This window comes from Thioalkalivibrio sp. HL-Eb18, from assembly GCF_000364985.1.
In the GTDB taxonomy this organism is placed as follows: Bacteria; Pseudomonadota; Gammaproteobacteria; order Ectothiorhodospirales; family Ectothiorhodospiraceae; genus Thioalkalivibrio.
Genome location: NZ_KB822964.1, coordinates 56,763 through 170,235 on the forward strand (window position 1 = coordinate 56,763; position 113,473 = coordinate 170,235).

Genomic DNA, 113,473 nt, shown 5'->3' on the forward strand with positions numbered 1-113,473 from the left:
GAACTGGGTGCGAATTGCCAGCTGCTCCAGCCGCGCACCGGTGTCCTGCGCCATCAGCTGAGCGTTTCTCGATACTCCGAGAGCCCGCTGCGCATGACCAGCACCGAGTTGAACACCCACTGGATGTTCGAGACCGCTCCGAACCTCGAGCTGGGGTTTGGTCCCGGGCTGGGCTATGTACGTGCGGAACTGGGTGATGACACCAATGGCCTGTGGGCGGCGCAGTTCGGCGGCAGCCTGAAGTACACGATGGACAACAACATGTTTCTGGGCGTCGAGGCCCGCTATCAGTTCACGGAGAGCGATCGCTTTCGTAGCGGTCGCGGTCGCGAGGACGTCGACAACCTGCGGGTGATGGCCAAGCTGGGCGTGCATTTCTAGTCGGCTACTGGCTGAACGGCGGGTCTGAATCAGGCCCCGCGACCTGCCCGTCGAGGCTTGCCGGTCGCGGGGTCTTGGTCGAGGATGGGGGTTCATCTCTCGGCACCGGTACCGCATGGACGAATCGCAAAACGCGCAGGCCCCCAAGAACGAGGCCATCGCCTGGCACGCCCTTGATCCCGATTCCGCCCTGCGCGCGCGCGACAGTCGCCGCGAGGGGCTGTCTGCTGACGTGGCCCGGGAGCGCCTGGACCAGTACGGCAGGAACCAGCTGCGCCCGCCGGAGCAGGCGGGCCTGATCCGGCGTTTCTTTCGCCACTTCCACAACATCCTGATCTATATCCTGCTGGCCGCCGCGGCCGGTACGGCCCTGCTCGGCCACTGGGTCGACACCGGCGTGATCCTGGCCGTGGTGCTGATCAACACGCTGATCGGCTTCGTCCAGGAAGGCAAGGCGGAGAAGGCACTGGACGCGATCCGCAAGATGCTCTCGCCCCGCGCGCTGGCCCTGCGCGATGGCCACCGGCGCGAGGTCCCTGCGGAAGAGCTGGTTCCGGGCGACATCGTCTATCTGCAGGCGGGCGATCGTGTGCCGGCGGACCTGCGCCTGCTCGAGGTCAAGAACCTGCGGGTCGAGGAGGCGGTGCTGACCGGGGAGTCGGTCGCCGTGGACAAGTCCCCCGAAGCCGTCGAGCGCGAGGCGGATCTGGGGGACCGTACCAGCATGGCCTTCTCCGGCACGCTGGTCGCCTTCGGGCGCGGGCACGGCGTGGTGGTGGCCACCGGCGAACACACCGAAATCGGTCGCATCTCCTCGATGCTGGGAGAGGTTGAGAGCCTGCAGACGCCGCTGGTCCGCCAGATGGAGCAGTTCGGCCGCTGGCTGGCGGGCGTTGTCGTTGTGATCTCTGCCGCGACCTTTGCCTTTGGTTACTGGGTGCGCAGTTATCCGCTGGACGAGATGTTCCTGGCGGCGGCCAGTCTGGCAGTCTCGTCCATCCCCGAGGGCCTGCCGGCAATCATGACGATCGCACTGGCGATCGGCGTGCAGAAGATGGCACGACGCAACGCGATCATCCGTCGCCTGCCGGCAGTGGAGACCCTGGGCTCGGTCTCGACGATTTGCTCCGACAAGACCGGCACGCTGACCCGCAACGAGATGACGGTGCAGACCGTGCGCACGGCGGGCGAAGAATACGGCGTCTCCGGTGTTGGCTATGCCCCGCAGGGCGATTTCTCCGTGGACCAGCAGGAGGTGGAGGCCGACGAGCAGCCGGCACTAATGGAGGTGCTGCGTGCGGGCCTTCTGTGCAACGACGCCCAGGTATTCGAGCGCGAGGGCGAGTGGGTGATGGAGGGCGACCCGACCGAGGGGGCGCTGGTGGTGGCCGCGCGCAAGGCGGGGCTCGACCCGCACCTGGAGGCGGAGCGCTTGCCGCGTACCGATGTGATCCCCTTCGAGTCCGATCATCGCTATATGGCGACCCTGCACCATGATCACGACGGGCATGCAAGGATCTTCCTGAAGGGGGCCCCCGAGCGGGTGCTGGAGCTGTGCGATCAGGTGCGTACGGGCGAGGGTGCCGATGACCTCGACCGTGAGGCCTGGCACCAGGCGATGGAGGCCATCGCTGCCCGCGGCCAGCGTCTGCTGGCCATTGCGAGCCGCGAGGTACCGCCCGATCAGCGCGAACTGAACTTCGATCATGTCGAAGAGGGCGGGTTTGCGCTGCTCGCCCTGGTCGGGATTATCGACCCGCCGCGGGAAGAGGCGATCCAGGCCGTGGCCGAGTGCCGTGAGGCGGGCATTCGCGTGAAGATGATCACCGGCGATCATCTGGCGACTGCGCGGGCCATTGGCGAGCAGCTGGGGCTGGGGCGCGATGCCGAGGCGCACGCCGGGCACGAGCTGGATGATGTGGACGACGACCGCCTGGCGCAGATGGCCGAGGACACCGACGTGTTCGCACGCACATCGCCCGAGCACAAGCTGCGCCTGGTCCAGGCCCTGCAGGGCCGCGGCCGGATTGTCGCCATGACCGGGGACGGGGTGAATGATGCCCCGGCGCTGAAGCGCGCGGATGTCGGGGTCGCGATGGGCGGCAAGGGGACCGAGGCGGCCAAGGAGGCCTCGGAGATGGTGCTGGCGGACGACAACTTCGCCTCGATTGCCCATGCGGTCGAGGAGGGGCGCACCGTCTACGACAACATCCGCAAGGCCATCCTGCATATGCTGCCGACCAACGCTGGGCAGTCACTGACCATCATGATGGCGATCCTGATGGGGCTGGCCCTGCCGCTGACACCGGTGCAGGTGCTGTGGGTGAATATGGTGACCTCGGTGACCCTGGCCATGGCCCTGGCCTTCGAACGCGCCGAGCCCGGGGTCATGCAGCGTCCACCGCGTGATCCGGATCAGCCGCTGTTGTCCGGGTTCCTGTTGTGGCGCATCCCGTTTGTTGCGGTCCTGTTGTGGCTCGGGACCTTCGGGCATTTCGTCTACATGGAGACGTTCGTCGGCGTCAGCGACGAGCTGGCGCGGACCGTCGCAATCAACACCCTGGTGGCCGGGCAGGCCTTCTATTTGCTGAACCTGCGCCTGATCCACCAGCCGGTGCTGCCGGGGTTGGAGCTGTTTCGCTCGCACAGCATGTGGATTGCGATCGGTGTCCTGGTCCTGCTCCAGCTGGCGTTCACCTATGCCCCGGTGATGCACACCCTGTTCGGGACGACCACGATCGGCCTGGGCGACTGGCTACGCATCCTGGTCTTTGGCCTTGCGGTGTTCGTGGTCGTGGAGCTGGAAAAACTGGTTGTGCGACAGGTGCTGGCCCGCCGTCGGGGGGTTGCCCCGACGGCGGTGTAGCTCCATTGCCCCTTCCTGCTCGGGTAGTGACCTCAGGGGGTGACTAGCGGGAGCTGGTCGGCGGCCAGAAGTGCGCCGGCCTGGTCGGCGGGTACCGGGCGGGAGTAGTAGTAGCCCTGGGCGCGGGTGCACCCCAGTGCGCGCAGCGTGGCCGCATGGGTATTGCTCTCGACGCCCTCGGCCACCGCTTCCAGCCCGAGGTTGCGTGCCATGTTGATCACGGTCTGCACCAGGCGCTGGCTGTATTCGTCGCGGTCCAGCCCGGCCACGAAGGCGCGATCGATCTTCAGGATGTCCAGCGGCAGGCGGTGGAGATAGCTGAGTGACGAGTAGCCCGTGCCAAAGTCATCCATTGCCAGGCTGACACCCAGGGCCTTCAGGCCCCTCAAGGTGGCGATCAGCTCGTCGAGGTTGCCCAGCGTCGCGGTCTCGGTGATCTCCAGGCGCAGCTGTTCCGGCGGGGTGTCGGTACCGCAAAGGATCGTGGCGACCTCGTCTACCAGTTCGGGGCGGGTGAGCTGCCGTGCGGAGAGGTTGGTGCTGATCGTCAGCGGCGGGCCGCTGCGTTGTGCATTCCAGACTTGTAGCTGGGAGCACGCCGTGTACAGCACCTGCATGTCGATCAGGTGGACCAGTCCGGCATCCTCCGCGATCGGGATGAACCGGTCCGGGGGCAGGAGCTCGCCTTCTCGCTCCCAGCGTACCAGGGCCTCGAACCCGGTAATGCGGTTGTCTGCCAGCGACATGATCGGCTGGTAGTGCACGACAAAGGCATTGCGCTCGACCGATTCGCGCAGGCTGGTTTCCAGACGCAGGCTCTCGAGCGCCTGCGTCTGCATGCCGGGATCGCAGAACTCGCAGCGGGCCTTGCCGAGCGACTTGGCGCGATACATCGCCATGTCCGCCTCGCGCATCAGGTCCTCCGCGCAGGTCGGACCGTCCTGATCGGGGCTGACCACCGGGCAGGCCTGGCCATAGGGGCGCGTGGCGATGCCGATGCTGACCGTTACGTAGACGGTCTGGCCGGCGATCGAGAAGGGTTCGTGCAGGACGGCCTGCAGGCGCTCGGCGACGCGCAGTGCGTCCACCGGCTCGTGCAGGCCCTCCAGCAGTATGGTGAACTCGTCACCGCCCAGACGGGCCAGCGTGTCGTCCGGTCTTGTGTTCTGGTTGCCCCCAGGCCGCGAGACGGTGTCGTTCTGGCGCAGGGCGGTCAGCAGGCGCTTGCCGACCTGGGCCAGCAACTCGTCGCCCGCCGTATGGCCGAGGCTGTCGTTGACGAGCTTGAAGCGGTCGAGGTCGACGAACAGTACGGCGAACAGCGACTCCGGCTCGCGCGCATAGCGCGCGATCGCGTGCTCCAGACGGTCATGAAAGAGCCGTCGGTTCGGCAGGCCCGTCAGCGGATCATGGGAGGCGTGGTGGATCAGCCGTTCGGCGTGGCGGTTGCGCTCGACCACGCGCCCCAGTTGCACACCGGCCTGCGCCAGCAGGGCCAGGACCTCCGGCTGCTCGGGCGTGGTCTCGGCGGTGAAGAACTCCAGCACGCAGGCCACCTCCTGGCCGACCATGACCGGGAAGGCAAAGCCCGAACACAGGCCGCTCGTGGCTGCCGCCGCGCGCCGGGGGAAATTGGGGTCCTGATCCAGATGCTCGACCCACACCGGGGCACGCTGTTCGAGGACGCGTCCGGGCAGGCCCTGGCCGGACCGGAAGACCGTGTCCTCCGTGGATTCGCGGAACGCCTCGACGGGGTCGAGGGTCCGCAGGTGCCAGATGCCCGTGGGACCCAGTTCCAGGTCGCTGCTGGACGTCTTGCGCGCGAGGTAGGCGTGGCCGACTGGCCAGTCGAGGAACTCCCCGATCGCGTTCAGGGCTGTGCGCAGAACCTCAGCGATGGAGTCGGACTGGTTGGCCGCGGAGGCGATCGTGTTGAGCAGTTCGATCTGCTGCTGCTTCGCGTAGAGGTCCTGCAGGCGGGTCTCGGCCAGGGATTCGGCACGTTGTCGGGCCTCGCGTTCCTCGTAAATCAGGCCCTCCAGGCGCGCGCGCTCCTCGGCCGGGAGGGCGTCGCTACGGCGGCGATTCATGGGTGGTTTCCGTGTTCGCGGCGACCACTGGCTGCGTCATGCATGGGCTTCCCCGGTCTTCCATACCCTGGGTGTGAACGCGGCGGATCATAACCCGTTTGCGGCTAGTTATCTCGGCAGACGCCGCGACACTCGCAGCTATTCCCGCCTGAGCGCAATTCCCGCGGGGCGGTGCAGGGAGTGCGCGGTCCGGTTGAGCGCTGGTTAATGATGCTCGCGCCCGGTGGAAGGGGTGCGCGGATCGGATGCGTGAGTGACCCAGGGCTCGCCCATCTCTTCCTCCCAGGCCTCCTGAGTCGGGTGGTTCTGGTCGTAGCGGATCCATGCCTCGAAGATCTCGTCCGGCCACTGCGCCTGGATGAAGGCGATGATCGCCTCCACGTCGTCGTAGGACAGGGTGTCCTCGAAGCTGGGCATGGCCCCGCCGCGGGCTTCGGCGCCGTAGCGGATCATGTCCTTGAGCTGCCAGTAGGGGTGGTGCCAGGTGTGGGCGCTGCCATCCAGGGGTGGGGGCGGCATGTAGCCGTCCGCGTCGCGCTGGCGCCAGTTCTCCGCGCCCTCGCGATTCTCGCCGTGGCATACCGCACAATGCTGCATGTACATCCGTTCGCCGTATTGCAGGGTTTCGTCGTCCCAGTCGCGCTGGTGGTGTTCTGGGGTGGCGTCCAGGCCTGGCAGACCGTCGCAGCCGATCAGGGCCGAGCTGGCGAGCAGCGCGGCCAGGGCCGGAAGGAACATGACGGACCGGCGTCCGTGTCGGTTTGGCTTCATTCAACCCCCATTGCGACGAATACCATTTCAGTCCGTCTGTCGGTTCAATCCGTCTGCACGGCCGGATCGTCCGGGTCTGCCGGATTTTCCTGCGTACCCGGTTCGCCTTGCTCGGCCGGTGGGCGGTCCCCGCGGACGGCATCGCGAACCGAGCCCCAAGCCTTGCGGGAGCCGTCGCGCACGCCGCCCCAGGCATCGCGGGCGCCTTCACGTACACCCTGCCAGGCACCGGAGGAGCGCTCACGGGTCTCGGCGGACCATTCGGCCAGGTTGTCACGTTCGCGTACCAGGGCATCAAAGGCCCGTTCGCGGCGCTCGCGGGTGGCATCGCTCAGGTCGTCCCAGCCCTCGCGCGTGCGCTCGCGCAGGGTGGTGAGTTGCTGGTCCATTGTATCCAGGGTTTCACGGGTGCGCGAACGGGTCGCCTCGCGGTCGCGTTCGGCGTCGGCCTGAATCTCCTCGCGGGTCTGCGCCCAGTCTTCGCGCAGTTCTTCCATCTCGGTTGCGGTCTCGTCCTCGGCGGCCTGCTCCTCGGCCAGCACGAGCGGTGCACTCAGTGCGAGCGCGGCCGCGGCCACCAGGGCGAGTCCTGTCGTGCGGATATGGTCCATCATCGTATCCCCCGTGGGAATGGGCTTGTGGTCATGTGATGATATGACGCTCGACCAGTGCAATTTGTTGCAGTGGATGACGGATTTGCGACGCGAGACACGCGTGGGGTACCAGCCATGAGAGACACACGATTAATCGGGGCGCTTCTGCTGGGCGGGCTGCTGGCGGGGTGCGCGCCATTCCCCTCGGAGCAGAAGCGCGCGACGGACGTATTCCAGCCGCAGCCGACCGAGCGCAAGGCGCTCGAAATCCCGCAACTCGAGCCGGCCGGCACGCCGGGCGTCGCGGTGATGGACTGGGTGGATGCCAGCGGGTGGCGCGAGGGCCTGGGTACGGACTACTCCAGTCTGGAGATCCACCACCAGCGCCGCGAGCGGGCCGAGGTCTTCGTCAAGAACCTGCGCGACGATGCCGTCCGCGATTACGAATACCGGCTGACACTTCGTGAACGCGATGATGGCTGGGTGGTGACCGGGCTGGAACGGCGTGTGATCTGTCGCCGGGGGCTGTCTGGCGACGGGCTTTGTCGCTGACCCTCGAACGCTTCGCCAGCCGGAGGATCAGCGGCGCCGGGCCAGGGACAGGCCGTCGCCGATGGGTACCAGCGAGAGGTCGATGCGCTCGTCGCGATGCAGCGCCTGGTTGAAGTCGCGGATGGCCCGGGTGTCCTCGTCGTCGCAGTGCCGGTCCGCCACCCGGCCATGCCAGAGCGTGTTGTCCACCATGATCAGTCCGCCCGGGCGTACCAGTCGCAGGCAGGTCTCGAAGTATTCCGGGTAACCGGTCTTGTCGGCGTCGATGAACGCAAGATCGAAACGGCCGCTCTGTCCTTCGTCCTCCAGTTGGCGCAGGCTGGCGCGTGCATCACCCAGACGCAGGTCCATGCGCGCAGCCAGACCGGCCCGGTCCCAGTAGCGTCTGGCGATCGCGGTCCAGGCCTCGCTGTGGTCCAGGCAGACCACCTCGCCGTCGTCGGGGAGGGCCTGCCCCACGGCCAGCGCGCTGTAGCCGGTAAAGGTGCCCACTTCCAGGTAGCGCCGGGCCCCGACCAGGCGCGCCAGCAGCGCCATGAACTGCCCCTGTTCGGGAGCGATCTGCATGTTGTGCTCCGGCAGCCCCGCGGTCTCGGCGCGCAACTCCGCGAGCAGGCTGGACTCGCGCAGCGAGCGATCCAGTACATAGGCCTGAAGATGGTCATCGAGTCCGATCGAGCGGTTGGACATCACGGTTCCTTAAGTGCGGCCAGCGTTCAACCAGCGTAGCGGATGCAGGGCGAGCACCACCAGCACGGCCAGTGCGACCCATTCGACGGCGGGCGGCATCCATTCGGTGGCCTGGCCCGGGGTGATCGCGGGGCTCAGTCCGCTCAAGCCCAAGCCGGCATCCAGTGTCAGTCCGAGCGCGACGGTGCTGGCGCCAATGCCTATTAGATAAAGACTCACCGCCGCATTGCCCAGTTCCCGCCGGAACACCCCCAGCGTCGCGAGGCTGGTGATCGGGGCGGCCAGCAGGAACACCAGCACGGCACCGGGTGAGACGCCGGCCGCCAGCAGGGCGACCGCGATGGGTGTGGCTGCGGTCGCGCACAGATACATCGGGATGCCGATCACGGCGAGCAGCAGCATCGCCGGCAGGCCACTGCCGTACGCTGCCAGTGCAGCCGGTGGCACCAGGGTCAGCAGCGCCCCGGCGACGACCAGGCCGGCCACCAGCCACAGGCGGATATCGTCCAGCACGTCGCCGAACGCGTAGCGCTGGCCCTCCAGCAGGCGGGTCCATGGGCCCGGGGGTGCGGGCGGCACTGTGGCAGGGGTGTCGCAGCAGGCAGAACTCCCGCAGCCACTCCCCGCCCCTTGCGCGCTGCCTGCACTGGTCCGGGATGCGCGGGTTCGCCCAACCAGCAGGCCGGTGGTGATGGCCGTTACCAGGGCGCCGGCGACGCGGGCGACGGCCATCAGCGGGCCGAGCAGGGCATAGCTGATCGCGACCGAGTCGACGCCGACGCCCGGGGTGCCGATCAGGAACGCCGTGGTCGGGCCGCGCCCCGCTCCGCCACGGTGCAGCGCCAGGGCCGTCGGGATCGCCCCGCAGGAGCAAAGGGGCAGTGGTGCCCCCGCAATAGCGGCGCGCACGGTGGGCGCCAGGCCCGGCCCGCCCAGCCAGCGCTGCAACGCCGCCTCTGGCAGGAACGCCTTGACCAGTCCGGCCGCGGCCAGCCCCAGAAGCAGCCAGGGAGCCGCCGTCAGGGCCAGTGCCAGAGTCTGCTGGGCGATTTCGAACACCATGGCCCGATGATTGCTGACGGGCGGGCGGGGTGCAAGATGGCGTGGGTGGATGAGCCCTTTGATCCGGAGCGGTTGGCGGTTTGGTTCGCCAGTGCTCCGTCGAGACCGCTACACTGCACCGCCAGGATCCCTGATGACGAAAAAAAGGAGTTCGCGATGACCGGCTACGCGTTGGCAAACCTGCTGCATCTACTGGCAGTTGTAGTGTGGGTGGGGGGGATGTTCTTCGCCTACATGTTCCTGCGGCCGGTGGCCGGACAGCAGCTGGACGGCGCAGCGCGCCTCAAGTTGTGGGAGGGTGTGTTCGCGCGCTTTTTCCCCTGGGTCTGGGCGTCCGTAATCCTCTTGCTGGCGAGCGGACTGTGGATGATCTTTGGCTTCTTCGGCGGGATGGGCAATGTGCATCCCTCGGTGCATGTGATGCTGCTTCTCGGGCTGGTGATGATGGCGATCTTCGCCCATGTGTTCTTTGCCCCGTATCGCCGCATGCGTCAGGCGATCGCCGCGAATGACACCGACGAGGGCCTGCGCCGGCTGTCCCAGATCCGGGTGCTGGTGGGCATCAACACCTTGCTGGGCCTGGTCGTGATCGTGGTGGCCACCGGGGGGCGTCTGCCCTTCTAGGGAGAAGTGGGGCATCTGCTTCCCGGGCGTTCTCCCGGGTGCCAGATCAGGCGAGGGGCTGAGGGCGGCTGGATCAGGACGGCCGCATTCTGGTCGAACGCGACCAGCCAGGGATCCAGATCCGCGGCGCCCATCCCCAACACGCAATAGCCGGGTTCGTCGGGCCAGTAGCCGGTCGGGTCTCGGTGGAGGGTAGGCCAGCAGGACCAGCCGGCCTGCTCCAGCTCGCGTGCGATGCGGGCATGGCGCTCGCGGTTCTCCTGCTCCGGCACGATCCGACTACGCGGATTCCAGGCGGTCAGCAGGCTGGCCTGACTCCAGCCCTCTGTCTGCAGACAGGTCTCAAGGCCAGGATCGCGTTCACCGATGCGCAGGACGAACGCCTGCCCCGGGAGCTCGATGCGGTAGTGCGTGGCGGAGTAGGCCCGGGCCAGTTCCGAATTGGCCCCTGGCGCATTGCTCGGTGTCCCGTTACCTCTTGAGTTTGGCGTCATCCCGGGGCACTCTCGCGTGTGGTCGTGTTTACCCACGATCACACAGGGAGACAACATGCGCGTCAAGGATTGGACTCAGCCCTGCCTGGCGGTCGGTGATGACCCGACGATCGCGCGGGTGCGTGATCTCGGGCCCGGAAGGCCGGGGGGCTGATCGTGTCCGTCGATCGCCTGCGTGTCCCGGGAATCACCAGCGTCTTTGCGCTGGTGCTGTTGCTGGTCGCGGCGATCGCGGTGTTCAGCTGGTGGCGGGTGCAGCACCTGCAACAGGACATCCAGACCCTCACCGAAGAACACATCCAGAAAGTGGATCATGTCCATCGCATGCGCAGCCTGGTGCGCGAGCGGGTACTGCGCGCCTCGCTGGTGGTCAGTGCGGAGGATACCGCGCTGCAGGAGCGCTACTACCGCGAGTTTCGCGAGCTGGCACCCCGCTTTGTCGAGACACTGACGGCCGCCGAGTCCCAGGCCGAACGGCCTGCGGACCGTCAACGTATGCAGGAGTTGCGGGAGTTGACCTCGGTCGGCGCCCCGCTGCTGGAAGATATTGTCGACATTGCCCTGGTCGGGGACCGCAATGAGGCCCTGGGGATGCTGTACGCTGATCTGATGCCGATCCAGGAGGAGGTTCTGGGTCAGATGGAGCGCATCCTGGAGGCCTTCCACCGCGATAATGCACGGGCCATCGAGGCCATGGCGCAACGCCATGAACAAAGCCAGCAGTGGATGCTTGGGGCGACCGCGCTGGCGGCGGTACTGATTATCCTGCTCGCGGCCTGGGTCCGTTATCGCCTGCGGCGCAACCATCAGGCGCTGCAGGACGAGTTGCGCGAGCGCATGCGGGTGGAGGCCCGACTGCGCGAAACCCAGGGCGGGCTGGAGGCCGCGGTGGCCCGGCGCACGGCAGCACTGGAAGAGACCACGGCGCGCCTGGAAGAGGCGCAGCGCAGCGCCGGCGCGGGATTCTGGGACTGGGATATCCGCAATGGTCAGCTGAACTGGTCCGCCCATGTGTTCGAGCTGTTCGGGCTGGACCCCAGGGTGGACGAGGCGGGCTTCGAGTCCTACATCCATGCGGTGCATCCGGATGACCGGACCCGTGTGCGCCGCACCATCAATCAGGCGCTGGCCAGCGAGGCGGTCTATCGTGTCGATCACCGGGTCGTGCGTCCGGATGGCGGGGTGCGTCACGTGCGTGTGGAGGGCGAGATCGCCCGTGACGATGCCGGTCGGCCGTTGCAGGTCCTGGGCATGGTGCGGGACATCACCCTGGAGAAGGCCTCGGAGGAGCGGCTCTGGCACCAGGCTCACCACGATTCCCTGACCGGTCTGGCCAATCGCAGCCTCTTCCAGGAGCATCTGCGCCAGGCCCTGCGCCGTGCCCAGCGCCACGAAAGGGGGCTGGCCCTGGTGGTCTGTGACCTCGACGGCTTCAAGCCCATCAATGATCGCCTGGGCCACGATGCGGGGGACGTCGTGCTGGTGACGGTGGCCGGGCGGCTGCGCGAAGGGGTGCGCGAGTGCGATGTGGTGGCCCGTATGGGGGGCGACGAGTTTGTGATCCTGCTGGAGAACATGGACGACCCGGATGCCCTGCTCGGGGTCGGTCTGAAGCTGATCGAACGCTTTGCCGAGCCCATCGAGGTCAATCGCGAGGCCGTGCAGGTGGGCTTGAGCATGGGGGCGGCCCTGTACCCGCATGACAGTGCCGATGCGGAGGGACTGATGCTGCAGGCGGATCGTGCGATGTATGCGGCCAAGGAGGCCGGGGGCGGCGGGATCGTGCTGTACGAGCAGGTCGATGCCAGCCGCGCCAGTCGGTCGCACACACGACATCGGCGGCGCGGGCCGCTGGGCTGCGGCCTTGGTCTGGAAGGCCCGTAGTCCGCTCTGGGTCAGCTCTGGCGTTGCACTGCCGGGGTGGCGTTTCGTTCCAGCCAGGCCGGGAACTCGTCTTCCGCGATCGGCTGGCCGTAGAGAAACCCCTGGAAATGCGTGCAACCCAGTGCCAGGAGCTGCTGGCGCTGGGCCGGCTTGGCCACACCCTCGGCGACGACGCGCAGGCCCATGTTGTGGCCGATATCGAGGATGTTCTCGATGAGCATCTGCTCGCCCTTGTCCACGAGTTCATCAATGAACGACTTGTCGATCTTGAGTTCGTCCAGTGGCAGATCGCGCAGGTAGGCCAGCGACGAATATCCCGTGCCGAAATCGTCCAGCGCCACCTGGACGCCGAACTCGCGCAGGGCCCGCAGCTTGCCAATGGCGTCGGACAGGTCGCGCAGCAGACCCGACTCGGTGACTTCGAGCGTAATCTGGCCGGGTTCCAGGCCGGCGGCCTGCACGCGTTCCCGGAGCTGTGCGACGAAATCAGGGCGGGCCAGCTGCCAGGGCGAGATATTGATGGCCACGCGGGGCGGAAGCGGCAGACCTCGCGCGTGCCAGTCCTGCAGATTCTCCAGTACATGCTCGACCACCCAGGTGCCGATGGGGTGGATGAGCCCGGTTTCCTCGGCGATCGGGATGAACAGCGCCGGCCCGACCGGGCCCAGCTCGGGGTGTGTCCAGCGCAGTAGCGCTTCGGCACCGATCATGTTCTCCTGGGCATCGAATTGCGGCTGGTAACTCAGGCGCATCTCGCGATTCACCAGGGCCTGGCGCAGCCCCTCCTCGATCTGCAACCGGGCGCGTGCCTCGTCCTGCAGCGCATGGCGGTAGAACTGCACCCCGCCGCGTCCGGCCCGTTTCGCCTGATACAGGGCGATGTCGGCATGGCGCAGGGCATCCGACGAGGTCTGACCCGCGTCCGGGAACAGCACGCAGCCCAGACTGGCGCCAACACTGAAGGTGCGCTCCCCCAGTACGATCGGGTGCTGCAAGGCATCCAGCAGCCGGTGGGCCGCGTCGTTGACCGTCGCCTCGATCGCCTGACGCGATGCGCGCCGGGGATGGATCAGGGTGGCGAATTCGTCCCCGCCCAGGCGCACCACCAGTGCTTGCTCGGGTGCGTGCTGGCGCAGGCGGTCGGCCACCGCCGCCAGCACAGTGTCGCCGACCGCATGTCCAAGGGCATCGTTGATGGTCTTGAAATGATCCAGGTCGATCAGGATCAGCCCGCCGTGCTGGCCTCCGTGGTGGGCCAGATCGAGGTCCTGTGTCAGTGCGTCATGCAGTTGGGTGCGGTTGGCCAGGCCGGTCAGCGGATCGTGGTAGGCGAGTCGGCGGATATGTTCTTCACCTTCCAGCCGCTCGAGTTCGGCGGCGGCACGGTCGGCAAAGATCTCGAGGATGCCGGCCGCCTGTTCGGTCTCGTCCAGCGGGTAGCGGTTGACGATGGCGATATGCCCCAGCTCGCGCCCCTGGCTGTCAATCATCGGGGCGCCCAGATAGCTGCGCGCACCCATTTCGACGAGCATTTCGTCGCGCGGAAACAGCTCCTGCACGCGGTCCGGATACACGCACAAGCCCTGCGAGAGCACCTCGTCGCAGGGGGTGCTGGCCAGGGCATAGCGGATGTTGCCCACCAGTTCGCCGTCGCGGCAAAGGGCGGCGGTCTCGACGTGACCGGGCAGGTCCGGGACGTTGATGCCCGCCAGCGCGTAGTCGGCACGAAAGACCTCGCGCAGCCGCAATACCAGGTTCTGGAAGAAACTTTGGCGGTTGTCGGCGCGGAATCCCTGGGCGATTACCCGCAAGGCATCTTCGCCGCGCCGCGCGAGTGTGATGTCTTCCTGCATGACGATGATGTCCCGCACCTCGCCCCGGTGATTCTTGAGAGGATAGACGTATCCCTTGACCCAGCGACTTCCCGCAGGCGCCTTCGCGGGATCGGCAACCGCATGGCACGCAAATGGCGCGATGGAACGCCGGGCACCCCTGGCGGCTGCGCGAATGTCCTCGGTCACATGGCCATCGATGGGATCGGGGTGGTGGAGGACATTCATGCCCTTGACACCTGCGTGGCCGTGCATGGTTTCCCAGGCGGTGTTGACCTGGCGTACCCCGCCGTCCGGGGTCAGTACCTCGATCGCCATCGGGGCCTGGTGAACCAGATCGCGGAAGCGGTGTTCCGACTCGCGCACCCGTTCCTGAGTCTCCCGGTGCAGGACCAGGCTCATCACCAGAATCATGCCGAGATAGCCGAAGACCGAGAGCGGTATGGAATCGATGATCCCGAGGCGGACCAGAACGCCCTGGATGGTCGCCAGCAGGAACAGGAGGAGCGCGCCGATCAGGATCAGCGGGAGGTGTCCACCCTCGCGGCGCCAGTGGCTCACCAACGCCCACAGGGAGAACCCGAACACCAGGAGCAGTCCGGCCAGGCCCAGCAGGAACCAGGGGCTCGGGGACCCCCACGGCGCGCGTGACCGTCTCGCCCCAGGGGAGTGCCACGCTTCCCAGCTCCGCGATCTCGGTCCACTGCAGGCCATGGGGCTGGCGCGCATTGGCGACCCAGACCACGACCATCAATATCCCCAGTACCGAGAGCAGGACCCGAGCGGGGGTCTCCGTGTAACGGGCTATAAAGGCCGCGAACAGGACGTACAGGGCCGCGATCAGGCCGTAATACGCCTTCATCGGGCCGGTATAGGCCTCGATCGAGGTCGCCTGGTAGGACAGGGCAATGCTGATCGCGGAGCCCGCCAACAGCAGGCACATTGCAGCGAACAACAGATGCTCCACACGGCGTACGCTGTGGCTGGCATGCAGGAGGTGGCTGGCCGAGGCGTACAGACACAGCCCGGCGAGCAGGTACAGCGCTGCGATCAATGGACCACTCATGGCCGATCCCCCTGGTACGACGGAAATCCCTCTCCTTAACGACAAGTTAAGCACAACCGTGAGTGGGTTGCGCGCCGCCGGGTGCCTACAGGTACGGGGTCAGCAGGCGGGCGGCGCCGTCGCGCAGGCGGGCGGGGAGGGTGCGCGCGTGGACATCTTCCAGGCTCAGCGGGTGGGAACGCGAGCGCAGATCCTCGGCCCAGTCGGCCAGCTGTTGCCCCAGGTCGCGGTCCACACATTCCAGGTTGCACTCGAAGTTGAGGCGCAGGCTGCGTGGGTCCCAGTTGGCCGATCCCACCAGGGCCCATTCCCTGTCGACGAGCATCAGCTTGGAATGGTTGAACGGGGGCGGCGTCAGCCAGATGCGGCAGCCCCGGGTGAGGAGTTCGCCGTGCAGCGGACGGGCGGCCCACTCGACCAGGCGCAGGTTGTTGCGTTCCGGCAGCAGCAGATCAACCTCGATGCCGCGCAGGGCCGCGGCCTTCAGCGCCCCCAGCAATTCCAGGTCAGGCAGGAAATAGGGCGTGACCACGGTAACGTGCTCGCGCGCCTCCGCGATCGCGGCCAACAGGGTGAACTTGAGCACCTCGAAGTCTTCATCAGGGCCGTCTGGTAGCGCGCGGCACAACTGGGTGCCAATCAGGCGAGCCTCCTCCGGGAACCAAGGCGGGCCTTCCAGTGCCTCATGCGTGCTGAACTGCCAGTCTTCCGCGAACACCCGCTGCAACTGCAGGCAGATCGGACCGCGGACCTCGAAGTGCAGGTCCTGAATCGGGTGCGGTCCCGGGTTGCTCGCGCTGTGCCCGCGGCGGATATTCATGCCCCCGGTAAAGCCGTGCTCGCCATCCACCAGCAGCATTTTGCGGTGATTGCGCAGATTGAACGCCGCAAGCGTACGCGGCAGGTGATGGACGGGCATGAAGGCGGCGGCCGGGATGCCGACGCGCTTGAGGAAGCGCAGTGTGTTGCGGCGGCTGTAGCGGGCGCCGATGCCGTCGATCAGGACACGGACCTCGACGCCGCGGTCGCGGGCGGCCTTCAGGTGGCGCACGAAGCGCTGTCCGACCACGTCGTAGTCAAAGATGTAGGTCGCCAGGGTGATGCTGTGGGACGCGCAGTCGATCGCCGCGAGCATCGCCGCGTAGGCCTGGTCACCATCGGTCAGCGGCCGGACCGAATTGCCGGCGCTGGCGCGAAACGGCGCGAGCCGGTCGCCACAGCCCAGCAGGCGACTCCAGCGGGGCGGAATGCCGGGGCCGTCGGCATCGCGCGCGGCGGGGTCGACCAGCAGATGGCCCTCGCGCAGGGCATGGGCGCGGCGGCGGATGCGGTTGACCCCGAACATCCAGTACAGGATCGAGCCCCCCACCGGCAGCAGCACGATCAGCCCGACCCAGGCGATTACGGTCCCGGTCTCGCGGCGCTGGAGCAGCGCGTGCATCACACTGGCGGCGGCCAGTGCAAAGGCGGCGACGGCAGTGATACTGGCAATCCAGCCGGTACCCAGCACGGCATTCTCCCCGGGAATGGAATGGTGGCGGTGTGATCGCTACAGTACGCGGGCCGGGCGAGCGGTAAAAGGCCGCCATGGTGATCCATTCGCCCTTAGGGAAACGTTGATTGTTCGGCGTTTCCCTGCGGCACAGGGACGTGCCGTCGGCATCGACTACCGTAGGTGGTTGATTCCGAAGCAAGCTGCAAACCCCTTTGCCAGTGCAAAGATATACAAGACGATGCAGCGCCGCGCGCGCTGAGAAAGCCAGGATGGCTTTATTCAGTGCTTCGTTAGAGGAAGCCGATGACCGATATTGAGACCCCAAGCCTGTTTGCCAACAGCGGCGAGCAGCTGCCGCTGAAGGACTTCACCGAGAAGGCGTACCTGGACTACTCCATGTACGTGATCCTGGACCGAGCGCTGCCTCACATCGGTGACGGTCTCAAGCCCGTGCAGCGCCGCATCATCTACGCGATGAGCGAGCTGGGGCTCTCGGCCACGGCCAAGTACAAGAAGTCCGCACGCACGGTCGGGGACGTCCTCGGCAAGTTCCATCCGCATGGTGACAGCGCTTGCTACGAGGCGATGGTCCTGATGGCGCAGCCCTTCTCCTATCGCTACCCGTTCGTCGACGGGCAGGGCAACTGGGGCTCGCCGGACGATCCCAAGTCCTTCGCCGCGATGCGCTATACCGAGTCGCGCCTTTCGCGCTATGCGCAGCTGCTGCTCTCGGAGCTGGGGCAGGGCACGGTGGACTGGGTGCCGAACTTCGACGGCGCGCTGGATGAGCCGAAGGTGCTGCCGGCCCGGCTGCCGAACGTGTTGCTGAACGGCGGTTCCGGGATCGCCGTCGGCATGGCCACCGATATCCCGCCGCACAACCTGCGCGAGGTGGCAGCGGCCTGCGTGCACCTGCTGGAGCACCCGAAGGCGACCCTCGCCGAGCTGTGCGAGCACCTGCCGGCGCCGGACTTTCCCACCGAGGCCGAGATCATTTCCCCGCCCGCCGAGCTGCGCAAGGTCTACGAGACCGGCCAGGGCTCGATCCGCGCGCGGGCACGCTATGAACGCGAAGGCGACGACATCGTGGTCACCGCGCTGCCGCACCAGGTCTCCGGGGCGAAGCTGCTGGAGCAGATCGCCAGCCAGATTCGCGCGAAGAAGCTGCCAATGGTCGAGGACCTGCGCGACGAGTCCGACCACGAGCACCCGACCCGCCTGGTGATCACCCCGCGCTCGAACCGGGTCGATGTCGAGGCGCTGATGGCGCACCTGTTCGCGACCACGGATCTGGAAAAGACCTACCGCGTGAACATGAACGTGATCGGCCTCGACGGGCGGCCGCAGGTGCGCGACCTGGCGGGCCTGCTGGGCGAGTGGCTGGAGTTTCGCATCGAGACCGTGCGCCGGCGCCTGCAGTGGCGCCTGGAGAAGGTGCAGGCGCGGCTGCATGTGCTCGAAGGCCTGCTGATCGCCTATCTCAATATCGACGAGGTGATTGCGATCATCCGCGAGTACGACCAGCCGAAGCCCGAGCTGATGAGTCGTTTCGGTCTCTCGGACATCCAGGCCGAGGCGATCCTGGAGCTGAAGCTGCGCCACCTGGCCAAGCTCGAGGAGATGAAGATTCGCGGCGAGCAGGACGAACTGGCCACGGAGCGCGACCAGCTGGAGAAGACTCTGGGGTCCGAACGCCGTCTGCGCACGCAGGTCCGGCGCGAGATCGAAAAGGACGCCGCGGACTATGGCGACGAACGCCGCTCGCCGCTGGTCCAGCGCGCCGCCGCGCAGGCGCTGGACGAGTCCGCACTGGTGCCCACCGAGCCGCTGACCGTCGTGCTGTCGGAGAAGGGCTGGGCGCGCGCGGCCAAGGGCCACGACGTGGACGCCCGCGGCCTGAACTACAAGGCCGGGGATGCCTTCCAGGCCGCGGTCACCGGGCGCAGCAACCAGCCGGTCGCGTTCATCGACTCCACCGGTCGCACCTACACGATCGCCGCGCATACCCTGCCGTCCGCGCGCGGGCAGGGCGAGCCGCTGTCCGGTCGCGTGCACCCGCCGGAGGGCGCGCGCTTTGTCGGCATGGCCACCGGGGCGGAGGAAGACCGCTGGCTGCTGGGCTCGGATCACGGCTACGGCTTCGTCGCGAAGCTGGGCGACCTGCTGGGCCGGCAGAAGGCCGGCAAGAACGTGCTCGCCGTGCCCGCCGGCGCGGCGGTGCTGCAGCCGGCGCCGGTGCGCAACCCGCACGAGGACCACATCGCGGTCGTCACCACGCGTGGCTATCTGCTGCTGTTCCCGGCGACGGAGCTGCCGGAGCTGGCGCGCGGCAAGGGCAACAAGCTGATCGGCATCCCGTCCGTGGCCCTCAAGGACGGTTCCGAACGGGTGCTCGACGTGGCCGTGCTGGGGCCGCAGGACACCCTGGTCGTGCACGCCGGCAAGCGCTTCAAGGCACTGGTCCCGGCCGAGTGGGCGGAGTACGTGGGCGAGCGCGCACGGCGCGGGCGGCAGCTGCCGCGCGGCTACCAAAACGCCAATCGACTGGAGGTGCGCAGCGACTGATTGACTAGCGTGGCCGTCAAGCGCCAAGCGCGAGGGGGCGTCTGGGTGTCAGGCGCAGACGCGGGCCAGCAGACCGCTTGCGTCCGTCTCGGGGAGCGGGCGGTGGTAGAGGTAGCCCTGGCCAATCGGGCACCCGAGGGTTGCCAGGTGCCGTGCGTCGGCCTCGGTCTCTATGCCCTCGGCGACAGTGGTCAGGCCAAAACCGCGGCTGACCGACAGGATGGCGCGGGCCAGGGTGTCCATGCTCGGGTTTGCGGATACGCCATCAATCAGGCTGCGGTCGATCTTGATGGTCGTGGCCGGCAGGCGACGCAGGTACGCGAGCGATGAATAGCCGGTACCGAAGTCATCGATCGCGATCGATACCCCGAGGGCCCTGAGGGCTCGAAGTTCCTCCACTGTCGTGGCCACGTCGTGCATCACTGCGGTCTCGGTAATCTCGATCTCCAGTGCGTTGCCGTTCAGGCCGCTGGCCTTCAGCGCGCTTTGCACGGCATCCACCAGCGATCTGCCGGACCGGGTCAGGGCGGCGAATTGCTGGGTCGATACATTGACCGCGATCGGTGGGCAGTGGCCACTGGCCTCGCGCCAGCGGCGGGCGGCGGCCAGCGCCTCGTGCAGGGCCCATTCTCCCAGTTCGGCGATACGCCCAGTGTTTTCCGCCAGCGGGATGAATTCCCCCGGCGAGATAAGCCCAAGACGCGGATGCTCCCAGCGCATCAGGGCCTCGAAGCCGACCAGGCAGCCGCTGGCGAGCTCGATCTTGGGCTGATAGAGCAGGTGGAGCTGATCTTGCTCGCGGGCGACCGTCAGACCGTATTCCAGTTGATGGCGACGGCGTGCGTCCTGCTCCAGTACGGGGTCGAAGCTGAGCCACTCGCTCCCGCGGCGTTCGCCCTTGGCCAGAGTCAGTGAAACCCGGCGGATCAGTTCCTCGGCGTTGCGGCCATGGTCGGGGGCCCGGACGTGTCCGGCAGAGGCGCTGGGGGCGATCTCGTAGCGCCCCAGGCGCAGGTGCGCCAGCGAGGCATCCATGCAGTCCTGCAGGGTGCTGGTGGCGATGCTTTCGCGGCTGGCCACGGCGAGTAGCAATGTGGAACCGCCCCAGATGCCACACTGCACTCGCCCCGGGGTCTGGTCTTCCAGGGCCAGGCGCAGCCGTTGACCGATCTCGCGCAGCATCAGGTCGGCCGCGGCATAGCCCTCAAGGCGTTCCACTGCCTCATGGCCACGGACGTGCACCATGACCAGGTCCAGGGCGCTGCCGGTCTCGATGGCCTCGTCGATGAAACGCAGCAGTGAATGCCGGTTCGGCAGGCCGGTGGCCGGGTCGTGGTGGGCCAGGTGTTCGAGGTCTTGCTCGGTACGTTGCAAGGTGCGTGCACGGTCGGCCAGGCTGCGCGACAGGTCTTCGGCGCGGCCGTGAGCGGCGTTGTGCAGGGCCCGGACCCGCAGCAGATTGTCGATCCGCTGCACCACTTCGGTGGCGTTGAACGGCTTGGTAATGAAGTCTAGCGCTCCGGCGGCCAGGGCCTGTTCCCGGGTCTGGGGGTCGATTTGTGCGGTCAGTATGATGACTGGGAGCCAGTCGCCTTCGGCCAGGTCGCTGTTGAGTTGGCGCATTACCTCGTGGCCGTCGATGCCGGGCATGCGGATGTCCAGCAGCAGCAGGTCGAAGGATTCTTCGCGCCAGCGCTCCACCGCGCGTTCCCCGCTGGTTTCGGCGGCGACATCCCGGAACCCGGCCTCCTCGAGGATGGCCCCGAGCAGATCCACGTTCATTCGGTTGTCGTCCACGATCAGGATGTGGGCATCGCGGGGGCTGTCATCGGGTGTGATCATCGGCGTCCGTGCGATCCGCGGGAGGCTCGAGCAGGGGGTCGAGGGCCGCGAGGAACCGCGCAATATCCAAGGGCTTCGTGAAGTAAGTCACAAAATCTGGGTTTTGGTTCCCGTCATCGATGGCCTCACGCGTGGCGTCGGCGCTAAGGGCGATGATCGGGACCTCCCGAGTCTCCGGGCGCGCGCGCAGGAGGCGGGCGGCCGCGGTCCCGCTCATCCCGGGCAGATGGATGTCCATGATTACCAGATCCGGGGGGGTCTCCCGGGCGAGCCTCAGGCCCTCATCAGCGCTTCCCGCGGTCTGGAGTTCGATCCCGTCGCGAAGCGCCAGGATCTCTTGCATCAGGCTGACATTGGCTGGATTGTCCTCGACATACAGGACTCGCCGGCACCGGTTCGGTTGCGGTGCATCGTCGAGCGACCGGGTTGCGTGATCCTGGGTCGTTAGACGCTCGGCGGTACAGCTCATGGGCAGGGTGAAGAAGAAGTCCGTGCCTTCGCCTTCCCGGCTTTGGTATTCGAGTTCGCCCCCCATGTGCCGTACCAGCTCCCGAGAGATGACCAGCCCGATTCCTGATCCCTGGATGGCGCCGGTCTCGTGCCCGAGACGGCTGAAGGGTCGGAACAGCTCGGCGCGCCGGTCTTCGGGGATCCCCAGGCCGGTGTCCCGGACACGGAACTCCATACGGCCTTCGGGCATGGGGGTTACGCGGACGCGCACGATGCCCTTGTCGCGGTTGTACTTGATCGCATTGCTGACCAGGTTCAGCAGTACCTGCTTGAGTCGCGTGTGGTCAGCCTGTACGGCGGGCAGGGCGGGTTCCGGGGGTGGGAAATCCAGTTGGATGCCCCGTTCGCGGGCCTCGCCCTCGATCATGCCGTGGCACTCTGCGAGGGTCATGGCGGGATCCGTGGGTTCCAGTGACATCGCCATTCGCCCTGCTTCGATGCGGGACAGGTCCAGGATGTCGTTGATCAGGGCCAGCAGGTGTTGCCCGCTGCGCTCGATGTGCTCGACCTGGCGCTGCTGGCGCTCGGGCAGTGGATGGGTCCGGTCGGCCCGCATCAGCTGGGAAAACCCCAGGATGGAGTTCAGTGGGGTGCGCAGCTCGTGGGACATGCTCGAGAGAAACTCGGACTTGGCACGATTGGCCCGTTCGGCCTCCGCCAGTTCGCGGCGCTGGCTCTCGTGCAGGTCGGTGAGGTCGGTCACGATGCCGATGTAGTGGGGCTGCTCTTCGATTCGGACCTCGCTGACGGCGAGCTGCATCGGAAAGGTGGAACCATCGCGGCGCAGCCCTTCGACCTCGCGCCCGCTGCCGATCACCCGCGCCTGCCCCGTTTCGCGGTAGTGGCGAAGGTAGTCGTCGTGCTCGTGGGCCCAGCGTGCCGGCATCAGCATGGATACGTTGTGTCCGAGGACTTGCTCCGCAGGGTAATCGAACAGTCGTTCGGCCGCCGAATTGAACTGCTCGATATGGCCGGTGTGGTCGATCTGGATGATGCCGGCCGCGGCCGTTTCGAGTACGGCGGCGAGCCGCTGGCCCTGGGCATCCAATGCGCTGCGGCTGTGCCCCAGGTCGCGGCGTGCGAGGTATTCGCGGAACAGGGATGTGGCGATCTCGCCGAATTCACGCAGTGCGGTCACCTCCTGTTCATCCAGGCGGCGGGGCCGGGTATCGATGATGCACAGATTGCCGACCGCCAGGCCGGCTTCCGGTGTCAGGGGAATGCCGGCATAGAAGCGGACATCCGTCTCGCCGAGAACCAAGGGGTTGTCGGAAAATCTTGCGTCCTGTCGAGCATCCTCGACGACCAGGAGTTCGTTCGGCCGGGTCAGGCCATGGGCGCAGAAGGAGATGCTGCGCTCCGTACCGGCTCCGAGCGGACCCTGTGGCGCGATGAAGCACTGACATTTCTCGTCGACCAGCGTGACCGTGGCCATGGGAACGTCGAAGTGGCGTGCGACCAGTCGCGTCAGCGGGCTAAACAGGTCGTGGTCGCTGGGTTCCAGGGGCAGGCGGTGCACTGCCTCCAGACGGGCCTGCTCGTTGTCGGGCAAGGGTGCGGAGGGCATTGGCCGGGACCGTAGGAATGGCACGGCAGTATGCGGGAAGAATGGCGTTGGGGGGAGGGGCCCGGCAGGGTTGGGGGCTGGGAACCGCAGCGTCGGAATGTGGTCCTTAAAGCGGCGCGGTATCCCGCCAGTGGCGATGATATACCGCCTGCGCGCCTTGAATTCCGGCGCGTGGCAACCATTTAATACGCATCCACCGATTTTGACTGATGGGGTACAGGAAGGCTTCATGAAACGTATTGCGCTGTTTCTGGCGACGAACTTCGCCATCATCATCGTGCTCAGCATCACCCTGCGCCTGCTGGGTGTGGAGCGCATCCTCGACGAGGAGGGGGTCAACCTCGATCTCAATGCGCTGCTGATCTTTGCCGCGGTATTCGGCTTTGGCGGATCCTTCATCTCGCTGGCCATCTCCAAGTGGATGGCGAAGAAGACGATGAAGGTCCACGTGATCGACAAGCCGCGCAATGCCACCGAACAGTGGCTGCTGGAGACGGTGCAACGCCAGGCCCGTGAGTCCGGGATCGGCATGCCGGAGGTGGGCATCTATGACTCGCCGGACCCGAACGCTTTTGCCACCGGCATGAGCAAGAACAATGCGCTGGTCGCGGTCAGCACGGGGCTGATGCAGAACATGAGCCAGGGCGAAGTCGAGGCCGTGCTGGGTCACGAGGTCGGGCATGTGGCCAATGGCGACATGGTCACGCTGGCGCTGATCCAGGGGGTGGTGAACACCTTTGTGATCTTCCTGGCGCGCGTGGCCGGGCACTTTGTCGACCGCGTGGTGTTCAAGAACGAGTCCGGTCATGGCCCGGCGTTCTGGATCACCACCATCGTGACCGAGATCATCCTGGCGATCCTGGCCTCGATCATCGTCATGTGGTTCTCGCGTCAGCGCGAGTTCCGTGCCGACGAGGCGGGTGCGAAGCTCGCCGGTCGCGAAAAGATGATCGGCGCACTGGAGTCGCTGGCGCGCGCTTCGGGGCGCCCGGTGGACATGCCCGATCAGATGGCGGCCTTCGGCATTCGCGGGGGCATGGCCCAGGGGCTGAAGAAGCTGTTCATGAGCCATCCGCCGATCGAGCAGCGCATCGCGTCGCTGCGAGCGAACAGCTGATTCGCTCTATTGAACAGTGTTTCCCTGGCATCCGGCAGGAACGCGGAAGGCCGCCGACAGGGCGGCCTTCTTCGTTGGGGGCTGGTTACTCGCAGGATGCGTTGAGCGCCGCTAAACGCATCAATAATAACGTCCGCGGCCCGGCTGACCACCCGCGGCCAAGGCCGCATCACCCACAAACGGGTTGCTGCGGCGCTCTTCCCCGAAGGTTGATTCCGGGCCGTGTCCGGGCACAAAGCGTACATCGTCGCCCAGTGGCCAGAGGCGCCGGGTGATGGACTCGATTAGTTGCAGCCCGTTGCCGCGCGGGAAGTCGCTGCGGCCGATGGCGCCATGGAACAGGACATCGGCCACCAGGGCGAGGCGACTCTCGCGGTCGAAGAACGCGACATGCCCCGGGGTATGTCCCGGGCAGTGCAGCACCTCGAGCGTGACCTTGCCCAGCGGCAGTTGTTCGCCATCTTGCAGCCAACGATCCGGAACCAGTGCGGGCAGCTCGGGAAACCCGAACATCTGGCACTGCATCGGCAGCTGATCCAGCCAGAAGGCATCCTCAACCTGAGGGCCCAGGATCGGGATATCGCAGCGGCGCGCCATCTCGGCGGCGGCCCCGACATGATCGAGGTGGCCATGGGTCAGCAGGATGCAGTCCAGCCGGACATCCTGCTGTCGTGCGATCGCGATCAGCGTGTCGGGCTCGGCCCCGGGGTCTACCCAGGCGGCCACGCGGGTCTGGTCGCACCAGATCAGGGTGGCGTTCTGCGCGAGTGCGGTAACGGGGTGGCTCAGGTGCTGGAGCATGGGGGTGTGCAGATCCGTGACGAGAACGCGGATTGTGCCCGTTTTTGATTCGTGACGAGAGTCCGGGAATAGAACACGCGCGCCTGCGTCTTAAAGGGTGTGCAGGTCTTCAGAAAAAGCGGTCAAGCGGAGCAGCCCGAGAGTACGACCCCCTGCGTACAAGGCTGCTTGACAAGAAGATCGTTATATTAGAAGATTTGCATACGCTGATTGCTGTCCCCCCTGGCAGCGTCAGCAGACTCCTCCATCCTCCTTTGGTGGTTTTCTTGGCGCGGGCTTCGACCCGCGCTTTTTTTTGCCCGGAATTCGCATTCCGTCAGTGTTTCCCTAACATGGCAACGATGCCCCGGCTCCCGAACACCTGATGCCCACACGTCTGAACAGTCTGCGCAATGCGGTGTTGCTGTTTGTCCTGCTGCCCCTGTTGCTGGTGGTCGGTGGCACGGTGACGCTCGGGCTGCAGGAATTCCAGACGCAAATGGAAAACCGCATGCAGGCCGATATCGAGCTGGTCGCGCGTTCCATTCGACTGCCCGTCGCCACTGCGATGATCGATCAGGACGTGACCACGGTGCAGCAGTCGCTGGATTCGTTGTTCCAGATCGACCAGGTGTTCGGCGTCTACGTCTACGATGCCCAGGGCGACATGGTCGCCACCAGCGGGCCGCCCAGCCCCACCATTCGCCACCCGGGCGAGGCCCAGGCGATCAGCGAGACGGGCAGCCTTGGTGCCTTCGACGAGCATCAGGGGCGCGAAGTGTTCTCGTTCTTCCTGCCGCTGTCGGATTCCGCCGGGCGCATCGTCGGCCTGCTGCAGGTCACGCGTGACGTCTCGCCGTTTCGGGCCTATGTCTCGCAGCTGCGCTGGCAGGGGGGGCTGGTGATGCTGGCGGTCAGCGTGCTGTTCCTGCTGGTGGTCCTGATCGGTCACCACCGCGCCGTTGGCCGCCATGTCGCGCGTCTGATCGGTGCCATGAGGGATATCGGCGACGGCCAGCGGGGGCTGCGGGCCCCGGAGAAGGGTCCCTGGGAGCTGCGCCGCCTGGCGATCACGATGAACGGAATGCTCGAGCGCCGCGAGGCCTCCGAAGCGGCATTGCAGGCGCAGCGTGAGGAACAGGCGCGGCTCGAGGAAAAGCTGCGCCATTCGGAAAAGCTGGCGGCCATTGGCCAGCTGGCAGCCGGGGTCGCGCATGAGCTGGGGACACCCCTGGGCATTATCGCCGGCCGGGCCCAGCGCGCGTCGCGGCGGTTGCCCGCGGACGACCCCGCGCACAAGGAGATGAAGGAACTGCAGGCGGAACTCGAGCGTGTGGAGACTATCGTCCGCCAGCTCCTGGATTTCGCGCGGCGCAATCCGTTGCAGCAGCGCCCGCTGGAGTTGCAGGGCCTGGTCCGCGAGATCGTGGCACGCGTACAGGAACGTGGCAAAGGGCGCGATCAGGTGCGCTTTGATCTGGACGGTGGGGCGTTGACCGTGGCGGCGGACCGACTGCGTCTGGGGCAGGCGCTGGAGAACCTGATCGACAATGCCGCGCAGGCCGCGGCCGAATGTGTGCAGGTGAGCTGGCGCTGTCAGGGCGACACGCTCGAGTGTGTGATCGCGGACGATGGTCCGCGCGCGGGGCGCGGGATCTCCGACGAGCAGGCCGAGCGCCTGTTCGAGCCCTTCTTTACGACCAAGCCGACGGGGGAGGGGACCGGCCTGGGACTGGCGGTCGCACAGGTGGCGCTGGAGGACCATGGTGGGCAGGTGAGGCTGGATCGTGACGATCCGCAGCTCACGCGTTTTGTGGTCACGCTACCGCTCGCGTCCGGCGCCTGTCGCGACAGACAGCCGGAACCGTCCGCGGCGGAGCCGGTCCAGGACGGGCAGGCAACAGGTGGAGGAGCGGCATGAGCATGTCCCCGAGTGACGGGCTGAACGATCGCGTACTGGTGGTCGAAGACGATCGGGGCCATCGCGAACTCCTGGCCGAGGAGCTGGCCGAGGTGGGTTACGCGGTCACTGCGGTGGAGACGGCCGAGGAGGCCGAGCAGGTACTGCGCCAGCAAACGGTTTCCCTGGTGGTCAGCGACCTGCGTCTGCCCGGTGCCGATGGCTTCCATGTGCTGGAGGTGGCGCGCGACACGGTGCCGGTGCCCGGGTTCATCATGCTCACGGGCTTCGGCACGATCGATCAGGCCGTGACGGCGTTGAAGGCGGGTGCGGACGACTTCTTGACCAAGCCCGTCGATCTGGAACACCTGCGTCTGGCGGCCGAGCGAGTGGCCGAGGCCCGTCGGCTGCGTGCGGAGGTACGCCAGTATCGTGAGGCCCTTGCGGGCGACGAGAGCTTTCATGGCATGCAGGGCAAGAGCCCGGCGATGCTCAAGCTGCACGATCTGATCCGGCGTATCGCCGCTGCCGACGGCAGCGTACTCATCACAGGAGAATCGGGCACGGGCAAGGAGCTGGTTGCCCGTGCCCTGCATGCGGAGAGTGCCCGCGCGGAAGGCCCATTCATCGCACTGAACTGTGCGGGCATCCCGGAGACCTTGCTGGAGTCGGAGCTGCTGGGGCATGTCGCCGGGGCGTTCAGCGGCGCGAAGGGCGCGCGCCGCGGCCTGTTTACCGAGGCCGATGGCGGCACGCTGTTCCTCGACGAGATCGCCGAGATGCCGGTGGCCATGCAGAGCAAGCTGCTGCGGTTGCTGCAGGACGGGCGTGTCCGACCGGTCGGTTCCAACGAGGAGATCGAGACGGACGTGCGCATCGTGGCCGCCACCCATCAGGACCTGCAGGAACGTATCCGCCACGAGCAGTTCCGCGAGGACCTCTATTATCGTCTGGAGACCTTCCGTATCGAGATCCCGCCCCTGCGCGATCGCGGTGACGACATCGAGCGCCTGGCGCAGCAGTTCCTGCGCGAGCAGGCGCTGGCGCGCGGGCTGCCCGTGCGCGAACTCAGCCCGGAGGCCATGCGTGCCCTGCTGCGCTACGGCTTCCCCGGGAACGTCCGCGAACTGGCCAGCCTGATGGAACGCGCGGCGACTCTTGCATCCGGTGAGGTGATCGAGCTACGCGACCTGCCCGAGCGTGTGCGCCAGTCCGGGACCGCCGGCGGCTCGGGTGTATCGCCCGGGAATGTCGCTGGAACCGACCTGCCGATACCCGGCACCGGTGATGACAGCCATTGGCCCAGCCTCGCCGAGGTCGAGCAGGCCTATCTGCATCGGGTCCTGGAGCATGTCGAGGGCAACAAGCAGCGCGCCGCGCGCATTCTGGGGATCGGGCGCAAGACGCTTTATCGCAAGCTGGGCGAGAGCGAGTCGGATTCCTGAGAGCCTTTGCTCGGCGCCTCTCCACGGTTTACGGCCGGCTGTATCGTGAGCCCTTTTACCTCGCCCAACCCTGGATGGGCCGTACTGACCCGGGTCGCCCTGACCCATGTGTCGTTTTGACCCGCATCTCCCTGTGACCCAGGCCCACCTGCAGGCCCTTTGGGTATTATTAACACATTGATTATTCGATTTTTGTTCTTTGTTGGTCGTTTTTGGCACGGCTTCTGCTACTTCCTTGGGTGCAGTCAACCGAAAGCCAATCGAGCCGTTCCGTTGACTGTGCTGAAACCTCAAATGAAGGAGAGAAGCACAATGTCGACTTTCCGCAAATCCGCTCTTGCAATCGCGATGAGTTCCCTCTTTGCCCTCGGCGGTCTGAGCGCCGCGCAAGCCATGGGCGAAGGTGCCGAGGCGCCGGATGAAGAAGAGGCGCAGGAAGAACAGGGTGGTATGCCGCCCCAGATGATGGTCCAGGCGGGTGAGCCTGCCGCGCCGCCGGCCGATGATGACGACGAGGATCGGGACGGTGGTGGTATGCCTCCGCAAATGGCTCAGGCCGGTGAACCGGCTGCTCCGCCCGCGGATGACGACGAAGACGAGGGCAACGGCGGTATGCCTCCGCAGATGACTCAGGCTGGTGAGCCTGCTGCCCCGCCCGCGGACGATGATGATGACGACCGCGAAGGCGGTATGCCGCAGATGGCCCAGGCGGGCGGCGCTGAAGCCCCGGCTGGCGATGATGACGACGACGAAGACGACGCCCCGGATTGGTAAGGGGCTAACGGGCAAGCCGGGCAGTGTTCGTCTGCCCGGCCCCCATCTCTGAGGCAGGAGCCTCGAGATTTTTTCACCCAGAGGAAGAGGTAGACACGATGAGCTTTCGCAAGACCGCACTCGCATTCGCTTTGACTTCCATGTTCGCGATCGGTGGCGTGGCGACCGCGCAGACCGGCGATATGGGTGGTGCCCAGGGTGGCGCCGAGGGTGCCCCGCCGCAGGGTGGTGCCGAAGGTGCGCCTCCGCAGGGTGGTCAGCCGCCGCAAGGTGGTGCCCAGGGTGGCCAGCCGCCTGAAGGTGGTGCTCCGCCGGAAGGTGGTGCTGCTGGTGCTCCGCCCGCTCAGCAGGCCCCTGAGGTTGATCTGAGCGAAGAAGATATCGACACCTTCGTGGGTGCCTTTGTGGCAGTCCAGGAAGTGCGCGAAGACTTCGCCAACCGCCTGCAGGAGGCCGAGGACGAAACCGAAGCCCAGTCCATGCAGCAGGAAGCCCAGGACGAAATGGTCAGCGCTGTTGAAGACGCCGGCATGACCGTCGAGGAATACAACGAAGTGGCCATGGCCCTGCAGAACGATCCCGAACTGATGCAGGAAGTCCAGGAGCGCGCCGAAGCGGAGATGTAATCCATTCCCGCTCCGGACCCCGGGCCTCGTGCCCGGGTCCAGAAAGGGCCGGCCTTCGTGCCGGCCTTTTTATTGTTTTCTGTTACGGGATGTTTCCGGAAAGGAGCCATGCTCGCTCCTGAAAGGACATCTCATGGGTGCGAACTCACACGGGTTCTCTCGGGACGTGCAGATTAATCAGTGTGTCCCTTGAACCGCGCGCCGGGAAGCGCTATTCTTGCGCGCTTTCTGAATCGCCCCGACATCGGAGCATCAAGACATGAGCACCATCAGCGCCAAGCCGGCTGAAGTCGAACGCGACTGGTTCCTGGTCGACGCCGCGGACAAGACCCTCGGCCGCCTCGCCACGGAAATCGCGCGTCGCCTGCGCGGGAAGCACAAGCCCGTCTACACGCCGCACGTGGACACTGGCGATTACATCGTCGTGATCAACGCGGAGAAGATTCGCGTGTCCGGCAACAAGGCCAGCGACAAAAAGTACTTCCGCCATACCGGCTACCCGGGTGGGATCAAGGAAGCCAATTTCAACCAGATGATTGACCGTCATCCGGAGAAGGTGCTCGAGCTCGCCGTGAAGGGCATGCTGCCGCGCAACCCGCTGGGCCGCGCCATGTTCAAGAAGCTCAAGGTGTACTCCGGTACCGAGCATCGCCACACCGCGCAGCAGCCGCAGCCGCTCGACATCTGACGGCTAAACAGCAAGGGAAATCGATCCGTATGGCTACCAATCAATACTACGGCACCGGCCGTCGCAAGACCTCCTCGGCCCGCGTGTTCCTGCGCCCGGGTACGGGCAACATTACGGTCAACGACAAGCCGCTGGACGAGTTCTTCGGCCGCCAGACCTCGCGCATGGTCGTGCGTCAGCCGCTGGAGGCCACCGAGTCCACCGAGAACTTCGACGTGATTGCGACCGTGGAAGGCGGCGGCGGCAACGGACAGGCCGGTGCCATTCGTCTGGGCATTGCCCGCGCGCTGGTGCAGTACAACGAAGACATGCGTTCGCCGCTGCGTCGTGGTGGCCACCTGACCCGCGATGCCCGCGAGGTCGAGCGAAAGAAGGTCGGCCTGCGCAAGGCCCGCCGCGCGACCCAGTACTCGAAGCGCTAAACGGCGCTCGAGTGCCGGCGCGTACGGCACCCGGTTTACTGGGGGATCGTCTAGCGGTAGGACTACGGACTCTGACTCCGTCAACCCAGGTTCGAATCCTGGTCCCCCAGCCATCCATAGAAAAGGGCCCCCTCGTGGGGCCCTTTTCTATGGATATTTGAGCGAGCCCAGGGTTCGAACCTGGAAGGTTCGGCGAAGCGCAGTGGAGCACTGCACGCGCAGCGCGCGTGCAGCCCCGAAGGGGTGAGGCGGCGCAGCCGCCGAATCATCCTGGTCCCCCAGCTATGGCTGCGTGCCCCTCGAAGGCCCTTGCGGGGAGGGCATCGCGATACGGCTATCAATGCCGCTGCGCTCCCTTCCCTCGTCCCAAAGTCGCTACACTCCTTCTGTCGACGCCTCGCCACCCGCATCCGCGGGAATTCTTGCGGCCCCTCTGCGTCGAACCCTTCAGGAATGGCGCAAACGTCGACTCGATATGCGTCAAACAAGACCAAAAAACAGGAGAGGAGAGAGTCCATGTCGGTACCTGACAACCCCTACGAGCCGGTCAGCGTCGATACCACTGCCCACGAGGTCGAGGGCGCGGATACCTGGTACATGATCGGGATATCCGGAATCCCGGACCCGGACAACGAGGGGCACACCTCGAACGCGGGGTTCGTGGTGACGGACGAGGGTGTGGTGGTCTACGACGCGCTGGGGACGCCTCCGCTTGGGTTCGAGATGATCCGGCGGATCAAGGAGGTTACGGACCAGCCGATCAAGTACGTGATCGCCGGGCATTATCACGCGGACCACATCTATGGCCTGCAAGCGTTCGCCGATCACACGGACGCGAAGATCATCGGCCAGTCGCGCGCGAAGGACTATCTTGACAGCCCCGGGGCCGCCGCACGGCTCGAACAGCGCCGGGGCGTGCTGACACCCTGGGTCGACGAAGACACCCAGATCATCCCGCCGGACGAGTTCTTTGATGACGAGTACGTGATCGAGCTGGGCGGCAAGACGTTTCGTTGCGTACACGCCGGCCCGGCCCATTCACCGGATGACATCATCATGGTGGTTGAAGAGACGGGGGTGGTCTTTGCCGGCGACATCGTGTTCGACGGCCGCATCCCGTTCATGGGTGATGACGCACTGGACTCGGAAAACTGGGTCAATCGTCTGGAAGAGCTGATGGAGATGGACCTGAAGTTCCTGGTCCCAGGGCATGGCGACGCCACCGACGAGGCCGCACGCGCAGTGAAGTTTACCCGTGACTATATCGCCTATCTGCGTGAACACATGGGCGCGGCAGTCGAGAATATGGATTCCTTCGACGAGGCCTATGCGGCAATGGACTGGTCCGACTACGAAGACCTGCCGGCCTTTGAGGAGACCAACCGCAGTAACGCCAACGCCGTTTATCTGGAGATGGAAGAAAAACTCTTCTGATCTCGACCACTCGCGGTATGCCGGGCCGTAGCGCCCGGCAAAGGAGTCTCCGCATGACGCTGCATATTGACCCCGGCCTGCTGACGGCCATCCTCTCGCTGGGTGCCGGCATCCTGATCCTGATCTGGCCCCGGCTGCTGAACTACATCGTGGCGATCTACCTGATCGTGATTGGTGCGGTGGGGCTGCTGGCCTACCTGTAACGCCGGGACGCCAGAAGCCGAGCACCGACCTGCGCGGCGAACGGCAGGTACTTTGGTGCCCAAAAGCATGGACGAAGAGTGCGACTTCGTGCGCCTCCCGCACGGAGCCGTTACTCTTTGCGCTCATTCTGATCGGGGGGCCAAGCCTCAATGACCGCCGAACGCGTTCGAGAAATACCCTATAACTACACTTCATTCTCCGACCGCGAAATTGTCATCCGCTTCCTGGGTTCCGATACCTGGGACCTCCTCAACGAACTGCGTGGGGAACGCCAGACGGGTGTGTCCGCGCGCATGCTGTTCGAGGTGCTTGGCGACATGTGGGTGGTCGCCCGCAACCCGTATATCCAGGACGACCTGCTGGACGACAAGAAGCGCCGCAAATCGCTGATCGATGCGATGCAGCATCGCCTGGACCAGATCCGCAAGCGTGCCGACGGCAACGAGAAGGCGCTGACGCTGGCGCGCCGTGCCCAGGCCGCGGTGACCGCATTTGCCGACGAGTTCCAGCAGACGCTGGAGCTGCGCGAGCGTGTGCGCAAGCGTCTGAAGGGCCTGACACACAAGGACAACATCCAGTTCGGGGGCCTGGCCCGTGTCTCCCACGTCACCGACGCCACCGACTGGCGCGTCGAGCTGCCGTTCGTCGTGCTGACGCCGGACTCCGAGGAAGAGATGGGGCCGCTGGTCGCCGCCTGTATCGAACTGGGCCTGACCGTGATCCCGCGTGGTGGTGGTACCGGCTATACCGGCAGTGCCGTGCCGCTGTCCAAGCGTTCCGCGGTCATCAATACCGAAAAGCTCGAAGGGATCGGCCCGGTCGAGCGTCGCCCGCTCCCGGGTGTTGATCAGGACGTGGCCGTCGTGCGTGTCGAGGCCGGCGTGGTGACCAAGCGCGTCTCCGAGCTGGCCGCCGAGAACGGGCTGGTGTTCGCGGTGGATCCCACCTCGCAGGATGCCTCCACCATCGGCGGCAACGTCGCGATGAACGCCGGGGGCAAGAAGGCCGTGCTCTGGGGAACCGCGCTGGACAACCTGGCCTCCTGGACGATGGTCACCCCAGAGGCCGACTGGATGCGGGTCGAGCGCCTGGACCACAACCTCGGCAAGATCCATGACGCGGAGATAGTGCGGTTTCGCATCACTCGCTATGGCCCCGACGGTCGTACCCCCAGGGGCGAACCCGAGACGCTGGAAATGCCCGGTGCGCGCTTCCGCAAGGTCGGCCTGGGTAAAGATGTGACCGACAAGACCCTGATGGGCGTTCCGGGTATCCAGAAGGAGGGCTGTGACGGGCTGATTACCTCGGCCGAGTTCATCCTGCACCGGATGCCGGACAACATCCGCACGGTTTGCCTGGAGTTCTACGGGACCGATCTGCACCAGGCCGTCCCGGCGATCGTCGAGATCAAGGACGCGGTGGATGCCGAGGACGGCGTCCTGCTGGCGGGGCTGGAGCACCTGGACGAGCGCTACGTGCGCGCGGTCAAGTACACCCCCAAGGGTGCCCGCGGCGAGCAGCCGAAAATGGTGCTGATCGCCGACATCGTCTCCGACAACGAGGATGCCCTGGGCAAGCTCGCCGCCAAGATGGTGCGTGCCGCCAATGCCCGCAACGGCGAGGGCTTCATCGCCGTGAGCCCGGAGGCACGCAAGCGTTTCTGGGCCGATCGTGCGCGCACTGCGGCGATCGCGCACCACACCAACGCGTTCAAGATCAACGAGGACGTGGTGATCCCGCTGGAGCGACTTGCCGAGTACACCGAGGGGGTCGAGACCCTGAACGTGCGCGAGTCACTGAAGAACAAACTGGCGATGGTCGACGAGGTGCTGGAGTGCATGCGCGGCGACCACCCCGAACTGCGCGAACTGCTGGAGGATACCGGCGGCGAAGGGCAGCAGTGGTTCGAGGCCAAGCGCGAACGCGCGGTGGAGAAGCTCGATGCGGTGCAGAAGCGCTGGAAGGCGATCGCGGACAACTTCTTCACGCTGGCCTCCGAGTGCGACGAGCTGCTGGACGAACCAGCCCGCGCCGATCGCCGTGACCACGACAAGCTGATCAACCTCTTGCTGCGGCGCAGCCTGCGCATCTCCTATCGCGCGGAGGTGGAGCGTCCGCTGTTCGAGATTTTCGACGGTCATCAGATGGAGTCGGTGCGCAAGCGCCTGGCCGCAATCCACGACCGTGTGCTGACGAGTCGGCTGTTCATCGCCCTGCACATGCACGCGGGTGACGGCAATGTGCACACCAACATCCCTGTCAACTCCAACGACTACCAGATGATGCACCAGGCCGAACGCCTGGTGGATGACGTGATGCGTCTGGCCCGTGAGCTGAACGGAGTGATCTCCGGCGAACACGGGATCGGGCTGACCAAGATGCAGTATCTGGAGCCCGAGCGCATCGAGTCGTTCGCAAAGTACAAGCAGCAGGTCGACCCCAATGGCGTGTTCAACGCCGGCAAGCTGCTCGAGGGCTCCGGGCTGTCCAACGCCTACACGCCGTCCTTGCGTCTGGTGAAGCAGGAGGCGCTGATCCTGGAGCAGAGCGAGCTGGGCGATCTCAACGACGAGATCAAGGACTGCCTGCGCTGCGGCAAGTGCAAGCCGGAGTGCAATACGCACGTTCCGCGGGCCAATCTGCTGTACTCGCCACGCAACAAGATCCTGGCGACCGGGCTGATCGTCGAGGCGTTTCTATACGAGGAGCAGACCCGCCGAGGTCTGTCGCTGCACCACTTCGACGAGATGAATGATGTGGCCGACCACTGCACGATCTGCCACAAGTGCCTGAATCCGTGCCCGGTTGACATCGACTTCGGCGACGTGACCATGCACATGCGCTCGATCCTGAAGAAGAAGGGCAAGCGCAAGGCCACGCCGGCAACGATGATGTCCATGGCGTTCTTGAACACCAAGGACCCGTCCAGGATCAAGGGCATCCGCAAGGGTGCGATCCAGTTGGGGTATGCCGCCCAGCGGCTCGGCCATTACACCTTCAAGAAGCTCAACCTGCTGGGCGAGGGCAAGCGCCCGCGCTCGACCACTGGCAAGGCGCCGATGCACGAGCAGGTCGTGCACTTCGTGAAGAAGCCGATGCCCGCGGGTCTGCCGAGCCAGACCACGCGGCAGATGCTGGGGCTAGAGGATTCGCGCTACGTGCCGATCCTGCGCGACCCGGTCAAGACCGATCTCGACTCGGACGCGGTGTTCTACTTCCCCGGATGCGGCTCCGAACGCCTGTTCAGTCAGGTCGGCCTGGCCACGCTGGCCATGCTCTACGACGTTGGCGCGCAGACGGTTCTGCCGCCCGGCTACCTGTGCTGTGGCTACCCGCAGAACTCCAACGGCGACTTCGACAAGGGCTCGCAGATCACCACCGAGAATCGGGTGCTGTTCCATCGCGTGGCGACCACGCTGAACTACCTGGACATCAAGACCGTGGTGGTCTCCTGCGGCACCTGCATGGATCAGCTGCTCAAGTACGAATTCGAGCGCATTTTCCCGGGCTGCCGACTGCTCGATATCCACGAATACCTGATGGAGAAGGGCGTGAAGCTCGAGGGGCTCAAGGGCGTACAGTACATGTACCACGACCCCTGCCACTCGCCGATGAAGTCGCACAAGCCGACCGACGTGGCGGGAAAGCTGCTGGGCCAGGAAGTGCTCCAGTCCAACCGCTGCTGTGGTGAGGCCGGCACCTTTGCGGTCAGCCGTCCGGATATTGCCACCCAGGTGCGCTTCCGGAAGCAGGAAGAGCTGCACAAGGGGATCCGTCAGCTCACCGGCGAGGACAAGGCCGAAAACGGCAACGTCAAGCTGTTGACCTCCTGCCCGGCCTGTCAGCAGGGCCTGTCGCGCTACCGCGAGGACACCGGCCTGGATACCGACTACATCGTGGTCGAGATGGCCAATCGCCTGATGGGCGACGGCTGGCAGAAGGACTTCATCGACCGGGCGCGCGAGGGCGGCATCGAGAAGGTCCTCCTGTAGGGGGGCGACGGCGCGGCGCCAGGATGGGCGGCAAGGCCCGCGCCTGGAAAGCCGCGTATGGTTGGCTACAATCGGGCAACCGGGTACCCTGCCAGAACGTGCATCGCGGGATGTGCGTTCCGGGTCGGGACCCGGAGGGCTAAAGGGCGATTCGTGGGCCGCAGTTCGCGGACGCCCATCGTCAACCAAGGGAGTTCGCATGATCGTTCGTTTCGCTCGCCCCCGAGTGGCCCTGGTGGCCCTGTGCCTGAGTCTGGCCGGAGCCCCCATCGTGGCCTCGGCCCAGCAACCTTTTGTGGAATTCCCTGGCCGCCCGCTCTATGAACGCTTTGGCGTCGAGGCGGTAGATCTGTTCGATCTGCGCGGCCAGTTGTCGGGCTCCACCGTGGTCGACGTTCGCCCCCGGCTCGAATACGACATCCTGCATATCGAGGGCGCTCATCACGTCGATCTCGACAGCGAAGACTTCGATCAGCAGATCCTGGCGCTGGAAGAGGAACACGGCAGCCCGCTGGTGTTCTACTGCAACGGTCGGCAGAGCTATGCCGGCTACCGTGCGGCTGCCCGGGCCAACGAGCTTGGCGTGGCTGCGGCACAAGCTTACGATGCCGGCATGCAGGACTGGGTCGAACGCTACCCAGGGCTGGCTCGTTTCCGTGGCGAGCCCGCCAACGAGGTCGAGGACGAGTTGATCAGCGAGGACGCCTTCGAGGCGCGCGTGCTCGCGGCCGAAGCGTTCTCCCGGCGGGCCCGCCAGGACGACGATGTCATTGTGGTGGATATTCGCAGTCGTGGTGAACGGGACGAGATCTCGCTGTTCGGTGGCCGCGAGGTCGGGGCGCCTCTGTCGGATATCAGTGCCCTGGATCGCATCGTGGATCAGGCCCGACGCAACGAGCAGACCCTGTTGATCTTCGACCAGTATGGCCAGCAGGTCCGCTGGTTGCAGTATCACCTGGAAGAACTCGGAGTGGATGACTACTACTTCCTGGAGGGGGGGCTGCAGCGGTTCTATGACGAGGTCATGGCACGCTGATCCAGGGCGCGCATTGTAGTTCGCATAAAAAAGGGGCCGGAATCGATGATTCCGGCCCCTTTTTGCTGGAACGATATCAGCGCCGAAAGATTGCGAGAACGATCGAGATCACCACGCTGATGATGATCATCGTGGTGATCGGAAAATAAAAGCGGGCGTTCTCGCGTTCGATCACGATGTCGCCCGGCAGGCGACCCCAGGGCATCTTGCCCAGCCAGGGCCACAGCAGGCCGATCACGACGATCAGCCCGCCGATCACGATCAACCACTTACCGGTTTCGCTCATCGGTGGGAGCGCTTACTTGGCGGTCATCTCCTCGACGCCTGCGGGCGAGCCCACGAGCATCACGTCCGCCGGGCGGCGGGCGAACAGGCCGTTGGTGACGACGCCGGCGATATGGTCCAGCTCCGACTCCAGCTCCACCGGATTCATGATACGCAGGTTGTGAACGTCGAGGATTACATTGCCGTTGTCGGTCTTGAAGCCCTCGCGCAGCTCCGGGTTTCCGCCCAGCTTCGACAGGGCACGGGCCACATGGCTGCGCGCCATCGGGATCACCTCGACCGGCAGCGGGAAGGCCCCCAGGTAATCCACGACCTTGGTCTCGTCCACGACGCAGACGAAGGTCTTGGACGCCGCCGCGACGATCTTTTCGCGGGTTAGCGCACCGCCCCCGCCCTTGGTCAGGTGCAGGTGCCGGGTGGCCTCGTCAGCCCCGTCGACATAGATCGGAAGGGGGCCGGCGGAGTTCAGGTCCAGGACCTCGATCCCGTGCCCGCGCAGGCGTTCCGCGCTGGCCTCGCTGGAGGCCACTGCACCGTCGATCTTGCCCTTGATCCGGGCCAGGGCATCGATAAAGTAGTTCGCGGTCGAGCCGGTGCCGACACCCACGATCCAGCCGCTTTCGATGCGTTCGAGCGCGGCCTCGGCGACCGCCTTCTTCATTTCGTCCTGAGTCATTACGCTGTCTCGTCTGTCCTGTCCATAACCCAACGAGGATACCGACTGGCGCGCAACCGAGACAAGCATGATTCGCGCCGTGCTATCGTTCCGGCCATGACAGTCCCCTACCTTGAGAAAATCCTCACGGCACGCGTCTACGACGTCGCGCGCGAGACGCCGCTGGAGGTCATGCCGACGCTCTCGCAGCGACTGGGTTCCAGCATCTGGCTCAAGCGCGAGGATTTGCAGCCGGTGTTTTCGTTCAAGCTGCGCGGGGCCTACAACAAGATCGCCCAGCTCACGCCGGAACAGCGCAAGAAAGGTGTGATCGCCGCCTCCGCCGGCAACCATGCCCAGGGCGTGGCGCTGGGGGCCAGCCACCTGGGCATCAAGGCCGTGATCGTGATGCCGGTGACCACACCGTCGATCAAGATCGATGCCGTGCGCCGTTTTGGCGGCAAGGCGGTGCTGCATGGCGATTCTTTCGACGAGGCGGCCGCGCATGCGCGGACCCTGCAGGAGAAGCACGGTTATACGTTCATCCACCCGTTCGATGATCCGGACGTGATCGCCGGGCAGGGCACCGTGGCGATGGAGCTGCTGCGTCAGCACTCCGCGCCGCTGGATGCGGTCTTTGTCTGCATCGGTGGCGGCGGCCTGGCCGCGGGCATGGCCGCCTACATCAAGCGACTGCGCCCGGAGATCAAGGTGATCGGGGTCGAGCCGGACGATGCCCCGTCCATGTACAAGGCGCTGCAACAGAATCGTCGCGTCACGCTGAAGCAGGTCGGGATCTTTGCCGACGGTGCCGCCGTGCGCCAGGTGGGCAAGGAGACCTTTCGTCTGGTGCGCGAGCTGGTCGACGAGGTCCTGCTGGTGGACACCGATTCAATTTGCGCGGCGATCAAGGACATTTTTGATGATACCCGTGTGCTGGCGGAGCCCGCGGGTGCGCTGGCCGTGGCCGGGATGAAGCAGTACATCGCCCGCGAGGGGATCACGGGGGGGGATTTTGCCGCCGTGCTGAGCGGGGCCAACATCAATTTCGACCGGCTGCGTCACGTCGCCGAGCGCGCCGAGATTGGTGAACACCGCGAGGCCCTGTTTGCGGTCACCATTCCCGAACGCCCGGGCAGTTTTCGCCAGTTTTGCCAGGCCATCGGAAAACGCGGCATCACCGAGTTCAACTACCGCTACGCCGATGATGAACGCGCCCATGTGTTTGCCGGCATCAAGCTGGAAGGGGGCGATGCCGAGCGCGAGGCGATTCGCGAGACACTGGAGGCACAGGGCTACGAGGTCATGGACATGACCGAAAACGAGGTGGCCAAGCTGCACCTGCGCCACATGGTTGGGGGCCATGGCGGCGAGGTCCGCAATGAACGCCTGTACCGCTTCGAGTTCCCCGAGCGCCCGGGGGCCCTGCTGAACTTTCTGACCCACATGGGCCAGACCTGGAACATCAGCCTGTTCCACTACCGCAACCACGGGGCCGCCTACGGCCGCGTGCTGGTGGGGATGCAGATCCCGGCCGAGGATCGCGCGCGCTTCCGCGAATTCTTGAAGGAAGTCGGCTACCCGTGGCACGAGGAGACGGGCAACCCGGCCTACTCGCTGTTCTTGCGCTGATCGCGTTTCGGCTTAGGCGGCTATTGGGGGCACATCCTTGTGCCGCCCGTGTCCGCTAAAGCCCGAAGATCTCCGACTTCAGGTTCCACTTCGAGGCGAGGGTCTCCGTTGCATTGAGGAATTCCTCGGCGCGGGTTGGGTGGTTCCACTGGCCGCGGGCAATCCAGGACAGCGCGGTATCGCGATCGGGGGCCAGCGACAGGATGTGGATCAACTCGCCGGCGTCGGCGCCGATCACCTCGCCGCCCAGCAGGGCCCCGGTGTCCATGTCGCCGATCAGGCGCACGAAGCCCTCCGGCTCGTCCTGGCCCAGTGCACGCGGGGAGGTCTCGAAGGCGGCGAAGCCGACCGCCGGTTCCAGTTCCTCGTCCTCGGCGTCGTCTTCGTCCATGCCAAGGCGCGCCATCTCCACCGCGGAGTAGATCGCGATCGGCACGAAGCGTTCGTCCTGCTCGCGGGTATTGCCGTTCTGGATGTTCTCCACCGCGATGGTCGCGTCGGCCAGCGCGTGGTTCGCGGTCTGCCATTCGCTCGCGACATCGCCGATGGCATAGATGTTGTCGACATCGGTCTGCAGGGTGGGGCGGCGCTTCACGAAGCCGCGGGCGTCGGTCTTCACCCCGATTTCGTCGAGGTTCAGGCCCTCGGTATGCGGGGTGCGTCCGGTGCCGAGCAGGACCCAGTCAACCTCGAAGGTGTTGCCCTCGCTGTCGGTGATGACCACGCCAGCCTCGGAGGTCTCGACCTTGTCATATCCCTTGACCCGCACAGGCTCGATGCCGTCCGCGGCCAACTGTTTCTTCAGCGTGCCCAGCGCCTGCGGGCTGAACTTCTGGGTGGACAGGGGCTTGGAGCGCGACAGCCAGGTCACCTTCTTGCCGAGATGGTGGAAGATCCAGGCGAACTCGGTGGCGACCACGCCGGAACCGATGATCGCGACGCGCTCGCCCGCCGGTGGCTTGTCGTCGAACAGCATGTCGGTGGTCAGTACGCGACTGGGCTCGACCGCGAACGGGGCCGGCACGGTGGCGGTGGCGCCAGTAGCAATGATGGTGTGGCGGGCCTGGACGGTCTCGTTGCCATCCTCCGTCGCGACCTCGAGGGTCTCGGCATCGCGGAAGCGGGCAGTCCCGTGGCGGTACTGGATCTTCAGGTGCTTCATGTAGCCGAGGTAGGAGTCGCGCACGGTGGTCACGACCTCCTTCTGATGGTCCCAGGCGCGGGCCATGTCGGCCTTGAGGCGGCCGCTGATGCCGCGGCCCTCGAAGTGGCGTTGCGCGGCGACGGTGCGTGCGGTGTGGTACCAGTCCTTCTTCGGCACGCAGCCGCGGTTCAGGCAGCAGCCGCCCCAGTCGCCCTTTTCGACGATGACGACGTTGAGCCCGCGCAGGGCGCCCAGAACGGCGGCACGATAGCCCCCGGGGCCACTTCCGATGATGGCCAGGTCAAAGGTCTCGCTCATGGTGTCTACTCGGTCAGGTCAATGATCGGGTCGTGCCATTCCAGCCGGGTCAGCTTCAGCTCGAATACGCGGCCATCGGCCTCGTAGTCGAAACGTACCGGCAGGTGGCTGAGGTCGGGCGCGAACCAGGCGGAGAGTTCGATGTCGCTGTCCTGGCTCTTGCGCACCACGCGCACGGTCTCGATGCGACCCATCGGGGATTCGATCGTCTCGGTGTCGGCGTACTCGAAACGGTACTGGCGCAGGCGGTCACGTTCCAGGGTCTGTACCGTTTCGCCGTCACCCTCTCCGGCGAGGTCACCCGCCTCCAGACGCTGCATCATGAAGTACAGCGAGCCGAGGAAGTCGAGGGTATGCGGGGGCACCTCGATATCGAATCGCTCGTTGTCTACATGTCCGATCGCTCGGTCTTCTTCCCAGTCGAAGCGCGTCTCGACCTTGCGTTCGCGGCGAGGCGTCACTTCGCGGCTGCGCGAAGTGACCAGCTGCAGGCCGACGTCGTTGGCGTTCATCAGCGCCTCGCGGCTCAGCTCGAAACGCCCGAGGATCCGCAGGAAGCCGGACACATGGGCATCCATGGCCATGCGGGTCTGTACATCCTCGTGGTTCAGGGTGATCCGCGCGTTCAGGGTGTTGCCCATGGCCTGGGCCTCGTAGCTGGCCGTGAATGGCGGCAGGCGCGGACCCTCCTGGGGCTCATTGGCGGCAGCGGACGCCAGCAGGACCTGTCCCAGCAGGAGCAGGACGGCCAGCAGGCTAGTCCGCGTCGCGAGGCGCAGGGCTCCGTTCCTCGGGAGCTTCAACATCGGGTACTACCTCATTGGTTTCGAGCTGCAGCGGGACCGTCAGCGGGGTGTCGTCCCCGGTCACGATGCGGTCGCGCCACTGAATTTCCCCTGAACACAGGCGCCGCACGACCTCGGGATACAGCCGGTGTTCGGCGCGCTGGACACGGGTGGCGAGGCTCTCCGGCGTGTCATCGGGCAGGACCGGCACGCGGGCTTGCATGATCACCGGGCCGCCGTCCAGTTCGGGGGTGACAAAATGCACGCTGGCGCCGTGTTCGTCCTCCCCGTCGGCCAGCGCGCGGGCATGTGTGTCCAGCCCACGGTACTTCGGCAACAGGGAGGGGTGAATGTTCAACAGGCGTCCCGTGAAGCGGTCGACGAATCCGGGGGTCAGGATGCGCATGAAGCCGGCCAGGATCACGAGATCGGGCTCAAAGGCCTCGATTGCATCGGCCAGGTCTGCGTCGAAGGCCTCACGCGATGGATAGTCGCGGTGGTTCAGGACGCGTGCCGGGATCGCGTGCTGTTTGGCGTAGGCCAGCCCGCCTGCGTCAGGGCGGTTGCTGATGACGCCGACGATCCGGGCCTGAATGTGGCCACTGTTGCAGGCCTTGATCAGGGCGCCGAGGTTGCTGCCGCGCCCGGAGATCAGGATAACCAGGCGTGGCAGGGACTCCGGGTTTGCGGGTCCGGTGGTACTGCTCATCGCGCGGCGTAGACCACCCCGGGGGCCGTGTCTTCGCAGTCCTCGATCACGCCGATCGGCCAGCTCGGGATGCCTGCACGGGCCAGTGTCGAACTGGCGGCCTCGACGCGGTCTTCGGGCAGGATCACGGTCATGCCGATCCCGCAGTTGAATGTGCGCAGCATCTCTTCCGGCGCGATGTCGCCGGCCTGTTGCAGCCAGTCGAACACGGGCGGCCACTGCCAGGCCTGCGGGTCGATGCGGGCGCACAGCTGGTCCGGCAGCACCCGCGGGAGATTTTCGGTCAGGCCGCCGCCGGTGATGTGGGCCGCTGCGTGTACCGGAAACTGTTGCATCAGATCCAGCAGCGGGCGCACGTAGATGGTGGTCGGCGCCATCAGGGCATCGCCCAGTGTGGTGCCTTCGGCCCCTGGCAGCGGGGCATCCAGGGCCGCGCCGGCGTGTTCCAGCACGCGCCGAATCAGGGAGTATCCGTTGGAGTGCGGGCCGCTGGAGGCCAGCCCGAGCACGACGTCGCCCGCGCTGACCCGAGTGCCATCGATCAGGGCTTCTTTTTCGGCAATGCCGACCGCAAAGCCCGCGACATCGTAGTCCTCGCCCTGGTACATGCCGGGCATTTCGGCCGTTTCGCCCCCGATCAGGGCGCAGCCGGCCTGTTCGCAGCCGGTGGCGATACCGGTGACGACATCCGCGGCAATGTCGACGTCCAGGTGTCCGGTGGCGTAGTAGTCGAGGAAGAACAGCGGCTCGGCCCCCTGCACCACGATGTCGTTCACGCACATCGCCACCAGATCGATGCCGATGCTGTCATGCCGCCCCGTCTCCTGGGCCAGGCGCAGCTTGGTGCCCACGCCGTCAGTGCCGGAGACCAGGACGGGCTGCCTGTAGCGATCCATCGGCAGCTCGAACAGGGCGCCAAAGCCGCCCAGCCCGGCCATGACGCCGGGGCGCTGCGTGCGGGCGGCATGTGGCTTGATGCGTTCGACCAGCTCGGCGCCGGCCTCGATGTCGACACCGGCCTCGCGGTAGGTCAGGCCTGAACGGGTTTCGGACATGGGTACCCTGGGTGGTTGGTGGCCGCATCCGGTATCCGGCGGCGCTCGCGGAATCCGGCATGGTAGCGAGGCGCCGGGGGGCGTGCAAAAAGTCGGGCACTGCAGGTTAGGGAAACACTGATGAATGTACACGCTCGCGTTGGCACCCCAGGTTGTCCGAGACAAGGCGCGTCGTGGGGCAGGTAGTGGTTCTACTCGCCCGTTGTGATCCAAAACGGGCGCGCGCGCAGCGTTGCGGCTCCCTTGTGCAGAATGACTGCACGGCGGTCACCGCGCATTAAACGCACGCAAAAGCGACGAAGCCGCGAGCGTATACATGGATCGGTGTTTCCCTGGGGCGCTGTGGTATTTTGGGCGCCTGTCGAAAACGCCATTCAACCTTATGCTGCGCCTCTTTCGTCCGTCCCGCGCCCTGGCTGCGTGCCTGCTCCTGTGTCTGCTGGTGGGGGTCTCCCCGTTGCTGGCAGATGATGCCGTGGTGGTGAATGTCCATGCGGAGGACGAAACGGCCGCGCTGGCGCAAGGCCTGGAACAGGCGCTGGTGCGCGTGGCCGGGCAGCGTTCGCCGGAGCTGAGCGAACTGGTGCAGGTCCTGTTGCTGGAGCTGGACGAGGAGGGGCGTATTGAGGCCCTGCGTCGGCGCCAGGAGGTGGACGACGGGGAATACCGCCTGGAATTCGATCGCGACCGGCTACGCAGTGCCCTGCGCGCGGCCGACGTGCCCGTAGTGCTGGGCGCGCGCCCGCAACTGCTGGTTTGGGCGGTATACGAGGAGGGCGGGCGCCGCCACCTGCTGGGCTCCACCCAGGACGAGGCCGATGTGCTGGCCGGGATTGACGCGCTGGGGCGCGATCGCGGCACGCCTTTCGTGCTGCCGCTAGGGGATCTGGAAGATCGCCGCGCCGCGCAGGCGGGGGATGTGATCGGTGGCGTGACCGAGCCGCTGCAGGAAGCGGCCAGGCGCTACGGGTCGACGGGTATCGTGGCGCTGCATGTACGCCCGGTCGGGGGTGGTGCCGAGGCGCGTGCCATCACCGTGCATGGTGGGCGCGAGTACCGTAGCGAGGGCCGTGGCGAATCCCCGGCCGCCGCGGCCCGCGCGGCGGTTGAGGATGGTCTTGACCAGGTCGTGGCACCGCTGGCGCGCGTTGCCGCCGAGCCCGACTGGGTGAAACTGGGCTTTGTCGGGGTCGAGGGCTTTCCCGCGTTCGAGGCATTGCGGCGGGAGCTGGCGCAGATCGAGGCCATCGAGAGTGCAAGGCTGGATTCACTGGGTGGTAACGCGGTGACGCTCGAGGTGCGCACGGGACTGGCGCCGGATGACCTGGTAGACCTCTTGCACGCCAGCGGCTACGGCGTGGCGGAAGACCCGCACGGCGATTCCGAGGCGAAGGCTTGGCTGCGCCGCGAGTGAACTCTCCGGCACCGTTCTCCACCGCCACGCTGGCGGCCCTGGTCGGGCTGGTGATCCTGGGGGTTGCACTCTATCTACTGGCGCCGATTCTCACACCGTTTCTGATCGCGCTTCTGATCGGCTACCTGTTCAACCCGCTGGTCACGCGCCTGGCGGTGCGCACGGGCGGTTCACGCACCCTGGCCACGCTGGTGATCTTCGTGCTGGTGATGCTCGGGCTGGCGGGGCTGGTGCTGGTCCTGATCCCGCTGGCCATGGCCCAGTTCGAGCGCCTGATGCTGCTGTTGCCCGAGGTGATCGCCTGGTTCGACGAGCAGGTCCGTCCCTGGATCGAACAGCAGGCGGGCGATCGCCTGCCGGCCCTGGAGCCGGCGGCACTGCAGGAGCTGCTGGCCGAACACTGGCGCGAGGCCGGCGGGCTGGCGGGCGGGCTGCTGCACTGGCTGGGCAGCTCGACCAGCGCCCTGGTGCTGGGCGTGCTCAATCTGGTGCTGATCCCGGTGGTCAGTTTCTATCTGCTGCGTGACTGGCCACGGCTGGTCGCGGGGCTGCATGACCTGCTGCCGCGCGCCTGGCGTGATCCGGTCACGCGTTTTGCGGTGGAATCGGACAATACCCTGGGGGCGTTTCTGCGCGGGCAGTTGCTGGTGATGCTGGCGCTGGGGCTGTTCTACGCGATTACCCTCAGTGTGGCGGGCGTGCAGATGGGGCTGGCCATTGGCCTGATTGCCGGGCTGGTCAGTTTCGTCCCCTATGTGGGTGTGATCGTGGGCATTGTGCTGGCCACGGCGGCCGTGCTGTTCCAGGGCGATGGCTGGACGCTGTTGCTGGCGGTGCTGGTGATCTTTGCGGTGGCGCAGGTCCTGGAATCGGTGGTGTTGACGCCATGGCTGGTGGGGGACCGGACTGGGCTGCATCCGGTGGCGGTGATCTTTGCTGTGCTCGCCGGCGGTCAACTGTTCGGTTTCTTCGGGGTTCTGCTCGCGCTGCCGGTGGCGGCGGTGCTGGCGGTGGCGGTGCGTCAGGCGCTGGCGCGCTATCGGGGCATGAACGCAGCCGAGGCCGATACCCCGTGAGATCCGAGGGCAACAGCCCGCTCGAGCGTCAGCTGCCGCTGGATCTGCGCCTGCGGGACGCCTCGCGTTTTTCCGGTTTTTACGCGGCGGGCAATGCCCTGGCGCGGGACGCCGTACAGGCCCTGAGTGTCGGGACCGGGATCCAGGAGCCACAGATCCTGCTGCACGGGCCTTCCGGCTCCGGCAAGACGCACCTGTTGCAGGCTGCTTGTCACCAGGGCCACGAGCGCGGGGAACCGGTCAGCTATTTGCCGCTTGGCGAGGTGCGTGATGCGCCGCCGATGGCCGTGCTCGATGGCCTGGAGCGCTCGCGTCTGGTGGCGCTGGACGATCTGGAGGCCGTGGTGGGAGGCGGGGACTGGGACGAGGCCCTGTTCGGACTGATCAACCGGCTGCGCGATGCCGGCTGCCGCGTGCTGCTGGCAGCTACGGCCCCGCCCGAGGGGCTCCCGGTCCAGCTGCCGGATCTGGCCTCGCGCCTGGCCTGGGGCCCGGTGTTCCGCATGCAGCGGCCGGATGATGTGGCCTGCAAGGAGATCCTGGCGCAGCGCGCGGCACTGCGCGGGCTGGAGCTGCCGGAGCCGGTCGCGGATTACCTGCTGCGCCGCTGCTCGCGTGACCTGTCCACCTTGCTGGCGCTGCTGGACCGTCTGGATCTGGCCGCGCTGGCAGAACAGCGCCGACTGACCGTCCCGTTCGTGCGCGAGCAGCTGGCCCGCATGGGCTGAATCCGGGATTGCCTAAGGTTGCTCGGCCGCCGCGCGGGCCCGCCGGGCGTCCAGTTTCACGAACAGCAGGCTGCCCGCGAACCAGGCGAGGCTGGTACCGGTCATCAGGAGGCCGTAGAGCCGGTCCTCCGCGGCCGCGCCGATGGTGATCCCGAGTGTGATGTAGGCGAGCGCCAGCAGGCTGGACCAGGCATGGGTGTAGCGCCTTCCGTGCAGCATCCCGCGCAGCGGAAACAACAGCGGCATGACCAGCACGATCAGCGCCAGCCAAACCGGGACGATCTCCGGCGGGGCGATCCAGGTGGTCCAGATCAGGATCAGCAGCAGCAGTCCAAGAAAGCCGGCCAGGGCCAGGGCGCGAGACAGCGCGATCATGCCGGGGCGCCAGGTGCCGCGTCGAGGCGCAGGGCGATACGCGCGACGCGTTCCCCAAGGGCTGTTGCGATGCGCTGTTCGTCGCGTGTCACCGCCTGATCGCCCTGGGTGCCGGCGACATGGCTGGCGCCATAGGGGGTCCCGCCGCTGGTGGTGCTGTTCAGTTCCGGCACGGTGTAGGGCACGCCGACCCACAGCATGCCCTGATGGATCAGCGGCAGTGCCATGCTCAGCAGGGTGGTCTCCTGCCCGCCATGCTGGGTGGCGGTGCTGGTGAAGACGCCGAAGGGTCGGTCCACCAGCCCGCCGCTGGCCCACAGCCCGCTGGTGCCGTCGAGGAAGTACTTCAGCGGTGCGGCCATGTTGCCGAAGCGGGTCGGCGAACCCATGACCAGCCCTGCGCATTCCTCGAGATCGCGCAGTTCGGCATAGGGCGGCCCGTCCTCGGGCACCGCCGGACGGTCCTCCCCGATATTCGTGGAGACCGGGGCTACGGTGCGCACCCGCGCGGAGGCACCGGCCTTTTCGACGCCGGTTGCGACCTGGCGGGCCAGCTCGGCGGTCGCCCCGTAGCGGCTGTAGTACAGGACCAGGATCTCCGGTGCCGCGCTCACGATACGATCTCCAGTACCTGTTCCGGTGGACGCCCGAGGCGGGCCTGATCCCCGACAACCAGAATCGGGCGTTCGATCAGTTGCGGGTGCTGGATCATGGTCTGGATCAGCGCCTCGTCATCCATCTCGGCGTCCTTCAGGCCCAGCTCGCGGTACTCCGCCTCGCCGGTGCGCAGCAGGTCGCGCGGGCGAATGCCCAGCTTCTCGATCACGCTCTTCAAGGTGGCGGCGTCCGGTGGTGTCTTCAGGTATTCCACGATCTCGGGCTCCACGCCCTGCTCCCGCAGCAGGGCGAGGGCCGCGCGCGACTTGCTGCAGCGCGGGTTGTGATACAGCGTAGGGGCATCGGACATGAATCGACTCCGGAGGTCATCGATGGCAAAGGCCCATGATACCCACGCCCGCCGCTGGCATGTCAGGGGGCGCGTGCAGGGCGTGTTCTTTCGCGCCTCGACCCGGGAACAGGCGCAGGCGCTCGGGCTGACAGGGTATGCGCGCAACCTGCCGGACGGTCGTGTGGAGGTGCTGGCGGTCGGTTCCCCGGATGCCCTGGACCGGCTGGAGACATGGCTCCGGGAAGGCCCGCGCATGGCCCGCGTGGAGGGGCTGGAGGCGAAGGCTGTGCCGTCGCCCGAGGCGCTGCCGACGGGCTTCAGGACTGACTGAGTCGTCTGGTGTCGGGACGCTGAGTCCAAAGTTCCAAAGGGGTCTATAAACGCCATCGCGACGGATGCATACTGCGGGGTCATGGAATCACGCCTGGTTGATATGCAGAGTCAGTCGGAGGACCCGCGGGTGGAGGTCAGCCTGCGTCCCAAACGGCTGGACGACTACACCGGACAGCCCCGGGTGGTTGAACAACTGGGCCTGTTCATCGAGGCGGCGCGCGGGCGCGGGGAGGCCCTGGACCATACCCTGGTGGCCGGCCCTCCGGGCCTGGGCAAGACGACCCTGGCCCATATCGTGGCGAACGAGCTGGGGGTGGGGCTGCGCCAGACCTCGGGTCCGGTTCTGGAGCGCGCCGGGGACCTGGCCGCGATCCTGACCGCGCTGGAGCCCCAGGATGTCCTGTTCGTTGACGAGATCCACCGCCTGCCGACCGTGGTCGAGGAGATCCTGTATCCGGCGCTGGAGGACGGTCAGCTCGACATCGTGATTGGCGAGGGGCCGGCGGCGCGCTCGATCAAGGTGGACTTGCCCCCGTTCACACTAGTGGGCGCGACCACCCGCGCGGGCCTGCTTTCGGCGCCGTTGCGTGACCGGTTTGGCATCGTTCAGCGACTCGATCATTACACTGTCACCGATCTCGCCCATATTGTCGGCCGCGCCGCCGGATTGCTCGGTGTCGGGATCGAGCCTGAAGGGGCGGCGGAGATCGCACGCCGCGGGCGGGGCACGCCGCGCCTGGCCAATCGCCTGTTGCGGCGCGTACGTGACTATGCCGAGGTCCGCGCGTCCGGGGTGATTACCGCCGAGGTTGCGGCCCAGGCGCTGGATTTGCTGGCGATAGATGCCTCGGGCCTGGATGCCCAGGATCGACGCCTGCTCGAGGTGCTGGTCGAGAAATTCGACGGCGGTCCCGTTGGAGTCGAGAGCCTGGCCACGGCGCTGAACGAGGATCGCGGCACCCTGGAGGATGTGGTCGAGCCGTTTCTGATCCAGCAGGGGTATCTGCAGCGAACCCCGCGCGGGCGTCAGGCTACGCGGCGGACGCTGGCGATGTTCGGTCTGGCCGGGTCGGTGGAACCCGACCTGTTGGCGCCGGTCGACAGCCAGGGCGGAGATCGTCGATGACGGATTCTGACGCCCCGTTCGAGTGGCCGGTGCGGGTCTATTACGAAGACACTGACGCCGGCGGCGTGGTCTACCACGCGAACTACCTCAAGTTCATGGAGCGCGCGCGCACTGAATGGTTGCGCGCGCTGGGGTTCGAGCAGGATGCATTGCGCGAGGAATACGGGATCGTTTTTGCGGTGCGCCGCTGCTGTGTGGACATGCGGCGCCCGGCGCGCTTCAACGATGCCCTGACGGTGACCTGCCGGCTGCATTCGCTGCGCCGGGCGAGCCTGGAGTTCCACCAGGGGGTGGAGCGCGACGGGGAGACCCTGGCCAGCGGCGAGGTGGGGATTGCCTGTGTCGAGGTGGCGCGCCAGGCGCCCGCCGCGATCCCCGGCCCGGTGTTGGAGGCCTTGCGTCGACATCATGATCACGGACCGGTAGCGCGCGCGGCCGGAACCAAGTAACGCTGTAACGGGAGACGGACAAGTGGCAGTCGACTTTTCGATGTACCAGCTGGTGATGGAGGCGACCCTGGTGGTCCAGCTGGTGATGGTGATTCTGGTGCTCGCCTCCGTACTCTCCTGGCTGGCGATCATCGTCAAGGCCAGATCTCTGAACGCAGCGCACCGCGCCTGCGATGATTTCGAGGAGCGCTTCTGGTCGGGGGCCGATCTGTCTCACCTCTACGAAGGGGTGCGGCGCAAGCAGGAAATGACGGGCATGGAGCACGTCTTCTCCTCTGGGTTCAAGGAATTTCTGCGTGCGCGCCAGCATGGCATCCCGGCCGGTGAGCCCGCCCAGCGCGCCATGCGTGTGGCGATCGCACGCGAGATTGACGAGATGGAGCGTTATCTGCAGTTCCTCGCCACGGTGGGGTCGACCAGCCCGTATATCGGCCTGTTCGGCACGGTCTGGGGCATCATGCATGCCTTCCTGGGGCTTTCCGGGGTGCAGCAGGCGACCCTTGCGATGGTGGCACCCGGCATTGCGGAGGCACTGATTGCCACGGCGCTGGGCCTGTTCGCTGCGATCCCGGCCGTGATCGCCTACAACCGCTTTGCGGGGGATGTCGACCGCGTGGCCGTGCGCCTGGAGAACTTCAATGACGAGTTCGTGGCCCTGCTCAACCGACAGGTGCACGCGAAGTCCACGGATACGGCCTCCGAGGCCACGGCCTGACCCATGTCCGAGCAGCGCCGTAACAGCCGCCGCCTGCGGCGGCCCATGTCCCAGATCAACGTCGTGCCGTTTATCGACGTGATGCTGGTGCTTTTGATCATCTTCATGATCACCGCGCCGATGCTGCAGCAGGGCGTGGAAGTCGACCTGCCGGAGGCGGACGCCGAGGCCCTGGATCGGGACGAACAGGCGGCCGAGCCGCTGGTGGTGACCGTGGATGCCAGCGGGGCCATGAGCCTGAACCAGGGGCCGATCATTGACGAGCCGCTGGCGCCGCAGGAGATGACCGAGATCGTGCGCGAATTCCTGGCGGAGCACCCGGGAACCCAGACTTTTGTGCGTGGCGACCGTAATGTGGACTACGGGCGTGTGATCGACGCCATGATCGCCCTGCAGCGAGCGGGCGGTGGGCGTGTCGGTCTGATTACCGAGCCGCCGCGCGAAAACAGCGACTGATTCCCGCCACCGTGTTCGAGCTTGTCCGCCGTCATCCTGTCAGCTTCCTCCTCGTGCTCCTGTTGCACGGGGTGCTGTTTGCGGCGTTGATGTTCAATATCAGCCTGATATCTCCCACCTCCTCGCAGGCTGCGGTGGAGATCTCGGTGCAGGAGGACATTGAGGTGATCGACGCGGTGGCGGTGGATGCCGAGGCGTTCGATCAGGTCGAGCACCAGCGCGAGGTTGCTCGTCAGGAAGAAGTCGCCGAGCAGCTGCGCGAGGAAGAGGAGCAACGGCGTGCCGAAGAAGAGGCCCGCCGCGAGGAGGAGCGGCGACAGGCCGAAGAGCAGCGCCGCCGCGAAGAGGAAGAACGGGCGCGGCAGCAGGCGATCGAGGAAGCCGAACAGGCCCGCCGCGAGGCCGAAGAGGAGCGCCAGCGCGCACAGGAAGAAGCCGAGGCCGAGCGTGAACGCATCCGTGCCGAGCGCGAGGCGGCGGAGCGTGAGCGACAGGAGGCCGAGGAGGCCCGCGAGCGCGAAGAGGCGGAGCGACGCGAGCGTGAAGAGGCCGAGCGCCAGGCCCGCGAGGAGCAGGAGCGCCGCGAGCAGGAAGAGGCCGAACGTCGCGCTCAGGAAGAGGCTGAGCGTCGGGCCGAGCAGGAGCGCGAGCTGGAGGAGCAGCGCCGCCGCGAGGCGATGGAGCGCGAGCAGGAGCGCCTGGCGGAGGCGCGCGAACGGCGCGAGGCCGCCGAGCGCCAGGCGCAGATGGATCGCGAAGTGGATGAGTGGCGTGCCCAGGTGCAGTCGGTGGTCCAGCGGCGCTGGCGCCAGCCGTCGGATATCGACTCCTCGGACCGTGCCATTGTTCTCGTGCGTGTGAACGAGACCGGGCGTATCATCGACTTCGATATCGAAAGCTGTTCCGGCGACAGCCGGTTCTGCGACTCCGTGCGCCAGACCATGGACCGTCTGAGTTCGCTGCCACGCCCGCCGGATGCGAGTGCGGTGCGTGGCGGGGTGCGGATCCGATTTGAACCGGACTGATTCGCGGGCCATGCCCGCCTGACGAGGAGCTCATGCGACGACTGATTCACTGGATGCTGCCGGCCATGCTGCTGCTGTGGGCGGCGCAGGCACAGGCCGTATTGGAAGTCACGGTCACCGAGGGCGTTACCGGGGCGATACCGGTAGCCGTTGCGCCGTTTACCTACGAGGGCGAGGGGGAACTCGACGAGGACATTTCCCATATTGTCGCGGCCAATCTGGCCCGTAGTGGGCTGTTCAATGTCGAACAGGACGATCTGCCCGCGGCCCCGTCCGGACCGGCCGACTTTCTTGCCGGGCCCTGGGCCGACGCCGGGGTCGAGTATCTGGTCGTGGGCAATCAGCGCCGTGATGGCGATGACGTCCTCGTGGAGTTTCACGTATTTGATGTGCTGTCCGAGGAACGCCTGGGTGGATGGCGCATTCCGGTGCCTGGCGACATGCTCCGGCGCGGGGCGCATCGCATCTCGGACATCATCTACGAACAGATTACCGGTGACCCGGGGGCATTCAGTGCGCGCATCGCGTTCGTGAGCGTGGAGCGTAACGGCGACGAGCGCCGTTTTGCCCTTGAGGTCGCCGATTCCGACGGGGCCAATCCGCGCACGCTGTTTCGCTCACCCAAGCCGATCATGTCGCCGGACTGGTCGCCGGACGGGCGCGAATTGGTGTACGTCTCGTTCGAGAATCGCCGTTCCGAGGTCTATCGCCAGAATGTCGAGACCGGCAGCCGCGAACGGGTGGCCAGCTTTACCGGCATTAACAGTGCGCCTGCCTGGTCGCCCGATGGCCGTTATCTCGCACTGAGCCTGTCACGCGACGGTGCGCCGAACATCTACCTGATGGAACTGGAGACAGGCGAGATGCGCCAGATGACCCAGACCCGCTCGATCGAGACCGAGCCGGTCTGGTCGCCCGATGGCGAGACCCTTTATTTCACCTCCGATCGTGCGGGTGCGCCGCAGATCTATGCGCTGCCGCGGGAAGGGGGCAGCCCCCGGCGTCTGACCTTCGAGAGCGGCTATGCGGCCGCCGCGACCGTTTCTCCGGATGGGCGCTATCTGGTCTACGTGCACGGTGGCGATGGCGGATTCCAATTGGCCCGTCTCGATTTGAACGACCGCCGTGTGACCCGCCTCACGGAAGGGCGGGACGCGGAATCGCCAAGCTTTGCCCCGAATGGCAGCATGATTATCTATGCGATGACGGACGGCGGGCGTGGCGTGCTGGGCTCGGTGAGTCAGGATGGACAGGTCCATCAGCGTCTCGCTGCCAGGGAGGGCGAGGTCCGTGAACCGGCCTGGTCACCCTTGAATTGATCTTCCTAATAACAACCGCTTTTCGAGGATAATGACGTGATGAGCACGATCTTTCGCTGGTTTTTTGTGGCCATGGTGATTGGGGCGCTGTCGGCGTGTGCGACGCCGACGCGTGATGCCGAGGATGCCGAACGAGAGGCCGAGCGGGCCGCGGCCGAGCAAGCGGAGCGCGAACGCGCCGAGCGCGAGGCCCGTGAGGCCGAGGCCCGTGCGCTGGGTCGCGATCGGCAGTTCGATGCCGATGCACTGGACGACCCGGACAGCCCGCTGGCCGAGCGCCTGGTCTATTTCGAATTCGACCGTGACGAGGTGCAGTCGCAGTACATGGATATGCTCGAGGCGCATGCGGCCTATCTGTCGCAGAACTCCGGGGCCCGCCTGCGGCTGGAGGGCCATACCGACGAGCGGGGTACTCGTGAGTATAACCTGGGGCTGGGCGAGCGCCGCGCACAGTCGGTGCGCCGTATCCTGACCCTGAACGGGGCCTCGGATGACCAGATCGAGGTCATCAGTTATGGTGAAGAAATGCCGGTCGCCTTTGAGCAGAACGAGGAGGCCTGGGCCAAGAATCGCCGGGTCGAGCTGGTCTACGAATCCCGGCGCTAGATGACGGGAGGCGCCATGCGGCGTTTGGCAGGTAGCAGTAACCGAAATGCCCCCCCGGGGGCATTTCTCTTTCCGCGGGTCGGTGTGGCGGCTGCCGCCGGGCTGTTGGTCCTGGCGATGGGGTCCTGGGGCCCGCTTGCCAGCGAAGCCGTCGCCCAGGACGAGGTGTTCGCCACCCAGTCGCAGATCCGGGACCTCTCGCGGCGCCTGGACCGCATCGAGCGGACGCTGGATTCCAGCGCCATGCAGGAACTCCTGCGGGGTGCGGAAACCATGAACCGGGAGATGCGCGAGCTGCGGGGCGAAGTGGAGACGCTGCGCCACGAGCTGGAGCGCCTGAACGCCCGGCAGCGCGATCAATTCCGCAACCTGGACGAGCGTGTCGCCACGTTCGAGACCGGCGCGGCCGCGCCTGCGGATGCCGCTGCCCCGGCGGACGAGGTCATCGAGTTCGACCTGCCCGAGGCGGACGAGCAGGCGGCCTACCAGGAGGCCTTCGAGCAGTTGATGGCGGGTGACTACAACGCCGCGATGAGCGGTCTTGAGCGCTTCATCGAGACCTATCCCGACAGCGACTATTCCGCCAATGCCTGGTACTGGCTGGCCGAGGCCAAGTATGCCAGTGGCGACTTCGAGGCGGCCCTGGAGGATTTCGAGCATTTGCGCGAGCAGTACCCGGAGAGCGACAAGTCCGGGGATGCCCTGCTCAAGATCGGCTATGCGCATTACGAGCTGGGCAACGAAGACGAGGCCCGCGAGGCGTTGGAGGCGGTGCGCGCCGATTTCGGCGGCACGACCCTCGACCGCCTGGCGCGCGAGCGGTTGCGGCGGCTCGACGGGCAATGACCGAGATACCCGTGCGCGCAACGCGCGCACCGACCAGGGGCGATTCGGGAGGGGCGACCCAAGTCCGCATCACCGAGATGTTCGTTTCGCTGCAGGGCGAGGCGGCGGATTCCGGCTGGCCGACCGCGTTTGTGCGGCTGACCGGGTGCCCGCTGCGTTGCCGCTGGTGCGACAGTGCTTACGCCTTCGAGGGTGGCGAGGCGCGCGCGCTGGACTCGATTCTCGCATGGGTCGGCCAGACGGGTGTGCGCCATGTCTGTGTCACGGGTGGGGAGCCACTGGCCCAGCCCGGTTGTCGCGAGCTGCTGGCGCGGCTGTGTGATGACGGCTACCGGGTGTCGCTGGAAACCAGCGGCGCTCTCGACATTGGCGGGCTCGATGCGCGCGTTACGGTCGTGATGGACTGGAAGGCGCCGGGTTCCGGCGAGCAGGACCGCAACCTGGAAGCCAATATCGCCCATCTGGTGGCCGGCGATCAGTTGAAGTTCGTACTCGCCAACCGGGCGGACTTCGACTGGGCATGCGCCGAACTCGGCCGCCTGGATCTCGCGCCCGGGGTCGAGGTCCTGTTCTCGCCGGTATTCGGTGAGCTCGCCCCGCGCGAGCTGGCCGACTGGATCGTCGCCGAACGACTAGCCGTTCGGTTTCAGCTTCAGCTCCACAAGCTCCTGTGGGGCGACCAGCCGGGGCGTTAGGTAATGTCGCAACCGGAAAAGGCGGTGGTCCTGCTTTCGGGCGGGCTGGACTCGGCGACCTGCCTGGCAATGGCGCGGGCCGACGGGCTCGACTGCCATGCCCTGTCGATCGACTACGGCCAGCGCCACCGCACCGAGCTGGACGCGGCGCGGCGCGTGGCTGCCTCCCAGGGCGTGCAGGACCACCGCGTGGTCCGGGTCGATCTGACCGCGATCGGCGGCTCTGCGCTCACCGATGACGCGATCGCAGTGCCCACCGAGGCGAGCGAAGGCATCCCGGTTACCTATGTGCCGGCGCGCAACACGGTGTTTCTTTCCCTGGCGCTGGGGCTGGCCGAGACGCTTGATGCCCGGCTGCTCTATGTCGGTGCGAATGCGGTCGACTACTCCGGGTACCCGGATTGTCGTCCGGCCTTCATCGATGCCTTCCGTGATCTTGCGCAGGTTGCTACCCGTGCGGGGGTGGAGGGCGTACGCTGGGAGGTGCGTGCACCGTTGATGCACATGAGCAAGGCCGAGATCATCCGTGCCGGGGCGTCCCTGGGGATCGATTACGCCCAGACGGTAAGTTGCTATCAGGCCGACCCGGACGGGCGGGCCTGTGGGCGCTGCGACAGCTGCCGTATCCGTCGCGAAGGTTTTGCGGCCGCTGGTGTCCCCGACCCGACGCTCTACCGGGCAGGCTGACGGCGGACGGTTCGTCCTCGTCAGGTGGCCCCGGATCCGGAATGAAATCGGGGTCGATCTCGTCTTGCGTCCGATGTATGCTGCGCACCCCATGGGTGCAGGCGTGCCCGACAACCGATCAGTGAGAGGATACGTTGATGGAATTCTCCAGCTTTTCAGCCGCCGCAATGATGTTCCTGGGCGGCACGTTCGTCCTCGCCTTCATCATGGGTGCGGTCGCGAACAAGACCAACTTCTGCACCATGGGAGCCGTCTCCGACTGGGTGAACATGGGTGACACCGGGCGCATGCGCTCCTGGCTGCTGGCCATTGCCGTGGCGATGCTGGGCGTGGCGGCGCTCGAGTTCTTCGGGGTACTGAGCGCCGAGGGTTCCTTCCCTCCCTACCGCGGCGAGAACTTCAACTGGCTCGGGCACGTGCTGGGTGGCTTCCTGTTCGGCATCGGCATGACCTATGCGTCCGGCTGCGGTAACAAGACGCTGGTGCGCGTCGGCGGCGGCAACATCAAGTCGGTGATGGTGATGATCATCATCGGTGTGATCGCCTTCTGGCTGACCAGTCGCGCCACGGTCTTTGGCACCGGCCAGACGCTGTTCCAGCTGTTGTTTGGCTGGATGGACGCGGTGTCCATCCAGATGGAAGGTGGCCAGGATCTTGGCTCCATCATTGCCGGCGAGAATGCTCTGGGCGCCCGCCTGGTGATGGGCCTGGTGATCGGCGTGCTGCTGCTGGCCCTGATCTTCAAGGCCGCGGACTTCCGCAAGAGCTTCGACAACATCCTGGGTGGTCTGGTGATCGGCCTGGTCGTGATCGGGGCCTGGTGGCTGACCAGCAACATCCAGATCGACGACGGCATGGGTGGTGTGTACAGCGCCCAGGAATACATCCAGGAATGGGATTTCGTCGCCGATGACGACGATGGCGAACGTCCGGCGCTGTCCGGCCCCTGGGCCAACCAGTCGTTTACCTTTATCAACCCGATGGGCCAGAGCGTGGGCTACGTGTCCAGCGGCTTTGACCGTACCATGCTGTACTTCGGCGTGATGGCGCTGGCCGGCGTGATCCTGGGTTCGTTCTTCTGGGCCCTCATCTCGCGCAGCTTCCGTATCGAGTGGTTCTCGTCCTTCCGTGACTTCGTCAACCACTTTATCGGCGGCATCCTGATGGGTGTCGGCGGCATCCTGGCGCTGGGCTGCACCATCGGTCAGGCGGTCACCGGGATTTCCACGCTGGCGCTGGGTGGCTTCTTCACCTTTGCGTTCATCGTGTTCGGCTCCGCGCTGACCATGAAGATCCAGTACTACAAGATGGTCTATGAAGACGAGGCGACCTTCGGCAAGGCCCTGGTGACCTCGCTGGTGGACATGAAGCTGCTGCCGGGTGGCATGCGCAAGCTCGAGGCCATCTGATCGCCGGCCGCCGGGGGAGCCTTGCGTTTTCCCCGGCGGGCCGTAAACTACGCGGCGCGGTGATCCAGGTGCTGCCGCGTAATGACCAGGTCGGCGGGCCCCTGCGGGGGTGCCATGCGGGCCGCAGACATGGGTCGTTAGCTCAGTTGGTAGAGCAGTTGGCTTTTAACCAATTGGTCGTAGGTTCGAATCCTACACGACCCACCATTATTCCCGGCCGCGTGCGAGCGTGGCCGGCACAAGGGCCCGCCTACGCGGGCTTTTTGTGTTTATGGGGCGCGAACAGGCTAGAATGCGCGCCTTTGTCGAACCATTGAATACACACGCGAAAGTGGCGGAACTGGTAGACGCGCTGGGTTTAGGTCCCAGTGGGGTAAAACCCGTGAGAGTTCGAGTCTCTCCTTTCGCACCAATGTCCCGTGAACGCCCAGGCAGGCAGCCGGCGAGTGCTGCGGTCGGCAGGGATGACCGATTTTTGAACTATTGCGAGGCCCTTCATGCAAGTTTCCGTTGAAGCCACCGGCAACCTGGAACGCAAGATGACCATCCAGGTCCCCCCCGAGCGCGTCGAGACCGAAGTCGACAACCGTCTGAAATCGCTGGCCAAGCGCGTCCGGCTCGACGGCTTTCGCCCGGGCAAGGTCCCGCTGAAGGTCGTGCGCCAGCGTTACGGGGCCGGGGTCTATCAGGAGGTGCTGAGCGAGGTCCTCCAGGAGAGCTATCGCGAGGCCGTGCAGCAGGAAGGTCTGGAGCCTGCGGGGAACCCGAGCATCGAGCCGCAGAGTGTGGAAAGTGGGCAGCCGATCGAGTTCGTTGCAAGCTTTCAGGTCTTTCCCGAGGTCGAGGTGGCCGATTTCTCCGATGCCAAGATCGAGCGTCCGGTGGCCGAGATTGGCGACGAGGACATCGATCGCGTGATTGACTCCCTGCGCGAGCAGAACAAGGAGTGGGCCGATGTTAAGCGCAAGGCGAAGAAGGGCGATCGCATTACGCTGGACTTTGTGGGCAGCATTGATGGCGAGGAGTTCGAGGGTGGCAAGGCCGACGACTTCCAGGTCGAGGTGGGGGCCGGCCGTCTGATCGAGGACTTCGAGAAGCAGCTCAAGGGTGTGAAGACCGGCGAGGAGCCGACCATCGACGTCACCTTCCCCGACGACTACCCGGCCGAGAACCTGAAAGGCAAGACCGCGCAGTTCGCCCTGACCATCAAGAAGGTCGAGGGGCCCAAGCTGCCCGAGGTGGACGAAGAGTTCGCGAAGAAATTCGGCATCGAAGACGGCTCGGTCGAGAAACTTCGCGCCGACGTGCGGTCCAATATGGAGCGCGAGCTGAACCAGGCGCTGAAGGGCAAGGTCAAGAATCAGGTCATGGAGCTGATTATCGAGCGCCATGGCTTCGACCTGCCGGATGCCCTGGTGAAGTCCGAGATCAATCGTCTGCGCGAGGAGGCGGAGAAGCGCTTCGGTGGTGCCCAGCAGACACAGCCGCTCCCCGACAGCCTGTTCGAAGAAGAGGCCAAGCGTCGTGTACGCCTGGGTCTGGCCCTGCGGGCCATCATCGACCAGAAGGGGTTCGAGGTGGACGCAGAGCGGGTCGAGCGTGACCTGGAAGACATGGCGGCCACCTACGAGGACCCGGAAGAGGTCAAGCAGTACTACCGCTCCAATCCGCAGGCGAAGAGCAACCTGGAGTCGCTGGTGCTCGAGGACCAGGTGGTCGACTGGATCGTCGATCAGGCCAAGGTCACCGAGAAGAAGACCAGCTTCCAGGACGTGATGAATCCGAACAAGGAGTCGACTGAATGAGCCACGACATGGCCGGTCAGGGGGCGCAGCATGCCCAGGGGCTGAATCTGGTCCCGATGGTGGTCGAACAGACCGCTCGCGGCGAGCGCGCCTATGACATCTACTCCCGGTTGCTGAAGGACCGGGTCATCTTCTGTGTGGGTCCGGTCGAGGACTACATGGCCAACGTGATCGTGGCCCAGCTGCTGTTCCTCGAGTCGGAAAACCCGGACAAGGAGATCAGCCTGTACATCAATTCCCCGGGCGGGGCCGTGACCGCCGGCATGGCGATCTACGACACCATGCAGTTCATCAAGCCGCAGGTGAGCACCCTGTGCGTCGGCCAGGCGGCCAGCATGGGCGCGGTATTGCTGGCCGGTGGTGCCCCGGGCAAGCGCTACTCCCTGCCCCACTCGCGGGTCATGATCCACCAGCCGCTGGGTGGCTTCCAGGGGCAGGCGTCGGATATCGATATTCATGCCCGCGAGATCCTGAAAATCCGCGAGGAGCTCAACCGCGTACTCGCCCACCACACCGGGCAGACCGTCGAGCAGGTGGAGCAGGACACGGATCGTGACCGCTTCATGACCGCAGTGGAGGCCAAGGACTACGGTCTGGTGGACAACGTGCTCTCCAGCCGAGGCGCGCCTGCCGCCGGCGACAAGGATGCCGGCAAGAAGGACAAGTCCTGATTGCGACCAGGCCTGGGCGCGCAGGATATACCGGACTCGCGCCCGGTCCGTTTGCAACGCGGATGCAAACGGGGCATGTTCTGAGAAACCCTGACAGCGCAACCGAGGCATACGGATGAGCGACGAAAAGACCCCCTCCGCCGACGGCAAGCTTCTGTACTGCTCTTTCTGCGGGAAGAGTCAGCACGAAGTGCGCAAGTTGATCGCGGGGCCCTCCGTGTTTATCTGTGACGAGTGTGTCGAGCTTTGCAATGACATCATTCGCGAGGAGATGCAGGAGGCGGGGCATACCGAGCGCGATTCGCTGCCCAAGCCGCGCGAGATCCGCGAGATTCTCGACGACTACGTGATCGGTCAGACCTCCGCGAAAAAGATCCTCTCGGTCGCGGTGTACAACCACTACAAGCGCCTCGAGGCCCGGGCCGGCAAGGATGACGTCGAGTTGTCCAAGTCCAACATCATGCTGATCGGCCCGACCGGCTCCGGCAAGACGCTGCTGGCCGAGACGCTGGCGCGGGTGCTCAATGTCCCCTTCACCATCGCCGATGCGACCACGCTGACCGAGGCCGGTTACGTGGGCGAGGACGTCGAGAACATCATCCAGAAGCTGCTGCAGAAGTGCGACTACGATGTGGAGAAGGCCGAAAACGGCATCGTCTACATCGACGAGATCGACAAGGTCTCGCGCAAGTCGGACAACCCCTCGATCACCCGCGATGTCTCGGGCGAGGGCGTGCAACAGGCCCTGCTGAAGCTGATTGAGGGCACCACGGCCTCCGTGCCGCCGCAGGGCGGGCGCAAGCATCCGCAGCAGGAGTTCCTGCAGGTCGACACCCGCAACATCCTGTTCATTTGCGGCGGCGCGTTCTCGGGTCTGGAAAAGATCATCCAGCAGCGGGCGGAGAAGGGCGGCATCGGTTTCTCCGCCGAACTCAGCTCCAAGGACGAGAGCAAGAGTGGCGGCCAGTGGCTCAAGCAGCTGGAGGCCGATGACCTGGTGCGCTACGGCCTGATCCCCGAGTTCGTCGGTCGCCTGCCGGTGCAGGCGACGCTGGATGAACTGGACGAGGATGCGCTGATCACCATCCTGACCCAGCCGAAAAACGCGCTGGTCAAACAGTACGCCCGCCTGTTCGAGATGGAAGGCGTGGAGCTGGAGTTCCGGGACGATGCCTTGGCCGCGATCGCCCACAAGGCGATGGAGCGCAAGACCGGCGCCCGGGGCCTGCGTACCATCATGGAGAACATCCTGCTCGACACGATGTACGAGCTGCCCTCGATGGAGGGCGTCAGCAAGGTGGTGATCGACGAGGCCGTGATCCGCGGCGACGCCGAGCCCTACCTCATTTACGAGAACGCATCGTTCTCCAAGCAGGCCGCAGCGGATTCCTGAAGCCCCGCGGTCATGCACAGGGGGCGGGCATGGGGCTGGCCCCGGCTTGAAAAACGGTCAGGGCGCCCCCATCTCTCCCGTACATTCGTTTAGCCCTGAGGGGGCCACATGACCGACCAACACTCCTCCCAGAACGAGGTGGATTCCCCCGTGAAGCGCGTCGCGGTCCTGCCGCTGCGCGATGTCGTGGTGTATCCGCACATGGTCATCCCGCTGTTCGTGGGTCGCGAGAAGTCGATCCGCGCGCTGGATTCGGCCATGGCCCAGAACAAGCAGGTCCTGCTGGTTGCGCAGAAGAGCGCCGAGGTGGACGAGCCCGAGGCCGGGGATCTGCACGAGATCGGCACCCTCGGCAATATCCTGCAACTGCTGCGCTTGCCCGATGGCACCATCAAGGTGCTGGTCGAGGGCGCCCAGCGTGCGCGCGTGATGGACGTCTCCACGACCGGCGATGCGGAGAAGGAAGAGGACTACTTTACCGCCGATATCCGCATGATCGAGGAGGAATACGACACCGAGGAGAAGGAACTCGAGGTCCTCGGTCGCTCCGCGCTCAATCAGTTCGAGCAGTACATCAAGCTGAACAAGAAGGTCCCGCCGGAGATCCTGACCTCGCTGGCCGGGATCGACGACACCTCGCGTCTGGCCGACACCATTGCCGCACACATGTCGCTGAAGCTCGAGGAAAAGCAGCAGGTCCTCGAGATCGCCAACGTACGCGCGCGTCTGGAGCACCTGGTCGCCAAGATCGAAGGCGAGATGGACGTGCTGCAGATCGAGAAGAAGATCCGCGGTCGTGTGAAGCAGCAGATGGAGAAGTCCCAGCGCGAGTACTACCTGAATGAGCAGATGAAGGCCATTCAGAAGGAGCTGGGCGATCTCGAGGATGCGCCGAACGAACAGGAAGACCTGGCCGAGAAGATCGAGCAGGCCGGCATGCCGGCGGAGGCCAAGAAGAAGGCCACCGCCGAGCTGAACAAGCTGAAGATGATGTCGCCGATGTCGGCCGAGGCGACCGTCGTGCGCAGCTACATCGACTGGCTGGTCAATGTCCCGTGGAAGAAGAAGACCCGGGTCAGCAAGGACCTTGCCCGTGCCGAGAAGATCCTCAACGAGGACCACTACGGCCTGGAAGAGGTCAAGGAGCGCATCCTTGAATACCTCGCCGTGCAGTCGCGCGTGCGCAAGCTGAAGGGCCCGATCCTGTGCCTGGTCGGCCCCCCGGGGGTCGGCAAGACCTCGCTGGGGCAGTCCATCGCGCGCGCCACCAACCGCAAGTTCTCGCGGATGGCCCTTGGTGGTGTCCGAGACGAAGCCGAGATCCGCGGTCACCGCCGGACCTATATCGGCTCCCTCCCGGGCAAGATCGTCCAGAACCTGTCCAAGGTCGGGGTGCGCAACCCGCTGTTTTTGCTCGACGAGATCGACAAGATGGCGATGGACTTCCGCGGTGATCCAGCCTCGGCGATGCTCGAGGTCCTGGACCCGGAGCAGAACCATACCTTCAGCGACCACTATCTGGAGGTCGATTACGACCTGTCCGATGTGATGTTCGTGGCCACGGCCAATTCGATGAACATCCCCGGGCCGTTGCTGGATCGTATGGAGGTCATCCGTCTGTCCGGCTACACCGAAGACGAGAAGGTCAATATTGCCCATACCTATCTGGTGCCGAAGCAGATCAAGACTAACGGCCTGAAACCCGACGAGATCAATATCTCGGACGCTGCTGTGCGCGACATCGTGCGCTACTACACCCGCGAGGCGGGTGTGCGCGCCCTGGAGCGCGAGATCGCCAAGATCTGCCGCAAGGTGGTCAAGCAGCGGCTTCTGGCCAAGGGCAAGGAGCGTGACCGCACCACGTCGGTCACGCCGAAGACCCTGGACAAGTACCTGGGTGTGCGGCGCTTCCGCTTCGGCCTGGCCGAGGAGAACGATCAGATCGGCCAGGTCACCGGCCTGGCGTGGACCGAGGTGGGCGGCGAACTGCTGACCATCGAGGCGACGGTCGTCCCGGGCAAGGGCAAGACCCAGCAGACCGGCAAACTCGGCGACGTGATGCAGGAGTCGATCCATGCCGCGCTGACCGTCGTGCGGTCGCGTGCCGAGTCCCTGGGGGTCGAGGAGAACTTCCACGAGAAGAAGGACCTGCACATCCACGTCCCCGAGGGTGCCACGCCCAAGGATGGCCCCTCGGCCGGTATCGCGATGTGTACGGCCATCGTCTCGGCGCTGACCGGCATCCCGGTGCGTGCAGACGTGGCGATGACCGGCGAGATTACCCTGCGGGGTCAGGTGCTGCCGATCGGCGGGCTCAAGGAGAAGCTGCTCGCGGCCCATCGCGGCGGGATTCGCACGGTGCTGATCCCCGAGGAGAACGAAAAGGACCTGGTGGACATCCCGAAGAACATCAAGAACAAGCTCGATATCCGTCCGGTACGCTGGATCGACGAGGTGTTCGAGGTGGCGCTGACGCACCTGCCGGAGGCCAAGGGCGGCGATACGCCGGCCAAAGTCGAGGAGGCCGTGAAGCCGGCCAAGGAATCGGGTCGGCGTCGGGTCCGCCACCACTAAGCGACGGATTTGTAATCATAACCGCGGCTCCGGCCGCGGTTTTTTTGCGCCATGGCGCACAGCGATCCGCGGCCGGGTGTGTAACGCTTGTTTGACACTTTTTCGAGCCCCCTGATATAACCCCAATCGCATTATTTGATTCCCGGCTGGGCAAGCCCGCGACAGGATGGAGAACACTCCCCGCGCTGGTGTAAGCTTGGCCTTCATCGGGCCACAAGCCTGAGTCACCACTGAGATAAGGAAGCGCTTCATGAACAAATCCGAACTGATCGACGCGATCGCCGCAGAAGCCGATGTCCCGAAGGCCCAGGCCGGCCGTATGCTGGACGCCATGGTGACCGTGGTGGGCGATACTCTGGCCAAGGGTGACCAGGTCTCCCTGGTGGGCTTTGGCACCTTCCTCGTCCGCGAGCGCGAAGCCCGCACCGGCCGTAACCCGCGTACCGGCCAGTCCATCCAGATCGCCGCCTCCAAAACGCCTTCGTTCAAGGCTGGTAAAGCGCTCAAGGATCGCGTAAACTAGCGCGCTTTATCGGGTGCTTAGCTCAGTTGGTAGAGCGTCGCCCTTACAAGGCGAATGTCGGCGGTTCGAACCCGTCAGCACCCACCATGCAGCCTGATCTGGCTGCATGAAGAAAATTTGGAGCGGTAGTTCAGTTGGTTAGAATACCGGCCTGTCACGCCGGGGGTCGCGGGTTCGAGTCCCGTCCGCTCCGCCATATCTGAGAAAGGCGCCTTCGGGCGCCTTTTTCTTTGCTTGTCGTACAGCCCAGGCCGGCCCCCATTCCCGAGAAGCGACTCGTTGCCGTTTGGTGCGCAGGAAAGAGGGGCTGCCGCGGCGCATGCGGCCCAGCTTGAGCCCGGTACGCGGTCGGCTGCTGTTGCTGCGAGCGCACCTTGGGGGCGCGCGAGAGGGAGCCGTAGCGCTCAGGTGTCGCTTGGGCGAGTTTCGTCGATGGGCGCTTGGGGATCGATCAGTGTGCCCGGGCCGTTCTCGCTCTCAGGGGAAGGGTCGGATTCCGGCGCGTAGGCCTCGCCCTCGAGGCTCTTGCGCATCGCCTCCTCGGCCTCCTGGTTGAGGACAATGATCGAGATACGGCGATTGATGGCCGCTTCCGGGTCATCGCGGGTGAACGGCACGCTGTCGGCCAGGCCCACGACTCGGGCCACCTGGCCCGACTCGGCACCACCTGCAATGAGGGCGCGGCGTGCGGCATTGGCGCGGTCGGCCGAGAGCTCCCAGTTGGAATAGTCCGGCCGCAGCAACGGGCGGGCATCGGTGTGGCCGGTGATCGAGATGCGATTGGGCACCTTGTTGATCAGGCTCGCGAGCTCGCGCAGGATCGCGTCAGCGTGCGGCAGGGGGGTGGAGCTGGCGGTGTCGAACATCGGACGATTCTCGCGATCAATGATCTGGATGCGCAGCCCCTCCGGGGTAATGTCCAGCAGCAACTGGTCCTTGTAGGGCTCCAGCGCCTGGCTCTGCTCCAGGGCCTCTTCCAGCGCCTCCTGAAGGACCTCCAGGGCTTCGCGGTCGCGTGCTTCGGCCAGCTCGTCCAACGCCTCGTCATCCAGCCCCATGGGCGCCCCCATGGCCTCGGGGTCTTGGATGAGTTCGGGCATGCCCTCGAAGTCGATCAGCGATGGATCGACCCCGGTCCCGTCACCCGGTGCCTGGCCGGGGGCGGCGGCCTCGCCGACGAATGCGGAGGGGTTCTGGAAGTACTCGGAGATGCCGGCACGCTGTTCGTCGTCCAGGGCCGCCAGCAGCCACAGCAGCAGGAAGAAGGCCATCATCGCGATCGCGAAGTCGGCGAACGCGACCTTCCACGAACCGCCGTGATGGCCGCCCTGGACCACCTTCTTTCTGACGATGATCGGCTGGGTCTTGTCCTCGACGCCCATGAATGCGGTCCGGACGGCCTCAGGCCGCCTTCACGTGTGCCTCGAGTTCGAGGAAGGTCGGGCGCATCGGGCCTTCCATGGTCTTGCGGCCGAACTCCACCGCGACTTGCGGGCTGTAGCCCTGGACATTGGCGAGAATGCAGGCCTTGATGCACTGCAGGAACTTGCCCTCTTCCTGCGCGCGGGCCTCTAGCGCGGCCGAGGTGGGGCCGACAAAACCGTAGGCCAGCAGGATCCCGAGGAAGGAGCCGACGAGGGCGGCCGCCACGTTCATGCCGATGACCTCGATGGGCCCCCCGATGGAGCCCATGGTGTTCACGATTCCCAGCACGGCGGCTACGATGCCGAAGCCGGGCAGGGCGTCGGCCACGCGATACACCGCGTGGGAGGGCTTATGGGCCTCTTCGTGATGGGTTTCCAGGTCCAGGTCCATCAGGGCGTCGAGTTCGTGCGGGTTCATGCTGCCGGAGATGATCAGGCGCATGTAGTCGGTGATGAACTCCATCGCGTGGTGATCGGCCAGGACGCGTGGATGAGCCTGGAAGAGTTCGCTATTCTCGGGCTCTTCGATGTCGTTTTCCACGCCCATCAGCCCTTCCTTGCGGGCCTTGGTGAAGAGCTTGTACATCAGGGCCAGCAGGTCGAGGTAATCTTCGCGCTTGTACTTGCTGCCCTGCAGCAGCTTGGGGAGCGACTTGAAGACAGTCAGCACGACCCGTGGCGGGTTGGCGATGAGGAACGAGCCCAGTGCCGCTCCCCCGATGATGATGTACTCGTAGGGTTGCCAGATGACGAGGAGGTCGCCCCCGTGCGCGGCAAACCCCCCGAACACCGCGAACAGGACGACCAGGAAACCAAGGATGTACTTCACGAAACGGGAACCCCGTGCTTGTCGATGGGGCGAAGGTGACGCCGGTCACGCTTTCGCAGTTGATATAGTGACGGCCACAACGATAACGACTCCCCCGCGCGAGGTACAGCATGGCCCAGGATGAGGGCGCGCCCTACCGCGACCAGGCACGACGCCTGGCTGAGCTCGACTGGCCAATTCTGGAAGCGAGCGCTGCGGCCTTTTCGCAGCCCGATGCGCTGGTGCAGCATTCCCTGCGGGAACTGGGTCAGTGGGCAGAGCGGGATCCCGGCCTGGTACTGCGCCTGGTACTGCGTGCGAACGGTTCGCGCCGAGGTTTGCGCCAGGAGGTGCACTCGGTTCCCGATGCCATCGCCATGCTTGGCCTGCAGAACGTGTGTGATGAAGTTCGGGCGGCCCCGCCGGTCGGCGAGGTCGTGCGTGAAACGCAACACTATCGGCACGTAGCGGCCCAGTCGCGGCTGGCGGCGATGATCGCGGCCGACGTCGCCCGGCGACGACGTGATTCCGAGCCGGCGGAAGTCAGTCTGGCTGCGTCGCTGAACCAGTTGGGCCTGCTCGGTCTCCTGGTTGCCGGCGAACCACGCCTGGAGCGGCTACTCGCCATGCTGGAACTCAACGCCCTTCCCGATGAGGCCAGTTATACCGCGCTGGGCTACGCAACCGACGATCTGTCGCGCGCGATGACCGAGGCGATGGTGTTGCCCGAACTGGTGGTGGGCACGCAGCGCGCGGTCAACGCCGCGCATCCACGTGCCTTCGAGGTCATGGTCGCGAGTGCTGTGGCCTGGCAGATCATGCGCGGCATGGATACGGTTCGGGGCGACCGGGATATGCGCCTGCTGGCCGGCCTGACGGGAGTCAACGAGAAGGTGGTCGCGGACCGGTTGTCGGAGATCATCGAGCGTTTCAATGAAGACATCGATGTATACCGCATCGAGCCCCTGGACCCCGCGACACCCGGGGCCGTCTGGCTGGGGGCACGCCACCGGACGCGGCTGGCGTTGTGCCCGCGTGCCGATATCCTGGAAGACGGGCTCGCCCGGTTGCGGCAGGGTGACGACCGTGTCGCGCGGCTACGACGGATGCTGCGTGTGATGCAGTTCGGGCTCGGGCTGAATCGCGTGGTGTTCGCGCGCCTCGCGCGCGACGGCGAATCGCTTCGGGCCGAGCACTTGGTCGGCACGTTGCACGAGCCGGAGTTCAGTCATTTCGTGATCCAGCGCTCCGCTTTGGGGGCTCTGGAGGCCGTGCTGGAGCGTGACACGCCGACCTGGTGGGGCCGTCACTACCCCAGTGTGGCGCTGCCAGAGGCGATCCAGGCCCTGACCGGAGGAGTCGATGGCTTCTACGCGCCGGTGCGTGAACGGGGCGAGGTGATCGGCATGGTTTACGCCGATCGACGCAGCCGCCAGCACGGCCTCGATGACCGCGCCTTCAAGGGCTTCTGCCGCGTGGTGCAGGCCATCTCAGGCACTGGCTAGACCGTTCCATGCGGAGGCGGCCCGGCCTCAAGCCCTGGCGCCGGTGGCCGTTATATCGTGAACAGCATATATGCAGGACCGCGTCATGGCGCGGCCACCCGTCCGTCCCATCGGCTCCACCTCCACCCTGTAACAAGAGGACATCGTCCGCTATGCGCAAGAACCTTCCTGTTACGCAGACGGAGTATTCCCTGGAGGCCCACGGAGACCTCATCTCGGCCACCGACGAGAAAGGGCGCATCCGGTATGCCAACGACGACTTCGTCCGGGTCAGCGGTTTCGACTGCGATGAGCTGGAAGGGACGGCCCACAACATCGTGCGCCATCCGGACATGCCGGAAGCCGCCTACGCGAACATGTGGGACACCCTGAAGGCCGACCGGGCCTGGATGGGTATCGTCAAGAACCGGCGCAAGAATGGCGACCACTACTGGGTGGATGCCTTCGTGACCCCCGCCTACGAGGACGGCCGCAAGACCGGCTACGAGTCGGTGCGCGCGATCCCCGAGCACGAGCATGTCGCCCGTGCGGAGAAGGTCTATGCCGCGATCAACCGGGGTCGCAGCTTTGCTCGGCGCTGGTATCACGGCCTCACCTGCCGCCTCGCGGGGACGTGGCTTGTGGGTGTCCTGCTGGCGCTGGGGGTAGTGTTTCTGGTGTCTTCGCCGCTGGTCCAGGCGGGGCTTTTGCTGCTGATTTTCGCAGCTGGTGGAATTGCGTCTCTGGCGCTGACCTCCGGCATCCGGAAGGCCGTGAATCGGGCCCGCGAGCAGTTCGACAACCCGGTGATGGAGGCGATCTACACAGGACGTCGTGACGACAGCGCCTCGCTGGAACTGGTCCAGCACTTCAACGAGGCGAAGCTGCGCACGGTGCTCGGCCGCATCGAGGACAAGGCAGATGCCGTGGCCGGTGACGCACAGACAATGGCGAGCAGTGTCGAGCAGACGGCCTTGGGCGTGGAACGCCAGCAAAACGAGATCGATCAGGTCGCCACGGCGATGAACGAGATGACCTCGACCATCCAGGAGATGGCGAGCAATTCGTCGCGCGCGGCCGAGGCCGCCAACAACGCCGAGAACGAGACCGGTGCTGGCCAGGAGGTGGTGAACGACACGGTGTCCGTGATCAACCGCATGGCGGCCGAGGTCGAGTCCACCGCCGAGAAGCTGGGCAAGCTGGAGGCGAGCACCGAGGAGATCGACAAGATCCTGGGTGTGATCCGCGAGATTGCCGAACAGACCAATCTGCTGGCGCTGAACGCCGCGATCGAGGCGGCCCGCGCGGGCGAACACGGCCGCGGCTTTGCGGTGGTGGCCGACGAGGTGCGCTCGCTGTCGCAGCGTACGGACGAATCCACCGTGACCATCCGCAATATGATCGAGAGCCTGCAAAACGGTGCGCGCGAGGCGATGTCCGCGATGCGCGCCAGTCAGGAGCAGGCCGCCGATGGCGTGGAAAAGGCCCGGGCGGCAGGCGATTCGCTGTCCACCATCCGTCAGGCCGTCGCCCAGATCACCGAGATGAACACCCAGATCGCCACGGCGGTGGAGGAACAAAGCGCGGTCTCCGAGGAGATCAACCGCAACGTGACGTCCATCCGCGATGTCGCCAGTGAAACCGGTTCGGTCTCGGTGCACGCCCGTGACGCCAGCGCGCGCATGCAGACCGAGGCCGCGGAACTCAAGGCATTGATCCAGCGTTTCGAGCAGCGGTAGACTCCCCGCGGTTTGCCCGGCGCGCGGGCTCCGGAGGGGCGCGACAGCGCACCATAATACGCAGCGGAAAGACTTGTACGACCGCTCGGCCAGGGATCGGTATCGGGTGACACAAGCAGGATCGAGCCAGCGAATTCTATGAACACGAGTTCCTTGCAGCCTCGGGTGATGGGCCTTTTCTTCACGCTGGGGTGTGTGTCGGGTGCCGCGCAGGGGGTGGAGGCCGAATACAACCTTGGCGTGTTTACCGACTACATCGACGACGGTGCCTCCAAGTCCGACAACGATCCGATCGTGCAGGGTGGCTTCGAGCTGGGCTTCCCCACCGGCGTGTTCACCGGTGTGCAGGCCTCCAGTCTCGGCAGCGGCCGTGGCAGCGAGATTGTGCCGTTTGTCGGCTACGGCTTCGATGCCGGGCCGGTCGGGGTCGAGTTTGGTTACGAGCACTTCCACTACACCGATCTCGACGAGCGCTACGAGGGCGAGACCTTTGTGGTGGTGGACTGGGGACCGGTGTACGCAGGAGCGAATTACCTGGCCCATGCCCATGATCGTGACGCCCGGGGCAGCCGGGAATTCTTCGCGGGTACTGCATTCGAGGTGGCCCCGCGTACCGACGTGTTCGCCGAGGTGGGCCACGACCGTCCCGCCGATGACGACAACGCGGCATTCTGGGAACTGGGTGCGGCGCACGCGACGGACTTTGGCACCTTCTCGCTGACCTACGCCTCGCGTGACGAGAGTGGTGCGCAGCACCTGCTGGTCGGCGGCTACAGCGTCCACTTCTGACGCTCGCGTTGGGGATGGGCTACGCGGTCATCTCGGGCACCGCGCGGCGGTGATTCGGGATCTTGCGGCCGAGGTGAAACGCCGGGGATCCCGGCCCTTCGCTTCGCTGCGGCCGGGATGGCGCCGTACGGGGGATGCGTCAGGCGGTCTGTCCGTAGCGGCGTTCGATGTAGGCCTCGACGCGGGCCTGGAATTCTTCGGCGATGCGCTCGCCCTTGAGCGTCACGGTCTTCTCGCCGTCCTCGTAGACCGGGGCCACCGGCTGTTCGCCGGTGCCGGGCAGGGAAATGCCGATGTTGGCGTGCTTGCTCTCGCCGGGGCCGTTGACCACGCAGCCCATCACGGCGACGGTCATCTCCTCCACGCCCGGGTACTGCTGCTTCCAGCTGGGCATCTGCTGGCGGATGTAGGACTGGATGTCCTGCGCCAGGTGCTGGAAGTACTCGCTGGAGGTGCGTCCGCAGCCGGGGCAGGCGACCACCGACGGCAGGAAGCTGCGCAGCCCCATGCTCTGCAGGATCTCCTGTGCGACCAGGACCTCCTTGGTACGGTCGCCGCCGGGTTCCGGGGTCAGCGAGATGCGGATGGTGTCGCCGATGCCCTGCTGCAGCAACACGGCCAGCGCGGCGGTGGAGGCGACGATGCCCTTCGCGCCCATGCCGGCCTCGGTCAGGCCGAGGTGCAGCGGGTAGTCGCAGCGCGCGGCCAGGTCCTGGTAGACGCTGATCAGCGGTTGCACACCACTGACCTTGGCCGAGAGGATGATGCGGTCGTGGGCCAGACCAATGCGTTCGGCCTCGGCCGCGCTCTCCAGTGCCGAGGCGATCAGCGCCTCCTGCATGACCACCTCGGGCGCGGCCGGGTCGGCGCGCTGGCTGTTGTCGTCCATCATGCGCGCGAGCAGGGCCTGATCCAGGCTGCCCCAGTTCACGCCGATGCGCACCGGCTTGTCGTAGCGGATCGCGGTCTCGATCATTGCGGCGTACTGGGCGTCGCGCTTCGAGCCGCGGCCAACATTCCCGGGATTGATGCGCAGCTTGGCCAGTGCCTCGGCGCACTCCGGGTACTTGGTCAGCAGCCTGTGCCCGTTGAAGTGGAAGTCCCCGACCAGCGGCACCTCCAGTCCCATGGCCTCCAGCCGTTCGCGGATCTCCGGCACCGCCTTTGCTGCGTCCTCGGAGTTCACCGTGATGCGCACGACCTCGGAGCCGGCGCGCGCCAGCTCCGCCACCTGCACGGCGGTGCGCAGGGCATCGGCGGTGTCGGTGTTGGTCATCGACTGCACCATCACCGGGTGATCGCCACCGACGGTGACAGGGCCGATGCGAACGGGGACGGTCTTGCGGCGGGCGGGGGTCGTGTTCATGTCGAGGCTGCGGGCGCGTCAATTCGGTGCGCCGAGTGTAACGCAGGCCCCGCCCCCTGCCGAGACGCCGCAGGCACGCAGGGGTTGCCGCGGTTCACGGATTCAGGGCCGCCTTCCACGGCTGAAAGGTCCGGTCGATCGCCTCACGGCTGGCCGCGTGGCGTGCCTCGACATGCTCGGCGATGGCCTGCTGCCAGGTCAGTCGGATCTCGGCGTGCAGGGCGTTAAGGGCCTCGTGCAGGGCGGCCTCGAGGTCCTCGCGGTGGCGCGCCTCGTCGATCCGCAGCAGTATCCAGTCGGTCCCAACCCAGGCCGCGCCGGCGGCCGCGAGGCCGCAGCCGAGCGAGACCGGGCCGCTCCAGGCACAGACCCCCGCGCCCAGGGCCCCTGCGCGCCCGGCCCGGGTCAAAGCCGCGCCGCCACTGCGCGCCGCCTGCGCCGCCAGCCGGGCCTGTACCGCACGGGCAATCAGCGGGGTCGCCAGTCCCGTCCCGGCGGCGGCCGTGGCCGCCAGGCCCGCGCGTTGTTCCAGCCGCGCGAGATCCGCATCCATCGCGCCGGCCAGCTGCTGGGCGCGCTCGATGCGCGCATGCTGTTCGATTGGGGACTGGAGGGCCGCCGGCGTGGCGGGTACGCGGGCGTCGGCCATCTCGCGCGTCAGGGCGATGCGCCAGGCATCCCGGACCTTGCGCTGATCCTCGTCCAGACCCCATTGCGCCCGTTCGGCCAGCGCCTGCAGGGGGGCGTCCCACAGCTCATCCGGCAGGAGCCGGTCGCGCAGGGCCCGTGTGGCCGCGTCGTCTTCCGCGGTGCCCAGCCACTGGGCACCGCGGAGCAACAGGCGCTGATACTCGGCACCCAGCGAGAAGTACCAGTCCGCGACCTCGGGCACGCGGTCATGCAGGGTCTGGAAGTGCTGGTCCAGTTCGTGATCGATCCGGGTCTGCCACTGGCTGCGGACCTGCTCGTCACCGGCCTCCAGCCACTCCAGCGAAAAGCGCTCCAGGCGGCTCAGCCGGTCGCGGTCGAGCCGATAGCGCTCGCCCTCGAACTCGAGTTCGACATGCGCCTGGTCATCCCATTGGCGCGGTTCGTGGCGATCGACCTGGGCCAGGAACGCGGCCGCCGCAAGGGCGGTCAGCGCGAACCAGACCAGGGTCCGCAGGAGTCTACGGTTGCGCGGGGTCATCGCCGGGATCGCGGGGCGGGAACAGCCCGTTGGCCAGCAGCAGGAAGCCGGCGGCCAGGAATGCCTGTTCGATCAATAGCAGCGACCAGGCCACCAGCACCGGCAGGGGCTGGGCACCGGGCGGCAGCCACTGCTGGCCAAGCCACAGGCGCAGCCCGTCCTGGGCCGCGGCCAGCTGCAGCCCGATCTCCAGCACGGCGCTGCGGGCGCCCTCGTGCTCCACCATGAACCAGATCACCTGTTCCAGCGAGGTCCCGGACAGATCCGGATACCAGCCGCGCAGGGCGAGCACCAGCAGGGCCAGCGTCAGCCCGCCGCCGGTGATCCACAAGGCGCCGCGCCGGGCCAGTTCCGGGGCCAGCCGCGGGTGCGCATGACCGGCGATCAGACGGGCAAAGACGGCCTCCAGCGCGACCAGTGCCAGCGCGCCCGCGACCAGGACCGCCCACACCGCCGGGGTCTGGATGCGGGCCAGCGCCAGCACCAGCAGCCCGCCCAGCAGGGCCCCCACGATCAGGTGACGCAATGCCATCAGCGGGCCACCGCGCAGGCGTTCGCTCCACGGACTGGCCGCATCCAGATAGCCGCGCAGGAACGCCGCCCGGCGCAGACGGTGGCGGCGAAAGCCTCCATAGCCGATCAGCAGGGTCGCGCCGATCCACAGGGCCAGGATCACCGCCTCGGGCGCCACGCGCAGGTTCAGGTGAAGCAGCCACAGCCCCATCAGCAGGAGCACCAGCGTGAACAGCTGGCGGGCGGCAGTGGCCGGCGCCCGGGTGGGCACCGCGGCGGCGGGGGCAGTGGCGGACATGCGTGACTCCGCAAGGGATGTCTCCCGATGGTAGCAAGCGCAGGCGTCGCGTGATGCAGGGACAAGCCGTTCTGGTTCAGTTCAGGTGGTCAGGGTATAACCGAGGCATGCTACGCATCGCCGTCATCATTCTGCTTTGCCTGTTCGCCGCGCCGGTAGCGGCGGAGGACTGGCAGCTGCATGCCGTGTTCGGCAATCAGGTCGTGTTGTCGGTCGACGGCGAGCGCGCACTGGTCGGCGAGGGCGAGACCGGGCCGGGCGGGGTGCGGGTGTTGCGTATCTCCGGCAGTGGCGCGGTGGTCGAGCGCGACGGTGAGCGCCGCGAACTTCAGGTGGAAAGACGCCCCCGCGGTGCCGGTGCCCCTCGGGCCGATCGACGCGGGGCCGGGATTACCGTACATCGGGATTCGGCGGGCGAGCACGCGGTTACCGGTGGGGCCAATGGCCAGGCGGTGACTTTCGTGATTGATCCGGGTACCGAGGCGGTGCTGCTGCGCGAGCGCGATGCACGGCGTGCGGGCCTCGACCCCGACCGTGGGGAATCGGTGCGTGTCGAGCGTGCGCAGGGCACAGTGGAGGGGCGTTCGCTACGCATTGACCGACTGCAGCTGGGTCATCTGGCGCGCGATGATGTCCCGGCTATCGTGCTGGCCGACCATGACCTTCCGCGCTCGCGGCTGGGCCAGGCGTTTCTGGACGCCTTCGAGATCGAGTTCGACGGTGGGGCCTACACCATCCGGCCGTAATCTCACCTTCGAAGCCTGCGGGGTGGATTCGCGTTAGGATGCCGCAAGTCCACCACTGCTGATTCCCTATGCCGCTGATTCGGCGCCACCCCGTCGATGCCCCCGCCCCGCGCCGCGAGATCTTCGGCTGGGCGATGTTCGACTTCGCCAACCAGGCCTACACGCTGCTGATCATCACGGTGATCTTCGGCGACCTGTTTACCCGCATCATTGTCGGTGACGGGCCGGACTATCGGCTGGGCAATCTGCTGTGGAGCCTGAGCCTGGCAATCAGCTACGGGATGGTGGTGATCGCCGCCCCGTTCGCCGGTGCGATCATGGATGCCACGGCCTCGCGCAAGCGCTTCCTGATGGCCTCCTGGATGCTGACCGTGATCGCCACGGCGATGCTCTACTTCGTCGAGCCAGGGCTGGTGGTCTTCGGCATGGCGCTGATCATCGCCTCCAACTTCGGCTATGCGATTGGCGAATCCTTTATCGCCAGCTTTCTGCCGAGCCTCGGGCCGCCGGAGAAGCTTGGCTGGATCTCCGGGCTCGGGTGGGGCATGGGCTATGTCGGCGGGCTGATTGCCACCGCCTTTGCCCTGGGTCTGCTGGGTGACGTCAGCGAGGAGAACTTCGAGCGCATCCGCTGGGTGGGCCCGTTCGCCGCGGCCTTCTTCCTGATTTCCGCGATCCCGACCTTCCTGTTCCTGAGAGAGCGCGGCACGCGCCGGCGGATGCATCGGCGGTTGCAACTGGGGCTGGGCTGGCGCCGCGTGCGCGAGGCACTGGTCACCCTGGCTCAGCGCCGCGAGCTGCGTGCACTGTATGTGTCCATCTTCTTCATGATGGCCGGGATCTACATCATCATCGCCTTCACTTTCATCTACGGCTCGCAGGTGATCCAGTGGGAGGAGTCGGTGCGCATCGCGATGTTCGTGATCACCCAGGTCACGGCCATCATCGGGGCGATCGGGTTTGGCTTCCTGATGGACCGCGTCGGGCCGGTACGCATCTACCGCATCACCCTGGCGCTGTGGGCGCTGGCGGTGCTGGCGATCTTCGGCACCTCGGCCATTGCCCAGTGGCTGAGCGCGTTGCTGGGCCAGCCGGTCGAGGCGCAGATGGTGTTTCTCGGGGTCGGGATCATCGCCGGGCTGTGTCTGGGGGCTGCACAGTCGGCCGGGCGCGCGCTGGTGGGCATGATGGTGCCGGTCCGCGAGGCGGGGCGCTGGTTTGGCTTCTGGGCGCTGTCCGCGCGGGCGGCGGCGATCTTTGGCCTGGTCGGGATTGGCCTGCTGCAGGCCTGGTTGGGCCTGGCCAACGCGATCCTGTTCTGCCTGTTCCTGTTTGTGGCCGCACTGCTGGCGTCGATTCCGGTGCATCTCGCTCGGCGCAACCGCGAGCCCGATACGGCCTGACCCGGAGGGCCGTTGCGCTGCCCTAATCGTGATCGCGCGCCGGCACGCGCGGGTCCTCCACCTCGTTCTCGTCCAGCATCTGGGTATCCAGCATGAAGCCGATCGCGGCGTCGCTGATGCCGTTGATCACGAATTGCACGGCCAGCACGGCGAGGATCAGGCCGAAGACCTTGGTCAGGATGTCCTTCCCGGTATCGCCCAGGTACTGAACGATGTAGCGCGAATAGATCATTGCGTAGTAGCAGGCGACCATGCAGGCCAGCACGCCGAGGAATACGAGCCCCGTGTGATAAACAGTCGGCGCCTCGCTGGTCAGGATCATCACCGTGGCGATCGCGCCCGGGCCGCTCATGAACGGGATGGCCAGCGGGATCACCGAGATGTCCTCGGTCACCTGCCCCTTGTCGGCCTTGACCTCCTCGGCGGTCTCCTTCTCGGTCGCGCCCTTTTGCCGGATCATGCCGATTGCAATGCCGAACAGGATGATCCCGCCGGCGATGCGAAACGCGGCCAGGGTGATCCCGAACAGCTGGAAGATCACCCCGCCCAGCAGGGCGAACGCGAACAGCAGCGAGGTGGCCACCTTCACCGAACGCAGCGCGATCGCCCGGCGCTTCTCCTCCGAGGCACGCGGCAGCATCGCCATGAAGATGAAGGCGGTGGTCAGCGGGTTCACGATCACGAACACCGCCAGGAAGGTGACGACCAGGTATTCCAGCAATACAAGCATGACAGGAGCTTAGGCCGGAATCGCGGAGCTTTCGAGAGGAAAAGGCGTGGTGGCGGCTCCGGAGCCTGCAGCGGCATGCGTGGGCAGGGACGGGGCCCGGTCGTTATACTCTGCGCGCATGAAGAAACGCCTGCATCCTGAATCCTTCCCGACCCTCGAGCACTTTGTCGGCAACACGCCGCTGGTGCGCCTGCAGCGCATGGCGGCGGATCTGCCGTCCACCGTGCTGGTCAAGCTCGAGGGCAACAATCCCGCCGGCTCGGTCAAGGACCGGCCCGCGCTGAACATGATCCAGGCGGCCGAGCGCCGCGGCGACATCCAGCCGGGCGATACCCTGATCGAGGCGACCAGCGGCAATACCGGCATCGCGCTGGCGATGGTCGCGGCGATGAAGGGCTATCGCATGATCCTGGTGATGCCGGACAACATGTCCGCCGAGCGCCGCGCCTCGATGAAGGCCTTCGGCGCCGAGCTGGTGCTGGTCTCGCGCGAGGAGAGCATGGAGGGCGCGCGCGATCTGGCCGATCGCATGGAGGCCGAGGGCAAGGGTCGGGTGCTGAACCAGTTCGGCAATCCGGACAACCCGGATGCGCACTATATCGGCACCGGGCCGGAGATCTGGCGCGACACCGAGGGCACGGTGACCCACTTCGTCTCGGCGATGGGGACCACCGGCACCATCATGGGCGTGTCGCGCTATCTGAAGGAGCGCGACCCCAGCGTGCAGATCGTCGGCGTGCAGCCCACCGAAGGATCGTCCATCCCCGGCATCCGCCGCTGGCCGGAGGCCTACCTGCCGACCATCTTCGAGGCCTCGCGGGTCGATCAGACCGTGGATGTGACCCAGGAGGAGGCCGAGGACACCATGCGCCGTCTGGCGAGCGAGGAGGGCATCTTCGCCGGGGTCTCGTCCGGTGGGTCCGTGGCCGCGGCCCTGAAGCTCGCGGCCGCGACCGAGGGCGGCACCTTCGTCGCGATCATCTGCGACCGCGGCGACCGTTACATCTCCACCGGCGTGTTCCCCGCATGAGCGCCCCGATCCTGATCTTCGATCTCGAGACCGTCCCCGACATCGACGGCGCCCGGCGCCTGCACGACTTCGAGGGCCTGAGCGATCACGAGGTGGCGGAGGCGCTGTTCGCCCTGCGCCGCGCGCAGGCCGGCACGGAGTTCCTGAAGCACCCGCTGCACCGCATCGTCTCCATCGGCGTGCTCTACCAGGGCGGCGACGCGCTGAAGCTCTCCGCCTTCGGGCGCGAGGGCGAGGACAGCCCGGCGCCGACCGAGGCCGAGCTGCTGCGCCAGTTCTTCGACGTGATCGACAAGCGCACGCCGCAGCTCGTGAGCTGGAACGGCGGCGGCTTCGACCTGCCGGTGTTGCACTACCGAGCGCTGATCAACGGCGTGCAGGCCCCGCGCTACTGGGAGCAGGGTGACGACGACCGCGAGTTTCGCTACAACAACTACCTGTCGCGGTTTCACTGGCGGCATGTGGACCTGATGGACGTGCTGGCCGGCTTCCAGGGCCGCGCGGTCACCAGCCTCGACATGATGGCGAGCCTGCTCGGCTTCCCCGGCAAGCTGGGCATGGACGGGTCGAAGGTCTGGCCAGCCTGGCGCGATGGCCGCCAGGCCGAGATCCACGACTATGTCGAGCACGACGTGCTCAATACCTATCTGGTCTGGCTGCGCTTCGAATACATGCGCGGCAACCTGACCGATGCCGCCCTGGCCAGCCGGCAGCAACAGCTGGTTGAGTACCTGGAGGGCAGCGGCGCGGCGCACCACCGGGAATTTCTCGACGCCTGGCAGGCGGCCGGACGCACGGGCTGATGGCACGCATCGACAAGACCCCGTTCGAGGCTTTGATCGAAGAGGTCACGCTGGACGGTCAGGGCGTGGTCCGGCGCGATGGCAAGGCCTGCTTCATCCACGGGGCGCTGAAGGGCGAGCGGGTGATGGCCCAGCAGACCGGGCGCAAGCGTCGCTTCGACAGCGCCGAGGTGGTCGAGGTGCTGGAGTCGGCTCCGGGCCGGGTCGAACCACCCTGCGCGTTCTTCGGCCTCTGCGGCGGCTGCAAGCTGCAGCATGCCTCCATCGAGACCCAGCGTGCGATCAAGGAGCAGGCCCTGTTCGATGCCCTGGAGCGCATCGGCCACGTGACCCCCGAGGCCCGCTTCGAGCCGCTGACCGACACGACCCTCGGCTACCGGCGCACTGCGCGGCTGGGGGCGAAGTACGTGCCCAAGAAGGGCGGGGTGCTGGTCGGCTTTCGCGAGCGCGGCAGCCCGTATCTGGCCGAGATGACCCATTGCGAGGTGCTGCACCCCGCCGTAGGCAAACGTATCCGGGCCCTGCGCGAGCTGATCGGTGGCCTCGAGGCGCGCGACCGCCTGCCGCAGATCGAGGTGGCGGTGGATGATGACGAGCGCGTGGCGCTGATCTTTCGCAACCTGGATCCGCTGTCTGCGGCGGACAGCGCGCGGCTGTCCGCCTGGGCGGAGGCCGAGGGCATTCAGGTGTATCTGCAGCCTGGCGGCCCGGAGACGGTGGAACCGCTGGCCGGGCCGATCGAGCCGCTGGTCTATCGCCATCCGGACTACGATGTGTCGGTCCCGTTCATGCCGACGGACTTTATCCAGGTGCATGCCGGCATCAACCGCAAGATGGTCCCGCAGGCCCTGGAGGCACTGGATCTGCAGCCGGGCCAGCGGGTGCTGGATCTGTTCTGCGGGCTGGGCAACTTCACCCTGCCGCTGGCACGCACGGTCAGCGAAGGCGAGGTCGTCGGCGTCGAGGTGGACGACGCGATGCTGGCGCGGGCGCGCGCCAATGCCCGCGACCAGGGCATCGCCAACACCCGCTACGAGCGTGCCGACCTGGATGATGTGGAAGCACTCAAGAATGCCGCATGGCTGGGCGAGCGCGTTGACCGCGTGCTGCTGGATCCACCGCGCACCGGCGCGGCCGCGGTGATCGAGGCGCTGGCGCCGCAGCGCATCGAGCGCATGGTCTATGTGTCCTGCAACCCGGCCACGCTCGCCCGTGACGCCGAGCGCCTGGTGCATCATCATGGCTATCGCCTGGAGCGGGCCGGGATCATGGACATGTTCCCGCATACCGCCCATGTGGAATCCATGGCCGTGTTCCGGCGCGACGAGCCAAGAGGGAGAGACTGAATGCTGGAGATCGTACAGGCGGGCGGCTGGCTGATGCTGCCGATCCTGCTGTGTTCCGTACTCGCGGTGGCCATCGTGCTGGAACGCCTGTGGACGCTGCGGCGGTCGCGCGTGGTCCCGCCGCGCCTGCTCAGCACGATCTGGGAACAGATGCGCATGAAGGGGCTGACCCTGGAGGACATCCAGCGCATCCGGGCCGGTTCGCCCCTGGGTGCTGTGCTGGCCGCCGGCCTGGCGACCCATGACCGCGCGCGCCAGATCACCCAGGAGAGCATCGAGGAAGCGGGCCGTCGGGTGGCCCACGAACTCGAGCGCTACATGAATACGCTCGGCACCATCGCGATGATCACCCCGCTGCTGGGCCTGCTCGGCACCGTGGTCGGGATGATCGAGGTGTTCACCGTGATCACCGAGATCGGTGTCGGCAGCCCGCGCGATCTGGCCGGGGGCATCTCCCAGGCCCTGATCACCACCGCCGCCGGCATCGGTGTGGCGATTCCGGCGCTGGCCTTCCACCGCTACTTCCGGGGCCGCATCGACGAGCTGGTGCTGGAGATGGAGCAGGAGGCGACCAAGCTGGTCGAGGTGATCCACGGCGAGCGGGACGCAACCGCCGCCACGCCGGAAGGCGGAGTCACCGCGTGAACTTTCGCAGGCCGCACCATGACGAGCCGGGCGTCAATCTGACGCCGCTGATCGATGTGGTGTTTCTGCTGCTGATCTTCTTCATGGTTTCGACCACCTTCGATCAGCATGCCAACATCGAGCTGACCCTGCCGTCGGCCGACCGCGAGACGGAGGTGGTTGAACGGGCCTGGCTGGATATCGTGGTGGATGCCGACGGCAACTATTTCGTGGATGGCCAGGAACTGGTCAACCGTCGCGCCGAGACCCTGGAGCGGGTGATTTCCGAGGCGCGCGAGGGGCGCGAGGATGACCCCGTGCTGATCCGCGCCGATGCCAATACCTCGCACCAGTCGGTGGTGCGCGCGCTGGACGTGGTCGGGCGCCTGGGCATTACCTCTGTCTCGATCGCGACCCTTGGCGAGCGCGACGACGATGATTGATGGCGCGCGCGAAGATGCCGCCTTCGGGGCTGCGCATGGGGGATGAGGCGGCGGGCTACGGTGACCGCCCGCTGCCGGTCTGGCGTGCCGTCTGGCGCGACTATCGCCAGGGCAACGGGGCCCGGGCGCGGGCGCGCCGCGGCTTTCTGAGCCCGCCCGCCGAGCGCGGGCGCCTGGTCTGGATCAAGGCCGGGGGTACCCCCGAGGATGTACGCTTGGGCATCGAGCTGCTGGGAGCGGTGCGCGACAAGCGTCAGGACGTGCGCATCGTGCTGACCTTCGAGCAGGATTATCCCGAGCTGTTCGAACGCCACATGCAGCCGTTCAAGAAGGTTGGCGTGGGCTACGGGCCCTGCGATCGCCCGCGCGTGGTGCGCCGTGTCCTGGATCGCTTTCAGCCCCACGGCATCCTCCTGGCCGGGGGCAATGCCCCGCGCAGCCTGCTGGCGCAGGCCCAATGCCCGGTGGTTGCGGTCAATGCCCGGCCCCCCACGTGGAAACCCGTGCGGCCAGTGGAGCAGTGCTGGCCTCTGAACACATCCACGAGCTGGGCCCACGGTGCGGCGGCCGATGTCCTGCCGGTCGCCGACCCCCAGGCGCGTTTTGTCGAGGCCCAGGCGGACGTGGTCCTGCGCGCCCTGGTGGGCGGGGAGGTGCAGCGGCTGTGGTGGTGGCATGGACGTGACGACCAGTGGTCGGCATGGCGCGCGGCCTGGGAAACATCCGGCTTGGGGGCGACCGATATCCTGCTGGCCAGTCGCCGGGGCGGAGCGGCGGCGACTGCGCGCGATCTTCCGGGGACCGGGCTGCGGGTATCGGAGTGGGATCGCTCGTCACTGGCGGCCGGGACCATCCTGCATCTGGATGACCGGCGCTGGTTTGCGGCCGCGGCCAGTGCCGCGCATGCGGTACACCTGGCCGCGCCCGACCGTCAGGCCCTCTGGCAGGGGCTGGCGGGGGGCGCGGCCGTGAGTCTGGGAGAGACGCCGGCCACCGAGGTGCCATGCCTGGTGCTGGAAGATGCCTCCGCCGTGCTGGCGGCCTGGGCGCGACTGCGGGACGACCCCGCTGCCCGGCGCCAGCAGGGCGACGCGGCCCGGCGGCGCTTCTGGGACGAGCGCCGGCAGGTGGATGCCAACTTCGATGCCGTGCTGCGGCGGGTCTGGGACTGGTAGCCATGGGCCGGTTCAAGGCGTGGCTGGGCGCCCGAATCTGGGATCAGTGGTGTCAGCGCGGGCCGTTCGCGGCGGCGATGTACCCGCTGTCGCTGGCCTATGCCGGGGCGGTGGAGTGGAATCGCCATCGGCTGGAGCAGGCCCGGCGGAGCATCACGATCCCGGCCAAGGCGGTGATCGTGGTCGGCAACCTGACGGTGGGTGGCAGCGGCAAGACCCCGATGACCATCTGGCTGGCGAAGCGCCTGGCGGATGCCGGGTATCGTCCGGGGATCGTCAGCCGGGGCTACGGCGGGCGCGGGGATGCCGCGGGGATTCGAGTGACCCCGCTGTCGGACCCCGTGGTGGTCGGGGACGAACCCCTGCTGATTGCACAGCGCACCGGGGTCCCGGTGCAGGTCGACCGCGATCGTGTGCGCGGGGCGCGGGCGCTGACGGACCAGGGCGTGGATGTGGTGATCGCCGACGACGGGATGCAGCATCACCGTCTGCCGCGTGACATCACCATCCTGATGATCGACGGCAAGCGCCGGCTGGGCAACGGCCTGTGTCTGCCGTCCGGGCCGTTGCGCGAGCCGAAGACCGCGCGGGAGCGGGCGGACTTCGTGCTGGTGACCGGGGGCGAGCCCGGCCCCGGCGAGTTCGCGATGGAGCTGGTGCCGTCCAGCCGTCTGCAGCGCGTGGATGGGCATGGCGAGGGCTACAAGCCACACCGCTTTGCTCGCCGTGATGCCCATGCGGTGGCCGGCATCGCCGACCCGGAGCGCTTCTTCCGCATGCTCGAGGCGGCGGACATTGACATCATCCGGCATCCGTTCCCGGATCATCACCGCTTTCGTCCGCACCAAATTCGCTTCGATGACGGTCTGCCGGTTCTGATGACCGAGAAGGATGCCGTAAAATGCCGGACGTTCGCGCAGGAGAATCACTGGTACTGGCCGATTGCGGCCCGCGTGCCGTCTGCCTTCGAGTCGGCTTTGCTGGCCCGTCTGGAAACGGTCGCCCGAATCAAGAAGGCGCTGATCTGACCGCGTCGCAACTACTGTTGGGGTATTAAATGGACAAGCGTCTGCTCGACATTCTCGTCTGCCCGGTGACCAAGGGCCCGCTCAAGTACGATCGCGAGAACCAGGAACTGATCTCCGTTTCCGCCGGTCTTGCCTATCCGATCCGCGACGAAATCCCGGTGATGCTGGAGGACGAGGCCCGCGCCCTGTCGGACGAGGAAAAGGAACGCTGGCGCGACGCCTGAGCGTTCCATGGCCGCCTTCCATGTCGTGATCCCGGCACGGATGGCCTCCAGTCGGCTCCCGGGCAAGCCGCTGGCGGCCGTCGCCGGGCGCCCGCTGATCGCGCATGTGATCGCCCGGGCGAAGGAGAGCCGGGCCTCGCGGGTGATCGTCGCGGCGGACGACGAGCGCATCCTCGATGTCGCGCGCCAGTGCGGGGTCGAGGCCTTTGCTACCGATGCTGACCTGCCCTCCGGTACCGACCGCATCGCGGCGGTGGCGGCCGCCGAGGGCTGGGGCGACGAGTCCATCGTGGTCAATCTGCAGGGTGACGAGCCGCTGACGCCAGGATCACTGCTGGATGACCTGGCTCGCCTGCTGGCCGATACGCCGGAAGCGGATATGGCGACCTTCGGTGTCCCTATCCGCCGCCCCGAAGACCTGGCCGACCCGAACCAGGTGAAGCTGGTCACCGATGCGTCGGGGCGCGCGCTGTATTTCTCGCGTGCCCCGATCCCCTGGGATCGCGAGGCCCATCGGGCAGGCCGCGCCCCGGCGCTGGATCAGGCGAACCGGCATCTGGGCGTCTACGCCTATCGTGCCGGGTTCCTGCGCCGCATGAGTGCCGAACCACCCGCCGCGCTGGAGCAGCTGGAGCAGCTCGAGCAGCTGCGGGCCCTGGCCATGGGCGCCTGGATCCAGGTCGGGCGTCGCGGCGAGGCGCATCCGCCGGGTGTCGATACCCCGGAGGATCTCGACCGGGTGGATGCCTTGCTCTCAGGGCGTGTCCGCGTTTGATGGTGATACGGATTAGCACTGCCTGACGGATTCCCTACTCGACCTGGGCGTGGCGCAGACTTGGCGCTCCGCTCCTGCTACCATCGGCGGTTGATTCTGAAACCCCCGGGCCCCAGGTTCCGGGGCGACCCCGGAGCACGCAGAGACCACCATGCTGCAAGCAATTCGCGACCGGGCGAGCGGCTGGCTCGCCTATGTGATTATTGGCCTGATTACCATCCCCTTCGCTGTCTGGGGGCTCGGGGAATATTTCGGTGGTTCCGGTCCGCTGGTCGCGGCCGAGGTCAACGGGACCGATATCCAGGTGCGCGACGTGCACAACGAGGCGCGCGCACAGCGGGACCAGATGGCCCGCATGTTCGGTGGCCAGATCCCGGATGACCTGCTCGACGAGGAGGGCATCCGCATGCAGGCGCTGGAGACCCTGATTCGCCAGGAACTGCTGCGCCAGGCAGCCGACTCGGCGGGCTTCAAGGCCGCAGGAGACAGCATCCTGCGGGAGATTCGCGGCATGCCGGTGTTCCAGGAGGGTGGCCAGTTCAGTCGCGAGCGCTATGCGCAGTTGCTCAATGCGCAGCGTCTGAGCCCGTCGGACTTCGAGCGCGACATCGGCCGGTCGATCATCCTGTCGCAACTCCAGGGCGGCATCCAGGCCACGGGCTTCCCGGCGGATGCGCTGGTGGATGACTTCAGCCGCCTGCGCAACCAGACGCGTGTGGCCAGCTGGCGCATCTTCCCGGTCGATGACTTCGACCAGCCCGACGTGGTCGACGACGAGGCGATCGAGGCCTATTACGAGGCCAATCAGGACGAGTTCACCACCGAGGAGCGCGTACGTATCGCGTATCTGCAGCTCGATCCCGAGGCATTGGAAGAGGCGGTGGATGTGTCCGAAGACGATATCCGCCAGCACTACGAGGTGAACCGCAGCCGCTACGAGGAGCCGGAGTTGCGCGAGGTGCGCCAGATCCGGATTCAGGATACCGGCGAGGAAGGTGAGGCAAAGATCAACGAACTGCGCGATCGCCTGGAAGAAGGCGAGGACTTTGCCGATCTGGCCGAAGCGTACTCCGAGGACAGTCTCAGCGCCGATCGTGGCGGCAGTCTGGGCGAGATTGCCCGGGGTGACCTGGACCGCACGCTCGAGACCATCATCTTCACGCTGCCGGAGGGGCTGATCAGCCGCCCGGTGCGTACCGACCGGGGCTGGTTCATCCTCGAGGTGACCTCGATTCAGGAGGCCCGACCGCAACCGTTCGAGGATGTGCGGGACGAGGTTGAACGCGATCTTCGCGACCGCAGCGCTGAACAGATGCAGATCGACGCCCTGGATGACCTGATGGGGCAGGCCGCCGAATACCCGGACAGCCTGGAGCCGGCCGCCGAGGCGACCCGTCTGGAGATCCAGACCAGCGACTGGTTTACCCGCGGCTCCGGCGACGGCATCGCCCAGCACCGTTCGATCCGCAATGCGGCCTTCGATCCACGTGTGCTGGAGGATGGTCACAACAGCGAGGCGATCGACCTGCAGGATGGCTCGACTGTCGTGCTGCGAATCGAGGAGCACGAGCCGTCCGAGGTCCGTCCGCTGGCCGAGGTCGAGGACGAGATCCGCGAGCGTCTGCGGCGCGAGGCGGCCGCCGATGCCGCGCGCGAAGCGGGTGAGGAACTGATCGCACGGCTGCGTGACGCCGACGACTGGGCGGATGCTATCGAGGATGATGACGCCTGGCAGATGGAGCGCGAGGTGCGCCGGGATTCGCCGGTAGATGGCGATAACGGCGTGCCCGGTGGCTTGCAGCAGCACCTGTTCCGCCTGTCGGCCCCGGGAGAGGACGCCGTCGAGATCAGCGGCACTCGTCTGGGGACTGGCGACTTCGCCGTCGCGATCCTGCATGAAGTGCGGCTCGACGAGCAGGAGGCGGATGCGGCGATGCGCCAGCAGGCCCGCGAACTGATGCGCAATGCCTATGCCAGCGCCGAGTTCCGCGCCTATCTGGCCTGGCTGGAATCCGAGGCGGATATCACGCGTTATCCGGAAAACCTCGACTAGTCGCGCCCCCAACGGGCGGTTCACCGGAACCGCCGAACGTAAAAAGGCCCGGTCCGCGAAAGCGGGCCGGGCCTTTTTCGTGGGTCGCGCACCCCACCCAGGTGGCCGGGGCAGGAGCTTAACTATCCTTGTCGAGCCCGATCTCGGCGGCGCCCAGGCCGACGGTGTTGTAGCCCGAGTCGACGTACATCACCTCGCCGGTGATGCCGGAGGCCAGATCGGAGCAGAGGAAGGCCCCGGCATTGCCGACCTGTTCGGTCGTCACGTTGCGGCGCAGCGGTGCGTTGGCCTCGACATGGTCGAGGATGCGCTTGAACTCGCCGATGCCCGAGGCGGCCAGTGTGCGGATCGGGCCGGCGGAGATCGCATTCACACGCGTGGTCTCCGGGCCCAGGGTGTAGGCGAGATAGCGGACGTTGGCCTCGAGGCTGGCCTTGGCCAGGCCCATCACGTTGTAGTTGGGCATGGAGCGTTCCGCCCCGAGGTAGCTCAGGGTCAGGATGGAGGCTTCGCGATCTTTCATCATGCCGCGCCCGGCCTTGGCCAGCGCCGCCAGGCTGTAGGAGCTGACATCATGGGCGATGCGGAAGCCGTCGCGGGTCATGTTGTCGAGGAAGTCACCGTCGAGCTGTTCCTTGGGGGCAAAGGCCACCGAGTGGACCAGGATATCGATCCCGTCCCAGTAGTCGTCCAGCCGCTCGAAGACCTGTTCGATCTCGCGGTCGTCCTCGACGTTGCAGGGCACGAGGATGTCGGAGTCGAAATCGGCGACCAGTTTCTCCACGCGGTCGCGCAGCCGCTCGTTCTGATAGGTGAACGCGAGCTCGGCGCCCTCGCGATGCATGGCCGAGGCAATGCCATAGGCGATGGAGCGGTTACTGGCCACGCCGACAATCAGCGCGCGCTTGCCCTTCAGAAAACCCATGTAAATCTCCTTGAATCTGGTTCGTGCCGGCGCCCTTGAAAAGGACCGCCCCGTGGCGGCCGGACCGGGCGGGAACCCAGTGCCGACGCGACTGTCTCGGGATCATACCGATGTGCCGCGGGTCCGGCCAGCTAGGGGAACACTGGCCAATGTACACGCTCGCTGCTTCGTCGCTTATTCGTGCGAACAAGGCACGGTGCGCAGCCGGTAGTGGTTTTACCGGCAAGGGCCGCAACGCCGGATCGGAAAACCTGGGGTGCCAACGCGAGTGTGTACATTGGCCAGTGTTCCCCTGCACCCGGTGAGAGCGGCGGGCGGGATTGCTATAGTGCGCGAAGTGCGGTCTGCATCGTTTGTCCCTGGGGAGCGCGGACGTCGGTGCCACTCAAGAGCGGAGGCCTTGTGAGTCGTCATTTTGGTTGGATTGTCACCCTGATCGTGCTGGGCATCCTGTTGTTGCTGGTCATGGTGCAGGTGGATCGCCAGTGGCAGCGCATGGCCGCCATGCAGAACATGATGAGCGAGCAGGCTCGCGACCTGCGGGCACTGCGCCGCAGTCTGCAGAGTCTCGAGTCCGATCTGGCCTCGGGGCGTTTCACCACTGGGGACGGCGAGCGCGCACCTCGGGTCGCGGAGGTCCCCTCGGCATTCGAGCGGGCGGCCGAGGCGGCGGGGCGTGATGATTATGCCGAGGGCGACTGGCTGGTGCAGGCCTTCGGTACGGGGCTGGCGACGATCACACCCTATGTCTCCAGCGACGCCTATGCCGCTGACGTACAGAACTACGTGCTGGAATCGCTGGTGCAGCGCCATCCGGAGACCCTGGACTGGCAGGGCTTGCTGGCCGCGTCCTGGGACTTCGATGAATCCGGTCAGGAGCTGACCTTCCAGCTGCGTCCTGGCCTGCAGTTCTCCGACGGCGAGCCGCTGACCGCGGAGGACGTGGAGTTCACCTTCAACTTCCTGATGACCGATGCGATCGCGGTGCCGCGCGCGCGGGCCTTCCTGGAGAAGGTCGAGAAGGTGGAGGCGGTGGACGAGCGTACCGTCGTGTTCACGTTCGAGGAGCCGTATTTTGACGCCTTGCGGGTCGCCGGTGGGCTGAACGTCCTGCCAAAGCATTTCTACGAGCGCTACCTCGACGAGCCCGAGACGTTCAACGAGTCGCGCGGGATTCTGCTGGGATCCGGCCCCTACCGGCTCGAGGACCCGACCGGCTGGACGCCGGATGCCGGGCGGATCGAACTGGAGCGCAATCCGCGCTACTGGGGGCCGGTGGAGCCCTCGTTTGACCGGCTCGTCTGGCGCGTGATCCAGAATGACAGCGCGCGCCTGACGACCTTCCGCAACCGCGACATCGACGTCTACGGGGCCCGGCCGCGCGAATACGCCCGGCTGCGCGATGACGAGGCCCTGCGTGAACGCGCGGATACCCACGAATACATGAGCCCGACCGCGGGCTATTCCTATATCGGCTGGAACCAGAAGCGCGATGGCGAGCCGACCCGCTTTGCCGATCCCCGCGTGCGCCGGGCGATGAGCTATCTGACGGATGTCGATCGCCTGATCGAGCAGGTGATGCTGGGCTATGCCGAGCGCGCGATCAGCCCGTTCAGCCCACGCAGCGACCAGCACAACCCCGACCTCGAACACATCCCCTTTGATGTCGAACGCGCGCTGGAGCTGCTGGCCGAGGCCGGCTACTCCGAGAAGAACCGCGACGGGGTGCTGATCAATGAGGACGGCGAGCCGTTCTCGTTCGACCTGGTGTACTTCCAGGACAACGAGGACACCCGCCGTATCGCCTTGTTCCTGCGCGATCTGTATGCCCGCGCCGGGGTTCATATGCGGCCGCAGCCAACCGAGTGGTCGGTGATGCTGGAGAAGCTCAGCCGCCAGGACTTCGATGCCATTACCCTGGGCTGGACCAGCGGCGTGGAGGTGGACATCTACCAGATGTTCCACTCCAGCCAGACGGTCTCTGGTGGTGACAATTTCATCAACTACGAAAACCCCGAGCTGGATGCCGTGATCGAGGCCGCGCGCGGCGAGGTGGACGAGGACAAGCGCATGGAACACTGGCGCGAGGCCGAGCGGATCCTGGTGGAGGATCAGCCGTATACCTTCCTGATGCGGCGCCAGACCCTTGCCTTCATCGACCGGCGTATCCAGAACCTGGAACAGACGGCACTCGGCCTGAACCTCGGGTTCGTGCCGGTGGAGATCTACGCCCCGTTTGACCAGCAGCGGTACGGGCAGTAGCCGCATGCCAGCCGGGGCCGGAGTGCCAGAGAACCCGCGCACGCCATGCTGACCTACATCCTGCGCCGCCTGATCTTGATGGTGCCGACCCTGTTCGGCATCACGGTCGTGGTCTTCGCCGTGATGGCGGCCGCGCCGGGCGGGATCAGCGCGCTGACCCTGATCGAGGGGCAGGGCCTGGAGCCGCAGGCGCAAAAGGCGATGGAGGAGTACTACAACCGCCTCTATGGCCTGGACCAGCCGCCGCCGGTGCAGTACGGGCGCTGGCTGAACAACATCTCGCCGGTGGGCTTTGCCCAGGACGAGGACGGCTCGCTGACCGGCTGGCCGAAGCTGAAGGCCCCCAATCTCGGGACCAGCTTCCGTTTTGGCCGTCCGGTGGCGGATCTGGTCGCCGAACGATTGCCGATCACCCTGCTGCTGAATGTGCTCTCCATACCACTGATCTACATCGTGGCGGTGGCCGTCGGGGTACGCGCGGCCACCCAGCAGGGGCAGGCCTTCGATTCCCAGTCCGGGGTGGTGCTGCTGGCCTTGTGGTCGGTGCCCACAATGCTGGCGGGCGTCCTGCTGATCGGTTTCTTTGCCTCCGATCAGTTCTGGCAATGGTTTCCGACCGGGGGCTTGAGCCAGCGGGCGGCGCTGGACATAACCTTCCTGCCAACCGTGGAGGTGGCCTGGGCCATACCGCTGCTGCTGGTGCTGCCGTTTCTGGGGGCGGCGCTGGGTATTTACCTGGCGCGCTACCTGCCCGATCTGATCCGGGGCGGGCTTGGTGCGGCCATCGGGGGCTTCTGCGGTTGGCTGATGTTCAGTGACCTGGCGCCTGCCGGCTGGATCAGTACAACCGTTGCCATGGGGATCGGTGTAGTGCTGGGCTGGCTGATGGCACACAGCGACTGGGGCGTGCTGCGTGGCTTCTACCTCGGCACGGTGGGCCTGGCCGCGGGGTTCGCGATAGCGCTGGGCCTGGCGCCCGGCAGCATGGTGCCGGGCTTCCTGCTGGATCGCGCATGGCACCTGGTGCTGCCGGTACTGTGCCTGTCCTATGGGGGGCTCGCCTTCCTGGCCAAACTCTCGCGTTCGTCGGTGCTGGAGAACCTGAACTCGGACTATGCCCGCACCGCGCGTGCCAAGGGCGTGCCCGAGCACGAGGTGCTGTGGCGGCATGTGTTCCGCAACAGCCTGCTGCCCCTGATTACCGTGTCGGCCACCCTGCTGCCGTCGCTGCTGGCCGGGTCGGTGATCGTGGAGGCGATCTTCTCGATCGACGGGATGGGCAAACTCGCGGTGGAGGCGGTGCAGACCCGCGACCGCGAGCTGGTGCTGTCGATCACGCTGATCTCCGGCGTGCTGACCCTGGTTGGCTATCTGCTGGCGGATCTGGCCTATGCCATTGTCGACCCGCGGGTGAGTTATGACTGAGTCGGTGCAGCAGGGCGAGGGCCGTCGCAGCCGTTCCTGGGCACGCCGGGTGGTCGGCGAGGTCTTGCTGCGCTGGGGTGCGCGGCTGGGGATCGGGTGGATTGCGCTGCTGACGCTGGTTGCGATCCTGGCCCCCGTGCTGGCCAGCTCGCATCCGCTGCTGGTGCAGACGGCGGACGGCTGGTCCATGCCGTTCCTGCGCTACCTGACCGCGGCGGATGTCACGCTGTTCGGGATGCTGGTGCTGGCGGGCGTGTTCTGGCTGCTGCCGGGCCGCCCCTGGCGGCGCTTTGTGCTCTGGGGAGTGCTGAGTGCGATCCTGGGGGCGGTCGCCTGGCAGACGGTCTCGCCCCCCTCGCTGGTGATCTACGAGCAGTACCGCGAGGCCGAGGCGCAGGGCGAATACCAGACCGTGATCCGCGCGCCGATCCCGTATTCGCCGCGCGACTACCTGCGGGATTACGCGGACACCGGGCTCGAGGCCCCGCGCGAGTCCCCCGATCGCGTGCACTGGTTCGGTACCGACGACAATGGGGCGGACGCGCTTTCGCGCATGATCCACGCCTCGCGCATCGCCCTGTCCATCGGCTTCATCGCCACCGGGATCGCGCTCGGGATCGGCGTGATCCTGGGCGGGTTGATGGGTTACTTCTCGGGCATCGTGGACATCATCGGCATGCGTCTGGTGGAGATCTTCGAGGCCATCCCGACCCTGTTCCTGTTGCTGACCTTTGTCGCCTTCTTCGGGCGATCGCTGTATCTGATGATGCTGATCATCGGCCTGACGTCCTGGTCCGGTTATGCGCGCTATGTGCGCGCGGAGTTCCTGCGCCTGCGGCAGCAGGACTTCGTGCAGGGTGCGATCGCGTCGGGGTTGTCGCTGCCCTCGATCCTGTTCCGCCATATGCTGCCGAACGGGATCGCACCGATCCTGGTGGCGGCCAGCTTTGGCGTCGCCTCCGCGATCCTCGCCGAGGCCACACTGTCGTTCCTGGGTCTGGGGCTGGTGGACGAGCCCTCCTGGGGACAGATGCTGAACCAGGCGGTGCAGAGCTCGACCTTCAACTGGTGGATGGCGGCCTTCCCGGGCGGGGCGATCTTCCTGACCGTGTTCGCCTACAACCTGATCGGCGAGGCCCTGCGCGATGCGGTGGACCCGCACTCGCGCTCGGCCGCCAAGGCCGCCAGCCATGCCGCGCCCACCCGCCCGGCAGCCGCGGGCGCCACCAGCGGGGGGGTGCGCTAGGCCATGCTCGAGGTGCGCAACCTCCGCATTCGGCATCGCGACAGCGAGGCGCCGCTGGTCGAGGACATCAGCTTCTCGATCCGTGCAGGCGAGCTGTTCGCCCTGGTGGGCGAGTCGGGGTCCGGCAAGTCGATCACGGCGCTGGCGATCATGCGGCTGCTGGACGGGGGCTTCGAGCCCTCCACGGGTGATGTCTGGCTGGCCGGGCACGGGACCCGGCAGGAACTGCTGGGCCTGCCGGACCGCGTGATGCAGCAGGTGCGCGGGGATCGGGTGGGCATGATCTTCCAGGAACCGATGACCTCGCTGAACCCGGTGCTGACTGTGGGCGACCAGATCGACGAGGTCCTGCGCCTGCACCGCCCGCAGATGACCCCGGCCGAGCGCGAGGCGCGGGTGCTCGAGGTGCTGCGCGAGGTCCAGCTGCCAAACCCGGAACAGCGGCGCCACGACTATCCGCACAAGCTTTCAGGGGGGCAACGTCAGCGCGTGATGATCGCGATGGCGCTGGTGGCGGAGCCGGATCTGCTGATTGCCGACGAGCCGACCACCGCGCTGGATGTGACCATACAGGCCGAGATCCTGAAGCTGATCGATCAGCTGCGCGAAAAGAACGGGATGGCTGTGCTGCTGATCACCCACGATTTCGGCGTGGTCGCCTCGGTGGCGGATCGCGTGGCGGTGATGCACAAGGGCCGGCTGGTGGAGCAGGGCGAGTGTCACCCGCTATTGCGCGACCCGCAGGATGCCTACACGCGCAAGCTGATCGGCGCCCTGCCGGAAAACCTGCCGCCGTTGCCCTCGGTGCCTGGGGCCGGGCGCGAGACGTTGCTGGACGTGCGCGATCTGCAGGTGCATTTTCCGGTGCTGAAGGGCCTGATGCGCCGCCAGGTGGATGTCGTGCGCGCGGTGGATGGCGTCTCGTTTCAGCTCGACAACGGCGAGGTGCTCGCGGTGGTCGGCGAGTCGGGCTGCGGCAAGACCACGCTGGGTCGCGCGATCCTGCGCCTGATCGAGCCCACTGGCGGCGAGATCCGCTACCGCGACCAGCCATTGACCGGGATGCCGCGCAAACCGTTGCGCCGCCTGCGGCGTCATTTGCAGGTGGTGTTCCAGGACCCGGCCTCATCGCTGAACCCGCGCCTGAACGTGATGACGTTGCTGACCGAGCCCATGGCGGTACACGGGATTGGCGAGGACCAGGAGGATCGCATCGAGCGTGCGCGCGCGACTCTGGACCAGGTCGCGCTACCGGCGGATACGCTGTGGCGCTATCCGCACGAGTTCTCGGGCGGCCAGCGCCAGCGCATCGGGATTGCCCGGGCCCTGGTGCTGGATCCGGACGTGATTATCTGCGATGAGGTGACCAGCGCGCTGGATGTCTCGGTGCAGGCGGAGGTCCTGCAGATCCTCGGACGATTGCGGGTCGAACGCCGCCTGGCGCTGATCTTCATCACCCACGACATGGGGGTGGTCGAGTATTTTTCCGACCGCATGCTGGTGATGCACGATGGCCGCATGGAGGAGATCGGCAACACCGCCGAGGTGCTGGCCAGTCCGCGGGCCGAATACACCCGTCACCTGCTCGAGGCGGTCCCGCGGGTTTCGCGCTACGTGCATTAAACCCAGCGACACTTCCGACGTATCGCTAGCTGGCCTCGTGGGTGCCGAAGGCGCGGGCGCGCAGGGTGTTGTCCAGCAGCATCGCCACCGTCATCGGGCCGACACCGCCGGGCACCGGCGTAATCCAGGCGGCCTTCTCCGCCGCCGCGTCGAATTCCACGTCACCGCACAGGGTGCCGTCTTCGCGGCGGTTGATGCCGATGTCGATCACCGTGGCCCCGGGCTTGACCCAGTCGCCCTTGACCAGGCCCGGTTTGCCGGCCGCTGCGATCAGGATGTCGGACTGGCGCGCGATGCCCGCGGTATCCGGCGTGAAGCGGTGGCAGATGGTCGGGGTGGCGCCAGCCAGCAGGAGTTCCAGCGCCATCGGGCGGCCCACGATATTGGAGGCGCCAATCACACAGGCGGTGCGGCCCTTGAACGGCTCATCCAGGTGGCGCAGCAGCTGGATGACACCCCAGGGCGTGCAGGGACGCAGACGCGGGATCCGGGCGACGAGCCGACCCACGTTATAGGGGTGAAAGCCGTCGACGTCCTTGGCGGGCGAGATGCGCTCGATCACGGTCTCGGGGTCAATATGGCTGGGCAGCGGCAGCTGCACCAGAATGCCGTCGATGGTGCGGTCGGCATTGAGCTGGTCGATCAGGGCCAGCAGATCGGTCTGCGGCGTGCCCGAGGGCAGATCATAGGAGTGCGAGACCACGCCGACCTGCTCGCAGGCCTTGCGCTTGTTGCGCACGTAGACCTGGGAGGCGGGATCGGAACCGACCAGCACCACAGCCAGGCCCGGCGGGCGCAGGTCGCGGGCGGTCATGGATTCGATCTCGGTGGCGATGCGGGCGCGATGGGTCTGGGCAATCGCGCGGCCGTCGATGAGCTGGGCAGTCATGGGAGGCTCTGTCTCGGAAACTGGCCGCGATCATCCCACGCGCGCGGGAGCGCCTCAAGCCGGCTCGTTCGCGGGTGCGTCAGCTCGCCGCGACCAGGCTGGCGCGACTGGGTCCGGACTCGCAGCGATTGCGCCCGCCGGCCTTGGCCCGATAGAGGGCGTCGTCCGCCCGCTGGAGCAGAAAATCCGCGTTGTCGCGGGAGTCGGGCTCGATATTGAGGCTGGCGACCCCCACCGAGACTGTTACGTACAGTTCATCCGGGGCGCAGGGCGGCACATGTTCGTGGCCCTTGAGTATGATCGGCGTCTGGGCGATCTCGCTGCGCAGTTTCTCGGCCAGTTGCAGTGCGGCGTCCTGGTCGGTGTGCGGGGCGATGACCACGAACTCCTCGCCACCAAAGCGTGCCGCCAGGTCCACGCGGCGCAGGTTCTGCCGCAGGCGCTGGGCGATCGATTCGAGGATATAGTCACCCGCCAGGTGTCCCAGGCGATCGTTGATCCCCTTGAACTCGTCGATGTCCAGCATGACCACCGACAGCGGCTGGCCATAGCGCCGCGAGCGGGCGACTTCTTCGTCCAGGCGGCGGTCCATGTGGCGGCGGTTGAACAGGCCGGTCAGAGGATCGGTGATCGATTCGTGTTCCAGTCGGGTGATGCGGCGGATGCTTTCCACCGAGCTATAGGTCAGAAGCACGACGCTGCAGACGAAACATCCCCCCAGGAGGAATATGATTGGCACCAGCAGGTCAGGGATGGAGTGGTACAGGCCCCAGTTCAGGGGGATGAAACCGAGATACCCCAACGTGAAGATCGGGATCAGCACGAACATCAGCAGCCAGCCCGTACGAACGCGGCTCTCCGGCAGCTCGCGCAACAGGCGGGCCAGGTTCCACTGTGCATAGATCAGGCCCGCTGCACCCAGCACGATGGCGCCGTTGGCGACCCAGTTGAGCATGTCCCTGTCTCCCCCGCCCGCAAGCTCGACTTGCGTACCTGCAACGTATCACGGAAACGTGCATGAAAGAACAACCTTTGCAACCCTTTGTACCTTGACCGCTGGCGGTGGCGGCGCTACCATCCTGCGCTCGCTGTGTAGGCCCTTTTGCGGGGACGGCTCGACGGGGTATAGCGCAGTCTGGTAGCGCGCCTGCTTTGGGAGCAGGATGTCGGGGGTTCGAATCCCTCTACCCCGACCATTTCTCCCGGCCGAAGGCTTGCAGGCAGGCTCGATATCAGGCGTGGCACCTCGACGTTCGGCGGTAACGCGCTCGTAGCTCAACCGGATAGAGCATCGGCCTTCTAAGCCGACGGTTGCAGGTTCGAGTCCTGCCGGGCGCGCCAGAGCCGCCCTTTGTGCCAGTGGTTGTGCAGTGACACGGTGGTGACCGTAGCTCAGTTGGTAGAGTCCCGGATTGTGACTCCGGTTGTCGTGGGTTCGAGTCCCATCGGTCACCCCATCCCCTTTTTCTCGGGGGCCGTTAGCTCAATTGGTAGAGCAGTGGACTCTTAATCCATTGGTTGTAGGTTCGATTCCTACACGGCCCACCATTCCCTTGCCTGACCTCTCACGGTTTTTGCCTGTCTCTGGTTGGTTGGCCCGTTGGCCATGCCTGGTCGCGCCGATGTGCTTCTGGTGTACCGGGTGGATGTGGCGGTACTCGATCAACCTTTTTCTCCTGATCTCGCAGCGATCTACCGACAGCGTGATGGCGCCCTCAGTCGTTCGTCTGACAGCGTGATTTCCCCCCCAATTAGTCTGCCATTCAGGTGCTAGCCTCCCCACACGTTTGTGGTGCAAGGCAAGCCGACAGGTTCGGCAAGCACACCGCGCCCGGTTGCTGAAACATGGGAGGCCCTAATCATGGCGGTACTGGATCGTAGTCTGGAGAACTTGCTGCGACTGCCGCGCGGCAAAAAACAGGGATTGATGGTGCTGGCGGACATCGTAATGCTGCCGCTGGCACTGTGGCTGGCCTTCGTGATTCGTACTGGCCAGACGGTCCCGCCGATGATGGTCGAGGCCTGGTGGCTGTTTGCGCTGGTCCCGGCGGTCGGCGCGCTGGTGTTCGCGCGGCTCGGTTTGTATCGAACGGTCGTGCGGTTCATGGGGGCCCGCGCGGTGCGTGCGGTGATCGTCGGCGTCTCCGCGCTGGCGCTGATGATCTGGGCCTCGGCCGAACTGACACAGACACCTGGATTCTTCGGGGCGGTGGCGGTGAATTTTGCGCTGCTGGCCTTTGCCCTGGTCGCGGCGGGCCGATTTGTGGTGCGCAGCTGGTACCAGGCCGTGTCCGATGCGCGTACTGGCAGCGAGCGCGTGGTCATCTTTGGCGCCGGTGAGGCAGGGGTTCAGCTGGCCTCCGGCCTGCAGTCCAGCGGCCGCTTCCGGGTGATGGCCTTCATCGACGAGGACCCGGCGGTCCAGGGGCGTTCGATTGACGATATCCCGGTCTGTGGCCGCGAGGCCCTGGGCACGCTGGTGGAGCAGTGTGGCGTGCGCCGGGTATTGCTGGCGGTGCCGTCGGCGAGCCGGGCCGATCGCCGGCGCATCCTCGAATGGCTGGAGCCCTATCCGCTGCATGTGCAGTCGGTGCCCTCGCTGGAGGCGGTCGTCTCGGGCCGGGCCCCCCTGGATCAGCTGGAGGACCTGGATGTCGCCGACCTGCTGGGCCGCGATCCGGTGCCGCCCAACGAGGCCCTGCTGGCTCGGAGCATCCGCGGACGCGTGGTGATGGTCACCGGCGCCGGGGGCTCTATCGGTTCGGAGCTTTGCCGCCGCATCCTCAGTCTGGAGCCGGCCGCCCTGGTGCTGTTCGAGCGTAACGAGTTCGCGCTCTACCGGATCGAACAGGAGATCATGCAGCGGCGGTTGTCCATGCAGCCGGGCGTCGAGGTGCACGCGGTGCTGGGCTCGGTCGCCAACCAGGCGCGCGTCGAAGAGGTCCTCCACCAGTATGGCGTGCAGACGCTCTACCACGCGGCCGCCTACAAGCATGTGCCGCTGGTCGAGGGCAATCTGCTGGAAGGCCTGCGCAACAACAGCCTGGGCACCGCCGTGGTGGCCGATGCGGCGATCGCCGCCGGCGTCGAGCGTTTTATCCTGGTGAGCACGGACAAGGCCGTGCGGCCCACGAACGTGATGGGCGCGAGCAAGCGCCTGGCCGAGATGGTGCTGCAGGACCGCGCACGCCGTCAGAACGCAACGGTGTTCAGCATGGTGCGGTTCGGCAACGTCCTGGGTTCTTCCGGGTCCGTCGTACCCCTGTTCCACCGCCAGATTCGCGAAGGTGGGCCGGTCACGGTGACTCACCCGGAGATTACCCGCTACTTCATGTCGATCCCGGAGGCCGCCGAGCTGGTGATTCAGGCCGGGGCGATGGCGCAGGGGGGCGAGGTCTATGTGCTCGACATGGGCGAACCGGTGCGCATCATCGACCTGGCCCGGCGCATGATCCGTCTGCACGGCCATCAGGTCCGGGAGGACGAGGCCGAAGGGGAAGGTATTGCCATCACCTGTACCGGCCTGCGTCCCGGCGAGAAGCTCTACGAGGAATTGCTGATCGGGGATAACGTGGAAGAGACCCCGCACAGCAAGATCATGCGTGCACGCGAAACCTGTGCGGAGCCGGCGGTTCTCGCCCGCGCCCTGCGCACGCTGGAGAAGGCCGACCGCGAACGCAATGCCCAGGCCGCGTTCGAGGTGCTGCGCGAGGTCGTCGATGGTTACGAGCCGGGCCGCGATGAAGAGGCCGCTCACAGTGCCTCTGCACCGGTCGGACGGCCCCGCCCGGCTCCGGCCCCGACCGTGCGTCCGGCGGCAGTCGCCTATGCACGGGTGGCCGATCCGGTGGTTCCGCGCTAGAGCGGACTCGCTCGAGCGTGCGTGGTGATCCGGGTTTCCCTGGTGAGACCCGGGTCAGTCGCGTCCGGCGCGCAGGGCGATGGCCAGCAGGAGCAGGGGCAGGTAGCCGATTACGACACCGGCGGCACCCGGTAAATGATTGGCAACGACCAGGACTGCAATGGGGAGTAACCAGAGCAGGTTGATCGTGGCGACACCCAGGGCCACCGGGATATGCGACCCGAACCGGTGGGCGGCATGCTGGTAGGCATGGCTGCGATGGGCCTCGTAGACCCGCATTCCCCGAAACAGGCGTACCGCCAGCGTTGTGGTGGCGTCAACAATGAACACGCCCAGCAGGATCAGCCAGGCGGCCAGGAAGTTCGTGTCCAGCCCCGCTGCGTGCATCGACAGCAGACCCAGCAGCAATCCTAGCGTGCCACTCCCGACATCCCCCATGAAGATCCGCGCCTGTGGAAAATTCCAGATGAGGAACCCCGCGCTTGCCGCGGCCAGCAGCGCCGGCAGCCACCACGCGTGCGCATCCCCCCAGCCAAAGAGCAGGCCGGCCATGGCCAGACAGGCCGTGACCGCCTGAATGCCGGCCAGACCGTCGATGCCGTCCATAAAGTTGTAGAGGTTCAGTAGCCAGACGACATAGAACAGCGCGATTACATGGCCGATCCATCCGGCATCGATCTGGACGCCGACAATCGCTACGGGTGGCAGCCCGCCCAGCCAGGCCAGTCCCCAGGCGGCCGCAAGAAAATGCACCAGCAATCGCCAGCGCGCGGCCAGGTGGCCGTGGTCGTCCAGCCAGCCGACCCAGGCGACGGCGCCGGCCGCCCCGATCAGGGCGGCGGCGGTCGGCAGGTCGACCCAGCCGATCCCGGCGGAGAGCAGGGTTCCGAGCAGAAAAACCAGCACCAGTGCCAGGCCGGCACCGCGTGGTGTGGGGGCTTGGTGCGAGCTGCGTGCGACGGGGATGTCGACCAGCTGCCGCGCCAGGGCGTACTGGCGAATCCAGCCCGTGATCACCACCACCAGCACGAAGGCGGTCAGCAATCCGATGGTCTCGATCACGTAAGGCATCCCCCATGGGTCCCGGCTGGCGGCCCCGGGCAGACAATCGGATCAATGCCGCCCCGGGCCGGATGCCGCGCATTGTGGGGGAAGGAGAGGCGGGACTCCAGCGCTTGCCTGGTAACCGCCGATCTAGTAACCGGCGATCGGGTCGACCGGGGTCACCGCGGGCTCGCCCTGCGCCATCGCACGGGCATTGCGGATGAAGATCTCGAGCGCACGTGCCATGTAGTGTGGCGAGGTACCCGAGACATGGGGTGTGACGAGGACGTTCTCCCGGTTCCACAGCGGTGACTGGGCGGGAAGGGGTTGTTGCTCGAAGACATCCACCGCCGCGCCGCGCAGGCGTCCGGCATCCAGCGCCCGGATCAGCGCCTGCTGATCCACAACCCCGCCGCGCGAGATGTCCACCAGCACGGCCCCCGGCTGCAGCCGCTGGAACTGGGCTTCGCCGATCCGGTGCCGGGTGTCCCGGGTGAGCGGCAGGCATACGATCAGGTCGTCCACCTCCGGCAGGCGGTCCTCCACGCTATCCAGGGCAATGACCTCGTCGGCGCAGTCATGGGGGCGCGGGTTGCGCTGGACACCGATCACGCGCATGTCGAACGCCCGGGCCCGGCGCGCCACCTGGGTACCGATATGCCCCATGCCGAGTACCATGGCGGTGCGCCCGGTCAGCTCCCCGAGCCAGCAGCGCTCCCAGCGCTTCTCGCGGCTTTGTGCGTTGAAGCGGTCGAAGTGCTTGGCGAAATAGAGCATGGCCCCGATCGCATACTCGCTCATCGGGGCGCCGTGGACGCCACTGCTCTTGGTCATCAGCAGACCATCCTTGGGGAATGGCATGTCCCAGATCTTCTCGACCCCGGCGGACAGAAAGTGCACCCAGTCATAGCGCGACAGGCGGTCCAGGGCGTCGGGCAGCCAGGGCAGGGTGGGGGCGATCACCGCATCGACCGCGAGCCCCTCGGGTATGGCTTCGGGCTGGCCGGCGAAGGTCAGCGTGGTGCCGGGTAATGCCTGCTGCAGATGGGCCTCGATCGTATCCTGCTGGTTCTCCAGAACCTCCGGTTTCTGCAGGAACAGTGTGTGGCTCAGGCGCATGCACGGCTCCGGTTGTGCATGCGGGCCGCCAGCCGGAAAGTACGGGTGCGGATCTCGTCGCGGTTCTCCAGCAGTGCTTCCGGGGGGGCCGCGCGAAACTGCTGTTCCGCGGCCTGCAGCCGCTCCAGTTCGCCGCGCAGGCGCGCCGTCCCGGTGGCCGGGTCTTCCTGACTGACGACCTCGCGGAAGGCGCGCGAAAGGATCACCCATTCGGACCCAAGGCGGACATGTTCGCCCAGGATGGATTCGGCCGGGACCTCGCCCTTGCCCACCGCGCCGACGCCCCCGAACCCGAACGCGACGCCCGCCTCGCGGCACAGGGCGGCCGGCGCCTCCAGCATGCCGCCGGCCAGCGGTTCGAACAGGAAATCGAGCCCGGATGCCAGGCTGAGATCATTCAGGCCGATATGAATCTGGTCCTGTGGCCCGAGCAGGGGCAGGTAGGACGGCAGTCGGATCAGGGCCTGCGGGGTCTCGACCAGCAGGGTCACCGGCACCTGTCCGCCGACGGCGTCGAGAAAGTGCTGTACCTCGTCGATACGGGTGAACATCGGCAGCATCAGCCGGTCGGCGCCGGCGTCGATCGCCTGACGGACCTCGGAGGGCGTCTGCGGAGCCGGCGGATTGATGCGCACCATCAGCTCTGCGCTCGTGAGCACGCTGGAGATGCGTCGGACATCGTCGAGCGTGTGCCGCGCCTTGTGGGTGTCCAGATGACCCTGGCGTTCGGCCTTTCCCCGGGTCTCCATGTCGACGAAGATACGCGCGATTTCCGCTGCCTCGGCCTGCCGGGCGACGTCGGCGGAGGCCGTGATGAACATGTGTTTCAGGGTCGAAGTCATTCCATGTCCCCTTGCTGTCGGTTACGCAGTGAATCGCGATAGGTACGCCAGTTGATCCCGGCCTCGCCGTAGACCCCCTGGCCGGTCAGGACGACGTAGACCGTCTTCAGAATCAGCCCCAGGTCGTACAGCAGGTTGTGCTGCGCGGCATATTCGGTGTCGGCCTCGAGCTGCTGGATCCAGCCCAGCGTGCGGCGACCACGGACCTGGGCCAGTCCGGTCAGGCCGGGACGCACCGAAAACCGGGAGGCGTAGGAGGGGGGCACGACCTCTACCTGCTCCGGCAGGATCGGGCGGGGACCGACCACGCTCATGTCACCGCGCAGGATGTTCCACAGCTGCGGCAGCTCGTCGAGACTGGTCGCACGCAGCCAGCGACCCACGCGGGTAATGCGCGGGTCGACCCCGGTGCTGACCACCTGTTCCTGGTGCTGGTCGATCGCGTCCGGGTCGCGATCCACCATGGTGCGGAACTTCAGTACCCGGAACGGCTGGCCGTTGAAGCCAATGCGTCGCTGGCGGAAGAGGATCGACCCGGGGCTGTCGAGGCGAATCGCAATGGCGATCAGCAGCAGCAACGGGGCCAGCACGAGCAGCGCCGCCATGCTGGACAGGATGTCGAACAGGCGTTTGAGGATGGCGTTCATGCGAGCTCCATCGTGCGCAGAATGACGCGGTTGACCTGCCCCACCTCGTACTTCGCCTCCACCCGATCGCGCGAGGCCCTGGCCATGCGCGGCAGCAGTTCCGGGTGCTCGAGGAGCCGCTGCATGGCCTCGGCCAGTGGCGCGGAGGTCCGGGGCGGGACGAGGAGGCCGTTCTCGCCGTCGACGACGGTCTCGCGGCAGCCCGGGGCGTCTGTGGTGATGATCGGGCGGCCCACGCTCATCGCCTCCAGCACCGAACGCGGGGTGCCTTCGCGGTAGGAGGGCAGGACGAATACGGAGGCCTTATGCAGCCAGGGCCGAACATCGGCCACGCCACCGACGAACTCGACAATGCCCTCGCGCTTCCAGGCCTCTACCTGCTCCGCCGAGATCGTGTGCGGCAGGTCCGGGTTATGGGGGCCGACCACCACGAAGCGGGCATTGGGGTGTTGCGCGTGAACCTGGCGCGCGGCCTCCACGAACTCGAGGATGCCCTTCTCGGTGAGCAGACGGCCGACAAACAGGAACAGCGGGTCGCCCTCGGGAAGGGGATGCTGGGCGAAGCGGTCCACGTCCACCCCGGAGCCGTTAATGCGAACGACCCGCTCGGTATCCGGCAGCACACCCCGATCGAGAAAATCCTGGAGGTCATCCGGATTCTGGAAGAACACGCGATCGCAGCGGGCCAGGGCTTGGCGATACAGGCCGGAACTGATCGTGCGCAGGATGCGCGTGCGCCAGGACTCGGTGGTAAAGGCATGCCCGAGACCGGTAATCATCGCGTATACCCGCGGGACCCCGGCCCAGCGGGCGGCCAGAGAACCGTACACCACGGGCTTCACGGTATAGCTGAACACGGCCTCCGGTCGCAGGCGCCGCATCAGCTGGGTCAGGGCGAAGGTCGTGCGCAGGTCTTCAATCGGGTTGACACCGGTACGGCCCAGGTCGAACGGGTAGATCGGGATGCCCAGCTCCTCGACCTCGGGCAGGTAGTCCTTGCGCGGGACGGCGGCGGCCACCGTTTGGCCGCGGCGGCGGATCTCGCGGATCAGGTCACCGCGGTTGGCGATCAGCGACCGGGCATTGGCCGCCACGATCAGGAGATCGATCCCGCTGTGTTCCCGCGACTCGCTTTCCCGGTCGGCCCGTGCCGTGCTGGTGGCATCCCCACGCAGGGTGGTGGCCACCCTGCGGTGCTCGGTGTTCTGCATGTCTGTTGCTCCTGTTCCCAAGAGGTGCCGGGTGGTCTCCGCCTACGCTGGAGAGGCCTCTCGGAAGTCCTTGTGCATGGGTACAAAAGGTAAACAGGACAATGATTTATCGCCATGTTTCGGGGTGCTCAAAGTGTGCGAGACACCCCGAAAAGGCAGACCGGCTCAAGGGGGATGGCCGGTTTATAGACGCAGGTCACTCGCCTCGGGCGGGAGTACCGATTTCACGTCGAAGATCACCGCGCGTTCGCGCCCGAATTTCTGCAGGCCCTGGGCGCCGAGTTCGACGAACTCGTGGTGCGGAACCGCAAGGATGATGGCGTCGTACTGGCCCTGTTTCGGCGCCTCGGTCAGCAGGTCCAGGCCATACTCGTGACGGGCCTCGGCGGTATCCACCCAGGGGTCCCAGACATCGACTTCGGCGTTGTAGCCGTGCAGGTCATGGATGATGTCCACCACGCGCGTATTGCGCAGATCCGGGCAGTTTTCCTTGAACGCGAGCCCCATCACCAGGACACGCGAGGCCACGACCGGGAACCCTTTGCGGATCATCGACTTGATCGTGCGATCCGCGATGTAGCCGCCCATGCCGTCGTTGGTGCGGCGGCCGGCGAGGATCATCTCCGGGTGGTAGTTAGCGGCCTGTGCCTTGTGCGTCAGGTAGTACGGGTCGACGCCAATGCAGTGCCCGCCCACCAGGCCGGGTCGGAATGGCAGAAAGTTCCACTTGGTCCCGGCCGCGGCCAGCACGGCCTCGGTATCCAGGTCCAGGCGTTCGAACAGCATCGCGAGTTCGTTGATCAGGGCGATGTTCACGTCGCGCTGGGTGTTCTCGATCACCTTGGCCGCCTCGGCTACGCGAATACTGGCAGCCGGGTGGGTGCCGGCGCGGATGATGCGGGCATAGAGCGCGTTGACGAATTCTGCGACCTCGGGGGTGGAGCCGGAGGTGACCTTGACGATATCGGGAATGCGGTGTTCCTTGTCGCCGGGGTTCACCCGCTCGGGGCTGTAGCCGAGGAAAAAATCGCGGTTGAGCTCGAGGCCGGATTCCGTGGCCAGCACAGGGGCACAGTCTTCCTCGGTCGCGCCGGGGTAGACGGTGGACTCGTAGATCACCACGTCCCCTGGCTTCAGGGCGCGACCCACCGTGCGGCTGGCCGCCAGCAGCGGGCCCAGGTCCGGCCGCCGGTGGGCATCGATCGGGGTGGGCACCGTCACGATGAACACGTTGCAGTCCTGCAGTCGCCCCGGATCCGCGGTCAGTTCCAGATGCTCGGCGGCGGCGAGTTCCTCGCGGGAGACCTCGCGTGTGCGGTCGTGTCCGCCGCGCAGTTCCTCGACGCGGCCCGTATCGATATCGAAGCCCAGCGTGGGAAGGACCCGTCCGAACTCGGCTGCCAGGGGCAGGCCGACATAACCCAGACCAATTATGGCCAGACGCGGGGCGTCCGGTGCCGCAAATTCCGCCATCTTCCAATCTCCTGTGTGAATGTTGGTAATGGCCCCGGGAGCGGGGCAGGTGCGCGCGAGTCGCGCGCGGCCGATCAGGGCGCGGCACGCCGCGGTTGCGGCAGTTCCGCGCCGGAAGTCTCCGGTAGGTCCGTCGTGCTGTTCGGGGCTGTCGAGCGAGTGGCGCCGAGGCGTCGCAGTCGTTCCCAGCGCCACAGGCGGCGCCCGGCCAGGCCCGCCGCCAGGGCGATCAGGATCCCGAGGAACTTGGCGCGATGGCGGGCGGCGGTCCCGAAGTTGCTGGTGCCCCAGGCGAAGATGATCGCCAGGACGATGAACACTACGACCAGCAGCCGGAAGTCCGAGCGATGCCACCAGTGGCGGCGATACACCGCCAGCAGCAGGACCAGTGTCAGATAGAACAGACCCTCTGCCATGCCGATCAGGTGGACAGGCGAGCGCACCTCCCACAGCGGGGGACCGAACAGCAAATAGCCCACCCGGACCGGGGTCAGGGCTAGTGCCTGGAGGTCATTGGACGGGATCAGGAAGGACGGGTAGGCGGCCCCGCCGCGGGCGCTGCGCTCGGCCCGCTGGTCCAGCGTCTCGGTCTGTTCCATCACATCGCCCAACTGCCCGATCGACGAGAAGCGCATCTCGTCCATCACCACGAATCCAAGGACCCCGGCCGTGCCTAGCAGCATGCCGCCCAGCAGCAGGCCCGGGCGCAAATGCCCCAGATCCGAGGCCCGCAGGAATTCCTTGATCGACCAGCCGACCAGTACGACCGCGATGCCCGCGATCGCAAACACCGCCGCGCCATGCACGACCGCCGCACCCAGCAGCACTCCGACGGCGGCCACCAGGAAACCGGTGCGCTGACTCTGAACCCAGCGCACCAGCCAGAGCACGCCCAGCAGGAAGAAGGCCGTGAACCACACCTCGCGCAGTGGCACGGCCGCATTCACGATCAGGATCGGGAACAATGCGGCGATCCAGGCCGCACGCACGGCGGCCTGGCGGTCCCAGAGCTGCTCGGCGATGCGCGCAATCAGATAGACCGTCAGCATGCCCAGGGCGATGTTCACGGCCTGGAAGGCCAGGGGGGCGCGGTCGGAACAGGCATAGATGTTGGCAATCAGCCAGCTGTGCAGGTACGAGCTGCCCATGCTGAAGTGGTCGCCGAGATTGCCGCAGCCGTTCTGGGCCCAGAACCAGGCCCGGCGCTCGAAGCTGATCGCATCGGCGCCACCCTGAGGGAGGGGAAACAGGAAGCGCTGCACCAGCGCCGCCCCGATGCGCGCCAGCAGGGCCGCCAGCAGGGGCCACAGATAGCCCTCGCGTCTGGCCCCGGTCCACAGTACGGCGACCAGCACCACCATCAGGAAGCTGGCCGACAGCAGCAGCTCCATGGTCGTGAACGGGATCGAGGTATAGCTCATGGCGAGACGGGCGCGGTATGGGCCATCGCATCCCGGAACAGGGTCTGGTAGCGCGCGGCCACGGCCTCGAGGGCGTAATGCGATTCCATGCGTGCACGGGCCTCGCCCCCCAGCGCGTGCAGGCGCTCACGGCCCTGGCCGATGGCCCGGACAATGGCGTCGGCCAGATCCTGCGGCTCGGGGCTTGCGGCGACAAAGCCGGTGGACCCGACCACGCGGGCGGCATCGCCGATATCGGTGACCACGGCCGGTCTGCCGCAGGCCATGGCCTCGCCCACGACATTGGGGAAGCCCTCGCCCCAGCGCGAGGGCAGCACCAGCAGGTCCAGGCCCGGGTAGAGGGCCTCGGGTTCGGGGGTGGGCGGCAGCAGCGTGACATGCCGGTCCATCCCGTGTTCGCGGATGGCCTGGGCCAGCGGGTTGTCATCCGCGGACACCCCGGTGCCCACCATGACGCAGTGCACGTCGACTCCACCCCGGACCAGGTGCGCCAGGGCGGCCACCAGTCCGGCATGGTTCTTCATGGGGTGGGCGCGCCCGACCATGCCCAGCAGCCAGGTGTCCGCCCCGATACCCAGTTGGGCGCGCAGCCCGGGGGTGGCGTCCGGCGCCGGATGGAAACGCGCGAGGTCAAAGCCGTTGGGCAGGACCACGCGGCGATCCGCGGCGAATCCCAGCGCCTCGTGCTGCGCGGCGGCGGTGGCGCTGTTGTAGACGATGCGGGCCGGATACCGCGACAGCCAGGCGCCGGTGCGGATCACCCAGCGGGTCCCGCGTTTCTCGTGCGCCAGGTCATGCACCGAGTGGCGCACGTTCCAGAACACCGGGCCCTGATACCCGAGACGCCGGGTCAGCGAGGCCGCCAGGTTGCCGTGGTACATCCAGCCCATCACGCCATCGGGCTGATAGGCGGCCAGCGCGCGGCGCAGGGCGGCGATCCATCCCGTGGAGAGCGGGTTGTGCAGTCGCCCGGTATAGACCGGGATACCCTGCGCCCGGATGTCGCCGGCCATCACCCCGGGTTCCTTGAGCGCGAACACGGCGCCGGCGTCCGGTGCCGCGCGCAGCAGGTTGCCCAGCTGGCGCTCGGCGCCGCCCTGGCCGAGCCCGTTGATCACGTGCAGGATCTTCACCGTCGGCTCTCCTGCAATTCGCTGATCACATGCAGGTGCTTGCCGCTGGGCGACGGCGGGATCGCGTTCACGCGATCGATATCCAGGCGTGTGCCCGCGCCGAGTTGTTCGCGGATCTCGGGCTCCAGGCGCGCCTGCAGACGCTGTTCTCGCTCGCCCTGCGGGGCACGATCGATGGGGATCAGGCGCAGGCGGATATGATCTTCCGCGTGCTGGACCCACTGGTACTGTCCGATCCAGTCTTCCGGGTACAGCAACTGGCGCAGCCACCCGCCGAATACCACGGCACCGCTGGTGCCGCGGATATGGTCGGTCACGCGTCCCCATACCCCCTCCAGCAGCGGCCATTCCCGCCCGCAGTCGCAGGCCTCGCCGGACCAGCTGGCCAGGTCGCCGATCGCATAGCGCAGCAGGGGCATGCTGTAGTTCGTCAGCGAGGTGACCACGACCCGCCCGGGGGTGCCGGGTGGCGTCGGACGGCCGTCGTCGTCGAGGATCTCCAGGTACTGGGTCAGCGGGTTCACGTGCAGCCCGCGGTGGTGCTCGCATTCGCAGGCGATGTCACCCACCTCGCGCGAGCCGTAGCGGTTGAACACGGGGGCATCGAAGGCCTTCTCGATGGTCTCGCGCATGTCGGGAAAGAGCGTTCCGGCCGAACTCAGCACACTGCCGATACCCGGCACACGGACTCCCCGGCGCAGGGCATGCCGGGCGAGTTCGTGGCCACTCTCCGCGTAGATCTGCAACTGACTGGGCGGCGCGGCGCGCAACTGCTCGAGGTGCGCATCCATCGTCTCCGGGTCCATGCGGTAGGCGTTCAGCAGGGTGCGATTCTTCAGCCGTTCGGCGAGGCGGCGGGTGCCCCGGGGTGCGGTGAGGTCGCGCGAAGCCGCCCACAGCACGGCCTTGGGCTGACCCGGGCGGTAGCCGGTCCAGCCGTCGAACAGGGCCTTGGTGGCGCGGCCCCAGCGGCGATAGGCGGTGTCCTGGTAGAACGTGGCCGGCTCGCCGGTGGATCCCCCCGAGGTGTTGCGCCGCAGCCCGGGTCGAGGTCGCTGTGCGCACAGGCGTTCGCCCTCGCGACGGATGGTGTCCTTGTCGAGGATGGGCAGCGACAGCAGGGTGGCCAGCGGATCGGCGGCGATGGTGTCCGCATCGGGCAGGATTTCGCGGTAGTACGGCACGTCGTCGCGTGCGTGTACCAGCAGGCGCGCGAGCCGCTCGGCCTGCAGGCGCTGCAGGGCGGGCAGGGGGAGCCGCTCCGCCCGGCGCAGCGCGGCATATTCGCGCGGGCCGGAGAGCCAGGGGAGGAGGGCACCAAAGGCCAGGGACATGACGCTTGTGCCTCAGGCGCTGGCGGTGCGCATCGAGCGCAGGCTGGAGCGCGCCCGACGGGCCAGCTCGAGCAGCGGCCCCAGACGCGAATACTGGATCGTGCGTCGCGACTCGCGCGAGAAGCGGCAGGGCTGGCAGTGACCACAGGGCTGGCCGAGGATCGGCGAATGACAGAACCACGACTGTTCGAGCAGCGGCAGGAAGCCTTTGGCCTCGGCGTCGTACTTCATCGCCTCCTTCGTCACCGACAGCAACGGGAAGCGGTAGTACTGGAACAGCTCCCAGGCGAAGTCGTCCTCGCGGAAGCGGAAGTCCCCGTACTGCGGGTTGCGGAAAAGACGTTCCTGCAACTCGGTGCCGGCCTCGTGGCCGGTGAGCGACAGTTCCAGGTCGCGCAGGCCTTCCTGTTCGCACAGGCGGGCGAGCCAGTCGTACTGGGTACCCACATGCACCTCGCTCGCCAGGCGCTGGTAGAGCTCGGTGATGTTCGGGTCCTCGAGGATGTCGCTGCGCAGATAGACACGAACCGGCGCCACGCGCCCGCGGGCCTCCGCCCGCGCCTCGATGCCCGCACGGATGTTGGCCATGGCCCGCAGCTCGTACACATAGGATTTCCGGCGCGGGTCCAGCACGTAGATCGGCTGTACCTTGCGGTTGCGATAAAGCGCCAGGTCCAGCAGGCGGTAGCTGGAGTCCCAGCCACCGGTCCACAGCAGTTTGATGTTGTGCATGTCGTTCTCCTGATGGCAGTGGCGGATCAGCGCGGATAGCCGCGCGGGACCGAGGGCAGCAAGGGTCCGAAGCAGGACTCGTTGCGCGACCAGGCCACCTGCTCTGCATTCCACTCGAGGATGACGGGCTCGCCGCTGGCCTGAATGCAGACGTCCCAGCCAATGAAGCGCAGATAGGGGATGCGGCGATGGGCGTTCAGGCACAGCTCGCGTACCGCGCCGAAGTTGGGGATCCGGCAGTCCTTTACGTCCACGCCGCTGTCGGGGTGGACCGAGCCGATGCTGACGCAGACCGGGTCGCGCAGATGGCCGTCCAGCCAGCCCTCGCCATCGACACCGACGAAGTAGCCACCGGTGGAGACGTTGTCGGTGCGCTGCCCCTCGCGGCCCAGGCGGAGGAAATGGTTCAGGATGCGCAGTTCCCCGGATTCCGGATCGAGGAAGGTCAGAACCCGCAGCGTATTGACCGAGCTGGCGTTGATCCGCGCGATATCCGGATGCTGCTCGATCAGGGGCTGCACGATGCAGTTTCCGGGGACCTTGCCGAGCTCTTCGGCCACCTGCTCGGTGGTCGTGAAAGTCACGCCGAGGCCCTGGCGTCCCTCGTCGGGCTTGATCACATAGGTCTTGCCGGGCTCGAGCCGGGAGAGGGCGGTTTCCAGCGGCTCCGGCGTCCCCTGGGCATCCAGGTACTGGCCACCCACGCGCACGAAGACCGGGGGCACGACGCTGTCCGGGAACAGGCGCGAATCCATGGTCTTGAGTCCGCTCAGGCGGCGGATGTCCTGCCGGTTCCAGAGCGGGTTCAGGTGTTCGGTGTAGTAATCGTCGCCGATCCACCCCTCGACGAACTCGCGCCGCACCTCGGTGTAGGCGGCCAGCCATGGCCACCAGGACTCGCTCCCGTAGGTATCGGTCGCATAGCGCTTGATCCGCTGCAGAACCGGGCGGGTGACCGCCGATTCCCCATGCGCGCGGATGAGTTTCTCGCGCCACTGGATGGCAATCTTGCGTGACTTTTGCAGATGGCGCAGATGGACCGCGCGCGCAATGGTGCGGGCGATGCGGCCGCTGTTCTTGATCTGCAGCGGCTGGGATTGAACGTGCGTCACGGGCAACTCCTCGTGTGGTGTCGACACGGCGGGTTCAGCCATGGGTGCCGGAGGCCGCAGGGCCGGGGACGGACTGGACCTGGGGGGCATCGGCCTCGGTGTGAGTGACCAGCTCGTCGAAGTGGCCAACGGAGGCGAACGAACCCCGTTCCAGGTGGGCGACCTGATCGCAGGCGCGCACGGTGCTCAGGCGGTGCGCGATCAGGATGATGGTCTTGCTGCGTGACAGGGACTCGATCGCCTCCATCACGGCGCGCTCGGTTGCGGTGTCCAGGGCACTGGTGGCCTCGTCGAACACCAGGACGTCGGGGTCGTGGTAGAGGGCGCGGGCGATCCCGATGCGCTGGCGCTGGCCCCCGGACAGGCGCACACCACGCTCGCCCACCATCGTGGCGTACTGCTCCGGCATGTCCTGAACGATGAAGTCATGCACCTGTGCCATGCGCGCGCAGCGCTCGACACGATCGTGGTCGATCTGCGCGGCGGGAATCCCCAGTGCGATGTTTTCGGCCACGGTCGAGTCGGTCAGGAAGATGTCCTGGGGGACGTAGCCCAGGGACTGTTGCCAGGCGCGCAGGTTGGCATCGGTGACCGGCTGGCCATCCACCAGTATGGCGCCCTCGGTCGGGCGCAACAGACCCAGCAGAACGTCGACCAGCGTGGTCTTGCCGGAGCCGGTGGTCCCGATGATCCCGACCGATGTGCCGACCGGGATCTCCAGGTTGATGGCCTGCAGCGCGGGACGGTGTCCGCCTGGATAGGTGAACTCGATGCCCTCGAGCGCGATGATCTTCTGCGGGACCAGCGGCTGGGGGGCCTGGCGATGCAGTTCCGCCAGGGCCTCGCGTTCGCGCAGGTCCTCGGTCACGCTCTCCACGGCGGCGGCGCCGAAGCGAAGCTTCGCAAGGCCCGCGTAGATGTGCTGCGCGGCGGGCAGCAGGCGGTAGCCGGCAAAGGCGTACAGCCCGAGGATCGGCAGGATCTCGCCCAGCGCATCCGTACCGGTGCCGCCCTGGGTATGCAGCAGGATCAGGGTGAGCCCGATGATGCCGCCGAAGCCGATCGCCTCGATCAGAAATTTGGGTACCTGAGAGATGGTCTGGTTGGTCGCCTGGTGCCGGGCCTGGCGCTTGGAGGGGGCATCGAAGCGCGACAGGTACGCATGCTCGCGACCCAGCAGCTTGATGTCCTTGATGCCGCCGAGGGCCTCGCCGGCGGCGGTGAAGCGTTCCTTGTTGGCGAGCGAGCGATCACGGCCGATGCGCCCGAGCAGGCCGCGCACGAACACGAAGATCGTGCCATATACCCCGCCAATTACGACCGCGACCCCCAGCGCGAGCCACGGATCGACAAAGATCAGCAGTGCCACGATGGCGATGGTTACGACCAGGTAGGCGATCATCGTGATCCCGGGACGGAAGACATTCAGCACCAGCTGGTCGACCTCGGACAGGATGCTCTTCGCCATGTCGCCGCTATGACGGTTCAGGAAGAACGCATACGGCTGGCGCAGGTAGGTCTCCAGCAGGCGCTTGCCGAGGCTGTGGCGGCGCATCTCGATGAAGCGGTTCATCGCGTAGTGCGTGAGCGTGCGAAATACCGCCGAGAACAGGATCAGCGCGAAGGCCGCCGCACCCAGGGCAAAGATGAACTGATCCACCGAGTTGAAGCCGAGCCCCGTGTAGAGCTGGTTCAGTACCGGGTTGGTGTTGACCAGCTCCGGGTTACCCAGCACGGACAGGAACGGCATGATCGATGCGACCCCGGCGGTCTCCAGTACCGCCATGATCATCATCAGCCCCAGCACGAGCGCACCCCGGCGCTTCTCCGCCGGGGTGAGCAACTGCAGCGTTTTGCGGTAGACCCCCATCAGGCGGCCGCCCGGTAATACCCCAGATACCAATCGACGAAGCGGGCGACGCCCTCCTCGACCGATGTGGTCGGTTCGTAGCCGGTGTCGGTGCGCAGCGCCTCGACGTCGGCGTAGGTGTCCGGCACATCCCCCGGCTGCAGCGGCAGCAGGTTCTTCTCCGCCTTCTTGCCCAGGCAGTCCTCCAGGACCTCGATGTAGTGCATCAGCTCCACCGGACGATGGGCCCCGATGTTGTACAGCCGGTAGGGGGC

The 113,473-nt window shown here is 66.4% G+C and carries 99 protein-coding genes, 9 tRNA genes and 1 pseudogene (2 of these 109 only partly in view); 67 read left to right on the top strand and 42 right to left on the bottom strand.

The window, feature by feature from the left end:
* Together F813_RS0105175 and F813_RS0105180 are read left to right on the top strand one after the other, a co-directional pair.
* On the top strand, positions 1–381 hold the 3' portion of the coding sequence (locus F813_RS0105175) for an outer membrane beta-barrel protein (protein WP_012981932.1). It extends 171 nt beyond the left edge of the window; the window shows 381 of its 552 coding nt (coding positions 172–552); its start codon lies beyond the left edge, outside the window; it ends in the stop codon at positions 379–381.
* Positions 382–496: 115 nt separating this feature from the next.
* Complete coding sequence (locus tag F813_RS0105180; RefSeq protein WP_017925825.1) at positions 497–3,247, top strand: cation-transporting P-type ATPase; 2,751 nt, start codon at positions 497–499, stop codon at positions 3,245–3,247.
* A 32-nt stretch (positions 3,248–3,279) separates the two neighbouring features.
* Here the strand turns inward: F813_RS0105180 and F813_RS0105185 are convergent, their stop codons facing one another.
* From F813_RS0105185 to F813_RS0105195, 3 genes are all read right to left on the bottom strand, one after another.
* Entirely contained in the window at positions 3,280–5,337 is a 2,058-nt protein-coding gene (locus F813_RS0105185) for a bifunctional diguanylate cyclase/phosphodiesterase (protein ID WP_017925826.1), read from the bottom strand.
* A gap of 204 nt (positions 5,338–5,541) precedes the next feature.
* A complete protein-coding gene (locus tag F813_RS0105190) occupies positions 5,542–6,075 on the bottom strand; it encodes a cytochrome c (protein ID WP_012981935.1) in 534 nt (177 codons plus the stop codon).
* Positions 6,076–6,152: 77 nt separating this feature from the next.
* The gene (locus F813_RS0105195; protein WP_017925827.1) at positions 6,153–6,722 is read right to left on the bottom strand and encodes a hypothetical protein; all 570 of its coding nucleotides are present in this window, start codon (positions 6,720–6,722) and stop codon (positions 6,153–6,155) included.
* 114 nt (positions 6,723–6,836) lie between these two features.
* Here F813_RS0105195 and F813_RS0105200 point away from each other — a divergent pair, with 114 nt between their 5' ends.
* Positions 6,837–7,253: a hypothetical protein gene (locus tag F813_RS0105200; protein WP_012981937.1), complete on the top strand. Its 417-nt coding sequence runs from the start codon at positions 6,837–6,839 to the stop codon at positions 7,251–7,253.
* A 27-nt stretch (positions 7,254–7,280) separates the two neighbouring features.
* Here the strand turns inward: F813_RS0105200 and F813_RS14495 are convergent, their stop codons facing one another.
* Positions 7,281–7,943, bottom strand: coding sequence for an O-methyltransferase (locus tag F813_RS14495; protein WP_012981938.1), 663 nt, complete (start codon positions 7,941–7,943; stop codon positions 7,281–7,283).
* Between the two features lie 9 nt (positions 7,944–7,952).
* Complete coding sequence (locus tag F813_RS14500; RefSeq protein ID WP_012981939.1) at positions 7,953–9,005, bottom strand: SO_0444 family Cu/Zn efflux transporter; 1,053 nt, start codon at positions 9,003–9,005, stop codon at positions 7,953–7,955.
* Positions 9,006–9,161: 156 nt separating this feature from the next.
* Between F813_RS14500 and F813_RS0105215 the strand changes: the two genes are divergently transcribed.
* Positions 9,162–9,629, top strand: coding sequence for a CopD family protein (locus tag F813_RS0105215; protein WP_012981940.1), 468 nt, complete (start codon positions 9,162–9,164; stop codon positions 9,627–9,629).
* Here the strand turns inward: F813_RS0105215 and F813_RS0105220 are convergent.
* The gene (locus F813_RS0105220; protein WP_017925828.1) at positions 9,626–10,123 is read right to left on the bottom strand and encodes a DUF3293 domain-containing protein; all 498 of its coding nucleotides are present in this window, start codon (positions 10,121–10,123) and stop codon (positions 9,626–9,628) included. The two genes, F813_RS0105215 and F813_RS0105220, sit on opposite strands and share 4 nt — an antisense overlap.
* Before the next feature lie 156 nt (positions 10,124–10,279).
* Between F813_RS0105220 and F813_RS0105225 the strand changes: the two genes are divergently transcribed.
* Positions 10,280–12,007 carry a diguanylate cyclase domain-containing protein gene (locus F813_RS0105225; protein ID WP_012981942.1) on the top strand — a complete coding sequence of 576 codons (1,728 nt, stop codon included), beginning with the start codon at positions 10,280–10,282 and terminating at the stop codon, positions 12,005–12,007.
* A gap of 11 nt (positions 12,008–12,018) precedes the next feature.
* Here the strand turns inward: F813_RS0105225 and F813_RS13535 are convergent.
* Both F813_RS13535 and F813_RS0105235 read right to left on the bottom strand, forming a co-directional pair.
* Positions 12,019–14,905, bottom strand: a pseudogene (locus F813_RS13535) (EAL domain-containing protein).
* An 85-nt stretch (positions 14,906–14,990) separates the two neighbouring features.
* The gene (locus F813_RS0105235; protein WP_012981944.1) at positions 14,991–16,415 is read right to left on the bottom strand and encodes a phospholipase D-like domain-containing protein; all 1,425 of its coding nucleotides are present in this window, start codon (positions 16,413–16,415) and stop codon (positions 14,991–14,993) included.
* Positions 16,416–16,703: 288 nt separating this feature from the next.
* Between F813_RS0105235 and parC the strand changes: the two genes are divergently transcribed.
* Positions 16,704–18,965: a DNA topoisomerase IV subunit A gene (parC, locus tag F813_RS0105240; RefSeq protein WP_017925830.1), complete on the top strand. Its 2,262-nt coding sequence runs from the start codon at positions 16,704–16,706 to the stop codon at positions 18,963–18,965.
* A 48-nt stretch (positions 18,966–19,013) separates the two neighbouring features.
* Here the strand turns inward: parC and F813_RS0105245 are convergent, their stop codons facing one another.
* Together F813_RS0105245 and F813_RS0105250 are read right to left on the bottom strand one after the other, a co-directional pair.
* Positions 19,014–20,807, bottom strand: a complete 1,794-nt coding sequence (locus F813_RS0105245) for a bifunctional diguanylate cyclase/phosphodiesterase (RefSeq protein WP_017925831.1) — start codon at positions 20,805–20,807, stop codon at positions 19,014–19,016.
* Positions 20,791–22,884 carry an ATP-binding protein gene (locus F813_RS0105250; RefSeq protein ID WP_017925832.1) on the bottom strand — a complete coding sequence of 698 codons (2,094 nt, stop codon included), beginning with the start codon at positions 22,882–22,884 and terminating at the stop codon, positions 20,791–20,793. The genes F813_RS0105245 and F813_RS0105250 overlap by 17 nt, the downstream gene beginning before the upstream one ends.
* Before the next feature lie 229 nt (positions 22,885–23,113).
* Between F813_RS0105250 and htpX the strand changes: the two genes are divergently transcribed.
* The gene (htpX, locus tag F813_RS0105255; RefSeq protein ID WP_012981948.1) at positions 23,114–24,001 is read left to right on the top strand and encodes a protease HtpX; all 888 of its coding nucleotides are present in this window, start codon (positions 23,114–23,116) and stop codon (positions 23,999–24,001) included.
* A gap of 120 nt (positions 24,002–24,121) precedes the next feature.
* Here the strand turns inward: htpX and F813_RS0105260 are convergent, their stop codons facing one another.
* Positions 24,122–24,802, bottom strand: coding sequence for an MBL fold metallo-hydrolase (locus F813_RS0105260; RefSeq protein WP_017925833.1), 681 nt, complete (start codon positions 24,800–24,802; stop codon positions 24,122–24,124).
* A 364-nt stretch (positions 24,803–25,166) separates the two neighbouring features.
* Here F813_RS0105260 and F813_RS0105265 point away from each other — a divergent pair, with 364 nt between their 5' ends.
* From F813_RS0105265 to F813_RS0105315, 11 genes are all read left to right on the top strand, one after another.
* Positions 25,167–26,702: an ATP-binding protein gene (locus F813_RS0105265; RefSeq protein ID WP_017925834.1), complete on the top strand. Its 1,536-nt coding sequence runs from the start codon at positions 25,167–25,169 to the stop codon at positions 26,700–26,702.
* Positions 26,699–28,126 (top strand): sigma-54 dependent transcriptional regulator, encoded by a 1,428-nt coding sequence (locus F813_RS0105270; protein ID WP_017925835.1) that lies wholly within the window; start codon positions 26,699–26,701, stop codon positions 28,124–28,126. The genes F813_RS0105265 and F813_RS0105270 overlap by 4 nt, the downstream gene beginning before the upstream one ends.
* Positions 28,127–28,438: 312 nt before the next feature.
* Entirely contained in the window at positions 28,439–28,900 is a 462-nt protein-coding gene (locus F813_RS0105275; protein ID WP_017925836.1) for a hypothetical protein, read from the top strand.
* A 98-nt stretch (positions 28,901–28,998) separates the two neighbouring features.
* Positions 28,999–29,526: a DUF4168 domain-containing protein gene (locus tag F813_RS0105280; protein ID WP_017925837.1), complete on the top strand. Its 528-nt coding sequence runs from the start codon at positions 28,999–29,001 to the stop codon at positions 29,524–29,526.
* Between the two features lie 259 nt (positions 29,527–29,785).
* A complete protein-coding gene (gene rplM, locus F813_RS0105285; RefSeq protein WP_012981954.1) occupies positions 29,786–30,214 on the top strand; it encodes a 50S ribosomal protein L13 in 429 nt (142 codons plus the stop codon).
* A gap of 29 nt (positions 30,215–30,243) precedes the next feature.
* Positions 30,244–30,636, top strand: coding sequence for a 30S ribosomal protein S9 (gene rpsI / locus F813_RS0105290; protein WP_012981955.1), 393 nt, complete (start codon positions 30,244–30,246; stop codon positions 30,634–30,636).
* Between the two features lie 39 nt (positions 30,637–30,675).
* Positions 30,676–30,749, top strand: a tRNA-Gln gene (locus tag F813_RS0105295).
* Positions 30,750–31,152: 403 nt separating this feature from the next.
* Positions 31,153–32,070 carry an MBL fold metallo-hydrolase gene (locus F813_RS0105300; protein WP_017925838.1) on the top strand — a complete coding sequence of 306 codons (918 nt, stop codon included), beginning with the start codon at positions 31,153–31,155 and terminating at the stop codon, positions 32,068–32,070.
* Between the two features lie 53 nt (positions 32,071–32,123).
* Positions 32,124–32,273 carry a DUF3096 domain-containing protein gene (locus F813_RS13975; protein WP_012981957.1) on the top strand — a complete coding sequence of 50 codons (150 nt, stop codon included), beginning with the start codon at positions 32,124–32,126 and terminating at the stop codon, positions 32,271–32,273.
* A gap of 150 nt (positions 32,274–32,423) precedes the next feature.
* Positions 32,424–36,266 carry a DUF3683 domain-containing protein gene (locus F813_RS0105310; RefSeq protein WP_017925839.1) on the top strand — a complete coding sequence of 1,281 codons (3,843 nt, stop codon included), beginning with the start codon at positions 32,424–32,426 and terminating at the stop codon, positions 36,264–36,266.
* A gap of 199 nt (positions 36,267–36,465) precedes the next feature.
* Entirely contained in the window at positions 36,466–37,302 is an 837-nt protein-coding gene (locus F813_RS0105315; protein ID WP_017925840.1) for a rhodanese-like domain-containing protein, read from the top strand.
* 76 nt (positions 37,303–37,378) lie between these two features.
* Here the strand turns inward: F813_RS0105315 and F813_RS0105320 are convergent, their stop codons facing one another.
* Both F813_RS0105320 and rpiA read right to left on the bottom strand, forming a co-directional pair.
* On the bottom strand, positions 37,379–37,588 hold the full coding sequence (locus tag F813_RS0105320; RefSeq protein ID WP_017925841.1) for a DUF2905 domain-containing protein: 210 nt from the start codon (positions 37,586–37,588) through the stop codon (positions 37,379–37,381).
* Between the two features lie 12 nt (positions 37,589–37,600).
* Positions 37,601–38,263, bottom strand: coding sequence for a ribose-5-phosphate isomerase RpiA (rpiA, locus tag F813_RS0105325; protein ID WP_012981961.1), 663 nt, complete (start codon positions 38,261–38,263; stop codon positions 37,601–37,603).
* Positions 38,264–38,359: 96 nt separating this feature from the next.
* Between rpiA and ilvA the strand changes: the two genes are divergently transcribed.
* On the top strand, positions 38,360–39,874 hold the full coding sequence (ilvA, locus tag F813_RS0105330) for a threonine ammonia-lyase, biosynthetic (RefSeq protein ID WP_012981962.1): 1,515 nt from the start codon (positions 38,360–38,362) through the stop codon (positions 39,872–39,874).
* 55 nt (positions 39,875–39,929) lie between these two features.
* Here ilvA and F813_RS0105335 read toward each other — a convergent pair whose 3' ends face one another.
* Genes F813_RS0105335 through purM form a run of 4 tightly spaced genes read right to left on the bottom strand, consistent with a single transcriptional unit; the run spans position 39,930 to position 43,885 of the window.
* Positions 39,930–41,336: an NAD(P)/FAD-dependent oxidoreductase gene (locus F813_RS0105335; protein ID WP_017925842.1), complete on the bottom strand. Its 1,407-nt coding sequence runs from the start codon at positions 41,334–41,336 to the stop codon at positions 39,930–39,932.
* A 5-nt stretch (positions 41,337–41,341) separates the two neighbouring features.
* On the bottom strand, positions 41,342–42,142 hold the full coding sequence (locus tag F813_RS0105340) for a DUF3108 domain-containing protein (RefSeq protein WP_017925843.1): 801 nt from the start codon (positions 42,140–42,142) through the stop codon (positions 41,342–41,344).
* Positions 42,093–42,830 carry a phosphoribosylglycinamide formyltransferase gene (gene purN / locus F813_RS0105345; RefSeq protein ID WP_017925844.1) on the bottom strand — a complete coding sequence of 246 codons (738 nt, stop codon included), beginning with the start codon at positions 42,828–42,830 and terminating at the stop codon, positions 42,093–42,095. Before purN ends, F813_RS0105340 begins: the two co-directional genes overlap by 50 nt.
* Positions 42,827–43,885, bottom strand: coding sequence for a phosphoribosylformylglycinamidine cyclo-ligase (gene purM / locus F813_RS0105350; protein WP_012981966.1), 1,059 nt, complete (start codon positions 43,883–43,885; stop codon positions 42,827–42,829). Before purM ends, purN begins: the two co-directional genes overlap by 4 nt.
* Positions 43,886–44,267: 382 nt before the next feature.
* On the opposite strand from purM, the gene F813_RS0105355 reads away from it, so the two are divergent.
* From F813_RS0105355 to hda, 3 genes are read left to right on the top strand one after another with little or no spacing between them, the layout of a single operon-like run.
* Positions 44,268–45,299 carry a DUF2066 domain-containing protein gene (locus tag F813_RS0105355; protein WP_017925845.1) on the top strand — a complete coding sequence of 344 codons (1,032 nt, stop codon included), beginning with the start codon at positions 44,268–44,270 and terminating at the stop codon, positions 45,297–45,299.
* Complete coding sequence (locus tag F813_RS0105360) at positions 45,296–46,375, top strand: AI-2E family transporter (RefSeq protein WP_017925846.1); 1,080 nt, start codon at positions 45,296–45,298, stop codon at positions 46,373–46,375. The genes F813_RS0105355 and F813_RS0105360 overlap by 4 nt, the downstream gene beginning before the upstream one ends.
* 32 nt (positions 46,376–46,407) lie before the next feature.
* Positions 46,408–47,103, top strand: a complete 696-nt coding sequence (hda, locus tag F813_RS0105365) for a DnaA regulatory inactivator Hda (protein ID WP_026148153.1) — start codon at positions 46,408–46,410, stop codon at positions 47,101–47,103.
* Between the two features lie 12 nt (positions 47,104–47,115).
* On the opposite strand, the gene F813_RS0105370 is transcribed toward hda, so the two are convergent.
* The 3 genes from F813_RS0105370 to arsC are packed head-to-tail and all read right to left on the bottom strand — an operon-like array spanning position 47,116 to position 48,445.
* Positions 47,116–47,478 (bottom strand): DUF2069 domain-containing protein, encoded by a 363-nt coding sequence (locus F813_RS0105370; protein WP_012981970.1) that lies wholly within the window; start codon positions 47,476–47,478, stop codon positions 47,116–47,118.
* Positions 47,475–48,092: an NAD(P)H:quinone oxidoreductase gene (wrbA, locus tag F813_RS0105375; RefSeq protein ID WP_017925848.1), complete on the bottom strand. Its 618-nt coding sequence runs from the start codon at positions 48,090–48,092 to the stop codon at positions 47,475–47,477. The genes F813_RS0105370 and wrbA overlap by 4 nt, the downstream gene beginning before the upstream one ends.
* Positions 48,089–48,445, bottom strand: coding sequence for an arsenate reductase (glutaredoxin) (gene arsC, locus F813_RS0105380; RefSeq protein ID WP_017925849.1), 357 nt, complete (start codon positions 48,443–48,445; stop codon positions 48,089–48,091). Before arsC ends, wrbA begins: the two co-directional genes overlap by 4 nt.
* 22 nt (positions 48,446–48,467) lie before the next feature.
* On the opposite strand from arsC, the gene yccX reads away from it, so the two are divergent.
* From yccX to F813_RS0105485, 21 genes are all read left to right on the top strand, one after another.
* A complete protein-coding gene (gene yccX / locus F813_RS0105385; protein ID WP_017925850.1) occupies positions 48,468–48,758 on the top strand; it encodes an acylphosphatase in 291 nt (96 codons plus the stop codon).
* Positions 48,759–48,839: 81 nt separating this feature from the next.
* A complete protein-coding gene (gene ruvB / locus F813_RS0105390; RefSeq protein ID WP_012981974.1) occupies positions 48,840–49,886 on the top strand; it encodes a Holliday junction branch migration DNA helicase RuvB in 1,047 nt (348 codons plus the stop codon).
* Positions 49,883–50,335, top strand: a complete 453-nt coding sequence (ybgC, locus tag F813_RS0105395; protein WP_012981975.1) for a tol-pal system-associated acyl-CoA thioesterase — start codon at positions 49,883–49,885, stop codon at positions 50,333–50,335. Before ruvB ends, ybgC begins: the two co-directional genes overlap by 4 nt.
* A 40-nt stretch (positions 50,336–50,375) precedes the next feature.
* Positions 50,376–51,050, top strand: coding sequence for a protein TolQ (gene tolQ, locus F813_RS0105400; RefSeq protein ID WP_026148154.1), 675 nt, complete (start codon positions 50,376–50,378; stop codon positions 51,048–51,050).
* 3 nt (positions 51,051–51,053) lie between these two features.
* Positions 51,054–51,506 (top strand): protein TolR, encoded by a 453-nt coding sequence (tolR, locus tag F813_RS0105405; RefSeq protein ID WP_012981977.1) that lies wholly within the window; start codon positions 51,054–51,056, stop codon positions 51,504–51,506.
* Between the two features lie 11 nt (positions 51,507–51,517).
* Complete coding sequence (tolA, locus tag F813_RS0105410) at positions 51,518–52,531, top strand: cell envelope integrity protein TolA (RefSeq protein ID WP_012981978.1); 1,014 nt, start codon at positions 51,518–51,520, stop codon at positions 52,529–52,531.
* A 32-nt stretch (positions 52,532–52,563) separates the two neighbouring features.
* Complete coding sequence (gene tolB / locus F813_RS0105415; RefSeq protein ID WP_017925851.1) at positions 52,564–53,850, top strand: Tol-Pal system beta propeller repeat protein TolB; 1,287 nt, start codon at positions 52,564–52,566, stop codon at positions 53,848–53,850.
* Positions 53,851–53,889: 39 nt separating this feature from the next.
* On the top strand, positions 53,890–54,456 hold the full coding sequence (pal, locus tag F813_RS0105420; RefSeq protein WP_017925852.1) for a peptidoglycan-associated lipoprotein Pal: 567 nt from the start codon (positions 53,890–53,892) through the stop codon (positions 54,454–54,456).
* A 117-nt stretch (positions 54,457–54,573) separates the two neighbouring features.
* A complete protein-coding gene (ybgF, locus tag F813_RS0105425; RefSeq protein ID WP_049772253.1) occupies positions 54,574–55,302 on the top strand; it encodes a tol-pal system protein YbgF in 729 nt (242 codons plus the stop codon).
* On the top strand, positions 55,299–55,997 hold the full coding sequence (gene queE, locus F813_RS0105430; protein WP_026148155.1) for a 7-carboxy-7-deazaguanine synthase QueE: 699 nt from the start codon (positions 55,299–55,301) through the stop codon (positions 55,995–55,997). Before ybgF ends, queE begins: the two co-directional genes overlap by 4 nt.
* Before the next feature lie 3 nt (positions 55,998–56,000).
* Positions 56,001–56,684: a 7-cyano-7-deazaguanine synthase QueC gene (queC, locus tag F813_RS0105435; RefSeq protein WP_017925855.1), complete on the top strand. Its 684-nt coding sequence runs from the start codon at positions 56,001–56,003 to the stop codon at positions 56,682–56,684.
* 137 nt (positions 56,685–56,821) lie between these two features.
* Positions 56,822–58,093, top strand: coding sequence for a YeeE/YedE family protein (locus F813_RS0105440; RefSeq protein WP_026148157.1), 1,272 nt, complete (start codon positions 56,822–56,824; stop codon positions 58,091–58,093).
* Between the two features lie 131 nt (positions 58,094–58,224).
* Positions 58,225–58,300 (top strand) — tRNA-Lys (locus tag F813_RS0105445).
* Between the two features lie 118 nt (positions 58,301–58,418).
* Positions 58,419–58,505, top strand: a tRNA-Leu gene (locus tag F813_RS0105450).
* 85 nt (positions 58,506–58,590) lie between these two features.
* Positions 58,591–59,898, top strand: a complete 1,308-nt coding sequence (gene tig / locus F813_RS0105455; RefSeq protein ID WP_012981985.1) for a trigger factor — start codon at positions 58,591–58,593, stop codon at positions 59,896–59,898.
* Positions 59,895–60,569, top strand: coding sequence for an ATP-dependent Clp endopeptidase proteolytic subunit ClpP (gene clpP / locus F813_RS0105460; protein WP_012981986.1), 675 nt, complete (start codon positions 59,895–59,897; stop codon positions 60,567–60,569). Before tig ends, clpP begins: the two co-directional genes overlap by 4 nt.
* A 115-nt stretch (positions 60,570–60,684) precedes the next feature.
* Entirely contained in the window at positions 60,685–61,962 is a 1,278-nt protein-coding gene (gene clpX, locus F813_RS0105465; RefSeq protein WP_012981987.1) for an ATP-dependent Clp protease ATP-binding subunit ClpX, read from the top strand.
* A gap of 108 nt (positions 61,963–62,070) precedes the next feature.
* Positions 62,071–64,536: an endopeptidase La gene (gene lon, locus F813_RS0105470; protein ID WP_012981988.1), complete on the top strand. Its 2,466-nt coding sequence runs from the start codon at positions 62,071–62,073 to the stop codon at positions 64,534–64,536.
* 250 nt (positions 64,537–64,786) lie between these two features.
* A complete protein-coding gene (locus tag F813_RS0105475) occupies positions 64,787–65,059 on the top strand; it encodes an HU family DNA-binding protein (RefSeq protein ID WP_012981989.1) in 273 nt (90 codons plus the stop codon).
* Between the two features lie 11 nt (positions 65,060–65,070).
* A tRNA-Val gene (locus F813_RS0105480) sits at positions 65,071–65,146 on the top strand.
* 32 nt (positions 65,147–65,178) lie between these two features.
* Positions 65,179–65,255, top strand: a tRNA-Asp gene (locus F813_RS0105485).
* Positions 65,256–65,463: 208 nt separating this feature from the next.
* Here F813_RS0105485 and motB read toward each other — a convergent pair.
* Positions 65,464–66,441 (bottom strand): flagellar motor protein MotB, encoded by a 978-nt coding sequence (motB, locus tag F813_RS0105490; RefSeq protein ID WP_017925857.1) that lies wholly within the window; start codon positions 66,439–66,441, stop codon positions 65,464–65,466.
* Between the two features lie 19 nt (positions 66,442–66,460).
* Entirely contained in the window at positions 66,461–67,312 is an 852-nt protein-coding gene (gene motA, locus F813_RS0105495) for a flagellar motor stator protein MotA (protein ID WP_017925858.1), read from the bottom strand.
* A 110-nt stretch (positions 67,313–67,422) separates the two neighbouring features.
* Here motA and F813_RS0105500 point away from each other — a divergent pair, with 110 nt between their 5' ends.
* The 3 genes from F813_RS0105500 (at position 67,423) to F813_RS0105510 (ending at position 71,303) form a co-directional block, all read left to right on the top strand.
* Positions 67,423–68,796, top strand: coding sequence for an HDOD domain-containing protein (locus tag F813_RS0105500; RefSeq protein ID WP_012981992.1), 1,374 nt, complete (start codon positions 67,423–67,425; stop codon positions 68,794–68,796).
* Positions 68,797–68,948: 152 nt separating this feature from the next.
* Positions 68,949–70,514 carry a PAS domain-containing methyl-accepting chemotaxis protein gene (locus tag F813_RS0105505; protein WP_012981993.1) on the top strand — a complete coding sequence of 522 codons (1,566 nt, stop codon included), beginning with the start codon at positions 68,949–68,951 and terminating at the stop codon, positions 70,512–70,514.
* 168 nt (positions 70,515–70,682) lie between these two features.
* The gene (locus F813_RS0105510) at positions 70,683–71,303 is read left to right on the top strand and encodes a TorF family putative porin (RefSeq protein WP_017925859.1); all 621 of its coding nucleotides are present in this window, start codon (positions 70,683–70,685) and stop codon (positions 71,301–71,303) included.
* Between the two features lie 139 nt (positions 71,304–71,442).
* Here F813_RS0105510 and ispG read toward each other — a convergent pair whose 3' ends face one another.
* From ispG to F813_RS0105525, 3 genes are all read right to left on the bottom strand, one after another.
* Positions 71,443–72,669 (bottom strand): flavodoxin-dependent (E)-4-hydroxy-3-methylbut-2-enyl-diphosphate synthase, encoded by a 1,227-nt coding sequence (gene ispG / locus F813_RS0105515; protein WP_017925860.1) that lies wholly within the window; start codon positions 72,667–72,669, stop codon positions 71,443–71,445.
* Positions 72,670–72,763: 94 nt separating this feature from the next.
* Positions 72,764–73,858: a hypothetical protein gene (locus tag F813_RS0105520; RefSeq protein WP_017925861.1), complete on the bottom strand. Its 1,095-nt coding sequence runs from the start codon at positions 73,856–73,858 to the stop codon at positions 72,764–72,766.
* Positions 73,839–74,669 carry a hypothetical protein gene (locus tag F813_RS0105525; RefSeq protein ID WP_012981997.1) on the bottom strand — a complete coding sequence of 277 codons (831 nt, stop codon included), beginning with the start codon at positions 74,667–74,669 and terminating at the stop codon, positions 73,839–73,841. The genes F813_RS0105520 and F813_RS0105525 overlap by 20 nt, the downstream gene beginning before the upstream one ends.
* Positions 74,670–74,776: 107 nt before the next feature.
* Here F813_RS0105525 and F813_RS0105530 point away from each other — a divergent pair, with 107 nt between their 5' ends.
* Both F813_RS0105530 and F813_RS0105535 read left to right on the top strand, forming a co-directional pair.
* Entirely contained in the window at positions 74,777–75,415 is a 639-nt protein-coding gene (locus F813_RS0105530) for a TIGR02281 family clan AA aspartic protease (RefSeq protein WP_017925862.1), read from the top strand.
* A 68-nt stretch (positions 75,416–75,483) separates the two neighbouring features.
* Positions 75,484–76,818 carry an MFS transporter gene (locus tag F813_RS0105535; RefSeq protein WP_017925863.1) on the top strand — a complete coding sequence of 445 codons (1,335 nt, stop codon included), beginning with the start codon at positions 75,484–75,486 and terminating at the stop codon, positions 76,816–76,818.
* Positions 76,819–76,840: 22 nt separating this feature from the next.
* Here F813_RS0105535 and F813_RS0105540 read toward each other — a convergent pair whose 3' ends face one another.
* Complete coding sequence (locus tag F813_RS0105540) at positions 76,841–77,548, bottom strand: MarC family protein (RefSeq protein WP_017925864.1); 708 nt, start codon at positions 77,546–77,548, stop codon at positions 76,841–76,843.
* 118 nt (positions 77,549–77,666) lie between these two features.
* On the opposite strand from F813_RS0105540, the gene cysM reads away from it, so the two are divergent.
* The 10 genes from cysM (at position 77,667) to F813_RS0105590 (ending at position 87,049) form a co-directional block, all read left to right on the top strand.
* The gene (gene cysM / locus F813_RS0105545; RefSeq protein ID WP_017925865.1) at positions 77,667–78,578 is read left to right on the top strand and encodes a cysteine synthase CysM; all 912 of its coding nucleotides are present in this window, start codon (positions 77,667–77,669) and stop codon (positions 78,576–78,578) included.
* Positions 78,575–79,381 carry a 3'-5' exonuclease gene (locus tag F813_RS0105550; RefSeq protein ID WP_017925866.1) on the top strand — a complete coding sequence of 269 codons (807 nt, stop codon included), beginning with the start codon at positions 78,575–78,577 and terminating at the stop codon, positions 79,379–79,381. The genes cysM and F813_RS0105550 overlap by 4 nt, the downstream gene beginning before the upstream one ends.
* On the top strand, positions 79,381–80,727 hold the full coding sequence (gene rlmD, locus F813_RS0105555) for a 23S rRNA (uracil(1939)-C(5))-methyltransferase RlmD (protein ID WP_017925867.1): 1,347 nt from the start codon (positions 79,381–79,383) through the stop codon (positions 80,725–80,727). The genes F813_RS0105550 and rlmD overlap by 1 nt, the downstream gene beginning before the upstream one ends.
* A complete protein-coding gene (locus tag F813_RS0105560) occupies positions 80,728–81,372 on the top strand; it encodes a MotA/TolQ/ExbB proton channel family protein (RefSeq protein ID WP_012982004.1) in 645 nt (214 codons plus the stop codon).
* A complete protein-coding gene (locus tag F813_RS0105565; RefSeq protein ID WP_012982005.1) occupies positions 81,369–81,794 on the top strand; it encodes a biopolymer transporter ExbD in 426 nt (141 codons plus the stop codon). The genes F813_RS0105560 and F813_RS0105565 overlap by 4 nt, the downstream gene beginning before the upstream one ends.
* A gap of 35 nt (positions 81,795–81,829) precedes the next feature.
* On the top strand, positions 81,830–82,969 hold the full coding sequence (locus F813_RS0105570; RefSeq protein WP_026148158.1) for a glycosyltransferase N-terminal domain-containing protein: 1,140 nt from the start codon (positions 81,830–81,832) through the stop codon (positions 82,967–82,969).
* Positions 82,970–82,971: 2 nt separating this feature from the next.
* Positions 82,972–83,997 carry a tetraacyldisaccharide 4'-kinase gene (gene lpxK / locus F813_RS0105575; RefSeq protein ID WP_017925868.1) on the top strand — a complete coding sequence of 342 codons (1,026 nt, stop codon included), beginning with the start codon at positions 82,972–82,974 and terminating at the stop codon, positions 83,995–83,997.
* 29 nt (positions 83,998–84,026) lie between these two features.
* Positions 84,027–84,221: a Trm112 family protein gene (locus F813_RS0105580; RefSeq protein ID WP_012982008.1), complete on the top strand. Its 195-nt coding sequence runs from the start codon at positions 84,027–84,029 to the stop codon at positions 84,219–84,221.
* A gap of 7 nt (positions 84,222–84,228) precedes the next feature.
* The gene (kdsB, locus tag F813_RS0105585) at positions 84,229–84,996 is read left to right on the top strand and encodes a 3-deoxy-manno-octulosonate cytidylyltransferase (protein ID WP_012982009.1); all 768 of its coding nucleotides are present in this window, start codon (positions 84,229–84,231) and stop codon (positions 84,994–84,996) included.
* A gap of 151 nt (positions 84,997–85,147) precedes the next feature.
* Entirely contained in the window at positions 85,148–87,049 is a 1,902-nt protein-coding gene (locus tag F813_RS0105590) for a SurA N-terminal domain-containing protein (RefSeq protein ID WP_017925869.1), read from the top strand.
* Positions 87,050–87,167: 118 nt separating this feature from the next.
* Here F813_RS0105590 and F813_RS0105595 read toward each other — a convergent pair whose 3' ends face one another.
* A complete protein-coding gene (locus tag F813_RS0105595) occupies positions 87,168–87,974 on the bottom strand; it encodes an enoyl-ACP reductase (protein WP_012982011.1) in 807 nt (268 codons plus the stop codon).
* Between the two features lie 402 nt (positions 87,975–88,376).
* Here F813_RS0105595 and F813_RS0105600 point away from each other — a divergent pair, with 402 nt between their 5' ends.
* From F813_RS0105600 to F813_RS0105615, 4 genes are read left to right on the top strand one after another with little or no spacing between them, the layout of a single operon-like run.
* On the top strand, positions 88,377–90,236 hold the full coding sequence (locus F813_RS0105600; protein ID WP_017925870.1) for a peptide-binding protein: 1,860 nt from the start codon (positions 88,377–88,379) through the stop codon (positions 90,234–90,236).
* Positions 90,237–90,281: 45 nt separating this feature from the next.
* Positions 90,282–91,661, top strand: a complete 1,380-nt coding sequence (locus F813_RS0105605; protein WP_017925871.1) for an ABC transporter permease — start codon at positions 90,282–90,284, stop codon at positions 91,659–91,661.
* Positions 91,654–92,907 (top strand): ABC transporter permease, encoded by a 1,254-nt coding sequence (locus F813_RS0105610; protein ID WP_012982014.1) that lies wholly within the window; start codon positions 91,654–91,656, stop codon positions 92,905–92,907. The genes F813_RS0105605 and F813_RS0105610 overlap by 8 nt, the downstream gene beginning before the upstream one ends.
* Before the next feature lie 3 nt (positions 92,908–92,910).
* Positions 92,911–94,530 carry an ABC transporter ATP-binding protein gene (locus F813_RS0105615; protein ID WP_012982015.1) on the top strand — a complete coding sequence of 540 codons (1,620 nt, stop codon included), beginning with the start codon at positions 92,911–92,913 and terminating at the stop codon, positions 94,528–94,530.
* 25 nt (positions 94,531–94,555) lie between these two features.
* Here the strand turns inward: F813_RS0105615 and folD are convergent, their stop codons facing one another.
* Both folD and F813_RS0105625 read right to left on the bottom strand, forming a co-directional pair.
* Positions 94,556–95,419, bottom strand: a complete 864-nt coding sequence (gene folD, locus F813_RS0105620) for a bifunctional methylenetetrahydrofolate dehydrogenase/methenyltetrahydrofolate cyclohydrolase FolD (RefSeq protein ID WP_017925872.1) — start codon at positions 95,417–95,419, stop codon at positions 94,556–94,558.
* 79 nt (positions 95,420–95,498) lie between these two features.
* Complete coding sequence (locus F813_RS0105625; RefSeq protein WP_017925873.1) at positions 95,499–96,374, bottom strand: GGDEF domain-containing protein; 876 nt, start codon at positions 96,372–96,374, stop codon at positions 95,499–95,501.
* A gap of 164 nt (positions 96,375–96,538) precedes the next feature.
* Here F813_RS0105625 and F813_RS0105630 point away from each other — a divergent pair.
* The 5 genes from F813_RS0105630 (at position 96,539) to F813_RS0105650 (ending at position 99,281) form a co-directional block, all read left to right on the top strand.
* Positions 96,539–96,615 (top strand) — tRNA-Pro (locus F813_RS0105630).
* A 68-nt stretch (positions 96,616–96,683) separates the two neighbouring features.
* Positions 96,684–96,760, top strand: a tRNA-Arg gene (locus F813_RS0105635).
* Between the two features lie 40 nt (positions 96,761–96,800).
* Positions 96,801–96,876, top strand: a tRNA-His gene (locus F813_RS0105640).
* 15 nt (positions 96,877–96,891) lie between these two features.
* Positions 96,892–96,967: transfer RNA gene (locus tag F813_RS0105645), tRNA-Lys, on the top strand.
* Positions 96,968–97,280: 313 nt separating this feature from the next.
* Entirely contained in the window at positions 97,281–99,281 is a 2,001-nt protein-coding gene (locus tag F813_RS0105650; protein WP_012982018.1) for a nucleoside-diphosphate sugar epimerase/dehydratase, read from the top strand.
* 54 nt (positions 99,282–99,335) lie between these two features.
* On the opposite strand, the gene F813_RS0105655 is transcribed toward F813_RS0105650, so the two are convergent.
* From F813_RS0105655 to F813_RS0105715, 13 genes are all read right to left on the bottom strand, one after another.
* A complete protein-coding gene (locus tag F813_RS0105655; protein WP_012982019.1) occupies positions 99,336–100,352 on the bottom strand; it encodes a glycosyltransferase family 4 protein in 1,017 nt (338 codons plus the stop codon).
* 123 nt (positions 100,353–100,475) lie between these two features.
* On the bottom strand, positions 100,476–101,444 hold the full coding sequence (locus tag F813_RS0105660; RefSeq protein ID WP_017925874.1) for a D-2-hydroxyacid dehydrogenase: 969 nt from the start codon (positions 101,442–101,444) through the stop codon (positions 100,476–100,478).
* Complete coding sequence (locus tag F813_RS0105665) at positions 101,435–102,286, bottom strand: aldolase/citrate lyase family protein (RefSeq protein WP_012982021.1); 852 nt, start codon at positions 102,284–102,286, stop codon at positions 101,435–101,437. Before F813_RS0105665 ends, F813_RS0105660 begins: the two co-directional genes overlap by 10 nt.
* Complete coding sequence (locus tag F813_RS0105670) at positions 102,283–102,933, bottom strand: sugar transferase (RefSeq protein WP_012982022.1); 651 nt, start codon at positions 102,931–102,933, stop codon at positions 102,283–102,285. The genes F813_RS0105665 and F813_RS0105670 overlap by 4 nt, the downstream gene beginning before the upstream one ends.
* The gene (locus tag F813_RS0105675) at positions 102,930–104,144 is read right to left on the bottom strand and encodes a glycosyltransferase family 4 protein (RefSeq protein WP_012982023.1); all 1,215 of its coding nucleotides are present in this window, start codon (positions 104,142–104,144) and stop codon (positions 102,930–102,932) included. Before F813_RS0105675 ends, F813_RS0105670 begins: the two co-directional genes overlap by 4 nt.
* 183 nt (positions 104,145–104,327) lie before the next feature.
* Complete coding sequence (locus tag F813_RS0105680) at positions 104,328–105,617, bottom strand: nucleotide sugar dehydrogenase (RefSeq protein WP_012982024.1); 1,290 nt, start codon at positions 105,615–105,617, stop codon at positions 104,328–104,330.
* A gap of 74 nt (positions 105,618–105,691) precedes the next feature.
* Positions 105,692–107,038: a glycosyltransferase family 39 protein gene (locus tag F813_RS0105685; RefSeq protein ID WP_012982025.1), complete on the bottom strand. Its 1,347-nt coding sequence runs from the start codon at positions 107,036–107,038 to the stop codon at positions 105,692–105,694.
* Complete coding sequence (locus F813_RS0105690; protein ID WP_017925875.1) at positions 107,035–108,171, bottom strand: glycosyltransferase; 1,137 nt, start codon at positions 108,169–108,171, stop codon at positions 107,035–107,037. The genes F813_RS0105685 and F813_RS0105690 overlap by 4 nt, the downstream gene beginning before the upstream one ends.
* Positions 108,168–109,505 carry a phenylacetate--CoA ligase family protein gene (locus tag F813_RS0105695; RefSeq protein WP_017925876.1) on the bottom strand — a complete coding sequence of 446 codons (1,338 nt, stop codon included), beginning with the start codon at positions 109,503–109,505 and terminating at the stop codon, positions 108,168–108,170. Before F813_RS0105695 ends, F813_RS0105690 begins: the two co-directional genes overlap by 4 nt.
* Before the next feature lie 12 nt (positions 109,506–109,517).
* Positions 109,518–110,237 carry a hypothetical protein gene (locus F813_RS0105700; protein ID WP_017925877.1) on the bottom strand — a complete coding sequence of 240 codons (720 nt, stop codon included), beginning with the start codon at positions 110,235–110,237 and terminating at the stop codon, positions 109,518–109,520.
* Positions 110,238–110,263: 26 nt separating this feature from the next.
* Positions 110,264–111,349 (bottom strand): sugar-transfer associated ATP-grasp domain-containing protein, encoded by a 1,086-nt coding sequence (locus tag F813_RS0105705; protein WP_017925878.1) that lies wholly within the window; start codon positions 111,347–111,349, stop codon positions 110,264–110,266.
* Between the two features lie 34 nt (positions 111,350–111,383).
* Complete coding sequence (locus F813_RS0105710) at positions 111,384–113,219, bottom strand: ABC transporter ATP-binding protein (RefSeq protein ID WP_017925879.1); 1,836 nt, start codon at positions 113,217–113,219, stop codon at positions 111,384–111,386.
* Positions 113,219–113,473, bottom strand: the 3' end of a protein-coding gene (locus tag F813_RS0105715; protein WP_017925880.1) for an NAD-dependent epimerase. The gene runs 771 nt beyond the window's last position; 255 of the gene's 1,026 nt are visible here — the last part of the coding sequence; its start codon lies off the right edge, out of view; the stop codon is at positions 113,219–113,221. The genes F813_RS0105710 and F813_RS0105715 overlap by 1 nt, the downstream gene beginning before the upstream one ends.

What these genes read in the sequence shown, in the direction of transcription:
- F813_RS0105180 (WP_017925825.1), top strand. Translation starts at nt 497, where the DNA reads ATGGACGAATCGCAAAACGCGCAGGCCCCCAAGAACGAGGCCATCGCC.
- F813_RS0105185 (WP_017925826.1), bottom strand. Translation starts at nt 5,337, where the DNA reads ATGAATCGCCGCCGTAGCGACGCCCTCCCGGCCGAGGAGCGCGCGCGC.
- F813_RS0105190 (WP_012981935.1), bottom strand. Translation starts at nt 6,075, where the DNA reads ATGTTCCTTCCGGCCCTGGCCGCGCTGCTCGCCAGCTCGGCCCTGATC.
- F813_RS0105195 (WP_017925827.1), bottom strand. Translation starts at nt 6,722, where the DNA reads ATGATGGACCATATCCGCACGACAGGACTCGCCCTGGTGGCCGCGGCC.
- F813_RS0105200 (WP_012981937.1), top strand. Translation starts at nt 6,837, where the DNA reads ATGAGAGACACACGATTAATCGGGGCGCTTCTGCTGGGCGGGCTGCTG.
- F813_RS14495 (WP_012981938.1), bottom strand. Translation starts at nt 7,943, where the DNA reads ATGTCCAACCGCTCGATCGGACTCGATGACCATCTTCAGGCCTATGTA.
- F813_RS14500 (WP_012981939.1), bottom strand. Translation starts at nt 9,005, where the DNA reads ATGGTGTTCGAAATCGCCCAGCAGACTCTGGCACTGGCCCTGACGGCG.
- F813_RS0105215 (WP_012981940.1), top strand. Translation starts at nt 9,162, where the DNA reads ATGACCGGCTACGCGTTGGCAAACCTGCTGCATCTACTGGCAGTTGTA.
- F813_RS0105220 (WP_017925828.1), bottom strand. Translation starts at nt 10,123, where the DNA reads ATGACGCCAAACTCAAGAGGTAACGGGACACCGAGCAATGCGCCAGGG.
- parC (WP_017925830.1), top strand. Translation starts at nt 16,704, where the DNA reads ATGACCGATATTGAGACCCCAAGCCTGTTTGCCAACAGCGGCGAGCAG.
- F813_RS0105245 (WP_017925831.1), bottom strand. Translation starts at nt 20,807, where the DNA reads ATGATCACACCCGATGACAGCCCCCGCGATGCCCACATCCTGATCGTG.
- F813_RS0105250 (WP_017925832.1), bottom strand. Translation starts at nt 22,884, where the DNA reads ATGCCCTCCGCACCCTTGCCCGACAACGAGCAGGCCCGTCTGGAGGCA.
- htpX (WP_012981948.1), top strand. Translation starts at nt 23,114, where the DNA reads ATGAAACGTATTGCGCTGTTTCTGGCGACGAACTTCGCCATCATCATC.
- F813_RS0105260 (WP_017925833.1), bottom strand. Translation starts at nt 24,802, where the DNA reads ATGCTCCAGCACCTGAGCCACCCCGTTACCGCACTCGCGCAGAACGCC.
- F813_RS0105265 (WP_017925834.1), top strand. Translation starts at nt 25,167, where the DNA reads ATGCCCACACGTCTGAACAGTCTGCGCAATGCGGTGTTGCTGTTTGTC.
- F813_RS0105270 (WP_017925835.1), top strand. Translation starts at nt 26,699, where the DNA reads ATGAGCATGTCCCCGAGTGACGGGCTGAACGATCGCGTACTGGTGGTC.
- F813_RS0105275 (WP_017925836.1), top strand. Translation starts at nt 28,439, where the DNA reads ATGTCGACTTTCCGCAAATCCGCTCTTGCAATCGCGATGAGTTCCCTC.
- F813_RS0105280 (WP_017925837.1), top strand. Translation starts at nt 28,999, where the DNA reads ATGAGCTTTCGCAAGACCGCACTCGCATTCGCTTTGACTTCCATGTTC.
- rplM (WP_012981954.1), top strand. Translation starts at nt 29,786, where the DNA reads ATGAGCACCATCAGCGCCAAGCCGGCTGAAGTCGAACGCGACTGGTTC.
- rpsI (WP_012981955.1), top strand. Translation starts at nt 30,244, where the DNA reads ATGGCTACCAATCAATACTACGGCACCGGCCGTCGCAAGACCTCCTCG.
- F813_RS0105300 (WP_017925838.1), top strand. Translation starts at nt 31,153, where the DNA reads ATGTCGGTACCTGACAACCCCTACGAGCCGGTCAGCGTCGATACCACT.
- F813_RS13975 (WP_012981957.1), top strand. Translation starts at nt 32,124, where the DNA reads ATGACGCTGCATATTGACCCCGGCCTGCTGACGGCCATCCTCTCGCTG.
- F813_RS0105310 (WP_017925839.1), top strand. Translation starts at nt 32,424, where the DNA reads ATGACCGCCGAACGCGTTCGAGAAATACCCTATAACTACACTTCATTC.
- F813_RS0105315 (WP_017925840.1), top strand. Translation starts at nt 36,466, where the DNA reads ATGATCGTTCGTTTCGCTCGCCCCCGAGTGGCCCTGGTGGCCCTGTGC.
- F813_RS0105320 (WP_017925841.1), bottom strand. Translation starts at nt 37,588, where the DNA reads ATGAGCGAAACCGGTAAGTGGTTGATCGTGATCGGCGGGCTGATCGTC.
- rpiA (WP_012981961.1), bottom strand. Translation starts at nt 38,263, where the DNA reads ATGACTCAGGACGAAATGAAGAAGGCGGTCGCCGAGGCCGCGCTCGAA.
- ilvA (WP_012981962.1), top strand. Translation starts at nt 38,360, where the DNA reads ATGACAGTCCCCTACCTTGAGAAAATCCTCACGGCACGCGTCTACGAC.
- F813_RS0105335 (WP_017925842.1), bottom strand. Translation starts at nt 41,336, where the DNA reads ATGAGCGAGACCTTTGACCTGGCCATCATCGGAAGTGGCCCCGGGGGC.
- F813_RS0105340 (WP_017925843.1), bottom strand. Translation starts at nt 42,142, where the DNA reads ATGTTGAAGCTCCCGAGGAACGGAGCCCTGCGCCTCGCGACGCGGACT.
- purN (WP_017925844.1), bottom strand. Translation starts at nt 42,830, where the DNA reads ATGAGCAGTACCACCGGACCCGCAAACCCGGAGTCCCTGCCACGCCTG.
- purM (WP_012981966.1), bottom strand. Translation starts at nt 43,885, where the DNA reads ATGTCCGAAACCCGTTCAGGCCTGACCTACCGCGAGGCCGGTGTCGAC.
- F813_RS0105355 (WP_017925845.1), top strand. Translation starts at nt 44,268, where the DNA reads ATGCTGCGCCTCTTTCGTCCGTCCCGCGCCCTGGCTGCGTGCCTGCTC.
- F813_RS0105370 (WP_012981970.1), bottom strand. Translation starts at nt 47,478, where the DNA reads ATGATCGCGCTGTCTCGCGCCCTGGCCCTGGCCGGCTTTCTTGGACTG.
- arsC (WP_017925849.1), bottom strand. Translation starts at nt 48,445, where the DNA reads ATGTCCGATGCCCCTACGCTGTATCACAACCCGCGCTGCAGCAAGTCG.
- yccX (WP_017925850.1), top strand. Translation starts at nt 48,468, where the DNA reads ATGGCAAAGGCCCATGATACCCACGCCCGCCGCTGGCATGTCAGGGGG.
- ruvB (WP_012981974.1), top strand. Translation starts at nt 48,840, where the DNA reads ATGGAATCACGCCTGGTTGATATGCAGAGTCAGTCGGAGGACCCGCGG.
- ybgC (WP_012981975.1), top strand. Translation starts at nt 49,883, where the DNA reads ATGACGGATTCTGACGCCCCGTTCGAGTGGCCGGTGCGGGTCTATTAC.
- tolQ (WP_026148154.1), top strand. Translation starts at nt 50,376, where the DNA reads ATGTACCAGCTGGTGATGGAGGCGACCCTGGTGGTCCAGCTGGTGATG.
- tolR (WP_012981977.1), top strand. Translation starts at nt 51,054, where the DNA reads ATGTCCGAGCAGCGCCGTAACAGCCGCCGCCTGCGGCGGCCCATGTCC.
- tolB (WP_017925851.1), top strand. Translation starts at nt 52,564, where the DNA reads ATGCGACGACTGATTCACTGGATGCTGCCGGCCATGCTGCTGCTGTGG.
- pal (WP_017925852.1), top strand. Translation starts at nt 53,890, where the DNA reads ATGAGCACGATCTTTCGCTGGTTTTTTGTGGCCATGGTGATTGGGGCG.
- ybgF (WP_049772253.1), top strand. Translation starts at nt 54,574, where the DNA reads ATGGGGTCCTGGGGCCCGCTTGCCAGCGAAGCCGTCGCCCAGGACGAG.
- queE (WP_026148155.1), top strand. Translation starts at nt 55,299, where the DNA reads ATGACCGAGATACCCGTGCGCGCAACGCGCGCACCGACCAGGGGCGAT.
- queC (WP_017925855.1), top strand. Translation starts at nt 56,001, where the DNA reads ATGTCGCAACCGGAAAAGGCGGTGGTCCTGCTTTCGGGCGGGCTGGAC.
- F813_RS0105440 (WP_026148157.1), top strand. Translation starts at nt 56,822, where the DNA reads ATGGAATTCTCCAGCTTTTCAGCCGCCGCAATGATGTTCCTGGGCGGC.
- tig (WP_012981985.1), top strand. Translation starts at nt 58,591, where the DNA reads ATGCAAGTTTCCGTTGAAGCCACCGGCAACCTGGAACGCAAGATGACC.
- clpP (WP_012981986.1), top strand. Translation starts at nt 59,895, where the DNA reads ATGAGCCACGACATGGCCGGTCAGGGGGCGCAGCATGCCCAGGGGCTG.
- clpX (WP_012981987.1), top strand. Translation starts at nt 60,685, where the DNA reads ATGAGCGACGAAAAGACCCCCTCCGCCGACGGCAAGCTTCTGTACTGC.
- lon (WP_012981988.1), top strand. Translation starts at nt 62,071, where the DNA reads ATGACCGACCAACACTCCTCCCAGAACGAGGTGGATTCCCCCGTGAAG.
- F813_RS0105475 (WP_012981989.1), top strand. Translation starts at nt 64,787, where the DNA reads ATGAACAAATCCGAACTGATCGACGCGATCGCCGCAGAAGCCGATGTC.
- motB (WP_017925857.1), bottom strand. Translation starts at nt 66,441, where the DNA reads ATGGGCGTCGAGGACAAGACCCAGCCGATCATCGTCAGAAAGAAGGTG.
- F813_RS0105500 (WP_012981992.1), top strand. Translation starts at nt 67,423, where the DNA reads ATGGCCCAGGATGAGGGCGCGCCCTACCGCGACCAGGCACGACGCCTG.
- F813_RS0105505 (WP_012981993.1), top strand. Translation starts at nt 68,949, where the DNA reads ATGCGCAAGAACCTTCCTGTTACGCAGACGGAGTATTCCCTGGAGGCC.
- F813_RS0105510 (WP_017925859.1), top strand. Translation starts at nt 70,683, where the DNA reads ATGGGCCTTTTCTTCACGCTGGGGTGTGTGTCGGGTGCCGCGCAGGGG.
- ispG (WP_017925860.1), bottom strand. Translation starts at nt 72,669, where the DNA reads ATGAACACGACCCCCGCCCGCCGCAAGACCGTCCCCGTTCGCATCGGC.
- F813_RS0105520 (WP_017925861.1), bottom strand. Translation starts at nt 73,858, where the DNA reads ATGACCCCGCGCAACCGTAGACTCCTGCGGACCCTGGTCTGGTTCGCG.
- F813_RS0105525 (WP_012981997.1), bottom strand. Translation starts at nt 74,669, where the DNA reads ATGTCCGCCACTGCCCCCGCCGCCGCGGTGCCCACCCGGGCGCCGGCC.
- F813_RS0105530 (WP_017925862.1), top strand. Translation starts at nt 74,777, where the DNA reads ATGCTACGCATCGCCGTCATCATTCTGCTTTGCCTGTTCGCCGCGCCG.
- F813_RS0105535 (WP_017925863.1), top strand. Translation starts at nt 75,484, where the DNA reads ATGCCGCTGATTCGGCGCCACCCCGTCGATGCCCCCGCCCCGCGCCGC.
- F813_RS0105540 (WP_017925864.1), bottom strand. Translation starts at nt 77,548, where the DNA reads ATGCTTGTATTGCTGGAATACCTGGTCGTCACCTTCCTGGCGGTGTTC.
- cysM (WP_017925865.1), top strand. Translation starts at nt 77,667, where the DNA reads ATGAAGAAACGCCTGCATCCTGAATCCTTCCCGACCCTCGAGCACTTT.
- F813_RS0105550 (WP_017925866.1), top strand. Translation starts at nt 78,575, where the DNA reads ATGAGCGCCCCGATCCTGATCTTCGATCTCGAGACCGTCCCCGACATC.
- rlmD (WP_017925867.1), top strand. Translation starts at nt 79,381, where the DNA reads ATGGCACGCATCGACAAGACCCCGTTCGAGGCTTTGATCGAAGAGGTC.
- F813_RS0105560 (WP_012982004.1), top strand. Translation starts at nt 80,728, where the DNA reads ATGCTGGAGATCGTACAGGCGGGCGGCTGGCTGATGCTGCCGATCCTG.
- F813_RS0105570 (WP_026148158.1), top strand. Translation starts at nt 81,830, where the DNA reads ATGGGGGATGAGGCGGCGGGCTACGGTGACCGCCCGCTGCCGGTCTGG.
- lpxK (WP_017925868.1), top strand. Translation starts at nt 82,972, where the DNA reads ATGGGCCGGTTCAAGGCGTGGCTGGGCGCCCGAATCTGGGATCAGTGG.
- F813_RS0105580 (WP_012982008.1), top strand. Translation starts at nt 84,027, where the DNA reads ATGGACAAGCGTCTGCTCGACATTCTCGTCTGCCCGGTGACCAAGGGC.
- kdsB (WP_012982009.1), top strand. Translation starts at nt 84,229, where the DNA reads ATGGCCGCCTTCCATGTCGTGATCCCGGCACGGATGGCCTCCAGTCGG.
- F813_RS0105590 (WP_017925869.1), top strand. Translation starts at nt 85,148, where the DNA reads ATGCTGCAAGCAATTCGCGACCGGGCGAGCGGCTGGCTCGCCTATGTG.
- F813_RS0105595 (WP_012982011.1), bottom strand. Translation starts at nt 87,974, where the DNA reads ATGGGTTTTCTGAAGGGCAAGCGCGCGCTGATTGTCGGCGTGGCCAGT.
- F813_RS0105605 (WP_017925871.1), top strand. Translation starts at nt 90,282, where the DNA reads ATGCTGACCTACATCCTGCGCCGCCTGATCTTGATGGTGCCGACCCTG.
- F813_RS0105610 (WP_012982014.1), top strand. Translation starts at nt 91,654, where the DNA reads ATGACTGAGTCGGTGCAGCAGGGCGAGGGCCGTCGCAGCCGTTCCTGG.
- F813_RS0105615 (WP_012982015.1), top strand. Translation starts at nt 92,911, where the DNA reads ATGCTCGAGGTGCGCAACCTCCGCATTCGGCATCGCGACAGCGAGGCG.
- folD (WP_017925872.1), bottom strand. Translation starts at nt 95,419, where the DNA reads ATGACTGCCCAGCTCATCGACGGCCGCGCGATTGCCCAGACCCATCGC.
- F813_RS0105625 (WP_017925873.1), bottom strand. Translation starts at nt 96,374, where the DNA reads ATGCTCAACTGGGTCGCCAACGGCGCCATCGTGCTGGGTGCAGCGGGC.
- F813_RS0105650 (WP_012982018.1), top strand. Translation starts at nt 97,281, where the DNA reads ATGGCGGTACTGGATCGTAGTCTGGAGAACTTGCTGCGACTGCCGCGC.
- F813_RS0105655 (WP_012982019.1), bottom strand. Translation starts at nt 100,352, where the DNA reads ATGCCTTACGTGATCGAGACCATCGGATTGCTGACCGCCTTCGTGCTG.
- F813_RS0105660 (WP_017925874.1), bottom strand. Translation starts at nt 101,444, where the DNA reads ATGCGCCTGAGCCACACACTGTTCCTGCAGAAACCGGAGGTTCTGGAG.
- F813_RS0105665 (WP_012982021.1), bottom strand. Translation starts at nt 102,286, where the DNA reads ATGACTTCGACCCTGAAACACATGTTCATCACGGCCTCCGCCGACGTC.
- F813_RS0105670 (WP_012982022.1), bottom strand. Translation starts at nt 102,933, where the DNA reads ATGAACGCCATCCTCAAACGCCTGTTCGACATCCTGTCCAGCATGGCG.
- F813_RS0105675 (WP_012982023.1), bottom strand. Translation starts at nt 104,144, where the DNA reads ATGCAGAACACCGAGCACCGCAGGGTGGCCACCACCCTGCGTGGGGAT.
- F813_RS0105680 (WP_012982024.1), bottom strand. Translation starts at nt 105,617, where the DNA reads ATGGCGGAATTTGCGGCACCGGACGCCCCGCGTCTGGCCATAATTGGT.
- F813_RS0105685 (WP_012982025.1), bottom strand. Translation starts at nt 107,038, where the DNA reads ATGAGCTATACCTCGATCCCGTTCACGACCATGGAGCTGCTGCTGTCG.
- F813_RS0105695 (WP_017925876.1), bottom strand. Translation starts at nt 109,505, where the DNA reads ATGTCCCTGGCCTTTGGTGCCCTCCTCCCCTGGCTCTCCGGCCCGCGC.
- F813_RS0105700 (WP_017925877.1), bottom strand. Translation starts at nt 110,237, where the DNA reads ATGCACAACATCAAACTGCTGTGGACCGGTGGCTGGGACTCCAGCTAC.
- F813_RS0105710 (WP_017925879.1), bottom strand. Translation starts at nt 113,219, where the DNA reads ATGGGGGTCTACCGCAAAACGCTGCAGTTGCTCACCCCGGCGGAGAAG.